This window comes from Paenibacillus sp. FSL R5-0928 (assembly GCF_037970385.1).
Classification (GTDB): domain Bacteria; phylum Bacillota; class Bacilli; order Paenibacillales; family Paenibacillaceae; genus Paenibacillus_AQ; species Paenibacillus_AQ odorifer.
Window position 1 is genome coordinate 4,844,402 of the sequence record NZ_CP150225.1, and the last position, 115,343, is coordinate 4,959,744.

Annotated in this window: 108 protein-coding genes, 1 pseudogene, 3 riboswitches and 1 other annotated feature (2 of these 113 running past the window's edge); of the genes and pseudogenes, 18 read left to right on the top strand and 91 right to left on the bottom strand. The window is 44.7% G+C overall.

Translation table 11 applies throughout. The annotated features are described in order from the left end of the window. From MKZ16_RS21895 to MKZ16_RS22085, 39 genes are all read right to left on the bottom strand, one after another. Nucleotides 1-156 carry the 5' portion of a prephenate dehydrogenase gene (locus MKZ16_RS21895; protein ID WP_036676253.1) on the bottom strand. The gene continues 939 nt to the left of window position 1, outside the view, so 156 of the gene's 1,095 nt are visible here — the first part of the coding sequence; its start codon is at nt 154-156; its stop codon lies off the left edge, out of view. Between the two features lie 46 nt (nt 157-202). After that, nucleotides 203-1,300 carry a histidinol-phosphate transaminase gene (gene hisC / locus MKZ16_RS21900; protein WP_036676398.1) on the bottom strand — a complete coding sequence of 366 codons (1,098 nt, stop codon included), beginning with the start codon at nt 1,298-1,300 and terminating at the stop codon, nt 203-205. A 60-nt stretch (nt 1,301-1,360) separates the two neighbouring features. Beyond that, on the bottom strand, nt 1,361-2,185 hold the full coding sequence (gene trpA / locus MKZ16_RS21905) for a tryptophan synthase subunit alpha (protein WP_076101465.1): 825 nt from the start codon (nt 2,183-2,185) through the stop codon (nt 1,361-1,363). Beyond that, nucleotides 2,182-3,381, bottom strand: a complete 1,200-nt coding sequence (trpB, locus tag MKZ16_RS21910; RefSeq protein WP_076101466.1) for a tryptophan synthase subunit beta — start codon at nt 3,379-3,381, stop codon at nt 2,182-2,184. Before trpB ends, trpA begins: the two co-directional genes overlap by 4 nt. Continuing rightward, nucleotides 3,378-4,055, bottom strand: coding sequence for a phosphoribosylanthranilate isomerase (locus MKZ16_RS21915; RefSeq protein ID WP_076101468.1), 678 nt, complete (start codon nt 4,053-4,055; stop codon nt 3,378-3,380). The genes trpB and MKZ16_RS21915 overlap by 4 nt, the downstream gene beginning before the upstream one ends. Beyond that, a complete protein-coding gene (gene trpC, locus MKZ16_RS21920) occupies nt 4,048-4,878 on the bottom strand; it encodes an indole-3-glycerol phosphate synthase TrpC (RefSeq protein ID WP_036676246.1) in 831 nt (276 codons plus the stop codon). Before trpC ends, MKZ16_RS21915 begins: the two co-directional genes overlap by 8 nt. Next, entirely contained in the window at nt 4,868-5,908 is a 1,041-nt protein-coding gene (trpD, locus tag MKZ16_RS21925) for an anthranilate phosphoribosyltransferase (RefSeq protein ID WP_178420403.1), read from the bottom strand. Before trpD ends, trpC begins: the two co-directional genes overlap by 11 nt. 41 nt (nt 5,909-5,949) lie before the next feature. Continuing rightward, the gene (gene trpE, locus MKZ16_RS21930) at nt 5,950-7,515 is read right to left on the bottom strand and encodes an anthranilate synthase component I (RefSeq protein WP_036676243.1); all 1,566 of its coding nucleotides are present in this window, start codon (nt 7,513-7,515) and stop codon (nt 5,950-5,952) included. A 432-nt stretch (nt 7,516-7,947) separates the two neighbouring features. Further along, nucleotides 7,948-8,322, bottom strand: coding sequence for a chorismate mutase (gene aroH / locus MKZ16_RS21935; protein ID WP_036676241.1), 375 nt, complete (start codon nt 8,320-8,322; stop codon nt 7,948-7,950). Beyond that, a complete protein-coding gene (gene aroB, locus MKZ16_RS21940) occupies nt 8,316-9,419 on the bottom strand; it encodes a 3-dehydroquinate synthase (RefSeq protein ID WP_076101470.1) in 1,104 nt (367 codons plus the stop codon). The genes aroH and aroB overlap by 7 nt, the downstream gene beginning before the upstream one ends. A 2-nt stretch (nt 9,420-9,421) precedes the next feature. After that, nucleotides 9,422-10,591 carry a chorismate synthase gene (aroC, locus tag MKZ16_RS21945; RefSeq protein WP_076101471.1) on the bottom strand — a complete coding sequence of 390 codons (1,170 nt, stop codon included), beginning with the start codon at nt 10,589-10,591 and terminating at the stop codon, nt 9,422-9,424. A 192-nt stretch (nt 10,592-10,783) separates the two neighbouring features. After that, the gene (locus tag MKZ16_RS21950) at nt 10,784-10,945 is read right to left on the bottom strand and encodes a hypothetical protein (RefSeq protein WP_169744788.1); all 162 of its coding nucleotides are present in this window, start codon (nt 10,943-10,945) and stop codon (nt 10,784-10,786) included. A gap of 105 nt (nt 10,946-11,050) precedes the next feature. After that, nucleotides 11,051-11,854 carry a protein-glutamate O-methyltransferase CheR gene (locus MKZ16_RS21955; protein WP_036676236.1) on the bottom strand — a complete coding sequence of 268 codons (804 nt, stop codon included), beginning with the start codon at nt 11,852-11,854 and terminating at the stop codon, nt 11,051-11,053. A gap of 27 nt (nt 11,855-11,881) precedes the next feature. Continuing rightward, nucleotides 11,882-12,325 (bottom strand): nucleoside-diphosphate kinase, encoded by a 444-nt coding sequence (ndk, locus tag MKZ16_RS21960; RefSeq protein ID WP_036676234.1) that lies wholly within the window; start codon nt 12,323-12,325, stop codon nt 11,882-11,884. A 99-nt stretch (nt 12,326-12,424) separates the two neighbouring features. After that, nucleotides 12,425-13,393 carry a polyprenyl synthetase family protein gene (locus MKZ16_RS21965; protein ID WP_036676233.1) on the bottom strand — a complete coding sequence of 323 codons (969 nt, stop codon included), beginning with the start codon at nt 13,391-13,393 and terminating at the stop codon, nt 12,425-12,427. Beyond that, nucleotides 13,390-14,250: a menaquinone biosynthesis protein gene (locus MKZ16_RS21970; protein ID WP_076101474.1), complete on the bottom strand. Its 861-nt coding sequence runs from the start codon at nt 14,248-14,250 to the stop codon at nt 13,390-13,392. The genes MKZ16_RS21965 and MKZ16_RS21970 overlap by 4 nt, the downstream gene beginning before the upstream one ends. Nucleotides 14,251-14,254: 4 nt before the next feature. Then, nucleotides 14,255-14,857 carry a flavin prenyltransferase UbiX gene (locus MKZ16_RS21975; RefSeq protein ID WP_036676229.1) on the bottom strand — a complete coding sequence of 201 codons (603 nt, stop codon included), beginning with the start codon at nt 14,855-14,857 and terminating at the stop codon, nt 14,255-14,257. Next, nucleotides 14,857-15,729, bottom strand: a complete 873-nt coding sequence (locus MKZ16_RS21980; RefSeq protein WP_036676227.1) for a UbiA-like polyprenyltransferase — start codon at nt 15,727-15,729, stop codon at nt 14,857-14,859. Before MKZ16_RS21980 ends, MKZ16_RS21975 begins: the two co-directional genes overlap by 1 nt. Then, nucleotides 15,722-16,474, bottom strand: coding sequence for a demethylmenaquinone methyltransferase (locus MKZ16_RS21985; RefSeq protein ID WP_094901689.1), 753 nt, complete (start codon nt 16,472-16,474; stop codon nt 15,722-15,724). Before MKZ16_RS21985 ends, MKZ16_RS21980 begins: the two co-directional genes overlap by 8 nt. A gap of 3 nt (nt 16,475-16,477) precedes the next feature. Beyond that, the gene (locus MKZ16_RS21990; RefSeq protein ID WP_036676391.1) at nt 16,478-17,347 is read right to left on the bottom strand and encodes a heptaprenyl diphosphate synthase component 1; all 870 of its coding nucleotides are present in this window, start codon (nt 17,345-17,347) and stop codon (nt 16,478-16,480) included. A gap of 115 nt (nt 17,348-17,462) precedes the next feature. Beyond that, nucleotides 17,463-18,005 (bottom strand): hypothetical protein, encoded by a 543-nt coding sequence (locus MKZ16_RS21995; protein WP_038572433.1) that lies wholly within the window; start codon nt 18,003-18,005, stop codon nt 17,463-17,465. Nucleotides 18,006-18,096: 91 nt separating this feature from the next. Then, nucleotides 18,097-18,345, bottom strand: a complete 249-nt coding sequence (gene mtrB, locus MKZ16_RS22000) for a trp RNA-binding attenuation protein MtrB (RefSeq protein ID WP_051490908.1) — start codon at nt 18,343-18,345, stop codon at nt 18,097-18,099. Between the two features lie 115 nt (nt 18,346-18,460). After that, entirely contained in the window at nt 18,461-18,733 is a 273-nt protein-coding gene (locus tag MKZ16_RS22005; RefSeq protein ID WP_036676223.1) for an HU family DNA-binding protein, read from the bottom strand. A 377-nt stretch (nt 18,734-19,110) separates the two neighbouring features. Further along, complete coding sequence (gene spoIVA / locus MKZ16_RS22010; protein ID WP_036676222.1) at nt 19,111-20,589, bottom strand: stage IV sporulation protein A; 1,479 nt, start codon at nt 20,587-20,589, stop codon at nt 19,111-19,113. A gap of 451 nt (nt 20,590-21,040) precedes the next feature. Beyond that, the gene (locus tag MKZ16_RS22015; protein ID WP_256715457.1) at nt 21,041-21,787 is read right to left on the bottom strand and encodes a DUF3939 domain-containing protein; all 747 of its coding nucleotides are present in this window, start codon (nt 21,785-21,787) and stop codon (nt 21,041-21,043) included. Nucleotides 21,788-21,817: 30 nt separating this feature from the next. Then, a complete protein-coding gene (locus tag MKZ16_RS22020; RefSeq protein WP_036676220.1) occupies nt 21,818-22,186 on the bottom strand; it encodes a 2Fe-2S iron-sulfur cluster-binding protein in 369 nt (122 codons plus the stop codon). A gap of 34 nt (nt 22,187-22,220) precedes the next feature. After that, nucleotides 22,221-22,400, bottom strand: coding sequence for a DUF2768 family protein (locus tag MKZ16_RS22025; RefSeq protein ID WP_036676218.1), 180 nt, complete (start codon nt 22,398-22,400; stop codon nt 22,221-22,223). Nucleotides 22,401-22,599: 199 nt separating this feature from the next. Beyond that, nucleotides 22,600-22,875: a stage VI sporulation protein F gene (locus MKZ16_RS22030; RefSeq protein ID WP_038572437.1), complete on the bottom strand. Its 276-nt coding sequence runs from the start codon at nt 22,873-22,875 to the stop codon at nt 22,600-22,602. A gap of 66 nt (nt 22,876-22,941) precedes the next feature. Further along, nucleotides 22,942-23,982 carry an NAD(P)H-dependent glycerol-3-phosphate dehydrogenase gene (locus MKZ16_RS22035; protein WP_036676214.1) on the bottom strand — a complete coding sequence of 347 codons (1,041 nt, stop codon included), beginning with the start codon at nt 23,980-23,982 and terminating at the stop codon, nt 22,942-22,944. Beyond that, nucleotides 23,975-24,592 (bottom strand): glycerol-3-phosphate 1-O-acyltransferase PlsY, encoded by a 618-nt coding sequence (gene plsY / locus MKZ16_RS22040; protein ID WP_036676213.1) that lies wholly within the window; start codon nt 24,590-24,592, stop codon nt 23,975-23,977. The genes MKZ16_RS22035 and plsY overlap by 8 nt, the downstream gene beginning before the upstream one ends. A gap of 12 nt (nt 24,593-24,604) precedes the next feature. Next, entirely contained in the window at nt 24,605-25,930 is a 1,326-nt protein-coding gene (der, locus tag MKZ16_RS22045; protein ID WP_036676212.1) for a ribosome biogenesis GTPase Der, read from the bottom strand. A gap of 176 nt (nt 25,931-26,106) precedes the next feature. Continuing rightward, a complete protein-coding gene (gene rpsA / locus MKZ16_RS22050) occupies nt 26,107-27,429 on the bottom strand; it encodes a 30S ribosomal protein S1 (RefSeq protein WP_170914203.1) in 1,323 nt (440 codons plus the stop codon). Between the two features lie 175 nt (nt 27,430-27,604). Beyond that, on the bottom strand, nt 27,605-28,192 hold the full coding sequence (locus tag MKZ16_RS22055; RefSeq protein ID WP_036676211.1) for a lysophospholipid acyltransferase family protein: 588 nt from the start codon (nt 28,190-28,192) through the stop codon (nt 27,605-27,607). Then, complete coding sequence (cmk, locus tag MKZ16_RS22060) at nt 28,189-28,899, bottom strand: (d)CMP kinase (protein ID WP_339814714.1); 711 nt, start codon at nt 28,897-28,899, stop codon at nt 28,189-28,191. The genes MKZ16_RS22055 and cmk overlap by 4 nt, the downstream gene beginning before the upstream one ends. A 206-nt stretch (nt 28,900-29,105) precedes the next feature. After that, on the bottom strand, nt 29,106-29,759 hold the full coding sequence (locus tag MKZ16_RS22065) for a flagellar brake domain-containing protein (RefSeq protein ID WP_036676209.1): 654 nt from the start codon (nt 29,757-29,759) through the stop codon (nt 29,106-29,108). A 134-nt stretch (nt 29,760-29,893) separates the two neighbouring features. Further along, nucleotides 29,894-31,252: a germination protein YpeB gene (gene ypeB / locus MKZ16_RS22070; RefSeq protein WP_076104441.1), complete on the bottom strand. Its 1,359-nt coding sequence runs from the start codon at nt 31,250-31,252 to the stop codon at nt 29,894-29,896. 322 nt (nt 31,253-31,574) lie between these two features. Then, a complete protein-coding gene (gene prsW, locus MKZ16_RS22075) occupies nt 31,575-32,270 on the bottom strand; it encodes a glutamic-type intramembrane protease PrsW (protein ID WP_076104440.1) in 696 nt (231 codons plus the stop codon). Between the two features lie 153 nt (nt 32,271-32,423). Then, a complete protein-coding gene (locus tag MKZ16_RS22080; protein WP_036676203.1) occupies nt 32,424-33,038 on the bottom strand; it encodes a genetic competence negative regulator in 615 nt (204 codons plus the stop codon). A 234-nt stretch (nt 33,039-33,272) separates the two neighbouring features. After that, the gene (locus MKZ16_RS22085) at nt 33,273-33,644 is read right to left on the bottom strand and encodes a hypothetical protein (RefSeq protein ID WP_036676200.1); all 372 of its coding nucleotides are present in this window, start codon (nt 33,642-33,644) and stop codon (nt 33,273-33,275) included. A 94-nt stretch (nt 33,645-33,738) separates the two neighbouring features. Between MKZ16_RS22085 and MKZ16_RS22090 the strand changes: the two genes are divergently transcribed. Further along, nucleotides 33,739-34,635, top strand: a complete 897-nt coding sequence (locus MKZ16_RS22090) for a polysaccharide deacetylase family protein (RefSeq protein WP_076101548.1) — start codon at nt 33,739-33,741, stop codon at nt 34,633-34,635. A 151-nt stretch (nt 34,636-34,786) separates the two neighbouring features. On the opposite strand, the gene MKZ16_RS22095 is transcribed toward MKZ16_RS22090, so the two are convergent. Genes MKZ16_RS22095 through MKZ16_RS22105 form a run of 3 tightly spaced genes read right to left on the bottom strand, consistent with a single transcriptional unit; the run spans nt 34,787 to nt 36,617 of the window. Next, a complete protein-coding gene (locus MKZ16_RS22095; protein ID WP_076104439.1) occupies nt 34,787-35,629 on the bottom strand; it encodes a metallophosphoesterase in 843 nt (280 codons plus the stop codon). Then, the gene (locus MKZ16_RS22100; RefSeq protein WP_038572439.1) at nt 35,623-36,027 is read right to left on the bottom strand and encodes a hypothetical protein; all 405 of its coding nucleotides are present in this window, start codon (nt 36,025-36,027) and stop codon (nt 35,623-35,625) included. Before MKZ16_RS22100 ends, MKZ16_RS22095 begins: the two co-directional genes overlap by 7 nt. Beyond that, nucleotides 36,024-36,617 (bottom strand): CPBP family intramembrane glutamic endopeptidase, encoded by a 594-nt coding sequence (locus MKZ16_RS22105; RefSeq protein ID WP_036676197.1) that lies wholly within the window; start codon nt 36,615-36,617, stop codon nt 36,024-36,026. The genes MKZ16_RS22100 and MKZ16_RS22105 overlap by 4 nt, the downstream gene beginning before the upstream one ends. 115 nt (nt 36,618-36,732) lie before the next feature. On the opposite strand from MKZ16_RS22105, the gene MKZ16_RS22110 reads away from it, so the two are divergent. Beyond that, on the top strand, nt 36,733-37,638 hold the full coding sequence (locus MKZ16_RS22110) for a hypothetical protein (RefSeq protein WP_076101483.1): 906 nt from the start codon (nt 36,733-36,735) through the stop codon (nt 37,636-37,638). A 110-nt stretch (nt 37,639-37,748) separates the two neighbouring features. Further along, nucleotides 37,749-37,979: a binding site (T-box leader), on the top strand. Nucleotides 37,980-38,222: 243 nt separating this feature from the next. After that, nucleotides 38,223-39,815, top strand: a complete 1,593-nt coding sequence (gene serA, locus MKZ16_RS22115; RefSeq protein WP_036676193.1) for a phosphoglycerate dehydrogenase — start codon at nt 38,223-38,225, stop codon at nt 39,813-39,815. 354 nt (nt 39,816-40,169) lie between these two features. On the opposite strand, the gene MKZ16_RS22120 is transcribed toward serA, so the two are convergent. After that, nucleotides 40,170-41,003, bottom strand: a complete 834-nt coding sequence (locus tag MKZ16_RS22120; RefSeq protein WP_036676191.1) for an SDR family NAD(P)-dependent oxidoreductase — start codon at nt 41,001-41,003, stop codon at nt 40,170-40,172. 159 nt (nt 41,004-41,162) lie between these two features. Here MKZ16_RS22120 and MKZ16_RS22125 point away from each other — a divergent pair, with 159 nt between their 5' ends. From MKZ16_RS22125 to MKZ16_RS22150, 6 genes are all read left to right on the top strand, one after another. Further along, nucleotides 41,163-42,119 carry a YafY family protein gene (locus MKZ16_RS22125; RefSeq protein ID WP_076104438.1) on the top strand — a complete coding sequence of 319 codons (957 nt, stop codon included), beginning with the start codon at nt 41,163-41,165 and terminating at the stop codon, nt 42,117-42,119. Between the two features lie 121 nt (nt 42,120-42,240). After that, on the top strand, nt 42,241-43,491 hold the full coding sequence (locus MKZ16_RS22130; RefSeq protein WP_036676188.1) for a HAMP domain-containing methyl-accepting chemotaxis protein: 1,251 nt from the start codon (nt 42,241-42,243) through the stop codon (nt 43,489-43,491). Between the two features lie 174 nt (nt 43,492-43,665). Continuing rightward, a riboswitch (cyclic di-GMP riboswitch) is annotated at nt 43,666-43,762 on the top strand. A gap of 155 nt (nt 43,763-43,917) precedes the next feature. Beyond that, nucleotides 43,918-45,558, top strand: a complete 1,641-nt coding sequence (locus MKZ16_RS22135; RefSeq protein WP_139329858.1) for a thiamine pyrophosphate-binding protein — start codon at nt 43,918-43,920, stop codon at nt 45,556-45,558. 10 nt (nt 45,559-45,568) lie between these two features. Further along, nucleotides 45,569-45,937 carry a carboxymuconolactone decarboxylase family protein gene (locus tag MKZ16_RS22140; RefSeq protein WP_036676184.1) on the top strand — a complete coding sequence of 123 codons (369 nt, stop codon included), beginning with the start codon at nt 45,569-45,571 and terminating at the stop codon, nt 45,935-45,937. Nucleotides 45,938-46,144: 207 nt separating this feature from the next. Next, on the top strand, nt 46,145-46,495 hold the full coding sequence (locus tag MKZ16_RS22145; RefSeq protein WP_051490905.1) for a hypothetical protein: 351 nt from the start codon (nt 46,145-46,147) through the stop codon (nt 46,493-46,495). A 54-nt stretch (nt 46,496-46,549) separates the two neighbouring features. After that, entirely contained in the window at nt 46,550-47,542 is a 993-nt protein-coding gene (locus tag MKZ16_RS22150) for a ketoacyl-ACP synthase III (RefSeq protein ID WP_076104436.1), read from the top strand. 76 nt (nt 47,543-47,618) lie between these two features. Here the strand turns inward: MKZ16_RS22150 and MKZ16_RS22155 are convergent, their stop codons facing one another. The 21 genes from MKZ16_RS22155 to mscL all read right to left on the bottom strand — a co-directional run bounded on the left by MKZ16_RS22155 (nt 47,619) and on the right by mscL (nt 66,740). Then, nucleotides 47,619-47,834: a DNA-binding protein gene (locus MKZ16_RS22155; RefSeq protein ID WP_081384042.1), complete on the bottom strand. Its 216-nt coding sequence runs from the start codon at nt 47,832-47,834 to the stop codon at nt 47,619-47,621. Nucleotides 47,835-47,848: 14 nt separating this feature from the next. Further along, entirely contained in the window at nt 47,849-49,342 is a 1,494-nt protein-coding gene (glpK, locus tag MKZ16_RS22160) for a glycerol kinase GlpK (RefSeq protein WP_076104435.1), read from the bottom strand. Between the two features lie 118 nt (nt 49,343-49,460). After that, nucleotides 49,461-50,897, bottom strand: a complete 1,437-nt coding sequence (locus MKZ16_RS22165; protein WP_036676176.1) for an ATP-binding protein — start codon at nt 50,895-50,897, stop codon at nt 49,461-49,463. Continuing rightward, on the bottom strand, nt 50,898-51,614 hold the full coding sequence (locus MKZ16_RS22170; RefSeq protein ID WP_036676174.1) for a response regulator transcription factor: 717 nt from the start codon (nt 51,612-51,614) through the stop codon (nt 50,898-50,900). It lies immediately after the preceding gene. 76 nt (nt 51,615-51,690) lie between these two features. Continuing rightward, a complete protein-coding gene (gene ccsA / locus MKZ16_RS22175) occupies nt 51,691-52,953 on the bottom strand; it encodes a cytochrome c biogenesis protein CcsA (RefSeq protein WP_036676173.1) in 1,263 nt (420 codons plus the stop codon). Further along, nucleotides 52,950-54,635 (bottom strand): cytochrome c biogenesis protein ResB, encoded by a 1,686-nt coding sequence (locus tag MKZ16_RS22180; RefSeq protein WP_076104434.1) that lies wholly within the window; start codon nt 54,633-54,635, stop codon nt 52,950-52,952. Before MKZ16_RS22180 ends, ccsA begins: the two co-directional genes overlap by 4 nt. After that, entirely contained in the window at nt 54,635-55,156 is a 522-nt protein-coding gene (locus MKZ16_RS22185) for a redoxin domain-containing protein (RefSeq protein ID WP_038572444.1), read from the bottom strand. The genes MKZ16_RS22180 and MKZ16_RS22185 overlap by 1 nt, the downstream gene beginning before the upstream one ends. 120 nt (nt 55,157-55,276) lie before the next feature. Then, nucleotides 55,277-56,035, bottom strand: a complete 759-nt coding sequence (locus tag MKZ16_RS22190) for a pseudouridine synthase (protein ID WP_036676166.1) — start codon at nt 56,033-56,035, stop codon at nt 55,277-55,279. A 20-nt stretch (nt 56,036-56,055) separates the two neighbouring features. Further along, on the bottom strand, nt 56,056-56,400 hold the full coding sequence (locus MKZ16_RS22195) for an N-acetylmuramoyl-L-alanine amidase (protein ID WP_036676164.1): 345 nt from the start codon (nt 56,398-56,400) through the stop codon (nt 56,056-56,058). Between the two features lie 60 nt (nt 56,401-56,460). Next, entirely contained in the window at nt 56,461-56,994 is a 534-nt protein-coding gene (locus MKZ16_RS22200) for a spore maturation protein (protein ID WP_036676158.1), read from the bottom strand. A gap of 7 nt (nt 56,995-57,001) precedes the next feature. Further along, complete coding sequence (locus MKZ16_RS22205; protein WP_036676157.1) at nt 57,002-57,667, bottom strand: nucleoside recognition domain-containing protein; 666 nt, start codon at nt 57,665-57,667, stop codon at nt 57,002-57,004. Between the two features lie 36 nt (nt 57,668-57,703). Beyond that, nucleotides 57,704-58,903: a D-alanyl-D-alanine carboxypeptidase family protein gene (locus MKZ16_RS22210; RefSeq protein WP_178420405.1), complete on the bottom strand. Its 1,200-nt coding sequence runs from the start codon at nt 58,901-58,903 to the stop codon at nt 57,704-57,706. A gap of 250 nt (nt 58,904-59,153) precedes the next feature. Then, the gene (gene ytfJ / locus MKZ16_RS22215; RefSeq protein WP_036676154.1) at nt 59,154-59,642 is read right to left on the bottom strand and encodes a GerW family sporulation protein; all 489 of its coding nucleotides are present in this window, start codon (nt 59,640-59,642) and stop codon (nt 59,154-59,156) included. A gap of 89 nt (nt 59,643-59,731) precedes the next feature. Next, entirely contained in the window at nt 59,732-60,439 is a 708-nt protein-coding gene (locus tag MKZ16_RS22220; RefSeq protein WP_076101497.1) for a DUF2953 domain-containing protein, read from the bottom strand. A 181-nt stretch (nt 60,440-60,620) separates the two neighbouring features. Continuing rightward, nucleotides 60,621-61,223 (bottom strand): SMC-Scp complex subunit ScpB, encoded by a 603-nt coding sequence (scpB, locus tag MKZ16_RS22225; protein ID WP_036676149.1) that lies wholly within the window; start codon nt 61,221-61,223, stop codon nt 60,621-60,623. Then, nucleotides 61,192-61,983 (bottom strand): segregation/condensation protein A, encoded by a 792-nt coding sequence (locus tag MKZ16_RS22230; protein ID WP_036676147.1) that lies wholly within the window; start codon nt 61,981-61,983, stop codon nt 61,192-61,194. The genes scpB and MKZ16_RS22230 overlap by 32 nt, the downstream gene beginning before the upstream one ends. 136 nt (nt 61,984-62,119) lie before the next feature. Beyond that, entirely contained in the window at nt 62,120-62,587 is a 468-nt protein-coding gene (ribE, locus tag MKZ16_RS22235; RefSeq protein ID WP_076104483.1) for a 6,7-dimethyl-8-ribityllumazine synthase, read from the bottom strand. Nucleotides 62,588-62,623: 36 nt separating this feature from the next. Then, nucleotides 62,624-63,877, bottom strand: a complete 1,254-nt coding sequence (locus MKZ16_RS22240) for a bifunctional 3,4-dihydroxy-2-butanone-4-phosphate synthase/GTP cyclohydrolase II (RefSeq protein WP_051490904.1) — start codon at nt 63,875-63,877, stop codon at nt 62,624-62,626. 62 nt (nt 63,878-63,939) lie between these two features. After that, the gene (locus MKZ16_RS22245; RefSeq protein WP_076104433.1) at nt 63,940-64,608 is read right to left on the bottom strand and encodes a riboflavin synthase; all 669 of its coding nucleotides are present in this window, start codon (nt 64,606-64,608) and stop codon (nt 63,940-63,942) included. A 54-nt stretch (nt 64,609-64,662) separates the two neighbouring features. Then, nucleotides 64,663-65,763: a bifunctional diaminohydroxyphosphoribosylaminopyrimidine deaminase/5-amino-6-(5-phosphoribosylamino)uracil reductase RibD gene (gene ribD, locus MKZ16_RS22250; RefSeq protein ID WP_076104432.1), complete on the bottom strand. Its 1,101-nt coding sequence runs from the start codon at nt 65,761-65,763 to the stop codon at nt 64,663-64,665. Nucleotides 65,764-65,982: 219 nt separating this feature from the next. Continuing rightward, nucleotides 65,983-66,156, bottom strand: a riboswitch (FMN riboswitch). 188 nt (nt 66,157-66,344) lie between these two features. Next, nucleotides 66,345-66,740: a large-conductance mechanosensitive channel protein MscL gene (gene mscL / locus MKZ16_RS22255; RefSeq protein ID WP_036676141.1), complete on the bottom strand. Its 396-nt coding sequence runs from the start codon at nt 66,738-66,740 to the stop codon at nt 66,345-66,347. A gap of 459 nt (nt 66,741-67,199) precedes the next feature. Between mscL and MKZ16_RS22260 the strand changes: the two genes are divergently transcribed. Continuing rightward, the gene (locus MKZ16_RS22260) at nt 67,200-67,910 is read left to right on the top strand and encodes a response regulator transcription factor (RefSeq protein WP_076104431.1); all 711 of its coding nucleotides are present in this window, start codon (nt 67,200-67,202) and stop codon (nt 67,908-67,910) included. Continuing rightward, nucleotides 67,907-69,010 (top strand): HAMP domain-containing sensor histidine kinase, encoded by a 1,104-nt coding sequence (locus MKZ16_RS22265; RefSeq protein WP_076104430.1) that lies wholly within the window; start codon nt 67,907-67,909, stop codon nt 69,008-69,010. The genes MKZ16_RS22260 and MKZ16_RS22265 overlap by 4 nt, the downstream gene beginning before the upstream one ends. A 442-nt stretch (nt 69,011-69,452) precedes the next feature. Here the strand turns inward: MKZ16_RS22265 and MKZ16_RS22270 are convergent, their stop codons facing one another. Then, nucleotides 69,453-72,920, bottom strand: a complete 3,468-nt coding sequence (locus MKZ16_RS22270) for an LPXTG cell wall anchor domain-containing protein (RefSeq protein WP_076104429.1) — start codon at nt 72,918-72,920, stop codon at nt 69,453-69,455. A 243-nt stretch (nt 72,921-73,163) separates the two neighbouring features. Here MKZ16_RS22270 and MKZ16_RS22275 point away from each other — a divergent pair, with 243 nt between their 5' ends. Then, nucleotides 73,164-73,919 (top strand): TIGR02206 family membrane protein, encoded by a 756-nt coding sequence (locus MKZ16_RS22275; RefSeq protein ID WP_036676136.1) that lies wholly within the window; start codon nt 73,164-73,166, stop codon nt 73,917-73,919. A gap of 55 nt (nt 73,920-73,974) precedes the next feature. Here the strand turns inward: MKZ16_RS22275 and MKZ16_RS22280 are convergent, their stop codons facing one another. From MKZ16_RS22280 to MKZ16_RS22335, 12 genes and pseudogenes are all read right to left on the bottom strand, one after another. Next, the gene (locus tag MKZ16_RS22280) at nt 73,975-74,406 is read right to left on the bottom strand and encodes a peptidylprolyl isomerase (RefSeq protein ID WP_036676135.1); all 432 of its coding nucleotides are present in this window, start codon (nt 74,404-74,406) and stop codon (nt 73,975-73,977) included. 145 nt (nt 74,407-74,551) lie between these two features. Then, nucleotides 74,552-75,886: a diaminopimelate decarboxylase gene (gene lysA / locus MKZ16_RS22285; protein WP_076104428.1), complete on the bottom strand. Its 1,335-nt coding sequence runs from the start codon at nt 75,884-75,886 to the stop codon at nt 74,552-74,554. A 126-nt stretch (nt 75,887-76,012) separates the two neighbouring features. Next, nucleotides 76,013-77,551: pseudogene (locus MKZ16_RS22290) on the bottom strand (spore germination protein); the annotation flags it as partial. A 732-nt stretch (nt 77,552-78,283) separates the two neighbouring features. Then, entirely contained in the window at nt 78,284-78,709 is a 426-nt protein-coding gene (locus tag MKZ16_RS22295; protein WP_036676132.1) for a stage V sporulation protein AB, read from the bottom strand. A 2-nt stretch (nt 78,710-78,711) separates the two neighbouring features. After that, the gene (locus MKZ16_RS22300; protein WP_036676129.1) at nt 78,712-79,368 is read right to left on the bottom strand and encodes a stage V sporulation protein AA; all 657 of its coding nucleotides are present in this window, start codon (nt 79,366-79,368) and stop codon (nt 78,712-78,714) included. Between the two features lie 317 nt (nt 79,369-79,685). Further along, nucleotides 79,686-80,564 (bottom strand): carbohydrate ABC transporter permease, encoded by an 879-nt coding sequence (locus MKZ16_RS22305; protein ID WP_076104427.1) that lies wholly within the window; start codon nt 80,562-80,564, stop codon nt 79,686-79,688. 27 nt (nt 80,565-80,591) lie between these two features. Beyond that, entirely contained in the window at nt 80,592-81,482 is an 891-nt protein-coding gene (locus MKZ16_RS22310; RefSeq protein WP_036676126.1) for an ABC transporter permease subunit, read from the bottom strand. A gap of 234 nt (nt 81,483-81,716) precedes the next feature. Continuing rightward, nucleotides 81,717-83,435, bottom strand: a complete 1,719-nt coding sequence (locus tag MKZ16_RS22315; RefSeq protein ID WP_076104426.1) for an extracellular solute-binding protein — start codon at nt 83,433-83,435, stop codon at nt 81,717-81,719. Between the two features lie 107 nt (nt 83,436-83,542). Continuing rightward, nucleotides 83,543-85,183, bottom strand: coding sequence for a response regulator (locus MKZ16_RS22320; RefSeq protein WP_076104425.1), 1,641 nt, complete (start codon nt 85,181-85,183; stop codon nt 83,543-83,545). A gap of 18 nt (nt 85,184-85,201) precedes the next feature. Then, a complete protein-coding gene (locus MKZ16_RS22325) occupies nt 85,202-86,947 on the bottom strand; it encodes a histidine kinase (protein WP_076104424.1) in 1,746 nt (581 codons plus the stop codon). 139 nt (nt 86,948-87,086) lie between these two features. Continuing rightward, the gene (locus MKZ16_RS22330; RefSeq protein WP_076104423.1) at nt 87,087-90,467 is read right to left on the bottom strand and encodes a glycosyl hydrolase 53 family protein; all 3,381 of its coding nucleotides are present in this window, start codon (nt 90,465-90,467) and stop codon (nt 87,087-87,089) included. A 244-nt stretch (nt 90,468-90,711) separates the two neighbouring features. Continuing rightward, nucleotides 90,712-91,668: a DMT family transporter gene (locus MKZ16_RS22335; RefSeq protein ID WP_076104422.1), complete on the bottom strand. Its 957-nt coding sequence runs from the start codon at nt 91,666-91,668 to the stop codon at nt 90,712-90,714. 126 nt (nt 91,669-91,794) lie between these two features. Beyond that, nucleotides 91,795-91,943: riboswitch (FMN riboswitch) on the bottom strand. 209 nt (nt 91,944-92,152) lie between these two features. Between MKZ16_RS22335 and MKZ16_RS22340 the strand changes: the two genes are divergently transcribed. After that, nucleotides 92,153-93,325 carry a substrate-binding domain-containing protein gene (locus MKZ16_RS22340; RefSeq protein WP_076104421.1) on the top strand — a complete coding sequence of 391 codons (1,173 nt, stop codon included), beginning with the start codon at nt 92,153-92,155 and terminating at the stop codon, nt 93,323-93,325. 207 nt (nt 93,326-93,532) lie between these two features. Then, nucleotides 93,533-95,035: an N-acetylmuramoyl-L-alanine amidase family protein gene (locus MKZ16_RS22345; RefSeq protein ID WP_038574680.1), complete on the top strand. Its 1,503-nt coding sequence runs from the start codon at nt 93,533-93,535 to the stop codon at nt 95,033-95,035. A 48-nt stretch (nt 95,036-95,083) separates the two neighbouring features. On the opposite strand, the gene MKZ16_RS22350 is transcribed toward MKZ16_RS22345, so the two are convergent. The 4 genes from MKZ16_RS22350 to MKZ16_RS22365 form a co-directional block, all read right to left on the bottom strand. Next, nucleotides 95,084-95,488, bottom strand: a complete 405-nt coding sequence (locus MKZ16_RS22350; RefSeq protein ID WP_076104420.1) for a VOC family protein — start codon at nt 95,486-95,488, stop codon at nt 95,084-95,086. Between the two features lie 23 nt (nt 95,489-95,511). Further along, nucleotides 95,512-96,984, bottom strand: coding sequence for a carboxylesterase/lipase family protein (locus MKZ16_RS22355; RefSeq protein ID WP_076104419.1), 1,473 nt, complete (start codon nt 96,982-96,984; stop codon nt 95,512-95,514). Between the two features lie 19 nt (nt 96,985-97,003). Continuing rightward, entirely contained in the window at nt 97,004-98,158 is a 1,155-nt protein-coding gene (locus MKZ16_RS22360; protein ID WP_036676105.1) for an AI-2E family transporter, read from the bottom strand. A gap of 243 nt (nt 98,159-98,401) precedes the next feature. Further along, complete coding sequence (locus MKZ16_RS22365; RefSeq protein WP_036676102.1) at nt 98,402-98,761, bottom strand: (2Fe-2S) ferredoxin domain-containing protein; 360 nt, start codon at nt 98,759-98,761, stop codon at nt 98,402-98,404. 149 nt (nt 98,762-98,910) lie between these two features. Here MKZ16_RS22365 and MKZ16_RS22370 point away from each other — a divergent pair, with 149 nt between their 5' ends. The 3 genes from MKZ16_RS22370 (at nt 98,911) to MKZ16_RS22380 (ending at nt 101,990) form a co-directional block, all read left to right on the top strand. Beyond that, nucleotides 98,911-100,497, top strand: coding sequence for an AraC family transcriptional regulator (locus MKZ16_RS22370; protein ID WP_081393357.1), 1,587 nt, complete (start codon nt 98,911-98,913; stop codon nt 100,495-100,497). A 103-nt stretch (nt 100,498-100,600) separates the two neighbouring features. Beyond that, nucleotides 100,601-101,617, top strand: coding sequence for an ABC transporter substrate-binding protein (locus MKZ16_RS22375; RefSeq protein ID WP_305953728.1), 1,017 nt, complete (start codon nt 100,601-100,603; stop codon nt 101,615-101,617). A 142-nt stretch (nt 101,618-101,759) separates the two neighbouring features. Beyond that, the gene (locus MKZ16_RS22380) at nt 101,760-101,990 is read left to right on the top strand and encodes a hypothetical protein (RefSeq protein ID WP_036676096.1); all 231 of its coding nucleotides are present in this window, start codon (nt 101,760-101,762) and stop codon (nt 101,988-101,990) included. A 6-nt stretch (nt 101,991-101,996) separates the two neighbouring features. On the opposite strand, the gene MKZ16_RS22385 is transcribed toward MKZ16_RS22380, so the two are convergent. The 9 genes from MKZ16_RS22385 to MKZ16_RS22425 all read right to left on the bottom strand — a co-directional run bounded on the left by MKZ16_RS22385 (nt 101,997) and on the right by MKZ16_RS22425 (nt 113,868). Further along, complete coding sequence (locus MKZ16_RS22385; RefSeq protein ID WP_076104418.1) at nt 101,997-103,094, bottom strand: GerAB/ArcD/ProY family transporter; 1,098 nt, start codon at nt 103,092-103,094, stop codon at nt 101,997-101,999. Nucleotides 103,095-103,130: 36 nt separating this feature from the next. Continuing rightward, nucleotides 103,131-104,336, bottom strand: coding sequence for a Ger(x)C family spore germination protein (locus MKZ16_RS22390; RefSeq protein WP_038572463.1), 1,206 nt, complete (start codon nt 104,334-104,336; stop codon nt 103,131-103,133). Further along, nucleotides 104,333-105,847, bottom strand: coding sequence for a spore germination protein (locus MKZ16_RS22395; protein WP_143759018.1), 1,515 nt, complete (start codon nt 105,845-105,847; stop codon nt 104,333-104,335). The genes MKZ16_RS22390 and MKZ16_RS22395 overlap by 4 nt, the downstream gene beginning before the upstream one ends. Before the next feature lie 156 nt (nt 105,848-106,003). After that, a complete protein-coding gene (locus tag MKZ16_RS22400; protein WP_256715456.1) occupies nt 106,004-107,029 on the bottom strand; it encodes an iron-hydroxamate ABC transporter substrate-binding protein in 1,026 nt (341 codons plus the stop codon). Between the two features lie 132 nt (nt 107,030-107,161). Then, on the bottom strand, nt 107,162-108,787 hold the full coding sequence (locus MKZ16_RS22405; RefSeq protein WP_076104416.1) for a helix-turn-helix domain-containing protein: 1,626 nt from the start codon (nt 108,785-108,787) through the stop codon (nt 107,162-107,164). A gap of 144 nt (nt 108,788-108,931) precedes the next feature. Further along, the gene (locus tag MKZ16_RS22410; RefSeq protein ID WP_036676089.1) at nt 108,932-109,972 is read right to left on the bottom strand and encodes an NAD(P)/FAD-dependent oxidoreductase; all 1,041 of its coding nucleotides are present in this window, start codon (nt 109,970-109,972) and stop codon (nt 108,932-108,934) included. 42 nt (nt 109,973-110,014) lie between these two features. Continuing rightward, on the bottom strand, nt 110,015-111,730 hold the full coding sequence (locus MKZ16_RS22415) for an ABC transporter ATP-binding protein (protein WP_076104415.1): 1,716 nt from the start codon (nt 111,728-111,730) through the stop codon (nt 110,015-110,017). A 42-nt stretch (nt 111,731-111,772) separates the two neighbouring features. Beyond that, the gene (locus tag MKZ16_RS22420) at nt 111,773-112,810 is read right to left on the bottom strand and encodes an iron ABC transporter permease (RefSeq protein WP_036676084.1); all 1,038 of its coding nucleotides are present in this window, start codon (nt 112,808-112,810) and stop codon (nt 111,773-111,775) included. Then, a complete protein-coding gene (locus MKZ16_RS22425) occupies nt 112,810-113,868 on the bottom strand; it encodes an iron ABC transporter permease (RefSeq protein ID WP_036676077.1) in 1,059 nt (352 codons plus the stop codon). Before MKZ16_RS22425 ends, MKZ16_RS22420 begins: the two co-directional genes overlap by 1 nt. 213 nt (nt 113,869-114,081) lie before the next feature. Between MKZ16_RS22425 and MKZ16_RS22430 the strand changes: the two genes are divergently transcribed. After that, on the top strand, nt 114,082-115,089 hold the full coding sequence (locus MKZ16_RS22430; RefSeq protein ID WP_036676075.1) for an ABC transporter substrate-binding protein: 1,008 nt from the start codon (nt 114,082-114,084) through the stop codon (nt 115,087-115,089). Between the two features lie 88 nt (nt 115,090-115,177). Here MKZ16_RS22430 and MKZ16_RS22435 read toward each other — a convergent pair whose 3' ends face one another. Continuing rightward, nucleotides 115,178-115,343, bottom strand: the 3' portion of a protein-coding gene (locus MKZ16_RS22435; protein ID WP_179086889.1) for a hypothetical protein. 119 nt of this gene lie beyond the right edge of the window; the window shows 166 of its 285 coding nt (coding positions 120-285); its start codon lies off the right edge, out of view — the gene reads right to left on this strand; its stop codon occupies nt 115,178-115,180.

Here is a 115,343-nt window from a genome sequence, read left to right on the forward strand (position 1 = left end):
TGTGGCACTATCGACCACACCTCTGCTAATATACTTACTCGCGGATTCAGGACGGTGGGCATGGCCAACGACGGTCAGGCCCTCCTTGCCTTTAAAGCAAAGGGCCAGTGAGCCTCCGATCAGACCGACACCGAATATTGCTATTTTTGTCGTCATGTTCTTTGAACTACCTGCCTTCTTTAGTCTTGACTTGCTGTTATTACTAGGCGCGTACTCCACTCTCTATAAGAGTTTGTTCCAGCGCGGTGATAAAAGCTGTATTCTGCTCAGCCGAGCCCACAGTAACCCGAATATAAGTCGGATAAACCTGATGACCCGCTCTTACGATGATTCCTTTACGCATCAAAGCATCAAAGACCTCTGTAGCAGGCTTACGAACATCTACCATAATGAAGTTACCGTGTGCCGGGAAGGATTGTAGGCCCAGGCGTTTGAATTCACCTTGCAATTGAACAATACCCGCGCTATTAAGACGACGGCATTCCTGTACGTAATCTTGATCATTCAAAGCAGCAAGAGCTGCAGCTTGAGCAAGACGAGAGGTATTAAATGGCTCGCGTACCTTGTTGATCAACGAAATGATCTCAGGACTCGCAACACCGTATCCAATACGCAATGCAGCTAAGCCATAAATTTTGGAGAATGTGCGAAGCACAACCAAATTCTTGTAACGAGTCAGTAACTGGATGCCATTGGAGTATGAAAGATCTGTTACATACTCACAGTATGCCTCATCAAGGACAACCATTACATTGGAAGGCACAGCATCCAGGAAAGAAACCAAAGCTTCCTCTGGTACAATCGTACCTGTTGGGTTATTCGGATTACAGATCCAGATAACCTTAGTACGGTCTGTTATACGGGCCAGCATTCCATCCAGATCATGTGTCCCTTTTACAAGTGGCACCTCAATAGATACCGCACTTTCGATGTCTGCGTTACTCTTATACACGGAGAAGGTTTGGTCCGCCATGATTGTCTCATCACCCGGTAAGAAAAAGGCACGAGCAATAAGTGCAATAATCTCATCTGAGCCACAGCCAAAAATAATATTGTCGTTATTCACGCCAAGACGGCTGGAAAGTGCTGAAGTCAATTCAACGGCCGAGCCGTCAGGATAAAGATAAAGATTCTCAAGTTCTGCTAGAATTGCTTCTTTTGCACTCGGTGAAGCTCCATACGGGTTCTCATTGGATGCAAGCTTAATAACCTCACTTAGGCCAAGCTCCTTCTTGACTTCGTCTATAGGTTTCCCTGGTTTGTAGACAGGGAGATTAACTATATTCGGTTTTGGATTCATACAATAGTCCTCGCTCTCCATAGTTGATTACTCCACTATACACAGGTCAGAATGACACTGTTATGGTCTTTTTAATTGTGCCACAAATTCTCGAATTTGCAACAGCCCCTCATTCCGCGTAGCAGGATGATCGAGCAGCGGAATTACTTCTTCTATTTTGCGGACAATGGCACTCCCTACTACAACACCATCGCAAATCTGAGCAAAACGGGCAACCTGTTCGCCAGTAGAGATCCCAAATCCTACAGCCACTGGCAGATCCGTAGCTTGACGAACGGAAGCAATAAAGGCTTCTACATCCGCATGGAAAGAGGATCTTTCTCCAGTCACCCCTAATGAAGATACACAATAGATAAACCCGCTCGCACCGGATACAATCTTTGCAATACGTTCGCTTGAGGTTGGTGCAACTAAAGGAATGAGGTTGACTCCAACTTCATCACTACGGCGCCGCATCTCCGCTGATTCCTCAACGGGAAGATCCGGGATAATAAGTCCGCTAATTTCATGCTTGTTCAGATCAGCAAAAAACGTATCAAGACCCATTTGCAGGATAGGATTGTAATAAGAAAACAAGATAAATGGCAAACTGCTGCCGGCTTCACGAGCCTTTAACGCGGTCTCCATGCAAGTGCGCAGGTGAACTTCACCCCGCAGTGCCCGGGCAGATGCTCGCTGAATTACAGGGCCGTCTGCAAGCGGATCAGAGTAAGGTACTCCCAGCTCCAGAATATCTGCACCTGCTGTCTCCAGTTCAGTAATGATGGCAAGAGTAGTCTCCAAATCTGGATCTCCAACAGTCAGAAAAGGAATCAATGCGGTCCGGTTCTCAGCTTTAAGCTTCCGGAATACCAAATCCATCCGGTTTGTAGTTTGGGTTGTCATTCAGTTCCCTTCCCTTCTGTATACGCCATAATGGATTCTACATCTTTGTCTCCCCGGCCTGACAGGCAGATGACAACAATATCATCCTTGGTAAGGGTTGGACCCAATTTCACTACATGAGCTATCGCATGTGCTGATTCTAACGCTGGAATAATACCTTCCGTTACGCAAAGCAGCTTCAGTGCATCTAGCGCCTCTGCATCTGTAATCGGTACATATTTTGCGCGTTCGATATCTTTTAGATAGGAGTGTTCAGGACCCACACCAGGATAATCCAGGCCTGCGGAGATGGAATGTGCTTCTGTTACTTGTCCATGCTCATCCTGCAGGAGATAACTCATCGAACCCTGGAATACGCCATGAGTTCCTTTACTCATTGTTGCCGCATGAAAAGGGGTATCAATGCCTTTACCAGCCGCCTCTACACCAATCATACCGACACTTTCATCCTCAACGAATGGATAGAACATACCGATGGCATTACTGCCACCGCCTACAGCAGCTACGAGCAGATCCGGCAGCCTTCCTTCAGCCTCCAGAATCTGGCGCCGTGTTTCATCCCCAATAACCCGCTGAAAGTTACGAACCATCATCGGATAAGGATGCGGTCCTACAGCTGAACCCAATATATAGAAGGTATCGTCTACATTGCTAACCCAGTAGCGAAGCGCTTCGTTGCCGGCATCTTTTAAAGTGCGCGATCCGGAAGTAACGGGAATCACTTCTGCACCAAGCAGCTTCATCCGGAATACATTAAGGGCCTGGCGGCGCGTATCCTCTTCCCCCATAAACACCTTACATTCCATACCTAGCAGAGCTGCAACTGTAGCTGTGGCTACACCATGTTGACCCGCGCCAGTCTCAGCGATTACCTTCGTTTTTCCCATCATTTTGGCCAAAATCCCTTGACCAATCGCGTTGTTAATCTTATGGGCACCTGTATGATTCAAATCTTCACGCTTCAAATATATTTTAGCTTCTCCCAGATGTTTGCTCAGACGTTCCGCATAATACAGCGGGGTCTCCCGTCCGGAATACTGCTTTAATAGATAATCTATTTCTTCCTGAAAAGCTGGATCTGCCGAAAACTTACGGTAGGCCTCCTCCAACTCAATCAATGCATTCATCAAAGTCTCGGGCACGAAGCGGCCTCCGAATGAACCGAAACGTCCATGCTGGTCCGGTACTTGTATCATGATTGCTTCACCCTTTCCACAAAAGCTGTCATTTTTTGAATATCCTTAATGCCGTCAGTCTCTACTCCACTCGATACGTCTACCCCATACGGGACATAGGTATCAAGCAATTCACCAACATTATCTGAATGAAGCCCTCCAGCCACAAACAAGGGCAAGCCATGTCGTACTGCAATTTCTTGGTACTCAGGTAATTTGTTCCATGCGAAGGTTCGGCCAGAGCCGCCGCTCTGCAATGGATCATAAGTATCTAATAAAACCGCATCTACTGCAGCTTCGTAATCTTCCAAGGTATATTCATTTTCAGCTTTATCCCGCTCTTGATCAGCAACGGACAGTGCCTTCCATACCTGAACCTGTGGATAAGCTTGGCGAACCTGCTGGCAAAAAGCCGGGCTCTCCTGTCCATGGAGCTGAATTACATCTAAATGCACCACAGACAACAATTCGTTCAACTCATCCAGCTCCGGATTAACAAAAACTCCTGCAGCCTTAGGAATTTCACCAGTCTTCCAATTTGGAAGTTCTGCAATCAGTTCGGCAGCACGCTCTATGGATACCTTCCGGCGGCTAGGTGCAAAAACAAATCCGATATAATCTAGTGGTAAGTGTAACATAGATTTTAGCACTTCAACGTCCTGAAGTCCACAGATTTTTACTAATGTCTCAGCCATGCCGGACACGGTCCTTTCCGTTAGGAAGCTCACCGAGCAAACCGTTAACCGCATCCTCTACGTTAGCTTGACGCATTAGATACTCCCCAACGAGCACTCCGTGAGCACCAGTAGTTCTTAGGTAGCCGATGTCTTTTGACCCGGAAATTCCACTTTCGCTGATCACTGGAACACCTTGCGGCACAAGAGCTGCCAGCTCGGCTGTTGTCTCCAAAGAGGTCTCGAAGGTACGTAGATTACGGTTATTAATTCCTAGCAGGACGTTAGGTTGGGTTATCTTTTCTGTGCTCAGTACAACCGCCAGTTCATTTCGGTCATGCACCTCAATCAAGATATCCAATCCAAGCCCTGAAGCTATATCTATAAAATGAGACAGTTGTGCCGGTGTCAAAATAGCGACGATCAACAACACGGCATCCGCTCCGAGAAGACGTGCTTCGTAGATTTGCTTCTCATCGATAATAAAATCTTTGCGAAGCAGCGGCAGATTTACAGCTTCCTTCACTTGCTGCAGATAAGCTGCGCTGCCCTGGAAATATTCTGTGTCCGTCAGAACAGATAAACAATCAGCGCCTCCAGCTTCATATCCTTTTGCAATGGAAACAGGATCAAAATCTTCACGGATCAACCCTTTGGAAGGAGAAGCCTTCTTCACCTCAGCGATCAAGCCCATATCTCTGTTCTTCCCTTGGGTCAGAGCCTTACGAAAGCCTCTTGTTGCCGGAAGAAGCGCAATATCACGCTCTGCTTGTGCCAACGAAAAGTTTTTACTGAGCAGTTCAACCTCTTTAATCTTAGTCGCGACAATTTTATCAAGATACATAATTAAGTTCCTCCGTCATAGCTACAAGCTGATTAAGCTTGGATAGTGCCTTGCCTGAATCCACTACATCTTTTGCTCTCTCTACGCCTCCGGCCATGGTATCTGCCAGACCAGCAACATATATACAGGCTCCGGCGTTAGCAAGAACGATATCACGATAAGGATTCATCTGCCCTTGAAGTACCGAGGTAATAATCGCCGCATTTTCAGCTGCATCTCCACCCAGCACAGCTTCCAGTGGATGTCTGTTAAGACCTAATGCCTCTGGCGTTACCTCATACGTGGTTACGATGCCCTCTTTTAGCTCAGACACTAATGTAGGGGCCGAGATGCTGATTTCATCCAGACCATCCAAGCTGCTGACAACCATCGCACGCTTGGACCCCAGCTCCTTCAGTACATTAGCCACCGTCTCTGTCTTATTCCGATCATAAATCCCCAGCAGCTGACGGTCAGCACCCGCGGGATTCGTAAGCGGACCAAGCATATTAAAAATCGTCCGCACTCCAAGCTCTTTACGCGGTGCCGCCGCATGCCGCATCGAAGGATGATAGATTTGCGCGAATAAAAAACAAATGCCGATTCGATCCAAGCATTCCCGAGCCTGATCCGCATTCAGATGAATGTTGACGCCCAAAGCTTCAAGTACATCTGCACTTCCTGCTCTACCGGAAGCTGAGCGGTTGCCATGTTTGGCAACTCGTACAGAAGCCGCTGATGAAATAATCGCTGAGGCGGTAGAAATATTAAACTTATGGATGCCGGAACCGCCCGTACCACATGTATCTAGCAGACGCGCTTTTTCAGTAAGGACAGGTGTGCCGAAACCTCTCATGGCTTCCGCAAACCCCGTAATTTCCTCCACGGTCTCTCCCTTAATCCGTAAAGCGGTCAGCAGTGATCCGATTTGCGCCTGAGAAGCCTCTCCCAGCATGATTGCACCCATTATATCCCGTGCTTCTCCACGTGTCAGACTTTTGCCTTCGATTAGTCCAGCGATTCCTGATTGTATCAATTTTGTTGCATCCATAATGTTCATCCTCCCAGCCTTAATGTAATCTTTTATATTAATCAAACCACCTGTTCAGGGGTATATGTGTACATGTAATCTTGATTGATGACTTGTTTCTCTTTTATCTCGGGTGGGAACATAGCCTCTGCCATACGAATAGCTTTTAGCATGCCCTTCGCTTTATTCACCGTCTCTTCATACTCTTTCTCCGGAACCGAGTCCCAAACGATACCCGCCCCAGCCTGCACATATGCTCTGCCCTTACGGAAGATGATTGTACGGATGGTGATACATGAATCCATATTTCCCGAGAATCCCAAATATCCAATCGCCCCCGCATAAGCACCACGGGCTTCTCGCTCCAATTCAGCAATAATCTCCATTGCCCGTAGCTTAGGTGCTCCTGAGACAGTACCGGCTGGCAGACAGGAGAGAAAGGCATCAAAGAAATCTTTATCCTCGCTAAGCGTGCCTGACACATTCGATACCATATGCATGACATGAGAGTATCTTTCAATTTCCATAAAGGAATCACATTTTACAGAACCGAATTTGGACACTCTTCCTAAATCATTACGACCTAGATCAACTAGCATCAAATGCTCTGCACGTTCTTTTTCATCCTCCAGCAGCTCCGCGGCGTAAGCACGATCCGAAGCTTCACTTTCACCTCTTGGTCTTGTTCCGGCAATCGGCCGTGTCTCCACACGGTTTCCATCTACCTTTACGAGCGCTTCCGGTGAGGTTCCAACAATAATCTCTTCATCCATTTTCAAATAATACATATATGGAGATGGGTTAAGCGTCCTGAGCATCCGGTATACATGAAGTGGAGAAACCTCCGTTTCAATATGCAGGCGCTGCGACAACACCACTTGAAAAATATCGCCAGCCCGAATGTATTCCTTCGCTTGTTCTACGTTGTTGATATATTGTTCTTTAGTCAGGTTGGAATGAATCTCACCCAGCTCAATATCCTGCGGAATGCTGCGGCGGTTCACATTTTCCTTTGGCCCTTCCTTTTGCAGCTCTTCGGCCATATCCTCAAGCTTACGACTTAAGCTTTCGTAATTAGATTTGATATCTGAGTCCGTATCACCGTCTTTAACATGCAGGTTGCCAACTAGGAGAATTTGTTGTTTCACATGATCAAAAACAATGATGCGATCACAGAACATAAACCGGATATCATCCATTTGGAGATCATCTACTGGATGCTCAGGCAGCTTCTCATAATATTGCAGCAGATCATATCCAAAAAATCCGATAGCTCCTCCAGTAAATGGCGGCATCTCATCCAGCTTAGGGCTACGGTATGAACGAAGCAGCGCCTTAAGCTCCTCAATCGGCTTTCCATGCAGCTGTTTTTTCTTACCGTCGATCTCTACGTTAATTGCACCCTTTTTTCCCGATATCATTAAAAAGGGATCGCTGCCGATGAACGAATACCGGGCCCATTGTTTGCCGCCCTCTACACTTTCTAGTAAGAACGCGCGGTCACGTTCAGCAAAACGTTGGAATAACCGGATAGGTGTTTCCATATCAGCCAGCAGCCGCTTCACAACAGGAATCAGATTATAATCCTGCGACAGCTTTACCACCTCTTGAACACTCGGATTCGTCATTTTTAGATGCCCCCTTAGTTATATAAATCTTTCCGAAACACAGAAAAACCCTCTACCAAAGTAGAGGGTTTGTGTAAGTAAGTATATGTTTTTGAGCAATGATCAGCATCGTTATGTTGTGCCTACAGACTTATCTCTAAATAAGATACATCACGGATGTGAAATAACACTCCAGTACATATCAAAATAAAGACTCTGCGTACACAAAAACTGCTAATCAGGCATAAACGTCTTCAGCGTCCTTATAAGGACGGTAAGCGTATATGCGTGAAATATAAGAATGTATAGAACAAAGCTTATACTTTCTTATATTCGCAAAAATTTCTTGCACTCTGCTCAACTATACTCATCTCAACTCAACTAAACTCTTCTATACTCGGCTAATTACACTATACATGATGACAAGGGTCATTGACAACCCACAACTCAAATTTAAGACTTACTCTGCGACAAATCTGGACGAAGCTTCTGAGCTTCATTCAGATACACATGGCGGATCTCACGCTGTGATTTATCCGTATTAAACTGCACCATTAACCGGATACACATCGGCAGGCTGCCTTTAACAGGGATCTCCGTTGAACACATAAGTGGCACCATTTCCCAGCCCTCAATCTCACGAATGGCTCTTGCCGGAAAAGTAGCATCCAGATCATTGGTCATCGTAATCCATACATTGCTAATATCCTCAGCTATAACATCATTACGTTCTACGATCTCCCGCAGCAGCACAACGGTTTCACGCAAAATCTCTGTTTCTTCGTTATTAATCACGGTAGTTGCTCCGCGAATCCCTCGATTTACCACGGTTTCCCCTCCTTTTTAAGCTCTGCGAGAACCTCTCGCACAAGCGATTCCTGTATATCGTTTACAATGCTTACGGCTCCTATGGCATCAGGCACAATAAAAGTCATTCTGCCTTCTTTGAATTTCTTATCATGCATCATTGCTTCCATTAGCTCAGCTTCATCATATTCAGAAGGAAGCTGTATAGGCAATGAAAGTGCAGATAACATAGATACTGTATCCTCATAAATGGATCGATCATGTCCAAGCTTTACAGCCAGCAGCGCCGAACCCGCCATACCAATCGCAATCGCTTCACCGTGCAAAAATACGCCATATCCGCCAACCGCTTCAATAGCATGTCCGATCGTATGTCCTAAATTCAAAATCGCCCGAAGTCCATGCTCACGTTCATCGTTCGCTACGACATGAGCCTTGATTGCACAACCGCGCTCAAGGGCATAGCCGAGTGCTTCAGCATTCAGAGCAAGCAGCTCATCAGCATGTTCACGGCACCAATATGCGAATTCTTTGTCCATAATCAGACCATGCTTCACTACTTCAGCCAGGCCAGAAGAGACTTGGCGTGGCGGAAGCGTGCGAAGGGTATCCAAATCGTAAAGCACCAGCGAAGGTTGATAGAACGCACCAACCATATTTTTGGCTAGTGGATGATTGACAGCCACTTTGCCGCCTACGCTGCTGTCATGGGCTAGAATCGTCGTTGGAATTTGTAGAAATCCTATTCCGCGCATGTAGGTAGCTGCTACAAAACCAGCTAAATCACCAACAACCCCGCCACCTAAAGCCAACACAGCTGAGTTGCGATCCAGTCCCGCTTGAATCGCGGTCGTCATAACCTCTTCATACACGGTTAATGATTTGGATGCTTCCCCTGCCGGCATAATATGGCTGACTACGGTATAGCCTTGCTGACGTAGAGCTTCTTCAAGCGACGGTAAATACAGTGGAGCTACTTCACTATCACTCACAACCAGTAGTGGGCTGCGAGTGGACAGTCCAGCCTCAGCACAGTACTGGCCAATGTTCTGCAGCAGACCACTACCGATGTGAATTGGATAAGAACGATCTCCTAAATCTACATTGATCGTACGCATGATTAATAACTCTCCAATTGTGCAAGATAGTTTTCATAGTTCGCTTTAATTTCTTCGAGAGAATCCCCGCCGAATTTATCAAGAAAAGCTTTGGCAACTTCCCATGCCACTACGCTTTCCAGAACCACACATGCCGCTGGAACTGCACATGCATCCGAACGTTCTACTTGAGCTGTAAAAGGTTCTTTCGTATCGATATCTACACTTTGAAGTGGCTTATACAAGGTAGGAATAGGCTTCATAACACCACGAACCACTATCGGCATACCATTCGTCATCCCGCCTTCAAAACCGCCTAAACGATTGCTTGCGCGATAGTATCCTTTAGAAGCTTCATACATAATTTCATCATGGACTTGCGATCCACGCAATTTACCTGCTTCAAACCCAATGCCGATTTCAACGCCTTTGAAGGCATTAATCGACATCACTGCCCCAGCGATCGCCCCGTCCAGCTTCCGGTCTGACTGTACATAGCTGCCAAGTCCGATGGGCAGTCCTTCGACGAGACATTCAACGATTCCACCGATGGAGTCGCCCTCTTCCTTGATCTGATCTATGTAAGCCTCCATTTTCTGTTCCGTTTCTTTGTCGACAACTCTGACAGAGGACTGTTCTGTGCGTTCAATCAGCTCATCGATAGGCAGATCATTAGCAGGTGCCTCGATTTCACCAATACGAATGACTTGACCTGCTACTTTCACACCAAAAGCTGCCAGCAGCTGTCTGGCTACAGCGCCACATGCAACTCTGGCTGCTGTTTCGCGGGCACTGGAGCGCTCCAGAACATTGCGAAGATCCGTATGATTGTACTTCAATCCACCATTCAAATCTGCATGTCCAGGACGCGGCCGATTTACCCGGCGTTTTTCTTCATCACTGCCTGGAATAGGTTCAATATTCATTATGTTCTTCCAGTGAGTCCAATCCTTGTTCTCTACTACCAAGGCTACCGGAGCACCTGTAGTATAGCCGTGACGTACTCCACCGACTATTTGTGCCGTATCTTTCTCAATCTGCATGCGGCGTCCACGTCCGTATCCCTTTTGTCGACGATGCAATTGAAAGTTAAGCTCTTCAAAATCCAAAGTTAAATTACTTGGCAATCCCTCAATAATAGCCGTTAGCTGGGGGCCGTGCGTTTCCCCCGCTGTTAAATAGCGTAAACTCATGATGTCTTCCCCCTTTTATACTTTTAAACTGTAAACCGCTAAAATCCTATGATCTTTGCTCATTATAGTATAGGGAATCCGCTTTGACAAGAAAGGGCTCTCCCTAGAAACACTCTATGTATATCGAAATAAAAAGCGCCATCCATACCCTTAAGAGTATGAATGGCGCTCCTCGGCTGGGTCCTCAGCTTGTTAGCTGCCGAGCCGCTGACTTGGTGGAGGGAATGTAGACTTACGCTCTTCCAGCTGCAGAAGGCGCTCCAATTGCATTTCTTCCACACCGAGAATTTGCCCGCACTCACGAACGGTGATAAAGCCTCGTTTGTACGCGGCAATGACCTTGCTTTTGTCCATCGGTTTAACTTTCCTTTCACTTAGCGTACAGATTCTACTATCCAGTATCACTGAACTTTTGCGAAAGTATACCTTTGAAGTTAATGGCGAAGGAGCAAAAAATATTTATTTTTTACGATAGAAAAAAGTTTCCGTCGATTCAAAACCGTATTGAGCCGGTGTAAAGATTTGCTCTGTGCTGCCCACAAACAAATAACCACCCGGACGTAAGCTAGCCGAAAACTTATGATAGAGCTTGTTCTTCGCCTCTTCAGTAAAATAGATCATTACATTGCGACAAATAATAAGATCAAAACCTTCGTCGAACTTGTCCAAGAGCAGATTCTGTTTGCGGAAATCTATGTTTTTCTTAAGTGAATCGCTGACCTTGAAAACAGGGCCTTCCGGTGTAAAGTAACGTGCTGCCACGTCTTTCGGCACATCCTTTAAAGAACGTTCCAAATAAAGACCTTGCTTTGCTTTAGACAAAGCGCCATCATCAATGTCAGTGGCAAGAATGCCTGTCTGCGCCAATATATTCTTGTCCGACAAAATCATAGCCAGCGTGTAAGGCTCTTCGCCAGTGGAACACGCCGCGCTCCATAGCTTTAATTTGCGGCCTGACTGCTGGAGGTCAGGAAGGATAATATCCCGCAAAACTTCCCAGCGATTCGGATTCCGCCAGAACTCAGAGACATTGATCGTCATTCGATCTAAAAATTCATAAAATAAGTCCTTATTTTTCATCATCGCTGCAAAAAAATCACTGAAGGTATGATACCCATTCTTCATCCGAAGAGTCGTCAAACGCCGCTTCATCTGCGCTTCTTTATATTGAGCCAGATCAATTCCGGTGCTTTGTTTAACGTTGTGAATAAATCCGCTATAATCCGGATCTGTTGTTAATGCTGCAACATTACGATCAGACATGTTAATCCCCTGCCTCCCACCTGGACCTTACATCCAGACTGCGATGTCTTTGTTATACTGATTCAGTTCATCTGGAGCAAAGAAATTAGCAATTTCCCGTTCTGCACTTTCAGGCGAGTCTGATCCATGAATTAGATTAAGTGGTGTATGGCTGGCAAAGTCGCCACGAATCGTGCCTGGCAGAGCTTCTCCAACTTTTGTCTTGCCTATGAGTGTCCGGGATAACGTTACAACATCATCGCCTTCCCATACCATTGCAAACACTGGACCTGAAGTGATGAAAGAGACCAGCTCCGAAAAAAAGTCTTTGCCTGCATGCTCAGCATAATGTCTTTTCGCTTGATCCTCACTAACTGTAATCAGCTTAGCAGCGACCAATTTAAACCCCTTATCCTCAAAGCGGGTAACAATACGCCCTATTAATCCACGTTGAACTCCATCAGGCTTGACCATCAGATACGTCTTTTCCATAGAAGCACTCTCCATTTTCCCATTTGAAGGGTTGTTTTGACGCTATCTTAACAGAAACATTGCTTTCTGGAAACGTTTAATTTCAATCTCACCAGAAGATCAATAACTTCTTCCTGTTATAAAATAAGCAATATCACGCAGATTGCGCTTAGTCTTATTATTAGGCAATTGTTCCAGCGCCGCCAGCGCCTTGTCAATATAACGTGAAGCGAGCTCCTCAGAGCGGGCGATTCCGTCTCCGGAAAGTATAAGATCAATCGCACGTCCTACCGTGCTATGGCCCTCACGTATAGACTTCAGTTCCTCAAGCAATGACTCGCGCAGCCGCTCATCCTCAAGACTATAAATCACTGGAAGTGTAATGTTTCCTTGACGCATATCACTGCCCGGAGGTTTACCGATCTGTTTCTCTGTGCCTGAGAGATCCAGTAAATCATCACGAATCTGGAACGCCATACCCACGTTATATCCATAATTATAAAGCAGGCGAGCTACTTCTGGATCTGCCTCAGCAGCAAGTGCGCCGAGTTGGCAGCTAACTGCAATCAGCAGGGCTGTTTTGCGGCGGATACGCCGTAGATAATGACGTACACTTTGCTCACTGTTGAAAAAGTCACGAATCTGCTCCATCTCTCCGATCGACATTTCGATCATCGCCTTAGACAGAATTTGATGAATTCGTGGATTCTTCAGCTCCGTAGTCATAACCAGCGCTTTTGCATATATGTAGTCACCAGTGTACATGGCAATTTTATCGCCCCATTTTGCTTTCACGGTGAGTTCACCACGGCGCAATTCTGCATCGTCGATCACATCATCATGGACTAGTGAAGCGCTATGGATCAACTCTAACGGTATCGCTACCCGTTTCAGCTTTTCCAGATCATACTTACCGAATTTCCCGCCCATCAGGACAAATACGGGACGTAATCTTTTGCCGCCTGCCTTTAATAAATGCAGGGAGGTTTCTGTAAGCAGATCGTCATCCCCCTGTACACTGCGGTACAGCTCTTTTTCAATCTGATCCATATCTCTGTTCAGTAATCCGAATATTTGCAGTCGTTTCATTCTTTCACCCGTGTCAACAGTTTATGGCTCCAAATCTCCATCTTCACTTCCTGCGGCAGCAGGCCCATCTCATAGGCATAGCGGAAATAGAGGTTCAAACCTTGCTGCTGCCTTTCTCCAAAATCATAACATAAATTGCGGAAGTACCCTTCCCAATAAGACTTTGTTCCTCCAATGTTAGAACAAGCTGCTTGTACAATAGGATCTAAATCTCTCAATCCCCGCATTTTACTCTCGGCAAAAGCCTCTGCAATCTCAGAAATAGCCTCCGGTTTGTCCTCAGCAGCCTTTCGGTTCACTGCCCAGACCGCAAAGGTCATCCCTAAGCCCGTCCATTCCTTCCAAACCTCAGCTAGATCAGTAACGATATAACCTTGATCCTGCCATGAGGCTTTAATAGCATTATCACCAATTAATAAGCAGGCATCCGCTTCATGCATCATGGCATCCAAATCAGGATTAGCGCTAATATATTCCGGTTTATTGCCAAAAGCTTTTTCCATTAAAATTTTCAGCAAATTTACCGAGGTTGCAGAAGTATTCGTAACAGCAATCTTACCGCTACCAATCTGAGCAAATGGCACCCTGGAAAAAAGGAATATTGATCTCACAGGACCGTCCGCGCTAACCGATAAATCAGGTAGTAGTAATAATTTGTCACTGGCCTCAGCATAAGCAAAAGAGGATAAAGCACCTACATGAATAGTTCCACGGCTCATCCCCTGATTAAGAATGGCAGGTACCTCACTCACCATCTCTGCAGGATATTTTAATGCAGAGGGATGAAAATTGTGAAATACCGGCCATGAGTTGGTATAGCTGATTTTGCCGATGATGGTGTGGCTGTTATTGTCCATCCTTTCAATCCCCCCATCTTCGAAATAAATTGTGTTCAATATTAAAGCTGTCAAGCACTTTGCCCACCATGAAATTAATCAGATCATCCATACTTTGCGGCCCGAAATAAAAAGCCGGCATTGCGGGAATCATCCGAACTCCCAGACGGGACAGCTTCAACATATTCTCTAGATGAATGGCATGCAGTGGAGTCTCACGAGGAACAAGCACCAGTGGGCGTCCTTCCTTGAGCATAACGTCAGCAGCACGTGTCATCAGATTATCAGAGGTCCCATTCGCTACCGCGGACAATGTTCCCATAGAGCAAGGCATAATAATCATCCCTTCCACACGAAACGAACCACTTGCAATGGATGCGCCGATATCCGCAACAGGATGATAAAGCAGAGAACCGGGATAGCCTTTGAACCTTTCGTTCAAAAAGCCCTCCCGGTCTGATGCGATATAGCCAAGTTCTTCTTTAAATACGCGCCAGCCCGCATTGCTAACCACCAAATGCACGGAGTAGCCTAGTGACAGCAAGGTTTCAGTTAGACGAACACCATATATCGCACCGCTTGCTCCTGTAATTCCAACCACGATGTTTTTCGGTTTAGTAAGCGTCATTAGTAGAACTGCACCACCAAGTCAATCAAAGTGAAAGAGAACACTACGATGCTCAATACGCCGTTCATAGTGAAAAAAGCAGTCTGCAGACGGCTCAGGTCACTCGGAGATACAATGTAATGCTCATAAAAGAGAATAATATATGCGATGATCATGCCTGCTACATACCACCAGCTTAAATCCGTCATAAACAGCAACGATACGAATCCAATCGCCGTGAGAATGTGAAATACGCGGGCAATAATGAGTGCACCTTGAACCCCGAACCGAACCGGAATGGACTTCAAGCCCTCTTTTAGATCAAACTCAACATCCTGACAAGAATAAATTACATCAAAACCTGCAGTCCAAAACACAATAGTGAAGTAAAATACCATTGAAGTCCAATTCACGCTACCGGTCACAGCTACCCAACCGCCTAAAGGTGCAAGCGCAATGGTCAGACCGAGGATAAGATGGCAAGCCCATGTAAAGCGCTTCGTAAATGAATAAATAACAAGAAGGAAAACTGCGATTGGCAAGAGCTTGGCCGACAAAGGATTCAGCTTAAAGGCTGCCCAAAAGAGTAAGAAAAACGAAATGCCGATAAAAATGACGACTTCACCGATCTTCAATAATCCTGCAGGAATAGCCCTTCCCGCTGTGCGAGGATTCTTAGCATCACTTATCCGGTCAATCAGTCGATTCAGCCCCATAGCAGCGCTCCGTGCCCCAAACATAGCCACTACGATCCAACCAATCTGGCTCCAGGAAGGTAGCGTGCCAGACATGACAACGGAACCAAGTAAAGCGCCCATAAAAGCAAAAGGTAAAGCAAATACCGTATGTTCAAACTTGATCATTTGTAAAAAGATACCGATTTTCTTAAACATTCCCGTTCTCCTTGAGCCCAATATGTAATGCCGCGATGCCTCCGGTCAAGGGGAAGGATTCCACTTTTTGCAGTCCGGTTTCACGGAAAATAGCAGCTAATTGCTCCCGGTCAGGGAACAGCGCCAGCGATTCTGGCAGCCATTTGTATTGCTCATACCTTTTAGCGAATAACTTGCCCAGCAATGGAAGTACACGCTGAAAATAAAAGAAATAGATACCTTTAAACGGTTGTTTCATCGGCTTGGAAAGCTCCAGGCAGACCACCATTCCTCCGGGTTTTACCACGCGTTTCATCTCGTTCAGCACTTGAACAAGATCCGGTACGTTGCGGAGTCCAAAACCAATCGTTGCATAATCGAATGCGTTGTCTTCAAAAGGCAACTCCATAGCATTGCCCTGTACGAGAGAGATCCGGTCCTGAAGCTTGCGCTCCTCCACCTTACGGCGCCCCACTTCAAGCATGCCAGCACTAAAGTCAAGTCCTATCACATTCCCTGTCTGTGTGGCTTCTGCCAAGGCAATGCTCCAATCGCAAGTGCCGCAGCATAAGTCTACAGCTGAATCCCCGCGCTTCATGCCCATCTTCTTCATCGTGAACTTGCGCCAAGCCTTATGGCGGCGAAAGCTTAAGATATCATTCATCAAATCATATTTACCTGCAATACTCTCAAACACCGAGTGCACAAACTGTTCCTTCGGCTTGCTGTTATCACCCACAGCAGTTGTAGTTTTGTCCATAGTCATCCACTAACCCTCCACGGCTGCTTGTCCTGAGACTTTCATCTGCAGGAGAATACGATCCAGCGCTATCTCAAGCTCTCTAAGCAGGCTTTCGTCTTTAACGCTTTGTAATAGTCCCTGAATCGACTGAATCGACTGATGGAGCTTGTCCGTCAGCAGAGAATCACATTTATATTTCATCTTCAGCATCTTCCAGTCCTTCTGATCAAGGTTCTGGTCTTGAAGCTGTTTGCGTTCTTCCTCTGTCGCTGACTCCAGCATCTTCCAGTAGCAATAACCATTGCTAGCATTCTCAAGGTTATCACAACGCTGAAGCTCTATGGCAACAGTTTCGCACTGACTGAATTCTGTCAATAACTTCTCCCACAACTCCACTAAGGAATTCTCGATCATGGGCGTAAAAGAAAGGAACAGCCGCATATTGAGCTGTACCATGTGCCTCAAGTATTGTTCAGCCGAAAGACGGATTCCTCTCATCTTCACATAGAGGTTCGCTTTCAAGACATTAAAATCAGCAATCGCCTTACTCAAGATTCCAACCATCTCAATTTGATCACTCTTTGCAAGCAGATGGTAAAACCAGCTACTGAAATAATCGCCAGCCAATACCTTTAATTGACGGGAACGCATAGGATCTCCACCGCGTCTATCATTCGAGCGGTCAATTACCTCATGTGTATCTAGTCCAAGTTGAATAAGTGCTGTTACGAGCGTATACAACTCACCAGCATTTCCTTTAACAGAAGATCCATGGTTTAGAAAAATATATAACAAATGACCCCGGCCATCAGAAAACGGCGGCAAATCCGTATGCTTCTGAATCATGTCGTAGTCGGTGTAGGGTTTTGCCAGTTGCGGTATGCAGTACGGTTTCATTTCAGCCTCCGAAGCCATTGACATTAATAATAATTCCTTTGTTCACAATCTTGTCTATTATATCACATGTTTTTTTGTCACGCACTGTGGTACGACTGAGTTTCTTTTATTCTTCTCAAGGATAAATGAACTGCTTCTTCCAGAGCTCAGTCTCACTAATACGGAAGCCCGTCTTGAGTCGCTCGGATATGGGGAGATTACCCGCAGACTGAAGTTCATTCTGGAGTTCAGCCGACCACTCCGTGCGTCTGATATCCCCTGCTAGCAGCAGCCGGCGGCTATCCAGCCATTTATCCATGACCACGATACGCAGCAAAAGCTGATCCACATTCGAGGTTTCTTGAAAAGCAAAAGAAATAGCCTGCGCCATATTTCGATAAAGCTCCTGGGGTTCATGATCATTTCCGCTCACTTTTAAATCCAGTGACAGAACGTGATCCTCCCAGCCTACGCTATCAATGGATAAGGTCAATGGAAGTGCGCCAAGAACATCAACAAGATTATCATTGTCTAGCACTGTGTTATGGCCGCCAGTAAAAGTCTCTACTGCACCATTGCGTTGCTGTAAGGTAGAATCCATATCTGCCACTTTGGGCAATATTACAGCAGAGGTTGCAGTCAAGAGTAATACGGCTCCGACCCACCAGGCCTTGTTCATGAACACGCCTCCTTATCCATAATTCCCCTCTTAGCTAATACGATCATTTATCTTTACTATATTTTGAAAAAAAGCAGGCTATGCCTGCTTTTCAGCTTTCACTTTCCAATTGTCCGTGCTTTGTCCATATTTCAGCCTTACCGCGAATCTTCATCGCTGAGGTATGATCAGTAAACTGGGCAATCAATACCTCGCCCTTATCCAGCTTCTCTGTATGATGAAAACGTGTATCTGTACCTCTGGTTAGCCCAATGACCTGAACGCCATTATCTTTAGCTTTAACCACAATATAGTCGCTGCCCGTTGGAAGCGGAGTAGTACCCGTATTTTTATCCATCATCACTCATCCTCCTCTAAACCTATTATACAGTTCATAGTATTTCAAAAAACAAATGCCGCCTTGGAGGGCGGCATAGTTGTTCTTAAAAGACTATGGGATAGGTATGTAGAAATCTTTATTTGATTCCGTCTTTCAGCGCCTTACCGGGTTTGAATGCCGGTACCTTGCTTGCAGGAATTTCGATTTCTTCACCAGTTTGCGGGTTACGGCCTTTACGTGCAGAACGCTCACGCACTTCAAAGTTTCCGAATCCAACCAGTTGTACTTTATCACCGCTTTGCAGTGCTTCTGTAATTGCTTCGAAAACCGCATCTACAGCTTTAGTAGCATCCTTCTTGGGAAGTTCAGTTGCTTCTGTAACTACATTGATCAAATCTGATTTATTCATGTTTTCTCACCTCCCTGAGTAAATTCTCCGGTATCATACACTGTTTCCGTTTCAACGTAAAATATACGTGATAATCCCGTTTAAAACTTAACTTTGGCGCCCTTAGACCTTGAAGCGCAACAAACTTATAGTAATACAGCCCATCCATAAATTCAAGCTGTTACTCAAAAAAGGAGCAGAAATTATCATCTATCCGTGCATATTTATCTAAATTCGATCTAATTTGTTAGACCTATAGGAGCAGTTTAGGTCTTTATTTCATCAGAATAATTGAGTCAGATTCACCGTTATTATAGGAACTAGGAATCAAGTTTTAGGATATATACAAATAAAAAGAGCAGGATTTCTCCCACTCTTTGAATTTATTTATATTCAGCTTAGAGAATAATTGCAATAAGTCCGCCGGAACCCTCGTTAATAATGCGGCCAAGCGTTTCTTGCAGCTTGTAGCGTGCATTATCCGGCATCATAGCTATCTTGCCTTGAATGCCTTCTCTAACAATGGAGTGCAGGGAGCGGCCAAAAATATCGGATTCCCAAATCTTAATAGGATCATTCTCAAAGTCCTGCATCAGATAACGAACCAGCTCTTCGCTTTGCTTTTCCGTTCCGATGATTGGCGAGAATTCAGACTCCACATCCACCCGAATCATATGAATGGACGGTGCAGTAGCCTTTAAGCGAACCCCGAAGCGAGAGCCCTGACGTATCAGTTCTGGCTCGTCGAGCGCCATTTCGGCTAAGGATGGAGCCGCGATACCATAACCTGTAGTCTTGACCATTTCCAATGCTTCTGAGAATCGGTCGTATTCTCGTTTCGCATGCGAGAACTCCTGCATAAGCTGGAGCAAATGATCTTTACCGCGGATCTCAACCCCGACCACTTCCATCAGAACTTGATCGTACAGCTCTTCTGGAGCATACAGGTCGATCTCTGCTACGCCCTGACCCATGTTCATACCACTTAGGCCAGCTTTATCAATAAAGTCATATTCGGTGAACTGAGATACGAGGCGGTCAACATCCCGCAAGCGGCGAATGTCTTTTACCGTATCGCGAACGGAGTTCTCATAACTACTACGCAGCCAGTGGTTTTCTCCAAGCACCATAACCCAGCTTGGCAGGTTTACATTTACTTCATGCACTGGGAATTCATAAAGCACTTCCCGCAGCACACCAGTTACGTCATCTTCGCTCATGTTTGCGGCGCTTAGCGTCATAACTGGGATATCGTATTTGATGGCTAGCTCGTTACGGAGCTGCTGCGCTTCCTCACTGCGTGGCCGGGTGGAGTTAATGACAAGCACAAATGGCTTACCCACTTCCTTCAGCTCTGCAATGACGCGCTCTTCAGAGTCCACGTACGAGTTCCGCGGAATTTCTGCAATCGTACCATCTGTTGTTACCACTACACCTAGCGTTGAATGCTCCTGAATAACCTTACGTGTCCCGATTTCTGCCGCTTCCTGAAAAGGAATAGGCTCTTCAAACCAAGGTGTAGAGATCATTCGTGGTCCATTTTCATCCTCGTAGCCTTTTGCACCTTCTACAGCGTAACCCACACAGTCTACCAGACGAACATTAACCTCAAGCCCTTCCGCAACCTTGATTTGGACTGCGTTGTTAGGCACAAACTTCGGTTCTGTCGTCATAATCGTTTTGCCTGCTGCGCTTTGCGGAAGCTCATCCACAGCTCTTACTCGATCAGCCTCATTCGTGATGTTTGGCAGGACAATTGTTTCCATGAAGCGCTTGATAAATGTCGATTTCCCCGTGCGAACCGCGCCGACGACGCCAAGATAAATGTCTCCGCCGGTACGCTCGGCAATGTCCTTGAAAATATCCACTTTTTCCAAAAGAGATCCCCTCCTCATATTACTCCGAAGAAAAAATGCCTGAAGAGCATCGACTTCGCGTTCCGCCGGTAATCTGACCCTTGCAGGACATCAACCGGACTTATCGTATGCCCGCCCGAAGCCTAGCTGCTTTCGACCGGGACGTACTTGCCCCGCGCTAAACTCCGAATGCTCGGACATGCATTTGGACTAGTATCATCATATGTATCCGGAACGAATTTATGACCCGTATTCGCGCATTTCCCAATGTAATTTCAAAAAAGTTAAGTCTGCGCGCCGCAAGGCGTCTGACGCCCGGAAGCTTACTCATCCATCTTATGAGCTAGGATTCTTTGATAGAACTATTTTTAGTGGATGCTGAGATTACAGGACTTGGTGTAAAAGGATATAAACAAAAAAACGCCTAATACCCCGGATAAAACCGAAGCTTAGACGCTCTTAAACTTTCACTCTAACTTGGAGGCTGCGGGATTGGCTGATTGTTAATCCATAGATACGGCAAAGACTTCACGGGAACGTAATATGAAGCTTCCTCCAGATCCAGTCGCAAGTCCTGATTCTTGTCGCGCTCTCCACCCTTCTTATCGACGGCAGCCATGATATCAAAAACATAATCTACGTAGACAGTTCCATCCTTATCCATGATAAAGTCAAGAACTTGACCGGAATAGACACTAGTTAACGTTATAGAGCTTGTACCCGCCTGCTTATGATCAATGGTATACAATCCGGGGTATAGCTCATCAAGCACAGGCAGGTTGCCGCCATGAGCTGATTTATAGCGGTTAACCTGTCGTTGCACGTCATTCACCTTTTGAACCGTAACAAGGTCCATCACCTTCACCACAGGATCAATTTCCTCATTCAAAATAAGAAAATAAGCACTTCCACCCTGCTCAAAAGCGGTAGCCGGTATATCATCCAAATATCCCTTATTATTCAGCTTCCCCAAGTCGATACGAAACTTCTCATACCTTGGAGTAGTTTCATCCGCATTAAGAATGGGCAGTACCCCTTCCTCCTGTTGATAATCATCAACGGCTGCTTGTATCCGTTTAACACTTTCCCGATAATTAACACTAGCCCGCTTCTCTTCACCTGGGTATAGACAGCCCGAAAGCGTAAGCGCGAGCGATACCATCCCTAGCAAAATCTTGGCCCCTGCCTTCAGTTTCATTTTATATCCTATAAACTCCAACCGAGTCCCTCCCACGGTGACATTCTTACGCTACCACAGCTCATCTTCTTCCCCACGCCGCGCTGCTTCAAGCTTACGGCGCACCGCAGCCTTCAGTGGATCTTCCGGCACCTGAACGGTTACGTCGCTCCATACGGCAGCCTGACAGGCCAGACGCGTTCCTTCTTCTAAGGCCGATCCAAGCTTACGCCGCTCAATATCACCGGGAGGCCTTACTGCAGCAGCCTCTTCCTTCGCGACTGTAACCTTGCACATCAGACAGCCTGCTTTGCCTCCGCATCTAGTTGTTATTGGCACTCCTGCTTTACGAGCAGCCTCTAATAACGAAATGCCACGGTTCACAACAGCTTTACGGCCTTCTGGTTGAAATACAACGGTAACTCCTTTTTGTGATTTCATGATGTTACTTCCTTCCTCAACACTATGTAACTGCTTACATAATTGAAACAACTCCGCCCAATAGGCCCACTAACATGATGACAAAAGCAAGTATAGACAGTACAGCCTTAAGCAATCCCTTGGTTTTGCTCCGAGCAAAAGTTATAAGAAATACTGATAATCCCATAATCAGCATCGCAATCAGGGATAACCACATTTTTGTCATCGGATCCATGGTCAAAGCCCCCATTCGCCTGTAATTTATTAGGGACTATTATATCATGACCTTATCCTTTTCTGTAAAAAAACATCATTTTTTATGTATTATTTTAAATAAACTATGCTTCGTGAAAATTATCAGGAATATAAAAAAAAAAGCAAAAGACGACGGAATCATTCATTGATCCGTTTTCTTTTGCTCACCCAACATAAAGCTATTTTTTAAGCATCATTTTCATTAAAGACTCCATTGTGCTGGAACCTGCGCCGCCTTTTTTAACGGCATTGATAATCTCCTGCACAGTAGCTTCACTGACCGGCACTTTCGCCATTGATGACACCTGCTTAATTAACTGGCGGAGCTGGGCTTCATTCTGCGTAGTTCCTGGCTTTACCGTACTGGCTAGCTTTTTGACGGCACTTTCCGTAATGTTCTTGCCCGCCTTTTTGTTAATGGCGTTCAATGCATCCTTGGAAAAATCTCTGCTCACTTTTCATCCCTCCTCCGTCAATCCCCATTACAACATATGAGAATTTGCGGAAAAAGGTGAACAGGATCAGGAATGCCACTGCTCCCAAGTTTCCTGGGAGATCGACTCAAGCTCAGGTTTACGATCACGCCCCATCAAGGCTTCAACCGCACTGCGTGGGCTTCTTCCTTGAAAGAGCACATGATAAATCTGATCCGTAATCGGCATCTGCACACCCAGTTTGAGCGAAATTGCATAAGCTGCTTCGGTAGTACGAATACCTTCGACTACCATCCCCATGGATTCCAGCACCTCGGCCAGCGGCTTACCTTGACCAAGCATGGACCCAGCGCGCCAGTTACGGCTGTGCTGACTAGTAGCTGTCACAACAAGATCGCCAATTCCGGCAAGTCCGGCAAAGGTCAAAGGATTGGCTCCAAGCTCAACTCCCACCCGAGAGATCTCAGCGAGTCCACGGGTTAAAAGCGCTGCTTTAGCATTGTCCCCATATCCAAGGCCATCGGATAGGCCTGCACCAAGGGCAATAATATTCTTAAGAGCACCGGCAAGCTCTACCCCAACCTGATCACGATTCGTATATACACGGAAATCGTTGTTGATGAACAATTCCTGCGCTTCGGCGCTACGCTTGTCATCAGGTGAAGCAACTACAACTGTTGTAGGGCACAGACGTACAACTTCCTCTGCATGACTTGGACCGGAGAGCACAACGATCTGCCCTTCGTCACAGCCCAGTTCCTCTGCAATTACGATAGACATCCGCTTATTGCTTTCCGACTCAAAGCCCTTCGTAGCATGGACACATAACATGTCATCCTTCCAGAATGGCTTCAGACTGCGAGCAACCTGCCGCATTCCTGAAGACGGAGCCACAATTACAACCGCCTTAGAACCGGACACTGCCGTTTCCATATCCGTAGTTGCAATAATGTTAGCTGGCAGAGCGATGCCAGGCAGATACTTATTATTCGTATGAGAGCCATTGATCTCGGCAGCTTGATCAGAGTTGCGTGTCCACAGATAAACTTCCGAGTGGTTTGCAGCCAGCACACTAGCCAGCGCAGTTCCCCAGCTCCCCGCTACAAGTACGGTAACTTTATCAGACAACACGATTCCCTCCTTTAACTTTTGAGCCTATCTTGTTCTCACGGCCTTCTACGATCTTTACAATATTCGTCCGGTGCCGCCAGAAGGCGAAGACCGCAATAATAATACTGGTCCAGAGCACAGGTTGTGTAAATCCTGTCAACAATAAAGCCACTGGTGTCAGTGCTACAAAAATTAATGAGCCAAGGGACACGTAACGTGTGATAAAGATAGACAGGATGGCGATGATACCGGCGAGCAGCGCTGGCCATAAACAAAGCGTAGCCATAACACCGATCGTAGTAGCAATGCCTTTCCCCCCACGAAAACGAAAATAGAGCGGCCAATTATGTCCGATGATGGCAGCGATTCCGCAAAGAGCCGGAACCCAGGTTCCCCATCCGCCGACCCAGGTTCCTAACCATACAGCGGCAACCCCTTTCAGCACATCCAGCAACAGCACTAATATTGCAGGACCTTTACCCAATACACGCAGTGTATTGGTAGCCCCCGCATTTCCGCTTCCGTATTGACGGATATCAATTCCCTTTAGCAACTTTGCAAGCAGTACACTAAAGCTGACAGAACCAAGCAAATAGCTTACAACGATAACCAGAAGTTCAAGCGCCACACTTCTTCTCCCCTAACCTTCGTTTTCGGATTTGCGCCGTGTAAAGAGACGGATTGGTGTTCCTTCGAAATTAAACGCTGCGCGAATTTTATTCTCCAGATAACGTTCATAGGAGAAGTGCATCAGCGATGGATCATTCACGAACACCACAATCGTAGGCGGCTTCACCGCAACCTGCGTTACGTAGTTAATACGCAAGCGACGGCCTTTGTCAGTTGGTGGAGGGTTAATCGCGATTGCATCAGATACAACGTCGTTCACCAAATGTGTAGTAATGCGCAGTGCGTGCTGTTGAGATACATGCTGTACAACAGGCAGCAGTTTTTGCAAACGCTGTTTGGTTAAGGCCGACAAAAAGACAACCGGTGCGTAACTCATAAACAAGAAATGGTCACGAATCTTAGTCTCAAAGTTTTGCATAGTCTTATCGTCTTTCACAATGGCATCCCATTTGTTCACAACAAAAATAGATGCTTTACCAGCTTCATGTGCATAACCAGCAATATGCTTGTCCTGATCGATGATGCCCTCTTCGCCGTTAATTACAACGAGGACCACATCAGCCCGTTCAATCGCACGCATAGCACGCATAACACTGTATTTCTCAATGTTCTCGTATACCTTGCCTTTTTTACGCATACCTGCCGTATCGATAAGCACATAACGTTGCCCATCACGTTCAAAAGGAGTATCGATAGCATCTCTTGTTGTCCCTGCAATATCACTGACGATAACACGTTCTTCGCCCAAAATCGCGTTGACCAAAGAGGATTTCCCTACATTCGGACGGCCAATCAAAGCTACACGAATGACATCCTCATCGTATTCATCATCTATTTTCTCAGGTAGGCGCTCAACTACAGCATCTAGCAAATCGCCGAGTCCGGTTCCGTGACTACCAGAAATTCCGATTGGATCCCCAAAACCAAGGCTATAGAACTCATAAATATCATCCGCACGCTTCATATTATCCACTTTGTTGATGGCAAGAACGACCGGTTTACCTGAACGGAACAGAATCTGAGCTACCTCTTCATCTGAATTCGTCACACCACTCTTTGCCTCACACATAAATACAATAACATCCGCTTCTTCAATCGCCAGCTCCGCTTGAACGCGGATTGATTTCAGAATTGTGTCTTCTCCATCAATTTCAATACCTCCGGTATCAATCACACTGAACGACTTACCGTTCCAATCTGAAATACCATAAATCCGGTCACGTGTAATCCCCGGTTTATCTTCTACAATGGCTAATCTATCGCCAATCAGCCGATTAAATATCGTCGATTTCCCGACGTTAGGCCTCCCAACGATTGCCACAACGGGTCTTGCCATATTCATTCCTCCTGTCATCCTTACGTTACTCATCATAGCAAAAAACATTTAAATTGGCTAACAATCATGTTAACTCTCATCAATCCTGCCGGTTCCGAAAAAAAGACAATCGGCGAACCCCCGTATCGAGGGCTCGCCGATTACTTTACCCGTATATTCAAAAGCTCGTTTAGGGATTAGTTATTACCCTTAAATTTGTCCAGCTTATCACCAAAACGTTCAGCAAGCGTAAAGCTAAGGCCTTCGTTGCTAAGGGAAACGTTAGGGTTGTTCAGAACTTCTTTAGGAGCTCTGTCTCTGCTATTGCTGCGTTCAGGTCTAGCAGATGGAGCTGGAGCTTCTTCAGTTTCTTTGATGCTCAGGCTAACACGTTTCTCGGATGGATTGAAGTCCAGAACTTTCACTTGAACTTCTTGTCCTTCTTTCAATACTTCGTGTGGAGTAGCGATGTGTTTGTGGGAGATTTGTGAGATGTGCACAAGACCTTCCACACCCGGAAGCAATTCTACGAACGCTCCGAAGTTCACAAGACGTTTTACAACGCCTGTTACAACATCACCGATGTTGATTTCGCCAGCAGCAGAGTCCCAAGGACCTGGAGCAGCAGCTTTGATGCTCAGGCTGATTTTTCCTTTTTCAGGATCAACCTTCAATACTTTAACACGTACTTTATCACCTTCGGATACTACATCAGAAGGTTTCTCTACGTGACTCCAAGCGATTTCAGATACGTGTACAAGACCGTCAACTCCGCCCACATCAACAAATGCGCCGAATTGAGTCAGACGTTGTACTGTACCTTCGATGATTTGGCCTTCAGATAGCTCAGCCATAATTTTCAGCTTGTTAGCTTCGAATTCTTCTTCAAGAACTTCTTTAGCAGACAAGATTACTTTGCTGTTCTCACGGTCAAGTTCTTTCACTTTAACACGCAAGGTACGGCCTTTGTAATCGCTGAAATCTTCAACGAAATGACGCTCTACCATGGAAGCTGGAATAAATCCACGAGCTCCAACATCAGCTACTAGGCCGCCTTTAACAACGTCAGCCACAGTAACTTCGAAAGCTTCTTGGGAAGCGAAGTATTTCTCAAGATCTTCCCATGATTTTTCACTATCAACTGCACGTTTGGAAAGAACAAGGCTTTCCTTGTTGTCGTTGATGCTGACAACTTTACATTCTACTTCCTGTCCAACTTCTACTGCTGCAGCAGCGTTGTCCAGTTGTACTGCGGACAATTCGCGAATTGGAATCACACCGTCGTATTTATATCCAATGCTTACATAAGCTTGGTTATCTTCGATTTTGACGATTGTTCCTTTCACGGTATCGCCTTTTTTCAGAGAAATGATTTCCAAGTCAGCTTGGTTAGTCACTTCTTCTTCGTTAACGGCAGCAACTTCTTCTACAGCTCCGTTATTTTCTGTCACAGCGGAATCCACCGCTTCTACGGATTCATTCTTTTCCGCAGCTTCCTGATTTTTAATTTCTTCAGACATGTGATTAGCCTCCTCGATTCAAAACCCCATTTATTTAAACCTGCGTATAGCAGAGTTCAAAACAAGCAATGCTTGATATTGCCACTTACACTTGATGATAGTATGTTCCAAAAAATAGCGGCTATGCCGTTATTTAATCAAAACATTGAGCAAAATTTATTGTTCTGCTCATCCCTTAACTAGCACTTGGTTTACCTGTCTCTTTCATCTCACGGATGCGATCCATAATGACATCGGTAACAGCCTCGAGAGATTCGCTCCCCGCACCGGCAAATTGACTAAGGTCTACAGGAGCACCGTAGACAACGACCATGCGTCGAAAGGGTTTATACTGGCCGATAATAGCCGCTGGAATAACTGCTGCGCCACTTCGAAGTGCAAAGCTAGCAGCACCCTTCTTGGCCACTCCGGCATCAGAGTTACGCGTACCCTCCGGGAAGATACCCATGACATTACCATTACGAAGTGTGTTAAGGGCCGTTTTTATGGATTCTTTGCTTACGCCGCCACGTTTCACCGGAAAAGCACCCAATTTATTAATGAGCCAGCCAAGCACCGGAACCTCAAACAGTTCAGCCTTAGCCATATACTTTACCTGACGGTCCAGCTTAATTCCAATAGTCATTGGATCAAGCAGACTAATGTGGTTAGCGCAGAGCAGTACCCCGCCCTCCTTTGGCACATTTTCTTTCCCCACAATCTTAAGCGGGAAAAGGATTGCGTAAATCAAGCGAAGCAATCCAACACAAATTGCATAAATCATAAATGATTTCTCTCCCCGTCAACATGAGATCTACAGTGGGATACAATGGCCTCCACAACTTGATCGATATTCATTAAGGTCGTATCCAGAAGAATAGCATCCTCTGCACGGCGCAGCGGTGAAATCTCCCGTCCTTCATCCAGACGGTCCCGCTTTGCAATATCGTGTTCAAGCTGCTGAAGCGTCACCGATTCCGCGTCTCTCAGTTCCTTATAACGACGGAGAGCTCGTTCTTCCACACTTGCCGTCATAAAAATCTTTACCTCGGCATCCGGCAGCACGGTTGTACCGATATCGCGGCCATCCATTACCACGCCTTTGCGAAGCGCCATCTGACGCTGCAATTGACTCAGTCTGGATCTTACATCCTCGATCTTCGCATACTGCGACACAAGGCCGCTAACCTGAAGGCTCCGAATATGTGGGGTCACGTCTTCCCCATTAATCAGCACCTTCTGAATGTCTCGTTCCGGAATAAGTTCAATCACCATGTCGTGAACCTTCTCGTTCACTCGCTGCTGATCTTCCGGTTCAATGCCTTCTTGGATCATATACCAGGTGATTGCCCGGTACATTGCACCAGTATCGACATAGATATAAGACAACTTCTGGGCTACCAATCGGGCTACAGTGCTCTTGCCTGCCCCGGCAGGTCCGTCGATGGCGACGTTTATTCTGTCATAAGTATGTGTACCCTGCCTATCCAACGGGGCATTCCTCCTCAAACACTCTTTCATAAAAAAGCATCTAGCGTTACGAAAACTATTCCTGCAATATCAAGGAGCACACATAAATTGTTATGCTTGATGATATTATCAAGAAAAAAGCAGGCATTGCCTGCGACTTATAAAATTATACCACAGTTTATACTTCAGTGCAAAATCAGACAGCTTAATAGAGCTGTTAAAAATGCTTATCTGTTGCGGAAATCAAACTGACGTTCGAAGCAATAACGGATAATTTTCTGGCGTTCCAAATCTGAAATAGCGACAAATTTCAACATGGCTAAAAGACGTCCATTCTCAAGCTTTTTAATGCGCACTACTTCACCTTCAAAATTGACATGCTCCGTGCTTCCGTTTCGATAAGGAACCAGTACCCAGCAGGACAATTTATTACCAACCTCCAGCTTTACTTGGTTATCCACCAAGAAGGAGATTCCTCCGCCACCAATATCATCTGTGCGAACCAGGAAGCGTTTGCCAAGGCTATCCTTCACAGCTAGCTCTAGATCAGCATTCACTCGGAAAAAGCTTCTTCTCTGGATCTTGAAAATCGAATCTGTCTCCGGCTTTTGAATCCTGACCATACGAATTACATCTTCTTTAAAGCCCAGCACATAAGTATTAAAGTAATTTTTAATGCCACCCTCAGTTAAAAAATAGACCGAAAGCTCGTCCCCCATAAAGAGCCTTTTTAGACGACCATTGCTCTCCTGCATAGGAATTTCAATCAGAAATGCGTCTTCTTCCGTCTCTGCAATTCTTGATCTATATTCAACTTCTGCTTCAGCAGCGTCACTGGAAGCAACCTGTATGTATAGATATTCGTTAATTTTAGGATACAAAGATGTCACCGCCACATCAGTTTAGTAATTATCACTAAGCCTGATTATAGCATGGGAATATCAGCCAGTCAGATATATTTTATAGATATTGCAAAAAAAAGGGACGCACCCAACTGCTGGATGCGCCCTCCCTTTTATTTTGCCTCAGACCCCGAAGAAGGTCTGATTTCTTCCACAGACTCTTCAATTCCATCCTCAGCGTTAATATAAATACGATACTTTGAGCCATTGACCCCTCCACCGAACTCGTAAGTCAAGACCTCGACGGAATCATCATTTTTAATCCAGGACAAGCGATTGTATTGCTCCCTGAAATCAGAATTCAGAAATTTTCTCGCCTCAGCAAGAGTAAGCTTTGGTTTTGGAAGCTGACGGTTGTCCTTATGCTCTTTAACATATTCGCTGGCCTCAAAACCGATGGTATCACCTGTATCCAGCCCCATACGAATAGTCATTTTTTCAGGATAAATCAATACATCATTCTGTTTGGTCACAAAGGTCAAATTCCCGATATTATCATAACGATCAGCACTGACTGCAGTCATATGGGGATATCCTTTTTTCTCAAGAAACTTCTCGGCTTTGGTAACTGCTTCTTTAATAGATACCTTGGCAGGTCCAATCTCACGGTTATCATAATAAGAGATCAGCAATCCGCCATTTTTTGTGAAATCCATACTGATGGTGTGCTTCTCATTCGAACCATTAACTGTTGCCGTATAGGATGGCCATTCGGTGTTCTTCCCATTTTCTTTAACATCGACTTTAGCGTTGGAGCCCGCATCCGCGAACTTCAATGCCTTACGTTTGATGTCTTCGGCAGTCACGGGGTTACCTCCGAGCATTTTGACGGAACGTTTATCGTAGATGCTTGCTACTGAAGGGCCCCAGTCTAGCTCAGGGTATGCGCCAACACGTTTATCCACCGTTTTGAAACCGTCAATAATCGTGTTGTCCTCCGCTTTATTTTCTGTTGCCAATGCCGTTTCAACATCCATCCAGCGCAGCCGGTTGCCAATGACTTTATTCTGTACCTCTTGCAAATCCTTAGAGATTTCTCCCGAGTTCTTATATAATGCTTTTAGATTACTCAATTCTCCATCTGTCAGAGGTTTTTTAGTGAAGTCACGAATCCCGGCTTTATAAGAAAAGTTGGAGATTTTGGACAGAAACTCCTCTGTTTTGCTAAATGGCAGCAAGGTCAGCGGCAGCTGATTAATCTCATTTTGGGCCTCACTGGTCATCCGCCACACATTGACGAGTCCTTTGCGGTGCATCCCGTTAGAAGCAGAATTAACCGCAAGCGTATTTCCAAGCTCACCATGAAGACGGTCCACATGATAGGACAAATCATGAAAGGCGCGTTGATATTGGTTTTCCGCCTTAATTAGTATTGAATTCTTCTCCTGGTTCTCCTGATAACCCCACACAAGCGCACCAATCAGCAGCAGCGCGGTCAGCGGGAACATTACAGCACTTAATCTTTTGTACATAGGGCTACAAGACTCCTTTCGATAGCTTATTGGCGTTAGTTTGACAATAAACTAGGAGTCTTATGCACTGAAGTTGCTACACCATGTGACTATAACGTCCGCTCATGCTCTTTCTTCAATCTCAAAGCCACTGCTATTACTGCAAAGGCATTGTTTAAAGCCGGTTTGAATGATACCATGCTCTTTAATCCCTCTTAATATGTAGGTCTCACCGCACTGTTTGCAAACGATACGTACTTTTATACGCAAAAAAAGACACCTCTCTCCTCTCTGGAATTCCTTACTAGGAACTGCCCTTCGAATATAAGTGTGTCCATCTCGATTATAGGTTAACCTCTTCTTCACGTTTCAGAAAGCGGAAAGGAGAACGGCTGTTGGCCCTAGCTACCTTTCCCATACCTCCATACCATAGGATAGCCATCAGAGGCACAATAAACCATATCCAATAGTTAGCTGTCGTACTCAAAATAAAGTCATATATCCCATGCCACATCCATGGCAACAGTAGCGAAAAAAACAGAATTCTCCGGGTCTTAACACCTTTTGAGAACTTCGCCCTCCCCATATGGTAGCCCATGATCACACCAAACATAGCGTGTCCAGAAACCGGAAGAAGTGCTCTCAGAAACATTGATCCGATTGAAGCGTTGCTATACCAAGCGTACATTACATTTTCTATTGTTGCGAAGCCGAGCGAAATCGCCACAGCGTATAGTATCCCATCATATGGCTCGTCAAATTCGGTATGATTGTAAATCATATGGTAAAGCACAAACCACTTTAGACATTCTTCCACGCCAGCGGATATGAGAAACGACTCCACATACGGACCGCCATTTAGTCCCAGCATCAGCCCTCTCTGAATGATCATGACAGGAAACACAATCAGAAGGCCGAGCAAGAATACTTTAATGACTACATGAAGCGGTTCTTGATCATACTTGTCTTTCAGATAAAAAAAGGTCAACAGAGCAAGTCCCGGCGCCACTGCCGACGAAATAACCGATAACACGAGCACCGAATAACCTCCCTACACCCCTAAACCCTATTACTGCCGTTACACAGCAAGGTAGATGATAACTTTGATACAAGAATGACCGACATATCACCAACAACAAGACTAGGGCTGATCGGCCTAAACAATGGTCATCAGCCCCTAGATCTTGCCTAATTACTCCTGACGCTTAAAATGAGTGCACAATAACTGGACCGCATTCTCCGGCATCACTGTTTTCCCATATTCATCGAGAACAGCTTCTGTGACCGGTGAGGAATCTCCAAACTCAGCTAGTACGCCAACAAGACCTGACAACGCCGTTTCTTCAAATTCCTTTGGATCGAAATACAGATACCATTTATTGTTATAAGAATACAGTTTCCCCTGGGAAGTAATATTACCGATGAGCACATGGGCCGCTTCAACCAGAACCTCGAAATCGCGGAATGCATATACAATGGAGTCGCTTTGTTCAAGAGTAACTTCCATTTCATAAATCTCTTCTGGCAATTCTTCTTCCCCGGACGCACCGTACTGATGGTGATCATATTTTCCTCGGGTCACTATAACGACCATACCTTGCGCGGGCAATGCGAAAACTTCTACGGCAAGCGGACCCGTGGCATCAAAACCTAGTTCACTATATGCTTGATCCATCATCTCCGTAAACAGGTCATGAACCTTAGGAACTTCCTGCCACATGTCTTCCTTCTGGATGCCCCGCTCGCTCAGGTCGTCAAAAGTGAGGAAAATCCGTATCTTATCTTGACTTAATCGCTCTATTCTCATGACAGGATCCTCCTTTTGCAAGCTCATTTATTATAATGTATGATGAGTCCCGAGTAATGAGCCAAAAATGGTTACTATGTAAGTATGTTATCATTTTGCCGAGATAAATGCACGTAAATAAATATATAAAATCCTCTCTATTGAATAAACCATTTTCAGAGCCCTGAATAATAAAAAAGAATCATTCTGCGGAATATTTCATCCCCAAAATGATTCTGATGGAGTCCTTTACGGTTACAATCCCGGTATGGTTGTATGCGTTTCTTTAAGAATCTGCTCTACTTCGCTCTTCACTTCAGGATTGCTGCGAATGAATTCCTTTAACAATTTAAGATTGGATTCCTTCGACTTCACTGGTGATTCAGTCTTATGCTCAGTGGTTCCGCTACTTGAACCGTTACTTTGAGCATTACTGCTTGAAACAGCAGTGTTACCAAAACCAGTCGTGGCCATACCGATTATTTTTTCTTTTGCTTTATCTGCAGCTCCACTCATGGAACCACCCGATTGCCCTAGCGAAGACATTAAAGAATTCCGCTTTTTGGACATAATCATACTGGCTGCGGCGCCCATCAGCACCCCGCATAAAAATGACGAAGTATTCATATTTCCAGCCTCCTTGTATGGTAAAATCATGTTTAGTGTTCGCGGAAAGATTCCGGCTCATACAACCTAATAACAAGAAAGCGAGTTGAAAAAAGTGGGTAAAATGACATCAGTGCTCCTATTGGCTACCTTGTTGCTTACTGCCTGTGGCAACAGCGGTGCAAATGGAAATACAGCTAAGGAAACAAATGCCTCAAACAATCCGCCCACGGCGGCAGCTACACAAAGCGCAGAAACTACGGCGCCATCACCTGAAGCAACAGCCAGTCCTACCCCTGAAGCAACAGCAGATGGAGGTACTACAGGAAATAGTACAGCCAGTAAGGGCGAAGCATCCGCTGAAATTCCACTGCTGTACCATATGAACAAAAATTACGATATCGTCCCTAATGAGGAAGCTACAAATAAAAAAGTGGTTTTGCTCACCTTTGACGACGGTCCTAAAGATGCGGCAATGATTAACCCTTTGATGGATGTTCTGGACAAACATCAAGCTAAAGCCATCTTTTTCGTGAATGGTTATCGTGTTAAGGAGCATCCTGAGCTTCTGGAGTTAATACATAACCGCGGTGGAATTATCGGCAACCACAGCTGGGATCATATTGTATTGAAAGACAAGTCCTATACTGAGGTTAAAAAGCAAATCGAAGATGTTCAAAATATTGTCAAAGAAACGCTGGGAGAAGCTCCTCACTTTTTCCGTCCGCCACATGGTGCTGGCGGGGATGTTGGCAAGAAGGTCGCTGCCGAGAATGGAATGTTATACATGACCTGGTCTGTAGGCTCTCTTGACTGGGAAATGAAAGAAAAAGAAACGGGTAAGACAGAAAAATTGATCAGCAATGTTACCGATCAGCTGCATTCTGGCAGTAATATCCTGATGCATGAGCTACCATGGACCGTTGAAGGTCTGGATACCCTGCTCACTACACTTGAGGGCAAAGGCTACAGCTTTGTTGATCCGCGCAGCATTGAGCTAAAAATGCGTTGATCTCATTATCCGTACATGTCCGATAATTGCTTCGTCAGTGCAAATGTTTCAAATCAAACGAAAAATAGAAGGGGGTTCCAAAAGCCATTTGCATGGCTTTGGACCCCCCTTTTTTTACGCTACCTATTTTTCTTACTGGAAAGAGCAAGCACTATTGGGTTGATTTACGCAGTGTCAGCACATGCATTTCAGCAGGACTGCCCCAGCGAATTGGCAGATGTGCTGTTCCAAACCCTCTGCTGATCAGCAGCAGCGCATTTTTTGCGGAACCGTCACCTCTTGGCCAACTAAACTTTCCAGCGTCATATTTATGATAGAAATGCTCAACATGTCTTTGACCCACAAACGGAAGGATCACCTGGCCCCCATGCGTATGACCTGCCAGAATCAGGTCCGCTGGCACACTTTGGCGCTTGGACAACCAAAGCGGATCATGTACAAGAATTATACGACAGGTATCTTCAGCAGAAGTGTTTGTGGCTAATTGCGGAAAAGGACGGTATGGAGTTTTGCCCCCATTTTTCGGAAAATCAATTCCGGTTAACCAAAGTTTAGCTCCCTCACGTTCAAAAGCCACATTTTCATCCATTAACAGTTTTGCACCACTGTCCTGAATAATCTCATCCACCCTTGTAATATTAGCCCGATAATCATGATTTCCATGCACTACATAGGTAGATGCAATAGAAGTAACTAGAGTCATATTATCGACAAGACGATTTAAAGGGCTATCTTTTTCCGTTAGATCTCCTCCCAGAAAGACAACATCTACTCCACCCTTTAATGGCATCAGAAGCGCGGACGGAAGGCGGCGGCGATGGATATCTGTTATAAACAAGATACGAAATCCATCGAACTCTTCAGGTAGCGAATCTAGCATTATTTCCTCGGTAATAATTCTGTTTCTAAACGCGTTGATCACCATGATTATAACAACAGCCGCAGCTATCAATAGAATGGCCAAGACCACTCCCCATGCCCATGTACTCACCATAATGTACTCAGCGGAGGCGCTCCTTCAATTCCCCACCAAAGCAGCCCTATTAGCAAAATAACAAAGATAAAAATCAAAGAGTTCACAAACATCTTGCTTAGACGAACTTTTTCTGAAGAATAAGTATCTGAACGAGAAGGAACAGATTCTTCGTCCTTCTCTTTACTTCCTGTGGAAGAGCGCTTTGCAGAACCTGCTGGGCGGCGAGCTTTTCTTGATAAAGTTGCCGTAGAGACCCGAGCGGTAGCATTTTTCTTTATAGGAGTAGACTTCTTTTCAGGAGTAGCCTTTTTTACAGCCTCCGAAGTCCGCTTCTCTTTTTTACTTTTGCCAGGATGTTTGCTTTCACTTTTGTGTTGTTTTTGTCGAGACTTTACCCGGCTTAATTCCTCACTCATGATTCCCTCCTATAGCGGATCACCAGACCTGAGATCAGGTCGATGAAGAAGTGACATAGTATAGGGGCCCAGAGGCTGCCCGATTGAATGTAAATATATCCAAGACCATAACTGCTTAAGAACACCCAGCCGGTAGGTACAAAGTGACGTAAATAACGGACATGAATAAGAGCAAATACTATACTCGTCCAATAAGGGCCAATGGAATATTGGATGGCACCGCGGAATAAGAGCTCCTCACATACCGATACAATTGCTGCTATGACGATAATATGCCACACAGGGCGATTTCGAAATAAAAGGTCGTTTATTCCACCATCATCCATGCTTTCCTCAGGGACAATATGTGTCAATAAATAGTCAACAATTAGCATTGCAGCAGCAAGTCCGAGGCCCCATGCCACAAAATGTACTTTTTCTGGAATAATTAATAGCTGAAAAGGATTTCTTTTCTGAAATAATATCCATATCAAACCGATAATTAATGTGAGCCCCTGAGTGATATAGAGATTGAGCAGCAGAAGACGGTCTGTCAACTGGCCTGGTTCTACCTTTTTAACCTTAATCTCGCCAAATTTGAATTTTTTCATCGTGACCTGCCTGTTCTTTATTTTTTTCGGGCAGCTCCGAGAGAGAAACCGTCCATAGTGTTGCTATCAATACATAATACATAGGATAATCCCCCCAGAAAAAGGAGCATTTATTATGAGCAAACGTAAGTCCCGCAATCAAATGTTATACACGCTAGTTTTTTTGTTTTTCCTAGTTTGCGCCTTCGCCGCATTTTTTACTGGCGTCAAGGTTGGCGCAGACAAAACTGAAGCCAAATATGACAATCAATCAAGTATGAATGGTTTAGTAGAATTCACGGGCTCTTATCAACAGCAGGATCTGGTTACTTTCTATCATAACGTATTTTTGCCCTATCGGGAATTCAAGCGGAATTGGAACATTCAAGTAGATAAGTTAGCGCGCAGCACAGATGCTCGTATGAATGCGGCAGTAATGAAGAATCTAAGTATTCTAGCAGACCAGCAATATGAGAGAGTTAATCAAGATTCTATTTTCACTAACTCTCCTCTATTACATCAGTCACAGGTCAATGTACTCAAAAGCTTAACTTTATTTTCTAAAGCCTCCGGCAAAGTCTCTACTAGTGCATCTGGTGCAGAGACCGCAAAGTTATTGAAAAATGATGAATTTACAACTGGCGCCGTGAAGTACGGTCTGTTAGCACAAAAGAACTTCTATGATTCTATGCTAAAATGGGGCTCTAAGACAAACCAGAAAATACCTTCTGCACCTGGCGAACTAAAAACGATGTCTTTCATTCAGTGGAAAAAAATGCCCCTTCTTTTGAAGAATGCTTCTATCGCTGACATGATGTTGAATCGCGGAATTTTTGCAGGTTATGATCCTCAGGACATCACTGCTAAAATAGACGATATGATTTACTCAGGCACTGCAAACTCATTAAATCTTTCGGATATCCAGTCCTCAGTAACCTTGTTGATTTCTACAGGTGCTGTGCAGGAACAGGATTTTATAAAATGGCGGGAACAGTATTATAACAGGGAGACACTACCTCAGCTTCCGTTCTTTTTTGAATAGAACCAGTTATTGAATCATAACGAAAAATGAAGTTCACTTCAAGAAACGCTACTTGTAAAGCCTATTGACACAACTTGCATACCGTGTTACATTATGAAAAAATTAATCATTCAAAACCGATGATGGAACAAAGATCCTGGAAGTCTTCAGAGAGCCGGTGGTTGGTGCAAACCGGTGACGAACAGCTATCTTTAGCGCTCCTGAGATATTGTATCGAACCTTAAAGTAGGTACAATCGGATCAACTCCGTTAACAGTGTGGCCTATGCAGGCCAATGAGGCTGCTTCTTCCAAGTTGCAGTGAATTAGGGTGGTACCACGAAGATAACTCTCGTCCCTTACTACGGCAGTAGTATGGGGTTGGGAGTTTTTTTAATTCCCTAATCCCCCATAAATACTACCTTATGCCCAAAGTTACCGATTTCGCGGTACTCTTGCACGCTGTTTCTTTTGTGCGACACCGCGTTGATCTACTATTATTACATGTTTTTCTCTACTAGTTCGTGAATCTTCTGGTATTGTGGACTGCCCATCAGGGCGTCCTCGACATATAAAGCTTTTCAACTTTAAGGGGGATAAGAAACCATGTTTAAAGTATTAGTATCGGATCCAATCAGTGATTTGGGCATTCAGCAATTGATGGACGCAACAGATGTAGTTGTAGACAAAAAAACAGGTCTCAGTGAAGATGAGCTCGTTGCAATCATCGGTGAATATGATGGTCTACTCGTCCGCAGTCAAACTACAGTAACTGAAAAAATTATCGAAGCTGGAAAAAACTTAAAGGTCATTGGTCGTGCAGGTGTGGGTGTAGATAATATCAAGCTGGAAGCTGCTACTCAACGTGGGGTTGTTGTTATCAACGCTCCTGATGGAAATACCATTACAACTTGTGAGCATGCTTTTGCAATGATGATGGCACTGGCCCGTCACATTCCACAAGCTTATGCAAAAACAATTGGTGGAACCTGGGATAGAAAAACCTTCGTGGGTGTAGAGCTTCGCGGCAAAACTTTAGGTGTACTGGGAATGGGCAGAATCGGTAGCGAAGTGGCTAAACGTGCCAAAGCTTTCGGCATGGAAATCCTTGCTTTTGATCCTTTCTTAACTGCTGAGCGTGCTGAGAAACTGGAAGTAAAATTAGCTTCCGTTGACGATGTAGTCCGCGGAGCAGACTTCATTACTGTACACACTCCACTTACACCGGAAACACGCCATATGATTTCCCGCCCGCAATTTGAAGTGATGAAAAAGGGAATGCGCATCATCAACTGTGCCCGTGGTGGTGTAATTGATGAAATGGCGTTAGTAGAAGCTATTGATAGCGGTATTGTTGCTGGCGCTGCATTTGACGTATTCGAAAAAGAGCCGCCACAAGCAGATCACCCATTCTTGTCGCATCCAAAAATTATCGTGACTCCTCACTTGGGCGCTTCTACAATTGAAGCTCAGGAGAATGTAGCGATCGATGTATCGGAACAAGTACTGCATATTCTGCGTAATGAACCGTTCATCAATGCTGTAAATATTCCTCCAGTTGCTCCAAGCGTAATGAACAAACTCCAGCCTTACTTCACACTTGGTGAGAAGCTGGGCAGCTTTGTTACCCAAATTACAGATAGTGCTATTCGTGAAATCCATGTTGAGTATGCGGGTGATCTGTCAGATGTCGATACCCAACCACTTACTCGCTATATTGTGAAAGGCGTGCTCTCCCGCCACTTCGCTGAGGATGTTAACATCGTTAACTCCATGCACTTGGCAAAAACACGCGACGTTAATGTAGTAATAACTAAAGCTTCCAAAACTAAAGGGTTCACTAATCTGATTACCGTGACCCTTAAAACAGATCACGACCAAGAACGTCTCGTAGCCGGAACATTGCTGCAAGGTTATGGAGAAAGAATTGTTCAAGTGAACAAGTTCCCAGTTGATATCGCTCCTGAAGGACATCAAATCGTCGTATCCCATAACGACAAACCAGGGATTATCGGACTTGTGGGCACTTTGCTGGGTGAAAATGATGTCAATATCGCCTCCATGCAAGTGGGACGTAAAATCGTTGGTGGCGAAGCAATCATGCTGCTGACCGTTGATAAAGCTGTACCTACTCATGTGCTTGTGAAGCTTGCTGGCCTGCCAGAAATCAACACTGCCGAAGAAATCATTCTTCTGTAAGCAATAAGATAGAAATCAAACAACAGAGCAGCGACTCTCCCCTTATAGGAGTTTCGCTGCTTTTGTTGTTGATCGTCGACCTATTTCGGCTTCATTTACAACACCGAATCGAGTTCCCCTGGAGACTTACGGACCCAGATGGCCTTATAAGCAATAACTTCACCTTTGAAGCAGTGTTTCGGACTCCAGTGCCGCTATTCCTCAAAAAGAGAGCTAAATCAGGTGTTTTGCCTATCAATAGCGTCTATGGGGACCGATAGCGTCCTAAATATACGAAAATGCTGCATTTAAGATCAGCTCTGTCCTTTACTGCTTCGTACACAGAAATGGGATCAAACAGATCAAGTTTGCTGTTTAGACTAAGAATGCGGGAACAGTCCGCCCATCGATGTCGGTAAATCCATACTTTTCAGCGAGCTTAGCAACCTGCTGCGGTTGACCGGTCATAGACATAACCTCAGGATCGGTTGCGAGAGCAGCGGCTGCCCTACCGATATAGGTTGTGGATTCAGTCATCTGCAATTCTTCAACCTCATGCCAATGCTCCTCATCCGTGTTCATGCTCTCCAACACCGCCTCTGTCCTCATCCAGCCCGGAGTAAGAGGAATAACTGCAATGTTGTCCTCTTTAAGCTCAATCGATAACCCGTAGGCCATGCGCACAAGTGTATTTTTAGAAAGATCATAATAGAAGTTTCCGAGATATTTGTAATGATCCCAAAAGGTTGTGTGGATGATTAGACCGCCAGCTTTTGCCTCGCGCATTAAAGGTATTGCGTAATAATTTGTTACCAACTGTGCCCTCACACCCGCATTAAACATATTGTCCCAATGCGCTGTTGGAAGCTCCCAGAAAGACTTCTGCTCAATAAGTAAATCGTTGCCGCCCCATACATTGTTGACTAAAATATCAAGCCGCCCTTGCTCTGAAGCAATCTGGCGAATGACCGTCTCTGTCTCCTGATCTTTTGTATGATCACATCGTATGGCGCTGCCGGACCCTCCCTCCGCTTTTATTTCCCTAAGCACGTTATCAATGCTCCGCTTGCTTTGCCCTGTGCCAGAGGCCTCTGTCGTTCTGCCCGTAATATAAACGAATGCACCTTTCCTTGCCAGCTCCAATGCAATTCCTCTACCAGCACCTCTGCTGCCTCCGGTGACCAATGCTACTTTTCCTTTTAAAGTCATGTTCTCAATCCTTTCTACATTTGTTTTTCTCTAAATGTTCTATATTTAATCCTTACCTTATATAAGTATAATTCTTTAATATGACATCAACTGACATATATAATATAATAATTAATTAAGAACTGACTAACATTTATTAGGAGGAGGAATGTTCCCTTAATGAGAGCCGATCGTTTGTTATCCATCTTACTTTTGCTGCAAAATCGTGGAAAGATGACGTCCCGTGAGCTAGCCCAGACCTTAGAAGTGTCTGAACGAACTGTGTTTAGAGATATGGAAGCCTTATGTACAGCAGGAATACCGATTCTTGCCGAACGGGGACGCGAAGGGGGCTGGATGCTCACGGAAGGATACCGAACCTCGTTAACGGGTATGAAGCCCTCAGAGATTGCTACTCTGCTGCTGTCCGCAGACTCCTCGATTTTAAAAGATCTGGGTATACAAAACGACTTTTCTTCTGCCGTACTCAAGCTGGAGGCTGCTTCGCCATCTAGGACGAATAATCCAGCCAGTTACCTAAGCCAGCGCATCCATATTGATGGTGCCAGCTGGCACCCTTCCGACGAGACCTATCCGTTCCTATCTATCCTGCAGGAAGCTGTTTGGGAAGATCTTAAAGTAAAGATCACTTACCCACGGAATGACGAGACGAAGGAACGTTTTATTGAACCTCTTGGGTTAGTCGCAAAACGTGGAGTTTGGTATGTAGTGGCACGAACCGAGGGTGAAATGCGGACTTTTCGCGTGTCAAGATTAATACAAGCTGAAGCAACTAATGAATCATTTGTCAGACCTGAGACTTTTGATTTAAAAAGCTACTGGGAACAGTCGACTTTAGCTTTTAAAGCAGCTCTGCCAAAATATGTAGTGAAATTAAAGGTGAATGAGTCTATTCTTAAAGAATTACAACGTGAAAGATATGTAACTATAACTTTAGTAGAACCCTCTGCTAATACTGGGTGGATGAACGTAGAGGCCGAGTTTAATACTATAGAATCTGCCTGTCGTATCGTACTCTCTTTTTCTCCTTCAGTTATTGTTTTAGCTCCTACCGAACTAGTAGGGATGGTAAAGTCTGCTATTAAAACAATTTCCACAATATATGAGGAATTTTGACATGAATTCTAAATATCTACTACTTAAAGAAGATTTATGACACTTCTCTATAGACCAATGACCTATAAATCCCCTATAATAACACCATTACATAAAATTTAATAAGGGGGACATTTTACCAATGAGCTGGATGCACAAACTTCCGTTAAAACAAAGAATTGTTGCCGGATGTTACCTCGTTGCCGCACTGTTTGCTATTCCTGTCTTAGTTACGTTAATGATTCTAGGTCAATTTCTCGTAGGAATTATACTAGTAGTTGTTCTTGCAGGTCTGACTTTACCTGTTGCTCGCTTCGTGGAGAGAACGCTTACATCATCTTTTGATGATATTGCTAATGTATCTCACAGTATTTCGAAGGGGGATTTCACTAGCAGAGCGGACGAAAATGGTTCAATGGGTGACGTAAGCCGCTCCTTTAACACAATGATTGATAAGCTCAAGAAGATTCTGACCGATGCATCGCAGATCACCCGTCAAGTAATGGATGCAAGCCGCGGAATCGAAGATAAGAACCAGAACCTGAAAATTGTTATGGCACAAGTAGCCTCTTCTTCTACCGAGCTCGCTCTTGGTGCAAATGAAATATCTACGGATATCGCTGATATGACAGAATCCATTAAAGACATTGAGACCAAAGTATCCAATTATACGAACTCCACCAAAGAAATGAACAGACGTTCAATACATACCTTAGAACTTGTTGAGCAAGGGCGCCAATCCGTAGATACACAGGCTGAAGGCATGCGTAAAAACATAGAGGCTACACAAAAAGTGGCTGATACTATTGAAGCTCTCTCACAAAATGCCCGCGGGATTACGATGATCACCAAGACCATCACAGAGATCGCTGAGCAGACCAACCTGCTGTCACTCAATGCCTCCATCGAAGCTGCTCGTGCCGGAGAGCATGGTCGGGGTTTTGCCGTTGTCGCTCAAGAGGTTCGCAAGCTTGCTGAGGAATCTACGGCTTCCACAAAAGAAGTATTCGGTTTGGTCCGCAGCATTGAGTCAGATATTAAACAAGCCATCGATAATATCGCCATCAATGAAGAGGTTGTGCAGGTTCAGAATGAAATGATCACTCAATCTGCCCATATTTTCGCACAAATTGTACAAAGCGTGCAGTACATTACCGAGCAAATCTCTTCATTCTCTGCGGAGAGTGATCTTATGCTAGAAAGTGCCTTGAAAATTTCCAGTGCAATTGAGAATATCTCAGCAATCACCGAAGAAACCGCTGCAGGCACTGAAGAGGTATCGGCGGCTATGAATGAACAGATTAATGCCCTGCAGTCTGTTGCAGAAGAAACGGAAAAAATGACCCAGGCCGTATTTAATCTGCAAAAAACCATTCATATCTTTAAATTCTAGTTCAAAACTATCAACTGCCACCTAAGCTGAGTCTTAGGTGGCAGTTTTTTTCGCGAGGCAAAACTTCATCTCTTGGACAAGACTTTCGTCAAATTTCGAGTTTTTTTAGCGGATTATGTTGACAAAAATTAATGAGGAATATATTGTAAAGGAAAATTATTCTTATCAACTATAAATTAATATTGGCAAAATCCTCGAAAGAGGATGACGCAAAACCATGGATCTACAGCCTCATTTTTTCGTTTGAGGCCATGATTGCCAGGTTGCAGAGGAACCAGGACGGCTGAACTATTGTTCAGTCTTAGCGGCGCCTTATGCCACCAACCTGTGCTTACTATAGAGCACAGGTTTTTACTTTTTGAGTATATTGATCTATCGTATCTATTCGGTAGATTAATAACTAATATATATCAAAAAACTTGTGAGGTGTTTCTTTTGAAGACAGTCGCAGATTACATGGCGGAAGCACTACGTAACCTAGGAGTCACCCATTCTTTTGGGATCATTGGCAAATCCATTTGTCCAATAGTTCTAAAGATGGTGGATTACGGTATTGAATTTATTCCCGGCAGACATGAAGCAAGCTCCGGATTCGAAGCAGCAGGGTATGCGCTGAAAACAGGTAACCTAGGCGTAGCATTTGGTACTTCGGGTCCTGGGGGAACTAACCTGCTTACAGCAGCAGCACATGCGAAAGCTAACAACCTACCTGTCCTGTTTATTACTGGCCACCAATCCATTACAGAGCTTGGAATTCCTCAATGTCAGGACTCCACCTCTTTTCTGGCTGATTTAGCTGATATGTTCAGACCTGCCACCTTGTTCAGTAAATTGGTTGAACGTGGGGATCACTTTGGTACTATTTTTAATCATGCGATTTCTGTGGCCCTCACCAAACGGGGTCCTGTTCATCTTTGTATTCCTTTTGATGTACAAACTGAAGTATTGGAAGAATGCAATATTGTAATCCCTGAAAGAGAGTCTCTAATTAGTCAAGCTAATATCGATAGAGTCATCGATGCTATTCAAGCTGCTAAGAATCCTTTGATTATTGCGGGTAAAGGAATTAACCGCTCCGGAGCACATAAAGAGCTTGTTCAACTCGCAGAAACTTTTAATATTCCTGTAGTAACATCTCCTGGTGGAAAAGGGGCTATAGTCTGGGATCACCCACTCTATCATGGTCCTATTGGCGTTGGCGGTTCGACCCACGGGGATGATTTATTGAATAAAAGCGATCTGTTTATAGTGCTTGGATCACGTTTAAGTGATATGACCATCTGTAATCTTAAACGGGAGAATCATCCAGCAACTTTAATTCAATTTGATATTGATCCAACCTTTGTCGGAAAAATCCTATTGTCCAAAACGATACCGGTCACTGGGGACCTGCGCGATAATTTGGTGCACTGCCTAAATCATATTGACCCAAGCACAATCACCAAACGTGAGGCTTTGGCCGATGCTGATTATTCAGAAGAGCTTCCAACCCTCAAGAATCTTTCACTGGCTTCAGTAATGAGCACTTTAAGTGATTTGATCCCTTATAATAATTCAATTTTCGTTGATGATGGAAGCCATGGATTCCACGCTGCAAAATGGTACAAGGTTAAGAAACCGGGCAGCTTTGTTTTTGATGCTTATTTTGCTTGCATGGGTAATTCGATCGGTATGGCTATTGGTGCAAAAGTTGCAGCTCCTGAAGAAACTGTCCTCTGCATTACAGGTGATGGTTGTTTCATGATGCTCGGCGCTGAGATTAACACCGCTGTCTGCAAAGATATCCCTGTCATCTTTATCGTGGTCAATAATAAGCAACTAGATATGGCTCTTAAGGGTATGGAGAAAACCACAGGTCGTATCGATGGAACTCTATATGAAGTACCAATGGACGCCGTGAAATTCGCTGAATCTCTGGGTGCTAAAGGCTACAAATGTGAGACTGCGGATGAATTCACAGCTGCAATTAAAGATGCGGTAGCTCTAAACCATGTTGCCGTTATTGAACTACTAACAGACCGTGATGAAGTCCCTCCGACTGCACACCGTACTTTGAACCTAAACTAGGAGGCTAACCATGAAGGAAAATATCAACAGTGGTCTCAACCACTTCACGAATCTATCAGGAGACTATGGCGCAAAAGCACTAGCTCCAATTAAAGACCACTTCCCTGACTTGGCTGAATTTATTATGGGGAATGCCTATGGCGATATTTTTCAACGTAATACTATAGCCCCTGACTGGAAGGAAATTGCAGTCATTTCATCTTTAATTTCAATGGGTCAATTCGAACAGCTGGGTGTTCATTATGTTATGGCCCTTCGTGTTGGAGTTACCGTAGAACAGCTTAAAGGCATTCTATTACACTTAGTACCCGTTATAGGGGCACCTAGAATCATCACAGCTTTTAATATCCTGCTTGCAACCATAGAAGAAATCCAATAACCCAACAGTTCGACAACAATATACAAAATTCGACTTTATTATTGCATGCACTTGAAAAATATGCCTATAATAGAGTCGGAATATCCCAATACTTGCTGTATAGTGTCGAATTTTGACTTTTATAAAACAGCTAAGTGGATATATAAAGGGCTGGATATTGCAGTCGAACTGTTTTGGACAAATTCAATCTATGGGAGAGATTTAGGCATGGGAAGTTTCGTTTTGAAGACAGACACTGCAAACAAGGTTATTAACATTGAGTTGGATGGAACATTTTCTGAAGAAGATGGTCTAAAATCTATTCAAGCTTATCAACAAACTATCAATCCAATTACTCCAGCTGACTATGAACTAAAAATCGACTGCAGAAAGCTAAATGTAACTGCACCAGATGTGGTACCTCTTTTAGAAAGCTGCTTTGTAATGTTTAAGAATGATGGGTTTGTAAAAGTAAATCTAACGCTTGAAAATAACCCGATCCTCAAAATGCAGCTTTCCCGTCTTGGCCGTAAAGCTGGACTCGATAACATCGAGATCATTTCTGCGGTTACAGTCTAGATCTTTTAATCTTAATATGTAGGCCACATTTTACTGCTTTCCTGGAGGCGTATTATGACCGGAATTCGTATTAAAGGCATTGATATCTATCATCCCAGCAATATAGTTGGTAACGACTTTTTCATTAAGCATTTTGACGAAAAAGGCATTGATATTCGAGGTCTATTATCCGCATTAGGTCGTATTACACGGTATAGTATTAAGGATGCGGATGAGAATTCCCTTACGATGGCTTTTGAGGCTGCCCGGAATGTTCTGGAGAAAAGTGGTCTCATAGGTGCCGATATCGACCTTATTGCCTATGCAAGTCAAACTCCTGAGTATATCTTTCCTACCAACTCATTAATGATTCACCGTTTGATCAAAGGCGCATCCCCTACAATCTGCATTGACAGCAATGCTAATTGTGCGGGTATGACGGCTTCAGTGGAACAGGTTAGCCGTCAGATGCAAGCGAATCCTAGGATTAAACGAGCGTTGATAATCGGCTCCGATTATGTAACCCCTCATGCCGATAAGAATGATCCAGTCTACTACGCTAACTTCGGTGATGCAGCGGCGGCAGTCATTCTTGAACAAGCTGAGGATGTAGTCGGTTTCATTGACTCTATCTACCAAACGGATCCTTGTGTTTGCGATAAATCCAAGTTCCCGTGCGCAGGCCTGGCTAAACTGGGTAAACAAGGTGTAGCGGCTGGAGAGTTTAATGTGAAGTTTATTCCTTTTGATGATTCCATTTGCATAGATGCTGCTTCTGAGTCTATTCGTACTCTACTGTCTAACAACAATATCGCGCCTGAAGCCATTAAAGCAGCCTGCTTCTCACAGTTTTCATTGCCTAATATCTTAGAGATGTGTGAGAAAGTCGGTATTGATCGCAATGTAGCGGTATACATAGGGGATGAATTCGGATATACCTCTACCAGCAGCCCATTTATTGCTCTACATAAAGCTGTAACTACTGGAAAGATCGAACGTGGTGATAAAGTCCTGTTCTGGACAGTGGGCGCCGGTTGGCAAAATGTAGCATTTGTTATTGAATATTAGGAGCTATATAACAAAAAGCGGCAAGCTAGGGATTCACCTAAGCTTGCCGCTTTTTGTTATAAATATGAACGCAACATCAGGACTTACTTGCAAAGGTGAGCCCCTTTTCCGCGAGAGCACTCCGCAGTAGAACGATCGCCTTTGGCCCCAATCCATGTAGCTGCAGAAGCTCTGCCTCCGTAAGCTTGCTGAATTGTTGAAGCTGAACATATCCAGCCCCATGCAGGGCTCGAAGCGCCGGCTTAGATAGTCCGCCCGGCAGATCAGATTCGTTTCCGTTAACCATAGACATATACAGCCCCTTTATCACTGATATCCTTCATGCTTCTCCCAACCCATGGTACGCGCTACAGCGTCCTTCCAGGCGTTGTAACGACCTTCCCGCTCAGTAATACCCATCTCAGGCGAGAAGACCCTCTCAGCCTTGTTGAAGCTCTCTAGCTGGGCACGCGTCCAGACTCCGGACGTTAACCCGGCCAGAAGCGCTGCACCTAGCGCTGTTGTCTCCGCATATGTGGTTCTAGTAACCTCACTGCCCAGGATATCAGACTGGAACTGCATCAGCAAATCGTTACGCACAGCTCCGCCATCCACACGAAGGCCGGTCAATGGCATGCCTGCGTCTTTTTCCATAGCTCCTATTACATCTCTAGATTGAAAGGCTAAGGACTCCAATGTAGCTCGTACCAGATGTCCTGAGGTAGTGCCTCTAGTAAGACCAAATATGGCTCCACGGGCATACATATCCCAATAGGGTGCCCCCAGTCCGGTAAACGCAGGCACAACGATAACCCCTTCACTGTCCTCTACTTCCCGTGCTTTATCTTCTGAGCCTGATGGCTCCTCTATAAGACCAAGCCCCTCCTGCAGCCACTGAACGGCCGCTCCGGCCACGAACACACTGCCCTCGAGAGCATAATAGAGTTCATCTCCCATACCCCAAGCTACAGTGGTCAACAAGCCATGGCTGGAGGCTACAGCTTCTGTGCCTGTGTTCATTAGAATAAAGCAGCCTGTACCATAGGTGTTTTTGGCACTGCCGGGTTCTAGACAAGTATGTCCAAACAATGCAGCCTGTTGATCTCCAAGTACAGAGCGAATTGGAATATCCGCCCCAAACCACTGTTTGTCTGCTATTCCAAATTCGCCGCCAGACATTCTTACTTCTGGCAGAATGGTACGCGGAATACGAAGCTCTTGCATTAGCTCTTCATCCCAGCACCGTTCATGAAGATTGAACAGCATCGTACGTGAGGCATTGGTAACATCAGTGACATGTACGGCTCCGCAAGTAAGTCTCCAAATTAGCCAGCTGTCGATCGTACCTGCCAGAAGCTCCCCTCGATTCGCCCGCTCTCGGGCACCATCCACGTGATCCAGTATCCAGGAGATTTTGGTAACTGAGAAATAAGCATCTACAACAAGGCCCGTCTTGCTCGCAATAACTTGCTCCAGCCCTTTACTTTTAAGTTCTTCACATTGCTCTGCAGTACGCCTGTCCTGCCACACGATCGCAGGGTATATCGGTTTGCCCGTTGTTTTATCCCAGATTAAAGCCGTTTCTCTCTGATTGGTTATTCCGATGGCAGAGATCTCCTCAACCGCTATGCCACCCCGCGCAATCGCGTCTCTTGCCGCTGCGAGCTGTGACTCCCAGATTTGCTCAGGGTCATGCTCTACCCAGCCTGGATGGGGGAAGGATTGCTTAACATCATATTGACCTTGTGAGACCCATTTAGCCTCCGTATCGAACAATATGGCTCGTGAGCTGGTAGTACCTTGGTCTAAAGATAAAATCATTCTATGCCCTCCCAAGCAAAACCTACAAGATATGTTCCACGATGAACAAGATTAATGTGTTTGTTTCAACAAAAAGCACCTCTGCTGTCAGAGGCGCTATCACACATTGTGTTTGGAATTACTGTTTTTCGACAGGAAGTCTTAGCGTAAAGGTTGTACTTTCGCCTAGTTTGCTTGAAGCGGAGATGGTCCCGTGATGCGACTCTACAATATTTTTAACAATCGCAAGCCCAAGTCCTGTTCCACCTGATTCTCCCCGTACACGCGCCTTATCAGCTTTGTAGAAGCGGTCGAATATATACGGCAGATCCTCTGGTGGAATTCCCACCCCTTCATCCTGAATTTTAATCTCAAGATAACGACGACCTTCTAATACACAAGTTCCTGTATGAACTGTGATTTTTTTGCCACCCTGTGTGTGGCGGAAAGCATTATCGAGTAAATTGGTTAGGACTTGTTCCAGTTTATCCTCATCCGCTGCCTTCAGAACAGCAATATCGCTCTGTTGCTGCAAGTGAAGATGGATATCGCGCTCTTTGGCACGTACAGAAAATTTACGGTAGACTCGTTCCAGCAGTTCATTCATGTCCACCTGAGCTTTCATCATATCCGTATGTCCGGCTTCCATTCGGGCAAGATCAAGCAAATCCTTAACCAGACGCCCCATACGCAGTGATTCGTCATGAATGACCTGGATCAGCTCACTGCTTTCTTCGGGGGATGAAGCCATCCCGTCCAATAAAGCCTCACTGTACCCTTGCATCATCGACAACGGAGTGCGTATTTCATGGGAGACGTTAGCAACGAAGTCTCTGCGCATCTTTTCCAGACGCACCTCTTCCGTCACATCCCGCAGTACAGCAACTACTCCCCGGATGCTGCCTTCAGAATATAATGGTGCCATATGAACAGACCAGACGCCCTGCCGCACATGTACATTGGAGCGGTCATCGCCACCTTGTTTAAGGGTGCTTAAAAATAAAGGACGCAGGGGAGGCGGAACACTGCTCTCAGACGTTTCGGGATGGAGCTCAGCATCACTCGCATGTTCCCACTGCAAATCGCTCCAGCTCTCTAGCAGAGCTTGGCCGTGCGGATTGGTCAAAATAATCTGCCCTTCAATATCAAAGGTGATCACAGCATCGCTCATACTGCGCAGTACGCTAGATAAATGCCCCTTCTCATGATGCAGACTGCGAATATTCTCTTCAAGCTCCTCAGCCATATGGTTAAAGGAAGTCGCCAACTGGCCAATTTCATCACTTGTGACAAGCGTAAGCCTTGTTCCGTATTCTCCCCGGCGAATGTTATTCGCAGCTTCAATGACACGCTGCATCGGCTGAGTGATTTTGGTAAACAAAAATAACGCAAAAAATGTAGTCAAAGAAAATCCGATCATACAAGTATACATAAATAAACGTTTGATATCTCCGGAATTGGCAAAGTTACTGTCTATGTAGGGAAGCAAAAATAACCCCAAGGTAATAAGTACGACAGCGACCAGGCAGATGATCGTAACCCACAGTTTGCCGACAAGACTTCTCCAGAAGTTCACTTATTTAGGTACCTCTAGTTTGTAGCCTACGCCCCATACGGTCGTAATCATCGCTGCGGATTCCGGTGATACTTTATTCAGTTTTTCACGAAGGCGTTTTACGTGAGTATCTACAGTACGCAAATCTCCGAAAAATTCATAATTCCAGACATCCTTAAGCAGTTCTTCACGAGAAAATACTTTATCCGGCGAAATAGCCAAATAATGCAGAAGTTCATATTCTTTAGGTGTCAAACTCACTTCTTCACCACCAGCAGTCACACGGTGAGCATCATGCTCAATAATAAGATGAGTAAATACAATGTTATTGCTGGAATTGCTCTCCTTGGACAAGAAAGCAGTTGCCGAAGAACGGCGCATAATAGCCTTCACCCGGTAAATGACTTCACGTGGACTGAAGGGCTTCACAACGTAATCGTCTGCGCCCATCTCAAAGCCCTGAACACGGTTGATCTCTTCGCCTTTAGCTGTAAGCATTAACACCGGTGTTGACTTCACTCCTCTGAGTCTTGTCAGCACTTCCATCCCATCGATGCCAGGCAGCATAACATCCAGCAATATTAGACCGTAGTCATTTGCTGTTGCTTTACGAAGAGCGATTTCTCCGTCTTCCGCTTCATCGATTTCATAACCTTCTTTTTCAAGATACATCTTTAGCAGGCGGCGAATACGTTCCTCATCATCCACTACCAGAATTCTGTTTAAATGATCTGCCATTTCACTACAACCCCTTCATCAATACAGTAGAACGTAATCTTTAAACCATTGTGCAACGTTAACAGGTAAACTATGCTCAGTCCGTCCCCGCGTAAGAATGAAGTCCGGCGATGACTAAATTAACGCCAACCAGAGTAAACATTACGACCAGGAAGCCAAGCACAGCCAGCCAGGCAGATTTTCTTCCTTGCCATCCACGAGCCAAACGTAAATGAAGATAAGCGCTATAGAAGAGCCAAGTGACAAGCGCCCAGACTTCCTTAGGATCCCATCCCCAGAATCTTCCCCAAGCGATTTGCGCCCATATCATTGCAAAGATCAAAGCGCCTAATGTGAAAATAGGAAAGCCAATGGCTATCGCCCTATACGTAATCTCATCTAGATCGCCCTCATCAATTCCGTCCATCACTGGGTGTAAAGCAGTGCCCAGCGGTTTACGTACGATCAAGCGAAGAACTCCGTAGAGGATTAATCCGGAAAGGAGTGACCAAATTACAGTATTAAACTTCCGTCCAGCATTTACACCATTCATCCAAGATGGTGCCTCAAAGAGTGGTTCTTTTATGCCAAGAAACGACTGGAAGCTCTCAATTTCGCTATTGTGAGGTGCCACAATCGGCGGCATTCGATAACTCACTTTCTCTATTGTACTATTTTCCTGCCCGGGGCTGTCAATCGTAACGTTCGGACGGACAAAAACAGTTTCGTAGCCTGCTCCGCGGAATGCAAAAACAGAACCCAGAAACCCAATTATAACAATGATTGAAAAGAGAGTAAATTCGACCAGCCTCTGTTGCTTGCGATCCGCCTTCTCTTTACTGGAAAAATTGACTGTTCGCAGCAGATACATCAGTCCCGCCGCAAACCCTACTGCGAAGAAGGATTCACCTAGTGCAGCCAGTGTTACGTGAATCTTTAAATAGTTCGATTGAAGAGATGGAATCAGCGGCTGTACTTCCTGTGGAAATACTGCGGCATAAGCCATCACAATAATACTGATTGGAACTGCAAAGAGACCCAAGATTACCTTACGATAAATAGCGTACATCACAGTAAAGGCAACCATGACCATCATCGATAAAAAAGTCATGAACTCGTACATGTTGCTGACCGGAATATGCCCTGAGCCCGCCCAACGTGTAAAGAAATAAATAAGATGAAAGATAAGACCTATTGAAGAGAAAATAAAAGCAATTTTGCCCCAACGTGCGGTATGTTCCTCCGGCTTGCGGCCTGACCACTTGCGACCCATGATGGCGATAGTGAATAACATAAACGAACCGCTGTATAATAAAAATGCGGCAATAAAGACAGCGCTGCTGATGTCGAGCAAGCTCATGAAAGGCCTCCTCCATTATCTAATGATTTTTCATCGACTACCAGATCTACTCTTTCTAAAATAGAAACGATCTCACGGCGGAACCCGAACCAGTTCTTGTTCGTATGTCCTCCGAGGATAAGCTCCCCGTTAGCAACGGTAAGCCAGATACGTCTATGCTGCCAGTAGAAGCCAAGCACTAAACCCAGCATCACGATTGCTGCACCTAGCCATACAAACGGCATTGCACGATCAATGCGTATATTCAAGTAAGTAGTCGATTCCGAAAAATCAACGTCGCTCATGTTGTCCACTTCAAGCTCAAGAAATCTATTGCTCCCGCCAAGCTTATCGTTAATGGCAGCCTGTTGAAACTGCGTCTTATCCACCTGTTTAGGAAAATAGAAATACTGCTGCCCTTCCGCCGGGAGATCCGGACCTTGTATCAGGAACAAAAAAGCAGGTGCATTCGGATAAGGTGATTTGGAAATCGGCTGTCCATCCTCATTTAGACCAAAATCCATATACTTTTCTTTCAAAGTTAAAGTATAAGGACCCGCCTGAATTGCCCGCGGAGGATTCTTCATGTCCAGCTTAAATTTGCCGAACGCCTCGCCAGTGGTGGAATTCTTAAGCTCAGGCTGTACCGAACGCAGCACCGGGGTCAGATCATAATCAAACTGATACGCTTTCAATCCTTTATAATCCAAAGGTGAATTTACTTGGATATCATGTTTCGTCACCTCGGATAGCTGTGGTTCCTTCGAAGGGTCTCCACAATCCGCGGTGCATTCATAAAGCACAGCTTGGGTCTGGAATAGCTTTGGAAGTATTTTTTTGCCTCGAAATTCCTCAGGCATCTCTTCCTCCGTATAAAACTCCACGGTGAATTTCTCATTTTTCAAATAATAGGTGGTGTCCGGAATCTGTGTGATCTCCCCTTGCGGGAAAGCAAGATGCTGATCCATGTTCAGTCCCGGCAATCCTCTTGCTAATACAGCAAGTAAAAAAATAATTAAGCCAATATGTATTACATAAGGTCCCCAGCGGCTGAAGCGATGTTTCTCTGCCAGCAGAGCTCCTCCATCCGTCTTCACGCGATAGCCCTTTTTACGCATTGGCTGAATTACCCGGGCTACCCAAGCTTCTGGTTCCTCTTGTACTTCAGTTACTAACACAGCTTTTTGCCGAGTTAAGAACTGACGATGTTTCCGAATCTTCTGCCTGGTTAAGGCCTTATAGAGCGGAAGTACTCGGTCCAAGCTACAGATCACAAGTGAAGCGCCGATCATTACGAGTAGAGTTACAAACCACCAGGATTCGTATGTATGTGAAAGTCCAAGTTTGTGATAAATATATCCGGCTGTTCCGTACTCTTGCTTGTAATAAATTGAGGCATCGATATTAAGAAAAGTACTCTCCTGCGGGAAAATCGTCCCTAACATAGAGCCTATAAGTGTCAACACGATCAGATAGATCGCTATTTTGACGGAAGAGAAAAAGTTCCACACCCGATCAATAATCCCCGGGTTAACGCGCTGAGAACGGCGAGCTACGCCATCGTAACGCATTTCCAAATTCTCGCCCCAGTCTGATTCTTTACCCAACGGCTTCCCGCATGCTTCGCATAAAACAGTGCCTACAGGGTTCTGGTGGCCACATTCACATTTGGTATTGGTTATAAATGCCTCGCGTTCACTCATCAATCCACCAGCTTCCCAATTTGATCATCAAGTGAATTCAAATCAAGCTGGCCGATATGAATGTTGTCAATTTTACCCTTGGAATTAATGAATAAGGTAGTTGGCAGCGGAGAAATACCATAACTTCGTACAGCATCACGTCCAGTGTCCATCAAAATCGGAAAATCGATGTTTACTTGCTTCACAAAATTCTCGACAGTCATCCGGTCTTCGCCCACATTAATGCCTAAGACCACTACGTCCTTGTCCTTCCATTTCTCCCATTGCGCTTGGAGAGCCGGCATTTCTTTGACACAAGGTGCACACCAAGAGCCCCAGAAATTAAGCACAATAGTCTTGCCCTTATATTCGTCTAGGGTATGAGCCAGCCCGTCAAGCCCAAGCAAATCAAAGGAAGGTGCTTTGCTCCCTTCCTCTGGTTTGCCGCTTCCCCCAAATACAGAGGAACCGATGGCATAACCGCCCACTATAACAATTAGAAACAGAATCACGATTTGAATTGGTTTTCTTGCTTTACCCACACGTAAAGCCCCCTTCTGTGACGCAACTCATACTTATGTTGTAAGGTGTGAACATCCTATGAACATTATAGCGAATTTCGTCACAGCTTTAGGGGGTTTAATTGTGAATATTCTGTGTCTTTATGACTCTTTACGTGGAGTTCTTTCTTTAAGCAATCCTGCTTTGGCAATTTGCTGCAGATGGTTAATTTCATCCTTGGTCAAATGACGGTATGAGCCACGTTTGAGATTTTGCAGCATAATATCCCCGAATGAAATCCGTTTCAGACGGAGTACGGGGTGTGAAATCGCATCAAACATGCGTCGTACCTGACGATTACGTCCTTCGTGAATCGTGATGCTGATTACCGCTTCTTTATTTGCTTCATCAATATCCTTGTACTCTACTTCCGCAGGCGCTGTCATGCCATCTTCCAGCTTAATGCCAGCTTTCAACTTGTCCAATGCAGTACCATGCGGTATACCCTTGACCGTAGCATGATACGTCTTAGGTACATGGTGCTTCGGATGGGTTAGCAAGTTAGCAAAGTCCCCATCATTTGTCAGCAGCAGCAAACCTTCCGTATCGTAATCGAGCCGGCCTACAGGGTAAACCCGTTCAGTAATTCCTTTTAGGTAGTCAGTTACAACCTTACGACCCTTTGGATCGGAAGCGCTTGTGATAACTCCCTTAGGTTTGTTGAACATAATATAGATTTTGTTCTCGCCCCGGATCAGTCTACCGGAAACTTTAATAATATCTGTTGCGGGGTCCACCTTCGTGCCAAGCGTAGTTACGAGTTCCCCGTTGACTTCCACTTTACCGGCCAAAATCATTTCTTCACACTTACGTCTGGACGCCACACCGGCCTGCGCCAAAATTTTCTGTAATCTTTCCATATTCGACTAGTCACCTCAGATCAATGATAACCATCAGAGGGATAAATCACAAGTTCATTCCAAGGAAAAAATGCTCCTGGGCAGGAATTATTGTGGGGTTCGATGATTAAAGGGGAGATTTGGTAGCGTTCTACTAATTCTAAAACGAGTTTAGCCGTTGCAAAAAGCTGCTCCTTCCTTCCGGATATTGGAGGATCGCCCACTTCCTTACCAAAATCACCTTCCAAACAAATATGAATATACTCCGGATCTGTCAGTAGCGGTGCTGCATAAATTGCGCCATCCACTCCTACCCAGAAGTCAAAACCTTTACCGTTAATGGATGTACAGCTAGAATGATGCAGAATAAAACCTTTATAGTTCATTGCGGAATGCCCCCCTCCACATTGCTGCAATAGCATATGTTCAGGGGGGCAATGGGGTGACTATCCAAATAATAGCAGACACACAGCGATCGCAGCGACAAAGCCGACAACATCGGAGAACAGGCCAACCTTAAGCGCATAACGGCCATTCCGTACGCCTACAGCTCCAAAGTAAACGGTCAAAACATAAAGCGTTGTATCTGTGCTCCCCTGTATGGTGGAAGCAATCATACCAATTAAAGAATCCGGGCCATGCACACGGATCAGATCCGTAGTGTAGGCAAGCGACCCAGTCCCCGTAAGCGGCCGCAGAAGACCAAGCGGCAATACTTCGGCAGGAACACCAAGCCCACGCAGGGCAGGGGAAATGAAACCCATGAAAAAGTCCAGCGCACCAGAAGCGCGAAAAACACTGATCGCAACCAGCATCCCCACAAGATGGGGAATAATCGCAATTGCCGTGCCAAACCCATCTTTCGCGCCTTCAACAAAGGATTCGTAGACTGGCACTTTGCGCGTAAAAGCATAGAGCGGGATGAACGTGATCATGACCGGAATCGCCCATGCCGATATGAGACTGATGAACTGGTACAAATCACGTTCACCCTTTCAATGAGGAATTAGGGAGTGTTGTCTTCGTCAAAGGAGGAACCCCAGACTTTGCTGAAGGGGGCTTCGGCGGTTTGCGCAGTAAAGTCAGCCTTCGGAAAAACCGGTCTGCCGCAATCGCTGCAAGTGTCGCCACGGCCGTTGCTGCAAGTGTTGTACCTACTATGCCTGCGGGATCGGCTGAACCATAGTTTAACCGGATGGCAATCAGTGTGGCTGGGATAAGCGTAATGCTTGCTGTGTTAAGTGCTAGAAGAGTACACATGGCTGGTGTGGCGGTCTCTTTATCAGGGTTGAGCTTTTGCAGCTCCTGCATCGCCTTGATGCCCATTGGCGTTGCGGCATTGCCTAGTCCCAGCAGATTAGCACTCATATTGGAGAGAATATATCCAATGGCAGGATGCCCTTTCGGCACATCAGGAAATAAAAAAGCTACGACAGGGCCAAGCACCTTGGCAATCTTTTTAAGCAAACCTGCATCTTCTGCTATCTTCATGATTCCAAGCCAGAACACAAGCACACTGATTAAGCCAAAACTTACCGTTACCCCACTCTTGGCTCCGTCGAATACGGCGGCTGTAAACTCATCCATTCTGCCGTTAACGGCGGCGAACAGAAAACCGATGATGATCATTCCTAGCCAAATCCCGTTAATCATGGATACGCCTCCTTCTTCATTCATCAGCCCATTTTCTTATTTCGAACTCGCTCCCATTTCAAATAGAGCTTTCAGCGCACTGCCCAGCGCCTGGAACCAATTGTTTGCCGGATAAGACTGGGCTAGTGTGGGACTATACTTTTTCATATAAGCAGATTGCTCAGGAGGCAGATTCTCAGGAGTATACACCGGCACGCGGCCTATTTCTTTTCCGCCCAGCTCCAGCACAAGCGCCCCTTGCAATCCAAAATTTGCTCGCGTAGCTTCAGCTGAGACCGTTTCCTTCTGATTCAAAACAAGTTTCGTGATCACTCTATTTTGTTCACCTTGTCCAAGTGGATAAGCAAAGGTTTTGGAGGTTACAAAGTTATAGCCCGTCACGGCATCACCACGTTCGATCAGTGTTTTGAGCGGATAGTGATTAAACCCGAAGTTTAGCAGGGAAGCATGATCATTCCAGTCATCGCCGTCATTTATAGTAACTGCAACAAGCTGCTGGCCGTTTCTGGTGGCAGAGCTGACAAGGCAGCGCAGTGCTTTTTTGGTATAACCTGTCTTTACACCGTCCGCTCCCTCGTATAAATACAGCATCTTATTTTTGTTTCTCCATTTGTAATCCCATTTCTCATTTGGATTGTCTGCAGTTTTCTCCTGCGTCTTCACAATTTCTTTAAATACAGGATTATGAAGAGCATAAGCGGTCAGAACAGCCAAGTCGTTGGCACTTGAATAATGCCCTTCAGCGTCAAGACCATGGGGATTAGCAAAATGAGTATGGGTTAGCCCTAGCTCCTCAGCCTTAGCGTTCATCAGGTATACAAAACCTTCTTCAGAACCACCGATATGCTCTGCGATCGCCGTTGCTGCATCATTCCCTGAGCGCAGCATCAGGCCATACAGCATATTTTCCAGCGTCATCTCTTCTCCCTGCTGCAAGTAAATAGAAGAGCCTTCTTTCGCATAGGCATTTTTTCCTACTTTGACTTTAGAGGCTAAATCACCATTCTCAATGGCGACGAGGGCGGTCATAATTTTGGTCAAGCTGGCAATAAGCATAGGCTCATCCCCACGGCTGCTGTACAAAATACGCCCGGATTCCACATCAATCAGTGCCGCTGCTCTTGCATGTGTAGAGATAGAGCTGTTCTCGGCCTGAATTGAAGATAGCGGCGCCAGAAGCAGCAGCGAAAGGCACAATATTAAGGCGAATGGCCATTTACGGGTTATTGTCTTCATGTTCATCCTCCGGCTTCTTATCGGATCTTAAGTAAAAGTGTTTATGTTGTACAAGTGTATGCGGACCAGCCTTAGGGTATGTCCACTCCTTGGGATGTTCCACACAAAATATCCCCACAATGTGAGGCCTTGCTTCGATATTTTTTCAGGTAATTTGCGGGGACCAAAATATACTTTCTGATACGTCAAAAAAGGGACACCGCCTGATGTATGGCGATATCCCCGAGGCTATTTGTAGAATTATGTGTACCTAATGAGTTGAAGATTGAGATGTACTTGGATCGGTTTTAACAGGTGCTGCTGCTGGTGTGGCAGGTGTTGGCGGCGTTTGAGCTGCAGCATTGCTGGTTTGGAACATGGTTTGAATTTTGTCGATGAGCCCTGGTGTTGCGTCGATGATTTTTTCGAATAGGTGAGTTTGATTGTCCAGAGGGACAATATTCACTCCATCCTTACCTACCACTAAAAAAGCGATCGGTCGAATGGAGACGCCTCCCCCGCTACCTCCACCAAATGGAAGCATTTTGACTCCACCTTGGGAGCTTGAACCACTTATAGAATCTTCTACTCGATAATCACTACCACCAGCAGCAAATCCAAAGGCAACTTTACTGATAGGCAGGATGATGCTGCCGTCAGGAGTTTGTACTGGATCTCCGACAATGGTATTCACATCTACCATGCCCTTGATATTTTCCATCGCTGTTTGCATTAGGCCTTGAATAGGATGGTCGCTCATATTGTTTCCTCCTTTAATTGAGTACGATTTCTCTTTCTTCTACAGCGTATATCATCCCCACTTCCGCCCATTTGTATGTAACTTTCATTTTAAACTTTCCCATGTGGCTCCTGACGCATCTGTTTCAGCAGATTTCTCCAATGGCCGATCCCGCCTTTTTCACGCAAGACACGCCGAGATAGCCGCATTAAGGCATACAAAGTATAGCCGACTGAGATTTTCCCCTTACAGACAAACTCCATTGCAAAACAAAGCTCATCTTCAAAAACAGGCTTAACAAAAATTCGAGGGTGCTGCTGCAATTTCACCCACTGTGAAATAAAACCAACAATACTCCACTTCAGGCCCCAAACCGCTCCCGATGCGGTCGCAGTATCTGCTGCATCACCAAGAGAGAAATCCGTAGACCAATCGAGCTTTGATATTTTCACATGAGCTACAGTCTCTTTTAACCATTCCTTCAACCCGCGTGTAGATTTTACAGCTTGGTTAACATTGTCGCGCCAGTGCATTACTCTTTCTTTATCGAATATCTCTTCTTTTACGGTATCTACACCTGTCGTCGCAGTCCCTGTCTCTTTAAACTTTCCCCACACACCCTGCTCCAATCCCTTAAAAACCAATTGGGGAAGTTCATAGTGAAGCTTTATCAGACCAAAAAGAGAGGTAATATCTAATTCGAGCAGGTCATTTTTTCCATGTTTATAACACCGTATGCGGAAATCGATAGATGAAGACAGGACCAGGATCAGTGCCAGCACAAGCAAAACGAGGGGAATTGCAAGCCATAACGTCACGTATTTACCTCCAAGAAACCTTAATAATGGGAACCTTTGGTTTAGTATGGCAATTTAAGCTGGAAAAAATTCGGGGTTTGCATAAAAAATATGAGCTTAAATAAAAATAGGGACTGTCCCAAACCACATAAATGGTTTAAGGGCAGTCCCTTCAATACAATTATTAGCGTTCTCGTACGAACTAAGGCAGCTCGACATCCTCAAACGTCATTTGAGTATCCAGCTTATTGAACAATAGCTGCGTCTCTTCTTCCAAATTATCCGTGGACTCAAAGTTTGTTGGTTCCGGCAGATCCTTTAGACTGGCAAGACCAAAGCTCTCCAAGAAGGATTTAGTCGTCCCGTACAGAATTGGCCGGCCTACCGCTTCCGCACGACCAACCTCATGAATCAAATCCTTGTTATTCAGCGTATGAATTGCACGTTCCGACTTCACACCCCGGATCTCTTCAATCTCCACCCGCGTAATCGGTTGGCGATAAGCCACGATTGCGAGAGTCTCTAAGGCAGCCTGAGACAAGGTTGATCTGGATGGTGAATAGGCCAGACGCTCAAAATAGTGGGCATGATCAGGCAATGTAGCCAGCCGATAGTTCCCGGCAATTTGCACTACCTGTAAGCCCCGCTCCTGTGCTACATAATCTTCTTTCAGTTCCTCTAATGCTCCGGCCGCAAGCTCTGGGCGCTGTTCCGTAATTTCAGCCACTTGGCGCACAGAGATTCCTTCATCCCCTGATAGAAACAGCAGACCCTCAATAATCGATTTCAGCGTTTTGTAATCCATTGAAGTGTTCTCCTCCTCTCCACTCCATTACGATGTCATCAAACAATTTCTCTTGGTAGCAAAAAATCGCCTTCATTTTCATCAGTTCCAGAATCGCAAGAAAAGTAACTACGATTTCGTGCCGTGCCATTTCATCGTGAAGCAGTGCCGAGAAATGCAACTTACCGCCTGTTCCTCTGCGCTGCAGCGCATCTGATACATCACGTATACGATCTTTTACCGATATTTCATCCCGGGTGATCCGCTGGTAAGAAGACCTTCTGGCAGCCTTACTTAGCGCTTTACGAAAAGCGGCTATTAAGTCTGAGGTATGTAGTCCTTTTAGCGTTTGATCAATCTCTTCTGGCACGAATGGACCCAAATCCTCAGGCTCCTTCGTAAAAATCAAGCTCCGCTCGCTCTCCATATCCATTAGATGTACAGCAATACTCTTGAACTTACGATACTCAATCAGTCGCTGAACAAGTTCAGCTCGTGGATCAAATTCATCCTCTTCGTAATATTCAAAATCATCGATCTCAATGACCGGTGGTTTGGGCAGCAATAGCTTGCTCTTTATAGATAAAAGGGTAGCGGCCATCACGAGAAATTCACTCGTAATATCCAATTCAAGCTCCTGCATGCTACGCAGGTATTCCATATACTGTTCGGTGATCTCGGCGACCGGAATGTCCTGGATGTCGATTTCCGCCTTATCAATTAAATGCAAGAGCAGATCCAGCGGACCTTCAAACGTCTCCAGCTTGTACAATACAGTCACGAAGCATCCTCCCGCCAAAAAAAGTAAAGTGCAGCGCCCGTCTGGACGCTACACAAGTAGAAAGGGCTCTTATAATCCATGCTTTCTTCTTATACTATAAATAAGCACGAATTCGACTGATTCGTCAATAGCTGACTTACTTAAACAGTTTGTTAAGATTCGCCATTTCAATCGCAGCAGTCGCAGCATCCCAGCCTTTATTGCCTGCTTTAGTTCCTGATCGCTCGATGGCCTGTTCAATATTTTCAGTAGTAACTACGCCAAAGATGGTCGGCACGCCGGTCTTAAGATTGATAGCGGCTACTCCTTTGGCAACTTCATTACATACATAATCATAGTGTGTAGTGGAACCACGGATAACCGTTCCTAAGGTAATTACAGCGTCGTATTTGCCGCTTTCAGCCATTTTTTGCGCGATCAATGGAATTTCAAATACCCCTGGAACCCAAGCAACATCCACTTCATCATCACCGGCACCATGGCGTTTAAAGGCATCGAGTGCACCTGACAAAAGCTTGCTGGTAATAAATTCATTAAAACGTCCTACAACAACTCCGTATTTTAACCCCTCAGAAACTAAGTGTCCTTCTAAATATTTCGGCATATCCATCATCTACCCTTCGTTTTTTATAATGTATGGTTAAGCTTTCGAATCCTCATTTTGTTCAATATCGTCAAAAGACAGCATATGTCCAAGCTTCGCTTGCTTCGTGTGGAGATAGTTGGTGTTGTCCTTGTTCTCCGGCATTTGTATCGGCACGCGCTCAACGACTTCCAATCCATAACCCTCCAGCCCTTTGATCTTACGTGGGTTGTTCGTGAGCAGACGGATTTGGCGCACACCCAGATCCTTCAGAATCTGTGCTCCAATTCCATAGTCACGCAGATCTGCTGGAAAACCAAGCTTTAGATTCGCATCTACAGTGTCAAGTCCTTCCTCTTGCAGCTTGTAAGCCCGAAGCTTATTGATAAGGCCAATGCCTCTGCCTTCTTGGCGCATATAGAGTAACACGCCCCTTCCGGCAGTTTCGATCTGCCGCAGTGCAGCTTCAAATTGCGGGCCGCAATCACAGCGATGGGAGTGGAATACATCACCAGTCAGGCATTCGGAATGTACACGTACAAGCACTGGCTCATCGCCGGAAATATCGCCTTTTACCAAAGCTACATGCTCTTTATCATCGACTTCATTTGTATAAGCAATGGTCTGGAAATCCCCAAAATCGGTAGGAAGACGTACTGAAACCTCGCGAGTAACGAGTTGTTCTTTTTCATTGCGATAATGAATAAGATCCTTGATACTGATCAGCTTAAGATCATGCTTGCGGGCAATTTCGATTAGATCAGGTAAGCGGGCCATTGAGCCATCTTCCTTGATAATCTCGCAAATGACACTGGCTGGATAAGCGCCACACATCCGCGCTAGATCAACAGCAGCCTCCGTATGTCCGGAGCGGCGCAGAACGCCACCTTTTTTCGCAATCAGCGGGAACATATGCCCCGGTCTGCGGAAATCAGCAGGTTTCGCTTTTGGATCGATCATGGCCTTAACGGTCAAAGATCTTTCCCCCGCAGAGATCCCAGTGGTTGTATCAATATGGTCAACAGATACGGTAAAAGCCGTACCGTGATTATCGGTATTGTGGGTTACCATGGCTTGCAGTTCAAGTTCTGCCGCACGCTCCTGGGTAATAGGCATACAAACCAATCCACGTCCCTCAGTAATCATAAAATTGATGACCTCTGGTGTCGCCCGTTCAGCAAGGGCTATAAAATCCCCTTCATTCTCACGATCTTCATCATCCACTACAATGATGACTTTACCGCGCATTAAGTCATATATTGCATCTTCAATCGGATCCAAGACACTTTCCTTTTTCGATTGCTCGCTCATGATCCTATCCTCCTAAAAGCTTTACGAAAGATTATTCCCTTCTTCGTAAGCAAACTCTTTATTTAAACAAACCCGTTCGCCGCCAAGAAATCATGACTAATCCCGGAGCTGCTCTCGCCTTCCTCATCCTGGGCGGCTGAGCCATAATGCAACAGATGATCTACATATTTGCCAAGTACATCACACTCGATATTCACACTATCCCCGGCCCGTTTGTGCGTCAGTACTGTTTCCCCTAACGTATGCGGAATAATGGACACTGCCAGCGATGAGGCCGTAGTCTTCACTACAGTTAAACTAATGCCGTCGATCGTGATCGATCCCTTAGGGATAATATATTTAAATAGTGATTTACGATCCGGTGCAATCTCGAATACGACAGCATTTTGATCACGTTTTACACTCTTAATAATGCCAGTGCCATCAACATGTCCTTGAACAATATGTCCTCCAAAACGCCCGCCAGCTGCCATCGCTCGTTCCAGATTCATCCGGCTGCCGGGCTTCAGTTCCTTCAGGTTGCTATTCCGGTAGGTCTGCGGCATTACATCCACTGTAAAGGAATGATCGCCCAAAGTTGTCGCCGTGAGGCAAACCCCATTGACGGACACACTGTCACCGATTTTTAGATCATCCATGATGACCGAAGCGGCAATATTCAGCACCATCATTTCCCCACCGGCGGAGACACTGCGCAAAACACCAACCTCTTCAATTAATCCGGTGAACATGATATCCCTCCTAAAAAGCATTACTTCCTCAAATTCACTTCGTTTAAAACTTTTTTAGCGTACCGGAGTACCGCTGATACATACATTATCTCCTAGCACTTTTACTTCCAATCCTTCAAGTGAGATCGCATCCTTCATCAGCTCTACACCCGGGAATACGAAAGTCCCTTTCGCTTCTGCACCACCACCGACAATTTTTGGAGCGAAGAAGAGAATCACACGATCCACTAGCCCGCTTTCCAGCATCGCACCGTTCAGCGTTCCCCCGCCTTCAAGCAAAATAGAGCCAATTTCCATTTCGCCAAGGGATATCATGGCCGCCTTCAGATCCACTCTTGGACCTGCTCCGCACACAACGATTTGAACACCTGCTTTCAGCAGTGCAGCCTTCTTAGCAGGATCTGCAGCATCGGTTGTTACAATAAGAGTAGGCGCTAGGCCATCACATACAACTGCCGAATCCAGAGGAATACGTAGCCCGGAATCAATGATGATCCGCGTCGGGTTAATGCCAGGCACTTCTGTTCTTGTTGTCAGAGAGGGATTATCAGCAATCACTGTATTCACACCGACCATGATGCCCTGATGCCGATGCCGCAGCGTATGTACGATCTCCCGCGCTTCCCCATTCGAAATCCATTTACTGTCACCAGATTTGGTAGCCAGATTGCCATCAAGCGTGCTAGCACTCTTCAGCGTAACAAAAGGTTGTTTTGTCAAAATATATTTGATAAAACGCTCATTCAATCGAAACGCGCGATCACGCAGCAAACCAACTTCGACCTCAATCCCTTGGTCACGCAGCATTTGGATTCCTCTTCCTGCCACCTGAGGGTTCGGGTCTTCACAAGCAACTACAACCCTAGCTACCCCTTCATCGATCAGCCTTTGGCTGCAAGGTGGAGTTTTTCCATAATGGCTGCACGGTTCTAGTGTGACATATGCCGTACTGCCCTGTGCCTGCCCAGCTGCCATATTCAAAGCGTGCACCTCGGCATGCCCCGTACCGCGCTGCAAATGAGTTCCGAGTCCAATCATTGCTCCATTCTTCACCACAACGCAGCCAACAACAGGGTTAATTCCCGTTTGCCCTTGGGCACGTTCGGCCATGTCCAATGCTAGCGACATATAAAACTCATCATTCATGTTCTCCATCTCTTCCTCCTATCCACTGCTGTCTATTCTTAAGCTAAAAAAAACAGAAAAACCCATCTCATTCTCCAGGAGGAGTTCAAGATGGGTTATGCGAGAGTTAATCGGCAGTCCAAATAAAAGTGTGCTTAAATAGCCGTCAATCGACGGGTATTGTGAAATATCGCACATAATTATATGAAAACACTGCGATCCGCCAGTCCATTGCAGACAAGCGGTCAACCTCTCCTTCTTCCATCCAGACTATACTGTCGGTCCCGGAATTTCACCAGGTCCACCGTTCGCGTCAACAACGCGAGCCGGGTAGCGGACTGAGCACTGTAGATGAACTTAATAAGTTACTTCTACAACAGCATCACCGCCGGTAGGGAATTACACCCTGCCCTGAAGGATTGATCCTTTATTTAATTGAGGTTCAAGTTTTCCTTACTAACAAAATTATCACTTACACCAGCGAAATGCAAGTGCGTTTATTATATTTACTTAAAATTTGTAACTAGATTATAGATTGTACTGAGTTTATAAAAGGAAACCAAGAAGCGCCAGGACAAGGACTCCTGGCGCTTCTTGGTTATATTTCATGATTACAAACCACGTTCTTGTTGTTTCAAAAGATCACGAATTTCCGTAAGCAGCACGATATCCTCTGCAGGTGCTGGAGTCTCCACCACTTCAACTTTAACGGCTTCTTTGCGCTGAAATTTATTGGCCAGCTTGATAACCAGAAAAATGGAAAATGAAATAATAAAGAAATCCACAACCGATTGTAAAAATAGTCCATAAGGTATTTTCAGGTCCGTACTGACTTCAAGCACCCGATCCTTCAAATCTATCCCACCAGTAAGCAAACCTGCAATTGGCATAATAATGTCATTTACTAATGAAGTTACAATCTTTCCGAATGCAGCTCCAATAATGACCGCAACCGCTAAATCAAGAACATTTCCTTTCAAGGCAAAAGCTTTAAATTCCTTCCACATATTCCAAATTACCCCCAACATATTTAATTTGAAATTATTATAGCATAGTAGCTTCCTAATTCTTAAGACTTGTTAAGAAACTATTAAGTTTCCCTTTACTTTTATCTGCCAGCGTTGTTAAGAAGTCTCCTGTTAAATAGGATTTAAGCACTACAAGAAAGGAAGATTTCTATCATGACAACTCTTAAAAAAGATTCCAGAACTGCATGTTAGGGGCATGGCTGGGAATGTATTATCCACAGATCAAAACATGGATTGAGGCACAGCGATCAGAGCAAGCTAAAAGAAAAAACAAACTGGCATAATGCTGTGGGCGATTTGGTCTTTTATTCCACTAATTTATGAGCTGCTATACAGTTCCTTTGCCTTCACCGGTCTTCAAATGAGGCTTCCAAACAAGAAAATGTTGTATACTTCTTATAGCAAGATTGCTTTACAAGCAAGAAAGGACGCTGAGAAATGCACAACGCAACGCTGCTATTGGTGGACGACGAAGCCGAGATTATTAAACTAATGCAGATCTATCTGGAGAACGAGGGCTATCGGCTGTTAACTGCCAGAGACGGGCTGGAAGCACTCGAAATTATCAATAGAGAGACTATAGACCTAATGGTTCTTGATATCATGATGCCTAATATGGACGGCATTGAGGCTTGTATTAAAATTCGTGAGACGCAAAAATTTCCGATCATCATGTTATCTGCTAAAGGGCAGGAACTTGATAAAATCACCGGACTTAGCGTAGGTGCAGATGATTATGTTACGAAACCTTTTAGTCCGCTGGAGTTAGTTGCCCGTGTTAAATCCCAGCTGCGCAGAACTCGAAATTACATGGCAGATCTAAACGCCAGACAGGATGAAATCATCATTGATGGCTTGGTTATTAATTCGGTTACGCATGAAGTTAGTGTGGATGATCAGCCAGTTAAACTTACCCCGCGAGAATTTGCGATTCTAGAGCTGCTCGCCCGTAATAGAGGACAAGTCCTAAGCATGGAGCAGATCTACGCCAAAGTATGGAAAGAACAATTCCTGGAAAGCACCAATACACTCATGGTGCATATTCGTAAAATCAGAGAAAAAATAGAAGAAGATCCGCGTAAACCACAATACTTAAAAACAGTATGGGGCGTTGGCTACAAACTGGAAAAAGGAGGTCCTTCTAGTTGAACTTTAAACGATTCGATACCCTATCCTGGAAAATAGTTGGCTTCAGCTTAACAAGCCTAGCACTCACCGCTTTAATCTTAATGAGCAGCTATTATGGCACTTCACTATTGCTGTGGTTAAATCCTTCGCGCTCCTTTTGGGGAGTCAGACTCATTCTCTGGGTGATCAATACAATTGGATCGACGCCAGTTGTAATTCTTATAGGGATTCCTTTATTTATTTTTTTCATCCTAAAACTGTCCAGAAATACAACTAAGAATCTTCATAACATTACGAGCGGAGTTCAGGCCATTGCGGATGGCAATTTGTCTTTCAAAGTGCCGGTATCAGGTACGGATGAACTCGGAAAGCTCGCTGAAAATATGAACACAATGGCTGGCAAGCTAAAATCTGCTATAGAGGAAGAACGAGCCGCTGCAAAAGCCAAAAATGACCTAATCACAGGTGTGTCCCATGACCTCCGAACCCCACTAACCTCTGTTCTCGGATTCCTTGAATATGTGGAGAAGGATCGTTATAAAAACGAGGTTGAGCTGCGTTATTATGTGAATATTGCCTATGAGAAATCTCTGACTCTTAAAAAGCTAATCGACGATTTATTTGAATACACACGCGTCAGCAGCAGCGGATTACCGCTAAATATTGAGCCTGTAGATCTCGGAAAGCTGCTCGAACAGCTGATTGAGGAATTTGCACCCGTACTGGAACAAGCAGATATGACCTACCGCATTCATACGGATACAGCTCCTCTGATCATCAACGGAGATGCGGACGAGCTGGTGCGATTGTATGAGAACCTATTTACCAATGCCGTAAGATACGGAAAGGAAGGAAAAATTCTAGACATTTCTGTTGTTAGAAAAGACGATAGAATAGTTGCTGTATGTACGAATTATGGTACTCCTATCCCTGCATCCGACCTCCCCCACTTATTTAAACGCTTTTATCGTGTCGATAAATCCCGCTCCCGAGAGACAGGCGGAAGTGGCTTAGGGCTCGCCATAGCCAAGAGTATTGCAGAACTTCACGGCGGAACCATTACAGCCAAAAGCACACGCAAACAAACTGAATTTGAAACCTCTTTCCCTGTGAGCGAATGATGCTTGCAGGGATTTTTCGTACAATCTCATCCATTAAGAAAATGATAAGATTTCATAACATAAAGCCTTAAGATCTCTGACTTATAGTGATTTCATACCAACTCTGCTATAAGTGAGGAATACCTCTAATATTATTATCCATCTTATTTAACTATGCTAGGGGCCATTTCATTCATACCGCGAAGCTAAGCATCGCCGACCGCTACTGATCTTTAGCTTAAGCACGCCGAGAACACCGTTACTATGACTGTGGGCAGTGTCAAAGCACTCGTGAACGGGAAAGCTCTCACCATTGATGCTGCGCCGCTACTGCCAGGAGGAAAAGTTTTAGTCCCGGTACACTTAAGAATCAGCCATAAATTTTTCAAAAAAAGCACAAAAGCACCCGGCATTTATCATGCTGGGTGCTTTTGCATAAAATCTTAAATCACACTAATCTCAATCACTCCGTCTTACCCCTACGTCTAAATACTCGGTTCAAAACAAAGCCTATCGTTATCAACCCAATTCCCGACAGATACAGTGGCATTGGACTATTCTCACCTGTCTTCGGCAGCTGAGGAGCAACCGAAGTGCTATTGTTCACCGTACCCTTTGGTACTTCTTCATCGGCGATATCAACTTCTCCTAAAGGAATTTCATCTTCGGTTATCTCTTGCTCAGGAATTCCCTCATCGGTTGATGTCGCGGATCCTAGATCGGCGGCAATTCCAGGACCAGCAGGAACAGCTGGATCATTAATAATTACTCCGGGTACGGACGAACTTGTAGACGTGGGTACCACCGAACCTCCAGATGTGCTGCTTGTAGGGATTGGTGTAGGTGCAGCAGTCGCTTCTGGTGATGGAGAAACCGTCGGTTCTGGCGTTGTTGATGGTGCAGGTGTTACGGTTGGCTCTGGTGTTGTTGTTGGAGCATCGGTTGGTTCTGGTGTTGCCGTAGGCGTTGGCTCCACTGCTTTTTGATTCGTAATCACCAGTTGAATCGCTGACGAGGAACGAATCTCCACTGGATGCTCGGATGTATCGAGCACGTAACCATTTGGAGGTGCTGTCTCCACCAATACATAGCTACCCAGCCATATTTTATTGAATGTAGCTGTACCCTCTGCATCTGTAGTTAGACTGTTAATCAATACACGTTCCGCTCCATTTAGTCGATACAATGCAAAAGTCGCATCACCAAGCGCTTTTAAGTTATCTGCAGCATCTAGCTTCTTAATATTGAGGGTGCCTCTAACCCCGCTGCCTGTGCCAGAACCGCTGGAGACCCCGACAATAATTTCTTTGGAGGTCTCTTTACTTATTTCGCTGCCGTTAAAACCACTGAAATGTACAGTATTTATTACTTTGTCTCCAGTGTTAGCCACAATCAGGGATTGATATTCGAGAATGTAAGCCCTGCTGATTTCCTTGGCAAAGCTTAACTCAAAGGATTGTTTTCCATCGGCATCCGTTGTAATAACTACGCTATAATCAATACCCTGAATCAATTCAGGGCCGCTTTTCGTGATATCTCCGTTCACAGCTACAGCCGTAGGATATAGATGGAATGAATTCTGCAGCAAAATTTGATTAGCACTGGGAGTATCTTTGATTAAAGCATCCTTTACAGTAGACTGCCCCCGGTTAATTTGCAGGCTCCAGTCGATTTTATCCCCGTTTTGTGTGCCGTCCTTCAGCACATAATCCTCTCCAAAAGGAATTTTTACGGAGGCGGTCAAATCTTTGGAAACCACTTTTGTTCCATCATAGAGATTAGCTTTATTATCAATAGTAGTGCCTATTATTTGCCCTTCAAGACTTGTGTTAAATTCAATGTAGAAAGCGGAGTTAATCTTATCTGTAAAAATAACCTTTAATTCATTATCGCTATTTACGCTGTGGGTATATTTATTAGGATTCACTTCTGTACCCATGGTAGGGTCACCATTCTTTGCAATATTCATAGTGTAAACTTTAAGTGAACCAGGAACCAAGGTCTGGCCTGATTTTAAAATATCTGCAAGCGCCGGAGCTTCGAGGGTTTTGCCGTTATAATTGGCGCCTATCGTCCAAGTAATTTCTTTAGTTGAAGCATCGTAGGCTCCCCCTTTAAATCCATTGTTTTTCGCTTCAGGTCTAGGAATGAATAACCCTTCTGCTTCTATCGTGCGTAAGGCTTCAGTAGAGTCCATCCAGTCTAAGCGAACTTTGTTGTTGAAATTTTCAGTTTTAGCCCAAATCCAATCCTTGTTAAATTCTGTAGAATAGCTAATCGTGTAAAGTCCAGATATTGGTGAATTAAACACTACCTTGAAGCCTTTATTAGGCTCGACAGGTAAGTTGTATACTAGATTATAGTTATTCGGATTTAAAACATTTCCATTCAGATTTCTAATCACCAGTGATTCCGGAATAAACTTTAGGCCGCCAAATGGGAAGGATTCGGTAACTGCAACATGGCTCATCGGGTAATTGTCACTATTCAATGTGACCTTCCAGCCCAATGTTTTATTCTGATAATCTACGGTTGATAAAGTCTTATAAAGAATGGAAGACCGGATTAATCGGGTAGCCTGATTACTATACGTACTATCGGAGACTGTATTAGTTATGGTGACATCCTCAAACACGCGCTTTATCGCTTTTGTCTTATATTCGATTCGATATGGTGAAGTAACATCGTGTACAAATTGCAATACAAATCCAGCCTTATGAACGTCTGAGGTGGAAACAACCGTGTAGTCAACATCCTTTGTCAAAACCTTGCCTAACGTTGCACCACCGGAAGAATCCAGCTGCACAGCATATACTTTTAATGAATCGGCTACCAGCTCTTGAGAATCATCGAACAAATCTGTTAACACAGCGTTTCCTTGCGGGATGTTCTTTTCACTGTAGTTATATTCAATTGCCCAGGAAATGATCTGCTTGCCCCCATCATAGCTTGTGGAATACTTTTTCAAGCTTCCTCCACGTTCTACATTCACTGTGGCAGAGGAGCTGGCAGGCTCTTGCCCATCTCCTGAAAAAGTTGCAGTATTGGTGAAGCTTAGCTGATGGTCATTAGCAATCCCTGTGGAATATACAATACGGTAAGCCTCTTTAATCACAGGCTCCGTAAAACGGACAATCAGTGACCCTCCGGAGAGCTCTGCAGAGTATTTGCTTGTGTCGAGCAATGCTCCTTCCGTTACTGAACCATCCAATTGAATGCTCAGTTGATACACGCTCACAGTGACTGGAGTATTTAATGATAAGCCTGAAGGGATGGGGTCCGTCACAATGGCATTCCCCACGGCTTCCAAAGACTTATTGACATCAACAGTCCATAATATTTGGTTCGCATTGAAGCCTTCGGGAATACCTCTCTTCTCTATAGTCGATCCAACACTTGGTTTAAAATTCACTGTCACTGTCTGAATACCGCCGCTCACGGGAAATAAAATATTCTGAATAGTACTGCCCGAGATTTTCTGTTTATCGAATTTAGTATTTAACCGCAGCGTTCCCTGCACGTCATCATGCGTTTCTATGTAGTCATTAAAAGTCATTATCACTTCATGTGAAATTTGCCTGACTTCAAAGCTCCCTACATCTCCATCCTCAGAGACTAAGGGTCCGTTAAAATCATTAAATAGCTGGAACTGTTCTGGAAGCTGAAAAGTAAAAGTGTCACCTTGCTTGTAATTATGATTTTTAGGAAGAGACCAATTATAATCCAAGGTAACATTAGCATCTTGTTCGTATACGCTATTCGTGACTGTGATTCCATCTGGCCCGTAAACAGCCATCGAAACACTGGTGATGATATTTCTTTCGTCATCAATCGCAGCCGCTTTTACTTGCGGAGCAAATCCGATGCCATAGGCATATTGTGCCACAAGCATCAAAATAATGACCATTACACTTATTTTTTTCTTAAACATGTTCTTTTTGCCTCCATTTTCTTGTTCTAATTGTTTTCCACCCCTGTTTGTTCAAAAGCTTCATATGTAATTCCGCACCCAGCGCCCCATCTTATGTTAATATAATGAAAAGTCTTCCTTATGTGGTGGAGTTGACAGAACATATACATATATACCTAATTTATGGATATCTAGAATTAATATTATTAAAATTCTCAAACTTTATTTTTGATGGATGTTTTCACGTTCAAAGGAGGTATGTCTATGCAGCTTTCATCTTTTTTTGATCGCCAGCACGCGGAGGATTTCATCATGTTCTCATCTTCGCATTGGGTTGCGCTGTCTATCATTACGTTAAGTTGTCTACTGCTCTATGGCTTACGGTTTGAAATTCGTGCAGATTCAAGACTTCGGCAAAGTGTGCGTTTGCTGCTAATCATTCTACTTGTAGTCTCAGAAGCCGGGCTGCAAATGTGGTACATCTCTCAGAACATCTGGCGCTCCAGCTCCTCATTACCGTTCGAGCTCTGTGGAATCACTCTACTGCTGTCTATTATCATGTTAATTTCACGCAGTCGAACCCTTTATTCCTTTCTCTACTTTGCCGGGATCGGCGGAGCATTTATTGCTTTGCTTACCCCTAACCTAGTTTATCCGTTCCCTCATTTCCGCTTTCTCCTGTTTTTTATAGCTCATGGTTCTATTATTCTGGCGTCTCTTTATATGACCTGGATTGAGGGCTACAAGCCGACTTGGAGATCGTTACTCATCACCATGCTTGGCCTCAATATTGTGGCTGCCTGCATCTGGACTGCTAATTACTTCCTAGGCTCAAACTACATGTTCCTATCCCAGAAGCCTAGCACCTATTCCGTATTGGATTATTTTGGACCTTATCCTTATTACCTGCTTGTTGAAGAGCTGTTTGCCTTCACTGTGTTTCTTGCCATGTATTTGATATTCTTCTGGCTGCCAGAACGGCGCAATTCGCGGCGTACACAGGTTAGGCGGATTCTTTAACAACACAAAAAAGCCAGCCCCGATATTCGGAGACTGGCTTTTTAACTATTAAATCTTAAGCTTCGATGATTTCTACCGAAGTCATTTTGTCGCGTCCTTTGAAAGCATCAACAAGATCCATGCCTTCTACTACTTTACCAAACACAGTGTGTACTCCATCCAAGTGTGGTTGTGGAGCGTAGCAGATGTAGAACTGGCTTCCGCCTGTGTTCTTACCCGCATGTGCCATAGCAAGTGTTCCGCGTTCGTGTTTGTTTGGGTTAATTTCGCAGTTGATTGTGTATCCTGGACCGCCAGATCCAGTTCCGTTAGGGCATCCGCCTTGAGCAACGAAACCAGGGATAACACGGTGGAATGTTAATCCGTTGTAGAAACCTTCTTTTGCCAGCTTTTCAAAGTTGGCTACAGTGTTAGGTGCATCTTGATCGAACAAGTCCAGCAGCACTACGCCGCCATTTTCTAGAGTGATTTTCGCTTGCTTTGCCATATGTAAATGACCCCTTTCAAAATTAACAAATTTAGAATACCTCAATTATATTACTATGAAACCACGCACAAAGCAAAGCAAGCAGGAGACTTTCCTGCTTGCTCTATATGCTGCTCAACTTTACCCACCTTACAGCAGCAGGCTATTACTTAGCAACAACTGTCTGTTTGGCGATACGCTCTGGTACAATATCGTTGGCAATAAGATCCGTATAGCTTTCACGACGCACTACAAGATCGCTTTGTCCGTTCTGTACGAATACTAAAGCCGGACGGCGAAGACGGTTATAGTTGCTGGCCATGGAGTAATTATACGCACCTGTGCAGGCTACAGCCAACAAATCGCCGCTTTCAGCCATCGGCAGCTCTACATCCCAGATCAACATATCTCCGCTCTCGCAGCATTTACCAGCGATGGAGACAGTCTCAGTTGCGTCTTCGTTAGCACGGTTAGCAAGCAATGCCTCGTATTTAGACTGATACAAAGCAGGGCGTGGATTGTCGGTCATTCCACCATCAACAGCAACGTACTTACGCACGCCAGGAATGTCCTTGTTAGATCCTACAGTGTACAATGTAGTACCTGCATCTCCAACAATACTACGGCCCGGCTCCACCCAAATTTCCGGCAAAGCACTATAAATTCCCGCAAAATGAGTCTTCACTGCATCCGTAATCGCTGCAACATATTCAGAAACATGTAGTGGGGTATCTCCCTCAACATAACGAATGCCGAAACCTCCGCCAAGATTGACTACACGGAAGTCCACTTCCAAGCCTTCTTTAACACTGCGGGCAAAAGTTGCCACACGCTCAACAGCCAGCTGGAAACCATCGGTTTCAAAGATCTGCGAACCAATATGGGAATGCACACCAAGCAGCGTGATATTCTTTTTGCTGACTGCTGCTTTCACTGCTTCATAGGCCGATCCATTACCGATATCAAAACCGAATTTGGAATCCGTCTGGCCAGTTGCGGTATATTCATGAGTATGCGCTTCTACACCTGGTGTCACCCGCAATAAGATGTTCACATTAACTTCTTTACGTGCGGCAATGGACTGCAAAAGGTTAAGCTCTACCAGATTATCGACTACAAAGCAGCCGATTTTGGCATCAATCGCCATTTCAATCTCTTCAGATGTCTTATTGTTGCCATGAAAATGAATACGTTCTGCCGGGAAGCCAGCTTGCAAAGCTGTATATAGTTCGCCGTCAGATACAACATCCAGTGACAAACCTTCTTCATCAGCCAAACGAACCATTGCCATTACTGAAAACGCCTTGCTTGCGTAAGCTACTTGGAAACCAAGGCCGGAGGCTTTAAAAGCATCCATATATTCCCGGCAACGTTGTCTAACCAATTGCTCGTCCAATATATATAGCGGGGTTCCATATTCCGCTTTCAATTCAGTTACATCACATCCGCCGATCTCCAAATGCCCAGCATCGTTAATGCGGCTAGTACCGTGTAGAAACATTCTTTAGTCCTCCAATTTCTGTGGAATATCAAGGTTCCACCCTGTCTTAGTGTATTCAGTATAACAGACAGTGGGAACTCCATTGAATGGACTAATTTGCAGTAGTTTTGTATTTTCCTACGATTGTTACTCATTCTCTTGAGATGGCGGCATTCTGGTATTGTCTCTGGTTTTGTTAAAAGACGGTCTTTCCTTCGAACTTAGGACCGGTTTACGCAATAGAATTTCACTCATTGCCTTTGCATTAAAGGGTATAAACGGCCACATATATGAGGAGTTATAGGACCGATGAGTGGTTAAGAAGATAGTCAGCAACGTCGTGCCAATCATAAAGCCTGGTACCTGGAACGCCGCTACGGCAATTAATAACACAAGCCTGACTATACGATTCGCCAGACCCAGCTCATAACTCGGAGTCGCGAACATACCGATTGAGGCTACCGCCATATATAGTACTACTTCGTTTACAAACAGACCGCTCTGCACCGCTATATCACCAATCAATATGGCTGCAATCAAACCCATCGCTGAGCCTAAAGGTGTTGGGGTATGCACGGCGGCCATCCGCAGTAAATCAACCCCAAGCTCTACAATCAGAAACTGAGCGAGAATAGGAATTCTCGCTGTCTTTTGCGGCCCGATAAAATCCAGCATAGCAGGCTTTAACTCAGGATGGATAACAAGCAGCATCCATAACGGGAGCAGGAACATGGAGGCGAAGATGCCGATGAAACGGACCCACCGCAGATATGTCCCCATAAAAGGAGTCTGACGATTCTCCTCCGCATGCTGGCAAAGATCAAAAAAGGTGGTCGGAAGAACAATTACAATGGGTGAGGTATCCACGAATAATATGACCCGTCCCTCCAATAAATTGGAGGCAACAACGTCAGGGCGTTCAGAATAACGCACCATAGGATAAGGGTTCCACCCTCCGCCGATAATCGCTTCCTCCAATTGCTTATCCGCCAGTGGAATACCATCGATATCGATGCTGTTGATTTTATCGATGACAGACGTAACCTGTGTTTTATCAACGATATCATCGATGTAAGCCACGCAGACATCTGTCCGTGTCCGCCGTCCCACTTGAAACATTTCAAGCTTCAGCCCCGGATCACGTATCCGTCTTCTTACAAGTGAAATATTACTAAGCAGGGTTTCTGTAAAACCATCACGCGCACCACGTACCACCCGATCAATCGAGGGTTCATCAGGACTTCGCATGGGGTAAGATCGAGTATCCATTAGGATAACTTTGTTCTCACCCTCAATAAATAGTGCGCTCATTCCTTTTAATACTTTATCGAAACATTCACTTAATACACTACCCTCTTCAACTTGAATATGAGGGATGTATTCGTTCATAAAGCTACCTAACACACCTGCGGACAAATTTTCTGAAGAAAGGTAGGTTAGTCGTTTCAGAATTTCATCCGTTACATCTTCGTTGGTGAATCCGCTTAAACAGAGTAAAGCTGTCTTATGTCCCCCAAAGGACATTTCTCTAAACGTCACATCAAAACTTGATCCCAGTCCCATCACTTCGGTCAGCGTGTTTTTTGTTTCTTGTAGAGAACCTGGGATATGATCATTGCCTTGCCAATAAATAACGGATTCCTTTAATGAGTTAGAATGCTCACTATCGCGTTTGTCTTGCAGCTTATTTTTCCCTTTGTTCTGAGTCTGCTGCTTCGCCTGCTTCTTCGAAGGCTTCGGTTGAGCTTGAGAACCCTCCCCGGTTCCGGTACCGTTATCTGTGCCTCCTGCTGCCTGAGCATTCTGATCCTGTGCCTCATCATCTGATTCCGAATCCTCTGAATCCATACCAAATAACCTGGCAAAAAAACCTTTACTCGGCTCATTGGGCTCCTGATTGCCGAGCTCATCCGATGCTTCTGCATCTTGTTGCTCTGTTCCCTGCTCCGCGGTCGCTTCTGCATCTTGTTGCTCTGTTCCCTGCTTCGCAGTGGCTTCCGCATCCTGCTGCCCTGTTCCCTGCTCGGCAGTCGCTTCCGCATCCTGCTGCCCTGTTCCCTGCTCCGCAGTGGCTTCCGCATCCTGCTGCCCTGTTCCCTGCTCCGCAGTGGCATCTGCTGCATCCTGCTGCTCTGTTCCCTGCTCCGCAGTTGCATCTGCGTCTTGCAGCTCAGTGCCTAATTCAGCTGACGCCTCTGCATCCTCCTGGTCTTGGCTAGTTTCAGTTGTTGTAGAATTTTCCGCTGAATCTTCACTTTCCCCGATAGCTGAAGCTCCTACAGGTTCTGTGTGATCTGCAACTAGATCCGCTGCAGTTGTCTTCATTGCTGCAGCAGCTGCAGCATTATCTTCCAGATGATCATCTTCCGGTGCAGAATCACCGCTGTGAATAAACTTGCTCATTTCCTAACCCCCTGTTTACTGTCGGTATACAAACCAGTCGAACAAAGAACCCGCGACCTTCCCACTCACCATCGCCATTAACAGACCGAATAGATAATGTGTCATATTCAAGCGTTTAGCGAGTATCGGCAGCACATTTAATACCTCGGTCAATGCTGCAGCGAGCATCCCGACAAAAATCCCATCAAATAGTCCTACACCAAGTTCAACTAGAGGACCTGAGGTAATTTTCCAATTCCAAAAATCACTAACAGTACCTACTAAAGATCCACCTACCATCGCGCCTTCGTACCAATGAACTTTATCGTAAGAAGAGGTTAATTGCGCCAGACGCGGCACCATATCGAGCACAACAAATAGAGCGATCACTCCGCCGCCTACAGCAATACCACCCGCAATGCCCAGCAGCAAATTTAGTCCCAGTGCTATGGGTGCCGTCATCTTCAGTCCTCCGTATTCTCAGATTGGTTTTCACTTCGGCGCCTCATCTTGCTGTATTCCTCATTGATGACATATTGGTCGATGTTCTTCTGATACAGATACATTTCCACTTCCAGCGGAGTAGGCTCCTCGTTCCACTTCTTTTTAAATAAATGGTTGAAAAAAATGACCATCCCAAACCCGATGCCCAGAGAATAAGCAATCTGAAATATATAGGGATGCTCATCCCGATGACCCGTTAGCATCTCCACAATTCGAATTTGTACCTCCAGCATATTTACATCAGCATGAAAGTTCATAATCGTCAGAGCAGACCCAAAGAAAAGCAGCAGCCACACTAAAACAAACATCGCCACAGAAGGTTTCCGTCTCTCCACCTGACTCTCAATCTGTACAATCGTCCTCCCTTCACCGATCGGTTCAATGTCTGCATTCGGTATAAGTTCATATATCCGGGGGATAACCATCAACAGATCAATCAAAATCAGATTGCCGTCACTTTGCTCCGGCTTCATTAAGAGAATTGTCTCCAACGACTCTTTCAGCTCAGGCTCCGCTATCAAAAAAGCAATATCACCCAATGTGACACCTTTACCCTTGGGAACCATCACCCGATTTTTAAGCTGTATATAGATGGTGGGAGCAGAATGTTGTTTCATCCGCATTCCTCCTAAAGGTTATGGTGAAGCTCAGGTCCAAGATATCGGTAGTATGGGAGTAAAGCCTTATTTTTACTCTTGCTGCTCTGAATCAATTTCCTGAAATACTGAAATGTTGCTTGTTTATAGGTATCAGGAAAGGCCAATCCTTCTTCTGGAAATTTAAAAAAGACAGCTCAAGGTAATTAACCTTAAGCTATCTTCTTGTTTCTGCCAATTCATCAGTTAGATCGCAAGTAATCCAACATACCGTGCCTGTTCAATTTCATCCAGAAACGAGATATCCATTCCATTGATAAATGTGGTTGTCATCATTGCTACTCCTTTACAGAACCAAGTGTCATCCCTTTAACAAAATATTTTTGCAGGAAAGGATATACGATCAAAATTGGAGCGGCTCCGATAAATATTTGGGCGGCTCTCACCGTCGTCTGCGAGATCAGCTCCATTTCCTTTGGATTGATGCTCATGGAGCTCATATCCCGTTGAATGATAACCGTCTGCAGGAATGTCGCCAGTGGAAATTGTTTGGAATTATTCAAATACAATAGTCCATCAAACCAGGAGTTCCAATGGAACACCATACTAAACAAGGCAATCGTAGCGATCGATGGTAAAGAAATCGGCAAGTAAATGCTGAACAACGTACGGAAATGTCCGGCTCCGTCTATAAGCGAGGCCTCCTCCAGATCTTTTGGAATACCACGGAAGAAGTTCAGCATCAGAATCACCAAGAACGTATTTACCGCACCTGGCAGAACAAGTACCCAGAAGGAATCCATCAAACCAATCTTTTGAATCACAATGTAAAATGGAATCAATCCGCCGTTGAACACCATACTGAAAACGAACAACCAAGAGTAGACATTACGGCCCTTGAAGGCTGAGTTTTCTTTGGACAACGGGTAGGCTGCCAGAAAAGTAATTAATAGTGTAAGTCCAGTCCCGAGTATGGTTCTTTGTACAGATACCCAGATGGAGTGTAGGAAGATTGGATTGTTTACTGTCTTTTTATAAGCTTCCAGAGAGAATTGCTTTGGCCATAATCCTACCAAATTGGCATCCGCTGCCGACTTCGCGCTAAAGGATACAGCCAGCACGTGAATCAAAGGTACAATACACATCAGTGCGAGCAGGATTAGAAAGCAAGTATTAAACACGTTGAATATACGATAACCTCTTGTTTTGTAATACATAAGTTGTCTCCCTCTTCCTTTGGTAGATTAGAAAATGCGATATCCTGCCCACTTCTTAGCCAAACTGTACGAGACGAGAATTAGGATCATACTAATGGCCGACTTAAACAGTCCGATTGCCGTACCAAAGCCCATCTCACCATTCAGAATAGCCGTGCGGTACACGAAGGTATCAATAATATCGCCTTTCTGATAGACCAGTGGATTGTAGAGGTTAAAAATCTGGTCAAACCCTGCGTTCAATACATTTCCGAGAGCCAAGGTACCTACCACCACAACCATTGGCAATAGAGATGGCATTGTGATAAAACGTGTCTGCTTCCAGCGGTTAGCGCCGTCTATTTCAGCAGCTTCATATAATGAAGGATTGATTCCTGCTAGAGCAGCTAAGAAAACGATCGTATTATAACCAAATTCCTTCCACACATCTGTGAGAATAACTGTGAACCGGAACCAGTTGTTGTCGCCTAAGAAAAAGATTGGTTTGAAGCCCATGCTGCCTAAGATCTGATTGACAAAACCATCTGTAGCAAGCAAATCCAGCAAGATCCCGCCGAGAATAACCCAAGATAAAAAGTGAGGCAAGTATACCAGTGTCTGAATAGTACGCTGTATGTATACCTTGCGAATCTCATTTAACAAAATGGCGAATACAAACGGTACAGCCAGATTGAAAATCATTTTTAGAACAGCAATAATCAATGTATTCCAAATGACCTGCATACTGTCATTACGTTCAAATAGATAACGGAAATTGTCTAATCCAACCCATGCCGAGCCTGAAATTTTCAGCCATGGCTTATAATCCTGAAATGCCATCACAATTCCGCCCATTGGAATAAAGCTGAAGATGATCAGGAATATCATCGCCGGCAATAACATCAAGTGAAAAGGCCATGTTTTTTTTAGTGTTCTCATCCTTGGTCCCCCATATCGTGTCAAGTTCTTCTGTAACCATACTCAAATTATAACAACGCCAGAATTCCTCAAATAGCGAGCAAAACCAATATATATGGTACAAAAGCAATCTCTTTATCACATAGAAAAAAGAGGACTCCAAACGCAAACAGGGACCCTCCCTAAAGCCTAATACTACGGCTGAAGAGACGGTCCCGTTTGCTGCTTTTTACCTAGCCAAACTAAATCCAAACCTTATTTTACGCTGTCATACCATTCGTTAACTTCTTTAGTGATTTGATCGCCACCACCTGATTTCCAGGTCGCTACAAAGGAATCAAATGCATCCAGCGGTTTGTTGCCATAGATGATTTCATTAAACGTTTGGTTCTCAATTTTGTTCAAATAGTCCATCTTCGATTTCATAGTTTCGGTCGTAGGACCTGTGAACATATTCTTAAAGGATTTATCCTCTTGCGCCAGCAGAACTTTTGCAGCAGCTGGGGTATCTTTACCATAATTCACAGCTACGTCTTTCTCCAGGCGGGTTGTTGGCTCTGCGCCATCTGCCAGGTTAAGGAGTGCTTTCATTTGGGCATCCGGAATCCGGGCACCGTCACGAACCAGCATATAACGAACGCTATTCACATAACCGCCAGCAATTTTATCATTTTCGATCATCTTACCGTTCGCATCTAGCTCATAGTCGTATCCTGCAAAAAGGCCGTTATCCAGTTCACTGCCTGGCGTTGGATTAGCAAAGTTATCGAACAGGTAGTTTTGATAAGTAAAGAAGGCTTCAGGATTTTTCATTTTCGTGCTGATCAAAGTTACACCGTTAGTGAATTGTGTACCATGACGCATAACTTTTCCATCTGGACCCGCTGGAATTTCAATTGGAGCCCATACTGCATCTGGAGAGTTCTTCACGGTATCCTGAAGCGGCCAGCCGCTCATCCAGTAAGGACCCGGGAGAATACCTGCTGTACCCGCAACTGCTGGTTCGGCAGTTTTGTTCTCATCCCAAAGAGCCGCTTCCTGAGGAATATAACCTTTAGCCAACCATTCCTTCAGTTTTTCGAGCCCTTGCTTCATGCCAGCATTTACAGAGCCGTATTCTAATTTACCATCAGCATCTAGATTCCATTGCTGTGGCAAGGTTCCGTAAGCACCAAAGATCCAAGAAGGGTCGCCCATCCAAGTGTTCATCGTTGTTTTAAAGCCGATACTAAGTGGAGTTACCTTGTCTGGTGCCAAGCCATCAGGGTTCTGATTCTTGAACGCATCCATCACTTTTTCCAGCTCATCGATCGTCTTCGGTGCTTCCATATTCAGCTTATCCAGCCAATCTTGGCGGATCCACAGAATGTAATCATGGTTATATGCATAATCGAGAACAGGCAGACCCATTCTTTTTCCATCACGGCTGTATTGGTTCCAAACGTTAGGATCCTGTGCCATCGCTTCTTTCCATGTATCTGAAGCATATTTATCAAACAAAGTTCCTACATCAGCATACATGCCGGAATCGATCAAATCCTGTGCAATTGTGTTGTCGGCTGTACCGATGGTTACGACATCAGGCATGTCCTGACCTGAAGACATGGATAAACGCAGCTTCGTACCAAATGCGCCGTTCGTATCTGTGATGGACCAAAGGGACTTAATGTTGATGCCGAATTTTTCTTTAGCCCATTTTGTAGCCACGTTATTCTCAATGCTTTCACCGTTTTTGAATTTAAGCTCAGGGTCCACGCCCCATGCGGTTGTAAATGTCACCTCAGGATCGTATTTATCCTTGTAGGCGTTTTCAGAATTGGAAGCTGTATTTGCAGTCGCTTCACCAGCTGTTTTATCTCCAGCAGTGTCTTTACTATTAGCAGCGTTATTGCCTGAACAGCCCGCAAGGCTACCCGCCAAAAGCATGCTCATACACAGGAGCGGCAGCCATCTTTTTCTCTTCATCGCGCTCATTTTGTTCCCCCTTGGATTCCATAAGTGTTGGTTACAATTTAATTATAGGGAACGATTCTAAGCCCGAATACGTCATTTAAACAAGGTTTCTGCACCTTTCTCAACCTCTATCCGTCCCGGAATTCATTTGGTGTCATATGGTAGTGTTTTTTGAACATCTTACTGAAATATTGCGGATTTTGATATCCAAGCTCAGAGGTGATTTCATAGATTTTTTTATTCGTATTTTTAAGCAGATAAAGTGCCCGTTCCATCCGCATCCGAATAATATAGTCCCCAAGCCCTTCCCCAGTCTCAGCCTTATAAATCTTGGACAAGTAGACAGGATGCAAATATACATGATCGGCAATGGTTTTGACGGACAGCTCATGACCCGAATGGTTTCCTACCAGCTCATGGACCTGCTTGATAATATAACTTTTCGTATTCTGATCGCTTTCGGATAGCTCCTTCTGAAGCTTATCGAGCATATCAAACGCCCATTCTTTAAGCTTATCAAAAGAAACAATAATACTCTGCGTCAACAACGGATCTAAAGCGTATTGGTCAATCTTGGAGATGAACTGGCCACTCTTATGCGCTATATACATAAATGCATTCGTTATAGATAGAAAGACCTCGTACAGATGTTCACTAGAAAACCGTGCATTCTCCATATCCCGGAACACGTCAGCAATTTTTTGCCTTGCTGTATCCCATTGTTTGGATTCCAACAGATGAATGAGTGTAGGTGGACGATAAAGACATTCGAGCGATTTGATGCTCATCGTCTCCTGATGCTGGCGATCATCCAAAAACAGCACGGAGCTGGATTCATCATGTGCTGCCAAATACATTGAGCTAAGGCCGCTTCGATAGGCAGCCGTCATCCCCTCTGGAAAGGTGAACCACTCCGTTACAATCAGTGAAATCTCCCCTTTGAGGTAATTGCTTACACTAATTTGGAAATTCGCGATCACCGCTTTTAGGATTTGCTGCCTTGCAGCTTCATAGTTAGCCATTTGCTCCAATCCCTGCTGAACTGCCGGCTTTAATTCAACAAGCAGAATCAAGCAATCATGCGGCGCTTTGCAGAACCAGACATGGAACTGCTCCTTAAAAAGCTCCTCGGCAATGTTACCGATCGCATATTCCATTAGAGAAACCGAATGGTGATCCATGGCGGCATAATGTTTACCAAGCTGAATCAGCAGCATCGCTGCTTCAGCGTCCGGCTGGAAGGAGATTTCATATTCCTTCAGCTTAATGGCCAGCGTCCGCTCGGACAGCACCCTGCCGAGAAGCAATTCGTGCATCAGATTAGCCCGCAAAACACTGTAATCGGCTTTGCGATTATACAGCAGCAAATGATATCTATCATGGGCTTCCCATTCATCTTTCAAAGATTCAATCGCACCGGATACGCTTTTGATAAACTCATCATCACTTACCGGCTTCAAAATATAATCAAATGCCTGCAGTTGAATAGCTTTTTTCGCATATTGAAAATCGGAATAACCCGTCAATAAAATGGACCGAATATTTGGCCATTTCTCGCCTACGGCTTCAATTAATTGCAGGCCAGTCATTCCTGGCATTGAAATATCAGTAACCATAATATCTATAGCCTGCTGTTCCATAATTTGCATAGCTTCAGCACCCGATGCCGCTTGATGCACCTGCTTCACCCCGATTTCAGCCCATGGAATAGTACGAGCTAAACTTTCCGTAACATAGGGCTCATCATCAACTAACAACAGCTCTATCATTCTTTCCCCTCCTAGATGTCATTCCATTTCATTGTCTGTGTAGGGCAGCAACCACTGCAGTGTCACCTGTAACCCTCCGAGTGGAGAAGGCGAGATGCGCAAACCAGACGTCTCCCCAAAACGCAGCCGCATTCTCTGATGCACATTCCATAAACCGCAGCCCATTTCTTCATCCATCGCCCTGCTTAGTTTATTTTCCAGTTCTATAATTCCCTCTGGCGTCATTCCCTGACCATCGTCCTCAACCGTAAGCGTCATTTCTCTGCCTACACATGAACCCGTAATCCGCACCAGTCCCTCTTTGGCGATGGGCTCAATTCCATGTATAACCGCATTCTCCACCAGAGGCTGCAGTACGAGCGGCGGAAGCTCTCTTTTGCGCATTTGCGGTGGGATATTGATCTCATAACGAAGTCTGCTCATCCTCATCTTCTGGATCTCCAGATAATGATTCACAAATTCCACCTCTTCAGACAGCGCAACCAAATCACGTTCCTGACGAGTGGTGTATCTGTAATATCGGGACAAATTATGCGACATTCCAACGACCGCACCCATATTATCGAGCTTCGCCATACTTGTAATAAAGGAGAAGCAATTATAGAAAAAATGTGGATTAATCTGTGATTGAAGCTGCTTTAAGCGGGCTTCGCGAACGTGGATTTTCTCCATCAGCACATTCTCGATCAGCATCTGAATCTGTTCTACCATACTGTTAAACCGGCCGGACAGGAAGCTGAATTCATTCTTCCCTTTAATCTCCACTCGCGTAGAATAGTCCCCTTGCTTCAACCGTTGAAAGCCTCCAACCAATAACCTTATAGGTACCTGCACTTGAACATATAACAGATAAGCTACGAGACAGCTCATTAACAACAAAGCACTGATCGCAAAATAAAATAAACGATTAGAGGTCAGGATCGGATGTAAGATTTCAGTTAGCGGCATATAGTCGATCAAATACCAGCCCATTTTGTCCGAATAGACGATATTTACACTGTAGGATTCACCTTCTATTTTGACCGTGCGATTCTCACTAGGCTTCAGTTGGGTCTCTTCCAGCCTGTCTACCAATTCTTTGGCTAACACCTTGTCGGCACTGCGGTTAAAAATAAGTCCTGTTCCCTGCTTATAATAAAAAGGATCTCTTCTGCCATCACTCTTGAATTTATCCAGCATATCTTCTATGTTCCGGCTGTCGAACTCTACCTTCATAATCGTTTTGACTTTTTCCGGAGCGAATTCTGACATAAAAGGTGTAAAAGAGAACCACGAGAATACGAAGCGGTCACCCTCCTGCCCTTCAATCTTCTCCACATGCCAGCCCGACTTCACTTCCCGCTTCAGATCCTCATCTTCGTATAATTTCGCATCATTTTCAGATACCATACGGTGAATGGATGGGGAGTATAAATACAGCTTACTTTTCCAATTGGAGGAGCTTTCTTGAATGCTGATTTTGGTCTGAATCCGTTTGATCAGGTTTATCGTATCCAGATTCAAACGCCCTTTTTCCAGATAAGTGTCCTTAAGGCTGAGGATATCAGGATCATGGATCAGCAGAATCGGCCACGAGGACAATAACTCCATATTACTTTCTACCTGATTCTGAAAAAAACTAAGCTGATTATTATTCGAAGTATTTAACTCCGTACGCAGCACATCCGTGGTCGTTTTATTGGAATAGAAGTAAAGGATGGTTATCGGGATCAGCATAATGACCATGATACACACGATTTTGGTAAATAAATTATATCTATACACGTTCCTTCACTCTCCGGCTCAAATGTCATAGCCCCTATTGTACAAACAATCCCTACTTGCGAAAAGATAAATATCTAAAAAATGTGGTAAAGACAGGCCCTAACTGCCTTTTCGAGCACAGTTATTGCCTGTCTGCCTATTATTGCTGCAAAAGATTGAGTATGATATAAGCCGCTTCAGCGCGTGTTGTATAGGCTTGCGGACGGAAATTGCCATCTTCGAATCCATTGATAATCCCAGCCTGCGCAAGCGCTGTTATCCCTTCACTGGCATACAACGAGATCAGGTCTTTATCTTTAAAAGAAATAACCTTCACATCCGTCTGACCGTTCACTTTCTCCGCCAACTTAAGCACACGATACGAAATAGCTGCCATTTCTTCACGGGACAATTTATCATTCGGGCCAAAAGTGCCATCCGCATGTCCTTGTACAACACCCAATTTCCCAGCAGTAATCACAGCAGAGCTATACCACGCATCAAGGTTCACATCTTTAAAACTGCCTGTTCCTCTTTCTGTATTTAGCTCCAGTGCGGACAGCAGCATGCTGACAAATTCAGCGCGTGTAACCTCCCCTTGCGGATTAAAGATCCCGTTTCCTATTCCTTGCACGATTCCTTTAGCCGTCAAGGATTCAATCGCTAACGTGGCCCAATCTGCTGCTTTTAAATCTGTGTACCCCACCTCTGCGTACCCCGCAGCATAAATGCTGAAATGACTTGGATTAAACACAATCTGTTCCGCGGTTGGGTTGTACCGCACAGCTTTGATAACTTCGAGTTTTCCATCAGCAAGTATCGAATAAACAGCAATCCGCTGGCTCTGCTCCCCGAGCTTCAGCTTGTAGTGGAAGGCTACCGATATTGCTCCTTTTTTGAAAACATCGATAGAACTCCCGTCTACTGACACATGGATGTTATAGGCCGGGTAGTCTTTTGCTCCAGTTGCCAATGGTGAAGGCAAGGTTGGCGTAGCTACCTGAACCAGTGAGAGCGTTAGTTCCTTAGCTCCCGTCTTTATAATTCCTGCACTAGCTTCCGTAGAAACCGTAACAGAGGCCGCACCATATACAATTACTATTTGAGGATGTTTGCCCTGCTCTAGTATAGAACTCAACGGAAGATGAACGACTGCTCCCTTAAGCTCTCCCGTCGATGGCAGAACAGAAATAATCAGTTTTTCATCCGCCGGAAGCGTCGACAGCGCCTTATTGATATCCTCTATACTTAGCGTGATATCAGCTATGCCGGAAATTCCTGCTTGTGCCTTCACCTGAAGTTGTCCTGCCGCTGTATGTTCGACCACTGCTTTATTTGCTGAATTTACAACGCTTGAATCTCTGACCGTGATGACAGGATCAGGATTAACTCCCGTTCCGGGTTCTTCACCAGTGCCGGGATTATTTCCTCCCGTTCCGGGTTCCTCGCCAGTGTCGGGATTTCCTCCCGTTCCCGGTTCCTCTTCGCCCCCCTCACCGGCCACCGGGGTTTTGAAGACATTTAATGAAGAGAGTGCATTCCCTGCAAAATCGAACATTGCCTGATTCTCCCAAGCATTTCCTTCGCCTACCTTCCAGCCTACACCTTGCACTGGAATCCAAGCTGGTTCCCAATAGAACAAGCCTGTTCCTTTACCATCGGGTACTTTGGACAATACATTCATTACTGTTTTGACCTCAGCCATTTGACCTGCAACCGTAGCTGGGAAGCCACTGCCGTCTAGCTGATCCTGACGAGCGATGTTATTCTCAAAGTTGTCGCCGTCCTGCAACGTGTAAGGATATGCGGTTTCCGTCACAATCACTTCTTTACCATATCGTTTAGAGATATCGTCCAAGTTAAACTGCAGGCTATCCATCGTTCCGCTCCAATACGGATAAAAGGACGCGCCGATCACGTCATAATCAAGATTCCGCTTCGTTAATTCGTCAAAGAACCAACGAAACATATCATTTTTGCCACCTTCAGCAAGATGGATCATAATTTTGATATCCTGATCTGCACTCTGGCTGTCTCTAACTCCCTTCACTCCACTCTCTAGAAGCGGAACAACCTTCTCAAAAGCATTCTCTTGATCATAGGATTTGCCGTCAGGCCATAACAAGCCACCATTAATCTCATTTCCGATTTGGACCATATCGGGTGAAGCTCCCTTTTCCTTTAGCTCATCCATAACATCTTTGGTATAGTCATATACCGCTTGCTTCAATTCATCATAGGAGTAATCCGCCCATGCTCCCGGCTTGTTTTGCTTTCCGGGGTCAGCCCAGAAATCAGAATAATGGAAATCAAGCAACAGCTTAAACCCTTTGGCTTTGACGCGCTGCGCCATTTCCACAACATGCTCACGGTCATTATAGCCGCCAGCTTCCTGAGGATCATTCCATAAACGTAGCCGAATGTAATTTACACCCCGGCTTTTAAGAATATCCAGCAAATCCTTTTCTACTCCATTGTCGTAATACTTTCCACCGGCATCCTCAATCGCTTCCAGTGTGGAAATGTCCGCACCTTTTATGAACCCGGATTGCAGCACAAGCGGAGTAACCTGAATATCAGCTGTGGGTTGTAGGTCTGTCCCTGCAACTTTCCCCATTACGCTGTAAGTTCCTTCAACCGCGTACTCCGCCTCAGTAAGGTCATCCCAGGTTACAGGCAGCTGTTTGCTTGACCCATCTTCGTATATAGCCGTTACCGCTGATGGCAATAAAGCAGGCACATCCGTAATTGTGCTGACATTTATGCTCTCAAATCCGACAATAGGCGTACTGCTGTCACCTACTACTGTTACCTTCGCCACTGCCTTCTGCACAGTACCTGAGATAGAACCGCTTACTGTAAAGGTTCCGGGACGGGAATACTCTGCTGGCAGGATCACATCCCAAGCAACCTGAGCATCCTCCGTGTCAGAATTGCTATATACCACAGTTACAACACTTGGAAGCTCAGGGGCTTGCCCAATTTCCGTGTCCAACCGTACTGGCAGTACAGTTTGTATTTCACCCTGTGCCGGCTCATGCGGCGTGCCGGCTGCGGGAACACCCCAGACCTTCAGATCATTAATGGCTGCCCATTTTCCGCCGTTGATGCCGGTCAGGTTGACCCTTACATAAGAAACATTTTGCAGCTTGAAAGCATTGTACTGAGTTTGCTCTACACTGCTGCTCTGACTTTTGTCCACAACTGTTGTCCATACCTTATGATCACGTGATACTTCAATCGTATATTGATTAATGTAACTCCATGCATTCCAGATGACGGTTGCACCTGACAAATCATATGCACCTTGCAAATCTACTTCCAGCCAATGAGGAAAGCTCCCGTCATTCGCCGTCCAATGTGTGTTCCATTCATCGGAATCTACTGCGTTACCCGCTTCATACCCTGCAAGCTCACTATCTGATATTGCAGGCTTACCTAGGGCAATATTCTCATCTCCTGCCGCTTGAGCAGACGGCCCAAACGTAAAAGGGGAAATAAGAAAGGTCAGAATCATAAATAATACAAATGATTTCTTCAATGTCTGTTTCCTCCTAAATAATTTAATAATGGATTATGTACTCAGTGGCACAGTCATTTTGTGCCCTTCCTTATTGTAAACGCTTTATTAATTCCGCTATATGTTACGTTAGAAACATTTCAGCAGTTTTTGCAGTCGATATGATCAAAGCAAGGAGTAAAATCACATACAAAAAAAGATGATCCGAAAGCCATACGGCTTCGAATCATCTTTATATAGGTAGAACCATTCCACTTCAATCTGCTCAGAGCGTTTGTGGTTTGGACTGTTGATTAGATAAAAAGAATAAAGCGACCCAGATCAAGGCAAATCCGAGAATCTGCGGGATAGTGACCAGCTGTTGGAACACGATCCAGTTGATGATTACTCCCGTCATAGGAAAGCTGAGTTCAGCTAATGTGGCGAAGGAAGCTTTGGTCGTGCTAAGTCCTTTGTAATACAACAACATACTAAGAAGTCCTGGCAGCAAAGCTTGCAGCAATAGATTAACCGCAATGGCTGCCGATGCACCAAACCCGCCATGAATCTGCCACGGTGCACCTTCTAGCGTAGTGATAACGAACAGTAAAGGAAGCGCAAGGATAAACCGCAGCGAAGTCACTGTCTCATATTTCATAGAACCGAGCAGATAACGTCCCATGACTGTCGATCCCCCCCACAGTGCAGCTGCTCCCAAGGCCATCAGACTGCTAACCCCAATAAAGTTATTCACATGTCCGAAAGGGATACTCCAGCCAAAGGTCAGCAGATAGGTTCCTACCAGTGCCAACACAATGAGTGGTCCGAAATTTTTAGGCAAACGTTCTTTAAGAATTAAAGCAGCGAGACCGATCGCGAATATTGGCTGAAGCTTTTGCAGTAACAGCACCGCATTCAAATCCCCACTGGAAAGTGCCATCGTAAATAGGATCGTCGCCCCGGCAGAACCTCCCCATGAAACAATCAATAAAGCACCAATCTGGCGAAATCCAATTCCTTTAAGCTCCGCCCGGTGACGCCAAAGAACAGGTGAAGCAGCCAAGAAAAGCACCACATGCTCCAGAAGAACAATTTGCGATGAGGTCAAAGATTTTAACAGGATGATACGAAAGAGCGGATCAACGCCCCATAATGCTGCACCAATCACAACGAGCCAAAATCCACTGCGTAGCGCTGATGTACTGCCAACCTTAGTTGATGATGAAGCTGTAACATTACTCATAATTTCATTCTCCTTGTCGATACAAACCCTCGATAAGAGACCAAAAACCCCCGAATTACCAAAAAGGTAAACTCGGGGGCATTATCAATAAAGACGTACAAGGATAGACTCCTAGCGTCTTTATCTTATGATCCTCTCCCATCCGGACTTTACCGTCGGCTCTGGATTTACACCAGATCAGTCACTTCTCTGCAAGCAGAACAAGTGAGTCGCGGGCTCAGTTCACTTTGAACATTACCGCCGGTCGGGAATTTCACCCTACCCCGAGAATCTTGTATTCCGTTGTTTTTTTCACAATCTCAGAATAAACCTCTTCTTGCCATTCGTCCAGTACTTTATGAAAATGTACACATTACTTTCATGTTTCGCAGCATTTTATTACATGTTTGTTCGTAATTGTTCTACTGCTTCATCCAAAAAACTTCTGTATAATGAAAATATGTTGATTTTTCCATAGTTTAGTAATCATGTCGAGGAGGTTGTTATGAAAGAAGCATTCTGGACGAAGTTATTGTTCTCCATCTTTGCCGTTGGAGGAATAGCTTTTTTAGGATTCATAGGTGCTATAATTACTGCGCTTTACGGAGGACTGCTGTTTTATACCCCACTTGTGGCAATCTTAGCGATCGTATTAGCCATCTATGTTGTACTTATCATATTTAATGTGTTGTCACGAAAAACAAGCAATATTGTATTGTTATCTATCCTCGGACTTAGTCTGCTCGCGACCGCAGGATATGAGATCAAGCAAGCGTACGTCAACAGAATTGCCATGGTCGATGATCGGGAGGTTAATCTGCTACAATATGAACCCTTTGCTGAGAAGACCAAAGCAGTGAATCTGGATGAACCTTCTTCCTATCATATCGCTAGCAATCTTCCAAGATTGGACGGCGCAACCGCACTTTATCCACTGTATTCAGCTTTCGTTCAAACTACTTATCCTGAGGGTTATTATAATCCGTATGATTTTCAAACAAGTCAAGTAATTTGCAGCAGCACACCTGAAGCTTACAAGAGATTGATTGAAGGAGAAACCGATATTATATTTGTAGCGGCTCCGTCAATCGCACAACAAAAAGAAGCTAAGCGCAAAGGTGTCGAACTGAAGCTTACGCCGATCGGCCGCGAGGCCTTCGTATTTTTTGTAAACAAACGAAACGACGTAACCGGACTTTCCACCGCTCAACTTAAAGATATTTACGCAGGCAAGATCACAAATTGGAAAGATGTAGGCGGAGCTAATAACCGAATCCGTGCTTTTCAACGGCCTGAAGATAGTGGAAGCCAGACGATGTTGCAAAAGTTTATGAAGGACACTCCACTCATGAAGCCGCCTCAAGAAGACGTAGCGGATATTATGAGCGGTATCATTCAACAAACCTCCAGCTATCGAAACTATAAAAATGCACTGGGCTACAGCTTCTTATTTTACGCCTCAGAAATGAATCGGAACGGGGAAATAGCCCTGCTGGCCATCGATGGTATCCAACCAGACAAGGAAAGTATTCGTAGTGGACAGTACCCATTGGCAACAGAATTTTATGCAGTGACCGCGGGAAGCGACAACCCTAATATTCAACCCTTTCTGGATTGGATTCAATCTTCTCAGGGTCAGAAATTGGTAGAGAAAACAGGTTATACATCGTTAAAATAACATATCTCTAGCGAATGAGAGCTATCCCAAAGGTTTGGGAAGGCTCTTTTTCTATTTTTATACCGAAAATTTTCCTTTTTATCGCTTGTAGAGCGCAACTTTTGGAAACTATTGTCGTTTATACTTTATACGAGCCTTAAACGGCATCAAAGGAAGAAAAAGTAAGAATTGCTAGAGACCAATAAACGGGGATGGTAGGGATTGCAGATGAAAAAGTTTGGTTTTTTGGCGTTACTGCTGCTTTTGTTGGTGCTGGTTCATCCAGGAACTGGTTATGCCGGCTCTACGGAAACACACATCAACCTAGACGGCAACGATCTTAAGATTTCCAAAGAAGCACAGGTACAAATTGTAAATGGCAGTGTAATGGTTCCTCTTCGCGTTGTTGCGGAACAGCTTGGTTATACCGTGAAATGGGATAATGTGGCCAAGACAGCGATCATTGAGCAAAAGGGAACTACTTTAAAACTGATCGTGGATAATACGATGGCAGAAGCTTCAGGGAAACAAGTCAAACTGGACAACCCTCCGTTTCTCAGTGGCAGCACAACCCTTGTTCCTTTAAGATTTGTTGGGGAACAGACAGGAACTACTGTCGGTTGGGACAATGTAACCAAAACCGTATATTTAACCTCTCCAGTGCCTGAGGTTGGGGGAAGCGATCCGGAAGTTACGGTTCCAGAACCCACTCCAACAGCACCTTCGGAGAACGGATCAACCGGGAATACAGCAACTGAAGGGAATAGCTCAGTGGCTGCAGTCACCAATCTTAGCTTCATCAATAACCAGCTGGTTATTGCAGTGAACGGCAGTATAAAACCTACCGTGTTCACTATGACAGACAAAGACCGAATTGTCGTGGATTTACCGAATACTGGCTTTGGAACCGACTTCCATCAGAATCTTTCCGTAGGAAAGAACCAAAGCGGACAGTTAACGGTTACCGACTATCCTAATGTCTCTGCCGTTCGCTATTCATTGTTCAGCAGTTCCCCATCGACCATTCGGATCGTCATTGATCTAAACAGCGCTAATAGCTACAGTCTGATAAATGCTAATGATGGACTTATTATTGTGGATCTTAATGGGACTAGCGTTACGCTTCCTGAAACCACCTTACCAGAAGTACCGGTTACAACTCCTCCACCTTCTACCGGCAACACAGACAAGAAGATAATCGTCATTGATGCAGGACATGGAGGGAAAGATCCAGGGAGTTCAAGTGTTAACAAGCTTAAAGAGAAAGATTTCACCTTGCCGACAGCACTGAAAATTGCAGAATTACTAAAGAAAGAACCAAATATCGAGGTTATACTCACGCGCAGTGGCGATACATACCCAACTCTACAGGACAGATCTAACCTCGCCAACAATGTAAAAGCCGATCTATTTATCTCTGTTCATGCCAATAGTATTCCGGCGGGCAGTAAAAGTAATCCTAGTGGCACAGAGACCTATTACACACGTAATGATAGCTTATTATTCGCTCAAACCGTTCACAAATACCTCGCAGTTGCTACAGGACTGCAGGACCGAGGGGTTCGTCAAGCTAACTATCATGTAACAAGAGAAACCAAAATGCCTGCAATATTATTAGAATGTGGTTACTTAAGCAATACCAAGGATGAAGCATTACTCTTTACCCCGGACATCCAGAATAAAATAGCCGAAGCAGTAGTTTTAGGAATCAAAGAATATTTAGGTCGTTAAAAAAATGGGTGTCCCATTAGCCATGCAGGCTGATAGGACACCCATCTTTTATTCGGTAGTTGTGTTCCAAACACTCATTCGTTCCCGCAGATTCGAGGTATGCAGCTCTAGCTGTATACCATCCGGATCTAGAAAATTGACCGTCCAGCCTATTCCCCGTTTGATTGGCCCTCTAATTATGGGCACATTCTGGGTTTGCAATCCTTGGACGGCTTCCTCAAAATGTTCCTCTGCAATACTAAAAGCGATATGGTCTACCCCAACTACTTTATCTGCAATCGCCGTATAATCAGGCTTTTCAAGAAGACATATCCAGGCACTTCCCCATTCCAGATAAGCATCAGTTTTACCTCTATGAACTAGCTGAAGGCCCAGAACTCCTGTGTAGAAATTCAGGGAATTCGCTAAATTACTGACATTTACGGTCACATGGTTAAAACCTTCTACCTGCATCTTTATTCAGCCTCTCAATCTTCTTAAGCCAGCATAGTGACAATTCTTTTGCGTTTCTCTGCCTCAGGATCATAAGCTACATGCGTATCTTCATCAAAGATCAAGGTAGCCCGTTCCTCCAGATTGTATTTCGGCCATAACCTCTCTGCTGTAGCCGGATTTCCTTGATGAGCGAAAGCAATCCAAGCATCATGCATAACTTCAGCCAACTTCTGCATCGTTGGATTAATTTCTGCCCTAAGATGGGTTAGATGAGATAGATTATTAAAGGCATAGACGATTTCTGCACTATGCACAGCTTTATTTAACAATGGATGACCTGGGATCGTGCCGTCAAAACGGTACATCCAGACAGGTGCATATTTCAGTTGGTTCTCTGCCAGGGACACCGAGGTTCCCCAGAAGTAAAGATCCGTTAGAATTTCGGCTTGTCCCTCCCATGAGGATGAATAATGGTTCGCAATCTCCTTCAGACTCCCAGTACCCATCATCTGCTCCAGCGCCTTGAGTGAATCGTCAAAGTCTGCCTCAGGCGATTCTTCTCTGAAGAACAAGTTGCCCTCATCACGATTGGTTCCGATCAATAGCGGAATACCCTGTGCCGATCCTTCTGCCACAGCCTGTGCAGGTTCTACAGGAAGTGTATCCCCATCAATGACAGGCTGAAATAACATGCCAATTGAGCCACCCGTTAACTTTTTAGTCATTCTTGCGGCTGCATCGATAATTTGTTCAGAAGAAAATGTTTGCAGAAGACTGGCATCTCCATCTGGAGCAATCCCTAATTCAGCTAGTAGTGCAGCTGCAATGTACTTCCCCTGCTCGGAAGGCAGCGTCTGAGCAGCCCCGCTTTGCATAATCGCACCAGCGAACAACCCCTTCGCTGCTGGCATGGCCAAAAGGGCTGCGATACTCATACTCCCTGCTGACTCCCCGAATACAGTTACCCGCTGCGGGTCCCCACCAAAAGCAGCAATATTCAGCTTTACCCATTCCAGTGCGGCGATTTGATCCAATAAACCTTGATTAGAAGCAAGCCCATGGCCAAATGGAGACAAATTCATGAATCCAAATGGACCCAGCCGATAGTTAATGGTCACTAAGATTACTTTACCGCGTTCAGCGAAGCTTGTGCCGTCAAACTGCGGCTGACTTCCAGCCCCGGTCACAAACGTCCCCCCGTGAATCCAGAACATAACAGGCAGGGGCTCATCATGAACTGCTGGCGCCCAAATATTTAAATACAGACAATCCTCGGAATGAAGCGGCGTCTTGCCACCGAACCGAGTACCTCTCGTATCCGCTGGCTGACGACTAACTGGACCAAATTCAGAAGCATCTCTAACCCCATCCCAGGCTTCTGGTGGCTGTGGTGCACGAAACCGAAGTTCTCCAACAGGTGGAGCTGCAAAAGGGATCCCGCGCCAAATGTTCACGTCCCCCTCCTGTATTCCTTGAAGCTTACCATAAGAGGTTACTGCTATTGGTGCTCCCATTACATTTCACCCTTCCACATTATTCCTTATTCTCTTCAATCTGTTTATATAAGCCGGATCGAAACCGGAACCATTCAAAAAGATGTGTAAATACCACCTTAAGTACCGCATAACCCGGAACTGCAAGGATAATCCCCAGAATTCCAAACATTTTACCTGCGAATATAATTACAAAAATAATGGTTATCGGATGAATCTTCAACGTCTTGCCCATGATCTGTGGTGAGATAAATTTCCCTTCAATCAGCTGAACAGCTGTCCACACGATAATCATCTTCAACAACATAAATGGAGAAGTGACCATCGCCACAATTAGGGCAGGTGTAATCGCGATTGCCGGGCCCAGATAAGGAACAACTGCTGTACAAGCAGCAGCAATAGCCAGAACGAGAGAGTATTCCAAACCAATGATTAAATAGCCAATATAGAGCAGCAGACCAATACAGCAGCTGACAATAATTTGCCCGCGTATGTAAGAGGATACCTGACTGTTCATCTCCGACATGACCATACGAGTCTGCGGCTGCAGAGAAGTAGGTACAAACTTCAGAATATAATCCGGCAATTTTTTTCCATCGCGAAGCAAGTAGAACAAAATAAATGGCGTCGTTACAACCGCCAAGACAATCTCTGTAAGGGCTCCTACAAAGCTGCCAACACCCGTCAAGGCATTATTCAGAAAAGAACTGCCCCACGCCGTAATCTTAGATGTTATCTCACTAAGGTTCGTTCCGATACTATCTTGAACTTGCCCAAAGAACTCCGTTCCGGTCAGATCCATAAACCGTTCTTGAATTAATTCACTATACCTTGGAAAATTGTCGATCAAACCTGATAGCTGAGTCCGTATAATTGGAATGACCATAAACAAAACCAGCGTGATGAGACCAGCAATCAACAAATATAGGATGATTATTGCATATACACGTTTTATTCGGGATCTTTTCTCCATCCTATCTACCAACGGATTCAGCAAATAATAAGCTATACCTGCCAGTAATAATGGTGCGGCCACGGTGTGCAGCAATACTGATATCGGCTTAAAAATAAACGGTATTTTGGAGAATACCAGAATATTAATTCCAACCAGCAGCATAATGAGCAGCACTACTACAAATTTATTATTCAGAAAAAATTTTTTGAACTTCTCTGGCCACACCTGCAGCCTCTCCATCGTACCCTCTCCCCTATAAACCATCATATATACTGTGTTATTTCATTCACTTTTTAATAGCATAGTCAACGTTAGCCCTGCAAGTCAAATTTGATGTCCTTAATTAAGCACACAGTCCTATTACGAGTCTGGTCATGATCCGATTCAATCATAATCCTCCCCTGTTTATAAATAAATAACCCTGCACGAGATATTCCTCTGTACAGGGTTAGAACCGCAGCTAAAAGGTACTTACAAGCCTTGCTATTTTTTCTTTTTCCCTTTAGCGCCCTTTTCATTTGAAGCAATCAATTGTCCATCATAGGTGTATAACAAGTGATCTTCAAGCTTCTCCCCCTGCAAATGTTTCCGCACTAATGATTTCGCCAGCTTAGGTGTAATCTCTTTGTACCACACACCTTCGGGATAAGCGATCACCACACAAGCATCTGAACATCTTCCATTACAACGGGTCACAGTCGTATGTATAAGACTTTGTGCGCCCTGCTTCTCAATCTCGTCTTCTATCGCTTCAGCTACCTCTTCACCTTTGTGTTTCTTGCAGCTGCTACCGTTACATATTAATAAGTGACTTACAGTTCCTTGTAAATTCCAGGTCGTCATGGATGACTTCAACCCCTTCTTATCAGCTAACCCTATTCCGTTCGTGGATTATTTTAAACACTATCATAAGCATCATTATAGTCAATAGTAAGAAAGACTGTTATACTATAAATGAGAATGATTATCAATGAAAAGAAGGGGATTACTACATGCAGATCCAATCCGACGGGATGCCTTATCCATCCCATCCTTTTTATATGCCCCTTCGGGTCATCAGCTTATCGGGAATAACCAACTACACAGCCTCAAACATTTCTTCTACTAATTCCAGCCTTATGATGATCTGGGATGGGAAAGGTTTTCTTGAAATAGACGGTAAGATACACAAGGTCATGGCCGGAAGCTTAATAGCCCTTAGTAGTTCTTCTTTATTGAAGATGGAACCTGAATTACAGTTAAGGGGGATATGGATTGAGTATTCCTGTATACCCCAGAGTAAAAATGAGGACATTTTTATAAATGACAACTCCCCTGTCCACCATGCCTCCACTCGTTTGATAGCCTTGGCAGGTGAGCTTTACAGTGCCTGGATAGACGCTGATAAACAAAAGCCGTTTAGGGTCCAGCAGCTATTCACCCAGTTCATCGTGGAGCTTCATGGTGAACTGACATCCCATAAAGAAAGATCAAGCAGTTGGATGGAACGGGTGACTGAGTATATAGAAGCTCATTACAATGAAGATATCACACGGGATCAAATGGCTGCTTTAGCTGAAGTGAGCCCCGAGCACTTTTCGCGAACCTTTCGCAAATCAATAGGTCTATCCTTCAGTGCTTATATTACACTACTAAGAATCCGTAAAGCCCAGCAACGAATCCTCACCAGTTCTCCCAATCTGACAACATTGGCACATGAGGTTGGTTACGAAGAGGGAACTTATTTGAGCCGAAAATTCAAGCAGTTTGTTGGCGTTTCACCTACAGCCTACCAGAATAAGAATAAACGGGTCGTTGCCCTGAACTATAATCACACCGCTAGCCTGCGAGTACTGGAAATCATGCCTCAACTCGGGGTTTATTCCGAATGGCAACATAGCTTGGAACAAGTTCCCGCTTCCAAACAGCTTCAAATGAGCGAAGGTAAATTTTCATTACTCTATGACTCAGTAGCTGCGGTAAAACCAGATGTCATTATCGGCTACAGTCTACCCGACAATAAGATTCTGACTCCTGTTGCTCCGGTTATCGAGCTGCCCTTTATGCAAATGAGTTGGCGAGAGCAATTTGCTCTGATTGCCGAGGTTGTGAATCGACGACAGCGTGCTGAACAGTGGCTAAGTCATTATGACAGACTTTGTCTTACCGCCAACGGGTTATTAAACCATGCTATAGGAATGGAGAGAGGTACGGCTATCGTGTGGGAGGTTAGCTCCCGATCCGCCTACTGTTTCAGTAGCAGCTTCGGCAGAGGTTGCCAAATTCTATACGGTGATCTTGGCTTCAAGCCCCCCTCCGTAATTATTGAAAAAGGGATCACAGATTCCGGGTACTTAGAGGCATCTATTGAGGATATCGTATCGTTTCCTGCTGACCATATTATTATCACTAGCATCCCTTCATCATCTGAGGGAAGACAACGTTTTACTCGCCTACTACATTCTAAAGCTTGGAAGCAATTAGATGCAGTCCGAAACGGACGGGTATATATTCTGAACCAGGCTGATATGTTCTACGGATTTGACCCACTGTCCTCACAGGCACAGCTTCAAGAATTGCTACGGGTAATGACATCATAAATTTGCATAAGCTGAGATCATATCCGTCCATAGTAAATACCCGGTGAAGCTTGTAAAGTTCTTATTGAGAATGATAATCAATATACATAGGGGGAACAACAAATTGCATAATCCAGGAAAAAATAGCTCCAAACAAACCCATTGGTTTCTTTTTCCCTTCATGCTGGCATTAATTCTAGTCATATCAGCTTGCGGGAATTCCAATAATTCTGTGGGGAATACAGGCAGTAACACCAGCAACACATCATCGGCAACTGCAGTACCTACCGAAACTAGTCAACCAACAGAAACTACTGAAGCAGCTGCTCTTAAAAAGGTCACTACTATAAATGGTGATATTGAAATCCCTGTTCAACCTAAAAGGATTGTCGCTGAGGAATATCTGGGCAGTCTGATTGCGCTAGATACCATTCCTGTTGGTGCTCCCGGATTAACACTGGAGAATATGTATTTTAAGGAGGCACTTACTGGAGTTGCAGACACTGGAACTTACGGCAAAATGTCACCTGAAAAAATCATCGCACTTAATCCTGATTTGATTATTTCTGGACAAGCTGAAAGCTATGAAGCACTAAGCAAAATTGCTCCAACCATCGTTGTGCCATATGGTGATCTGAAAGATGCTCATGCCGAATTAACCTATTTCGGAGAACTCCTTGGTAAGGAAGAGGCAGCCAAAAGCTGGCTTGCAGATTACGACAAACGGATAGCTGAAGCTAAAGCCAAAGTAGACAAAGTAATCCCTGCAGATGCAACATTTTCCATCATGGAAGACGGCGGAAAATCCATTTGGGCCTATGGCGATAACTTTGGCCGAGGCGGACAGCCTGTCTATCAGGCGCTGGGTCGTAAGCCCCCTACAGCTGTGGCCGCAGAAATTATGGAGAAGCAATGGGCGGAAATCTCTACAGAGGCACTCGCTAAATACGCAGGAGATTATATTATCTTAACTTCCAATAACCGTACAGAAGCTGATTACAAAGCTGATCCAATCTGGAGTAGCCTACCCGCTGTAAAAAAAGGCCATCTCTATGTATGGAAAGAAGAACGGTCCTGGTACTATGATCCAATTGCCGTGTTATCCCAGACCGAAGAACTGGCTGCTTGGCTTACACAATAAAATGCGCTTAAATTAGAATCCCCTACTGCTTCCAACAACGTTGGAGCAGTAGGGGATTTGTTATTTCTTTTGACTACAAAAACACTCAAGAGGTAATAATACATTTAGCCTAAGGTTAATCTAGCAAATGGAGTTGATCAATATGAAATTACTATTACTATATTTCATGCTTGCTTTTATGGGGTTGCTGATGGCAGTAATCATCGACCTTTTATCAGGAGAAAACCTCACCGCTTCAATGCGGACGATCTATGACTCCTTTGCAGCTACAAGCATACAGGAATCAATAACTATGCTCGTTTTTATCTCCTTACCTTTTGTTATTACAATTACATCCTCTATCCGAAATAGAAGCAATAAATCCATCAAATAAAATAAACTAACCTATGCTCCCTAATTTTCTGCGGATGTAATGAACGATGCACAAGAGAATAGGTACAGCGGCACAGAAATACGGCAAAATATATTTCAGAAATATCCTTCCTTCGTCCATATGTATCGGATAATTCGCTGAACTAATAAAAGCCCCGAACAAAACAACAATACCAACGGGAACGGCGAGCTTTCTGCTGTCTTGCACCTTGAATAGATCCGCGGTGACTACCATTGCAGCGTAGCAATATACTGACATTTTAAAAAAGACTCCAATGATTAAGGTTAAGAGCACAAGCGCGTCCAAACGTTGAATGAAATTGGCCAGGTTTACTAACGTTATCGTAGTGAACATCGGAAAATTGGCTCTACTGTAGATTTCTGTTCCTAGAACGGATATTTCGATGGCATGGGTAAAACTGAGTAATAATCCGCATAAAGTAATTGCGATGATTCCGGTTCTTTTTGCTACCTTGGTTTTTTTGATATGAGGTAAAATCGTAGTGAAACATACCATCTCCCCGAACGGAAATAGCCATATATTTAGATAGGCTGATTTCAATGCATTCTTCCAATCCGAGGCCTGTAACGGAAACAAGTTATCTAGTTTTACAAGTCCGGCGGCAATAACCAAAAAGCAACTGGTCAAGCCCAATAATATTATAATCAGCATATAAATCTCAGCCGCCCGCGCAAACACCTCAATCCCCTTATTTAAGATGTAAATTACCGCAACAACCATCATTGCATAAATGATGAACACGGGTGTTCTGTCGTAAGAAGCAGCTATTAACAACTCACCTGATTCATGCAGATTTCGAGAGCCATTGAAGAGAAGGATTGGAATGTATGTTAAGCTTAACGGCCAGCCTAATACATTGCCCAGTATCTTTCTTGTATACCCGCTAATAATCATGCCCGGATATTGCCGGTATAAATAAACATAAATCAAATACAAAAGAAGTCCACCGGGCAAAGCTAACAGAATAGCAATCCAGACAGCATGGCCACTTTCAAGTCCAATCGGTACCACAAGGGCCGTTCCCAATTCAAACAAAAAAATCAAAGCAAATAATTGACTCGCGCTGATGGTTTCTTTTTTCATAAAGTGGCCTTCTCCCACCTTTCTCACTGAACACTTTCATTTTTCCTTTAACAATTTCGGCTCTAATCTCATTCCAACACTGCGAATATAGGCCTCTACAGAAACATCCACTTCCGCTTCCGCGAACACTGACTCCCAATCGTCCTTAACAGTCTCCCATGCTTTTGGATTTGTGCGCTTCAGTTCATTCCCGAAATTGAAAATATCGCATTTCATAGTTTGAGCAGCCTGTAAGGCTTGGGTTATTTCCTGTTTAGTTTTAAGAGCCACTTGTTGTTCCAACTGAACGATTACCTCTCTATCACTTAGCTCAATATAACTCTGTGCCTCACTAAGCGTCCCCTCTTCCACAACATTTACATGAATGACGGGTACTTTATTGCGGAGTTCAATCTTAATTTTTGTTTTTGAATAATTAATGTTAACGGCTATCGAATCTTTAACCTCATTTGAATCTACATTAATACTGGTTTCATTAATCTCGTTCTGTACCCATAGTGCCCCCCGAGCAAGAGGGCCATCCAGCCACCCCTGAAAAACCCCTTTTTTCAATACGCTAAGCCCGCTCATTGTGACAAGTGCTTTTACTTTAGTTTGCTCCATCCCGGATTTTTTAGTTCCTTCTTCAGCGTCTCCAAGAATTCTGGCTCCGGATATCACCACTGACCCTTCTCCACTGAGACCATTAATTAGCTCAAAAACATTGATATCCCGGCTTTCTCCATATATTCTAGCGGTATTTTTACTCTTTTTAATAATCCCAATTGCAGGCAGGCTTTCTACGGGAAGCAATAGTTTCAGAATAGAGGATGCTTCCGTATCTCTGGCTACAATAACATTCGTGTTGAGCCGCAGCTCATGGGACCTTTCAAAGATGTCAAAAATCCCATCAATACCGCTCTTCACTGTAGATTCGCCTAAAACTAATAGCTGCGTGTGTGCAAAAAACATCTGTCTTGCCGCCTTTTTTGAAGTCTTGCGAAAAGCGCCAAAGATCGTACGGTCCGTAGAAGAATAAATAGTGACCGTGGGTTGTCCGGTGCTAGCTCCTGCACTTGTGGCTGTTGAGGATGGATTCACAATCTGAAAAGTAACATGATATTCCTCTTTATTCGGCACCTTATCCACACCTATACCAGTCACAATGCCTAAATTGTTTAATTCCCGACTGTTCCAGCAGCTTGTCAGCAACATTAAGCAGCATATACAAATAAATGAACGCATCATCCATCCGACCTTCATTTGCCACTCCCCGGCTTCCCATCATTCACCTTAAGTCGAGTATTATTTTTTTGGCTAACAAGACGCGGCCGAGTTTTCATATATTTCAAGGGCACACGCAAGATCGAGTCCTTCTGATTCTCAGCGATAAAAGGACCAAATGGAGACATATACGGAAAACCCAACGATTTCAAGCTACACATATGAGCAACCAAAATAAAAGTAAAGATCGTTATTCCATAAAGCCCCATAAAGGCTGCGATAAACATAATGATGAAACGCAAGATACGTATGGAAAGAGCCATATTAAAAGCGGGAGTAGCAAAGCTGGATATTCCTGTAAGTGAAACTACAATAACCATTGCAGGAGAGACAATACCGGCTTGTACGGCTGCCTGTCCTAACACTAAGCCCCCAATGATCGACACAGTTTGGCCTATAGGGGATGGCATACGAATTCCTGCTTCACGTATAATCTCAAAGGTAAATTCCATCAGCATAGCCTCAATAAAAGCCGGAAATGGAACCCCCTCCCTTTGTGAAGCAAAATTAATAAGTAAGGCCGTTGGGATCATTTCTTGATGAAAGTTTAGAATTGCAATAAATAACGCTGGGCCAAATAACGAAATAACAAGGCAAATAAATCTCAATAATCGGATCAAAGTCGTAATATCATAACGCTGGTAATAATCTTCTACGGCATGTAAAAACATAAAAAAGGTTGTAGGTGCAATCAGCACAAACGGGGTCCCGTCCACAAAAATAGCAACTCGTCCTTCTAAAAGATTTCCTGCAACACTGTCAGGACGTTCCGTATTATATATTGTTGGGAACGGCGAAAAGGGAGTTTCTTCTAAAAATTGCTCAATGTATCCAGATTCCAGAATCCCGTCTATATCAATGCTTTGCAGCTTAGTTCTAAGCTCCTGTAAGGTATTATCATTGACGATCCCATGAATATACATAATAGATACATTCGTTTGCGTGACGTCTCCTATCTTCATCGACTCCACCCAGAGATTAGGGCTTTTTATTTTCCTGCGCACCAGAGAGATATTCGTCCCAATAGATTCCGTGAAGCCTTCCTTGGAGCCACGAATGGCTACTTGAGTTGTAGCGTCCGATACCGCTCTAACCTCACCGCCGCTTGTATTCCCTCTGATAGCTGCCCTTATCCCGTTGACCCAAAGAATGGTATCCCCAGAGAATAAAGCCTCAAAAAGCACATCCCAATCTTCAAGTGTCTGTTCTTCTCCGATCCCTCTCGCCACTTCTTTCATATACAAAAAGATATCTTCAGCGGATGTTACCACCGGGTTTTCTTCACCTAGCTTATCGAACGACATCGCATGCTCCACAAACTCGTTGACCCTCAATTTTTCTATTAATCCCTCAATATATACGGCAGCTACCTCAACCTGTGTGGTAGTGGATTTAATTCTACGAATAACAATATCAGGGCTATGGCCAAGCCTTTCTTGAAGCTCTTTAAGATTATCGTCCAAAATAGTAGAGTTAAAGGGGTCCATCATTAACACCTCCTGCTCATACTATTTGTTCTACACCGCTTTTTTATGCAACAAATGGAATCTATAACCTCCCTTAACTTGGAATATAAATACGCAAAAGGGATGTCCTTGAGCTACTATAGCTCAGCGAACATCCCCTTTTACTCTTTTGAAATTAACTTATTGAAGAGACTTCAGCAACGTAACTATCTCATCCAGCTGCTTGTCCAGCGCATAAGCATCGGATAGATAATAAGTTTTTAGATCGTAGGTGAATACATGACCCGACTTGACAGCAGGCAGGTTCTGCCAGAAGACACTGTCCAGAATGTCCAGCTTATCCTGCTCCACACCACGGCTGAAGCCTTGGAAGATATAATCAGCTTCACCTAAGTACTCGGGCAACGCTTCAAGTGAGAGGGAAGCCCAGCCTTCTTTAAAGGCTGCCTCTTGGACAAGATCAGGTGCATGCAGCCCCAATCCGTTATATATAATCTCTCCACCGCGCCCATATGATGAACCGTATAAATACAGCTCTTTACCGGCAATTTCAAAGATCGCCACCTTTTTGTCAGCTGCGATCAGATCAGCCAATTCCGCTTTTTTCGCTTCCAGCTTCTGATTGAAATCCGCCACCCACTTTACAGCCTGCTGCTCCTTGTTCAAGATTTTCCCGATCTCGATCAATCGTTCCTTATAGTCGTATTTGCCCCAAGGAATAAAGACAGTCGGAGCAATCTTAGAGATTTGCTCATAGGTATCTTCCTGATAAGTGATAATCAAGTCCGGTTCGAGGCTCGTTATTTTCTCCAGGGACACCGTCATGTCATCGCCTACTACTTCTACACCTGTCAGCGCCTCTTTGAAATATGGATGGTTCAAGATGTCATTCCCGGCAACGGCAATGGGCGTCACGCCAAGCGTCAGAAGATCACCAATAAAGTCTTGTACCGGAATCACAACTCTTTGTGGATTGCGTGGGATCTGCACCGGGCCTTTGTCGCTTTCGTATGTCCAATACTCTGTATCAGCAGCCTGCTCCGTGCTGGCAACTACAGAATCATTAGTGCTTTTAGCCACTTCAGCCGACGTGCTAGCTGGAGCATTCCCCTGATTAGCGGCTTGTCCGCATGCGCTCAACAGCAGCACCAGCGTAAGCATAACAGCTATCATGCTTGTTTTTCCTAACGATATAATTCTGTACAATGTAAATCCCCCTTGAGACTTTATATTATTATGATATTGATAATCAATATCATTAAGATCTTTGTTTAATATACCGTCTCCGCGGGAAAACATATATACACGCTAATACATCAATTTAGCTATGGACGATTGTCAGCTTAATTTATGGCCGGTTAACAAATCTGTCTGTATTTCCAGCTGGCGTTCGAGCGCAAGCCCTTCGCTGCCCCAAAATTCCTCAAGCTTCAGGTAATATATGCATTCATTCCTGAATGCTGGAAGATTGCGCCAAACCGCGCTTTTACTAATCCGTTTACGTGTTCTCGACATCCAGTCCTCTTGTCCTGATACAACCACAAACATATGGTCAGCCGCGTATATTGGCAATTCCGACAGTGAGATGCATAAATGATCATTCCGCTCCAGAACATCTGACCTTACCTTGTCCGGTGGAATTAACCCCAGCATTGGATACAGATTGTACACCCCTCGGGCTGTATAATTCCAGATATAAATACTGTTATCTTGCCTAATCTCATACACCGCTACCGTTTCACCAGATTCAATTAATGAGGACAAGCGCTGCTTGGCCAAATCTATTTTCAAATGATAGTGCCTTATCCATGCCTCTGCCCGCTCCTCTTCTCCCAGCAGTCTGCCGAATAAACGAATCTGTTCCAGGCGGTCCATTTTATCACACTCCACAGTAACTAGTGGACCCAACTTTTCCATGCATTTAAGCTGACGAGGGCTCAGATAGGTCGGTGCAATAACTAGATCGGCTTCTAGCCCAGACCAGTCCGCTTCCGCCGGACATCCCTGCAACTCAAATGATCGCACACCCGCCAGTTCCGGCAGCAAAAGCAATGAGTAGTTCATCACATCTTCTTCAACCGCGACAGGCTTCACTCCCAGCGCAAGTAAATCCCCTAAAAATTGTAACGCTACTATCCGCTTCGGTTTGGGACGCAAACGGAACTCTGTTGGGGTCATCCCGGTGACTTGCTTGAATTTGCGGCTCAGATATAGTCCATCTGTATAGCCTACTTTTTGCGAAATTTCCTGTATTGTTGCTTTGCTGGACATCAAGTCTTTTTTCGCTTTATTTACTCTTAAATGAGCTACATATTCGGTGAAGCTCCAACCCGTCTGCTTGCGGAACCATACTGAGAAATAACGAGGATTGAAGCCCATCATTCGAGACATCATCTCCCGCGTAATCTCCCTTTGAAAATTCTGGTGGATATAAGAGAGCATTCTGAAATATGAACTATCCGTAATGTCTGCTTCAGCGTCAGCCACTACGACCAGTTGATGTAGCTGATACAGCAAGGATTGAATTCTATCTGCCTGTGCTTCTAAATTATTGGCAGCAACATCTTCCAATTCGCTGAATAAGCGGGTTATTTTATTCGTCGTACGTATAGGTGAAATCCCATTGACCGGAAAAATTTCACGGCAAAGTCCATAGACCAATTCTTGCTCCGTGCTATTGCTTAGCCCATATACCTCATAGGAAATTGCTAGAACAGAGATAACAGTCTCTAATGGAGCATTAATTTGATAAGTCGCACCTGCGCTTAGAAAAAGAATTTCACCATTTTTCAGAGCTACTGTCTCTCCTTCTATGGTTATTTGAACGATAGCTTCTATTGGTGTCAGGAAGAGTGGGGACTGGGCAATCTGGGGTTTATTGATGTGACCGCCGCCGCATTGGCGTTTCCCTGCCTCTTTTAACAGATAAATTCTATGAACCGGGTTATTATTTGATAGCTTCATTCCTGCTCCCTTCCAGACTGCTAGACTTAATAACCCATAAAATAGAAAGCAAGCGTATAAGGGTTCTCTCCGCTCGAAATGGATAAGATCCCCTATACGCTTTATATAAAACTTCAGATTTTATGGTTTGAGAAGCCTCTATCCTTAGTGGTCGTCAACGACTCCAAGCGCTTTATTCTTCTCTTTGAACCGTTCATTGTGAGAAGATACGTAAGCGACTTTGGCCGCGGTCGGGTCAATGTACAGCTTTGCGCTATTAAGCGCCAGAGCCGCATCAGTGAAAGCGCCTGCGATCAAACGAACCTTGCTCGCATAATCCACAAAGTCACCTGCTGCGAATATACCCGGAAGATTGGTCTCCAGCTTATCAGTTACATTCGCACACCACTCGCCCATATCAAGGCCCCATTCTTTTAACGGACCAAAATCGCTCTTCAGACCATGATTCACAATGACAGCATCCACTTCAAACTGCTCTGTTTCACCTGTCTCTATATGGCTGATCGTAACCTGATCTATCGTTTCACCATTACTGCTGTGTAATTGGCTTACTGCATATGGCGCACGGACATTGACTGAGGATTCCTTCATCCGCACAATGTTTTTCTCATGTCCGCCAAACTGTTCGCGGCGATGCGCAATCGTCACACTTGCAGCGATGGGCTCCAATTCATTCGCCCAATCTACTGCGGAGTTGCCTCCACCGGAGATTAGCACTCTTTTACCGCGGAACGGCTCCAGCTCTTGAACGGTATAATGAAGATTCGTCACCTCATAACGATCTGCACCTTCAATTTCAAGCTTTGCCATCTGTAGAATTCCGTAACCAATTGCCAAAATGACTGTGCGGGTCCAATGTTGTTCCCCAGTAGAAGAGGTCAAGATGTACGTCCCATCTTCTTGTCTCTCTTGATTCATAATTTGCTGACCCAGCACAATAGTCGGATCGAAGGTTTGAGCCTGCTCCTTGAGCTGACCGATCAGTTGATGGCAAAGAGTTGGGGTTACGCCTCCTACATCCCAGATCATTTTTTCGGGATAAATAAGCATTCTTCCTCCGAGCTCATCCTTCGCTTCAATTAACTTTGTCTTCAAGTCTCTCATTCCACTATAAAAAGCTGTATACATCCCAGCAGGTCCGCCACCAATAATGGTTACATCGTATAATTCCAGTTGTTTATTCATCGTGTCCCTCCAAAATTATATTCTAGTGATCCCTTCAGCTACTTAAGCTCCAAACTGCGCTTCATGCAATCGGCTGTATATTCCGGCAGTCTGCAGCAGTTCCTCATGCTTACCTTGTTCTGCGATGCCGCCTTCCGCAACGACAACAATACGGTCCGCATTTCTGATCGTTGCAAGGCGATGAGCAATAACAAGTGTTGTGCGTCCTTCAGACAACTCGGCGAGGGCCTCTTGTATAGCGGACTCCGTTTCAGTATCCAATGCAGAGGTTGCTTCGTCCAAAATGAGAATCGTCGGATTCTTCAAGAACATCCGGGCGATGGACAACCTCTGCTTCTGGCCGCCAGAAAGCTTGACGCCTCTCTCACCGATCATTGTATCCAGCCCGGCAGGCTGAGATTTGATCAGTTCTTCCAGCTGAGCGCGTCCCGCAGCCTCCCAGATTTCTTCATCGGAAGCTCCCAATCTGCCGTAAGCAATGTTCTCACGGATGGTTCCGTCAAACAGGAATACATCTTGTTGTACAATCCCGATATGGGAACGAAGTGATTCTAACGTCATGGAGCGAATATCTATTCCATCAATAGAGATGTTGCCTTCGCTTACATCGTAAAAGCGTGGCAGCAAGCTGCAAAGTGTCGTCTTACCAGCACCGGATGGACCCACAAGTGCAACCGTCTCTCCTGCCGAAATCGATAAGTTCACATTGGTTAGTACCTTTTCTTTATCACTATAAGCAAAAGCTACATCCTGGAAGGTTATATTCCCTGACAGATGAGACACTGGCTTAGCGTCTTTTGCGTCATCAACATCTGGCTCCGTCTCCAGCAGTTCAAGATAACGTTTGAAACCAGCGATCCCTTTAGGATAGGTCTCAATGACCGAGTTAATCTGTTGCAAAGGTCCTAAGAAGACATTAGACAACATCACAAAAGCAATAAATTCACCGTAAGTCATTTGCTTCTGGATTACAAAATAGGTTCCGCACACGAGTACGAATAATGAGACCAGTTTCATAAGCACAAAGCTAAAGGATGAATTCCAAGCCATAATTCGATAGGTCATAAGCTTCGTAATACGGAAGCGTTCGTTATTAACTGCAAAACGGGAAATTTCATGATTCTCATTAGCAAAAGCTTGCACAACACGGATCCCACTTACATTGTTTTCTACGCGTGCGTTATAGTCAGCAATGTCCGCGAACATGATGTGGAACGCTTTGGACATTTTGCGACTGAAGTACATGGATAAATAAATCATCAGCGGGACAATTACAAAGGTTAGAATAGCTAATTGCCAATTGATGCTAAGCATGATACCGAATACACCAAGCAGCGTCATCACTGCTATGAATAAATCTTCAGGACCATGGTGGGCAATCTCACCGATGTCCATCAGATCATTTGTCATCCGCGAGACCAAATGGCCTGTTTTGTTATTATCGAAGAAGTTGAAAGAGAGCTTCTGCACACGATCAAATAGCTTTTTTCTCATATCCGACTCGATATTGATCCCCAGCTTATGCCCCCAATAAGTAACGACAAAATGCATAAAGGCGCTGACGATATATATCCCCAGCAAACCGAGGCAAGAATAGAGAATCCATTTCCAATTCCCACTTGGCAGCATATCATCCACTACCCGGTTAACCGCCAGTGGGAAGACTAGTTCCAGCAGTGCAGCAGCAATAGCACAGGAGAAATCAAGAATAAACAATCCCTTATAGGGTCTATAGTAAGCAAAAAAACGACGCAACATTGTAAAAATTCGCTCCTTCCGGTGATTGACCATCCTCTTTCATCAAGATTTAGTACGGGCTAGCAAATACAAGAAGTATGGCGCTCCAATTACAGCAACAACAATTCCAGTGGGGATCTCAGATGGCTGTAAGATCCAGCGCCCAATGGTATCCGCTATAATGACTAGCAGTGAGCCGAGCAGCGCTGAGGTTGGCAGCATGAGCTGATGTTTGGGTCCAACTAGTCGTCTCGCCAAATGGGGGCCGACAAGGCCGACAAAGCCAATCCCACCACTCACAGCAACACTTGCCGCAGCTAGACCAACCGCAGCCGCAAGAAGCCGGAATTGTTCTTTCGTTACAGCAGCCCCAAGTCCTACAGCTGTCTGTTCACCCAAATTAAGGACGTTCATTACCCTTGCTTTATAGATGACATACGGCACGAGAATTACGATCCACGGTAGTAAAGAAAGTACAAACTTCCAGCTTGTGCCCCAAATACTTCCCGCAAGCCAAGTAGCCACAAACTGATACTTCTCCGGATCCAGCCGAAGAGTCAGCACGATCATCGCTGCACTCATTCCAGCTGCAACCGCTACACCGGTCAGCAACAGTCGCATGGGTTTTATTCCTTCATGCCGTTTATAAGCTAAGACATAGATCAAGGCAGCAGTAATTCCCGCACCAACAAACGCCACCATAGGCAGCAGATACACCGGAGCCGCGGTTGCCGTCGGATAAAAAGATATTAACAGCATAACCATAATTCCTGCACCAGCGTTAATCCCTAAGATGCCGGGGTCGGCCAAAGCATTACGAAAGACGCCCTGCATCACAGCTCCGGATACAGCCAAACCTGCGCCTATCAGAACGGAGATCACAATACGCGGTAGCCGAAATTGAAACAAGATTAACTCTTGCTTATCCGTCCCTTTACCGAATAACGTATTAAGCAGCTCCATAGGTGTCAAACGTATGTATCCTGTATTCATACTAATAATAAAAGCAATAACAATCAGTACAGCTAAAATAATCATTATAACTAAGCCACGTTTATTTTTGGCGGCTTGGAAGGAATCGAATGAAGTTTTCTCTATCATTACAGTTCCCTCCTTTCTTTACGTGCAAGATAAAGGAAGAAAGGTACACCGATCAGTGCAATAATTGCTCCAAGCGGCGTTTCATTAGGGGGATTAATCATCCGTGCTGTTAAATCTGCAAATACTGCAAGCAGACTGCCAAGAATAGCTGAACATGGAATGATCCATCTGTAATCCACACCTACAAAAAAACGGGTCAAATGGGGAATAATTAGTCCAATGAACCCAACGGCTCCTACTACTGCAACTGATGATCCAGCCAGAATCAATACGATTAAAGTCCCTGCCAGCTTAACAAGCCCTGTGCGCTGGCCTAGCCCTTTAGCAACATCGTCACCTAGGCTGAGCATTGTAATCGATCGGGATATTACCATAGCCCCAATTAACGCTGCTCCTATCCAAGGGAACATGACTTTAAGCTGAATCCATTTCGTCCCAGCCACGCCTCCCGCATACCAGAAAGCCAAATCTTGCCCAATGTGAAAATATAAAGCTACCCCTTCACTCAGCGCTGACAGCAGTGCACTAAAAGCAGCACCTGCCAGCACCAGACGAGCAGGAGTCAGCCCTCCCTTGGCCAATGATCCGACCCCATACACAACCCCAGCCCCTACTCCGGCACCAATGAAGGAATATAGGATTAAATACATAAACGATAGATTCGGGAAAAATGCAAAACAAAGCGCCAGCGCAAATCCTGCGCCTGAGTTGATGCCCATCAAACCTGAATCTGCGAGTGGATTTCGGGTCATTCCCTGCATAATGGCACCCGCAACTGCAAAGCTGGCCCCTATCATTGCCCCGCCAAGTACACGGGGTAATCGTAATTCTCTAATAATCTGATGATCCATGATCTCCGGATCAAAGTGAAACACAGCTGCCCACACCACAGAAAGTTTAATATCAGCCGCTCCAAAGGAGACTGAAACAGCGATACCTAGTGCTAATAGTACCAGACCGCCAACCAAGATTAACGTGGCAGCCCAAGGACGTGAACGGAACTCTTGTATGGCTGACCCTTTATTAGGTCTAATCTTGGAAGATATCTGTTGATTCATGAATGCCACCCTATTTCTATGAAATTGATTCTCATTATCACTATGCTATTGTAAATGAGCCTTCCTAGGTTTGGCAATAGATAGATTTAATAGGAGGCATTTATTTTATTGCATTGACAGGAATTCTAGGATTTGATAAAGTTCAAATTGAAAATAATAATGATAATGATTCTCATTATTATTTGTTGGTACACATATATAGGGAGGTTTATCATGCTAAAAAGAAAGACCCTCTTCCCCATCCTGGCACTCATAATGTTATTGTCTGTATTTGTGACAGCTTGCGGGGGAACAAACAATGCTTCATCTAATAAACCAACAGAAACAACAGAAGCAACTACAGCACCGAGCACAGAGCCAACGACTGCTCCTGAGGCTTCAGCTGCTGAAATGCGTAGCTATGAAACCACTAAAGGTACTGTGCAAATACCTGTAAAACCACAGCGGATTATTACAGATTATTATGGTGGGGAGTTGCTCTCCGTAGGAGCAAATGTTGTAGGTGTCGAACCTAGTACCTTTGATAATCCCTTCTTGAAAGACCTGCTCACAAACACACAAGATGTCGGTGCTCCAGTCAACGCCGAGAAAGCTCTGGAACTTACACCTGATCTAATCGTCGTTATGTACGATGATAACTACGATGCTTTATCCAAAATTGCTCCAACCATTCATATTCCATACGGAACTGCTACAAATATCTATGAAACTGTTAAACTGTTCGGTGACATTGTAGGTGTGCCTGACAAAGCTGAACAATTTATTGCTGACTTTGAGAAAAAGGCTGCTGAAGGCCGCGAGAAGCTTAAAGGTGTCGTAAATGAAAATGATACTTTTGGAATCTATGAGCTGACTGATAAAGGTGAGCTATGGACCTTCGGAAATAATGCTGGCCGGGGTGGACAAGCCCTTTATAACGCACTTAAGCTAAAAATGCCTACTAAGAACAGCAATGACAACCAAACGTTGCAGCTGTCCATGGAGCTATTGCCAGAATATGCAGCTGACTACATGTTCCTCACCACTTATGATCCTGACAAAAAAGGAGATAAGCTGAAAGAACTGAAGGAATCTCCAGTTTGGAACGGACTTGATGCTGCGAAGAACGATCATCTATTCTACAATGATTTTGATACCTACTACCGCTATGATCCGATTGCGATTACCGCACAGATTGATCTGTTCGTAGATATGATTCTTGAACGCAACGGTAAGAAATAAACATAGGCACATACAAAAACACCCTACTTAAGGCACTGTCTAAAGTGGGGTGTTTGGCTATACATAATAAGCTTCTGTTAAATTTATATCATCTAGTATATTCATTATACTCATCGGTGTTATTTATTTTTTTGTACATATACTCATCATTTTTAAGCTTATAGAGCTGCCCCATCCCCGCAAATACGAAAAACAGCACCAAAATTAATCCATACGCATAGGTGAATTCACCAATATAAAAGCAAGTGACTATC

Bases quoted from the DNA above. Each gene is read 5' to 3' on its own strand.
- hisC (WP_036676398.1), bottom strand. From the start codon at position 1,300: ATGAATCCAAAACCGAATATAGTTAATCTCCCTGTCTACAAACCAGGG.
- trpA (WP_076101465.1), bottom strand. From the start codon at position 2,185: ATGACAACCCAAACTACAAACCGGATGGATTTGGTATTCCGGAAGCTT.
- trpB (WP_076101466.1), bottom strand. From the start codon at position 3,381: ATGATACAAGTACCGGACCAGCATGGACGTTTCGGTTCATTCGGAGGC.
- MKZ16_RS21915 (WP_076101468.1), bottom strand. From the start codon at position 4,055: ATGGCTGAGACATTAGTAAAAATCTGTGGACTTCAGGACGTTGAAGTG.
- trpC (WP_036676246.1), bottom strand. From the start codon at position 4,878: ATGTATCTTGATAAAATTGTCGCGACTAAGATTAAAGAGGTTGAACTG.
- trpD (WP_178420403.1), bottom strand. From the start codon at position 5,908: ATGGATGCAACAAAATTGATACAATCAGGAATCGCTGGACTAATCGAA.
- trpE (WP_036676243.1), bottom strand. From the start codon at position 7,515: ATGACGAATCCGAGTGTTCAAGAGGTGGTAAAGCTGTCGCAGGATTAT.
- aroB (WP_076101470.1), bottom strand. From the start codon at position 9,419: ATGCGTACGATCAATGTAGATTTAGGAGATCGTTCTTATCCAATTCAC.
- aroC (WP_076101471.1), bottom strand. From the start codon at position 10,591: ATGAGTTTACGCTATTTAACAGCGGGGGAAACGCACGGCCCCCAGCTA.
- MKZ16_RS21950 (WP_169744788.1), bottom strand. From the start codon at position 10,945: ATGGACAAAAGCAAGGTCATTGCCGCGTACAAACGAGGCTTTATCACC.
- MKZ16_RS21955 (WP_036676236.1), bottom strand. From the start codon at position 11,854: ATGTCTGATCGTAATGTTGCAGCATTAACAACAGATCCGGATTATAGC.
- ndk (WP_036676234.1), bottom strand. From the start codon at position 12,325: ATGGAAAAGACGTATCTGATGGTCAAGCCTGATGGAGTTCAACGTGGA.
- MKZ16_RS21965 (WP_036676233.1), bottom strand. From the start codon at position 13,393: ATGAAACGACTGCAAATATTCGGATTACTGAACAGAGATATGGATCAG.
- MKZ16_RS21970 (WP_076101474.1), bottom strand. From the start codon at position 14,250: ATGGACAATAACAGCCACACCATCATCGGCAAAATCAGCTATACCAAC.
- MKZ16_RS21975 (WP_036676229.1), bottom strand. From the start codon at position 14,857: ATGACGCTTACTAAACCGAAAAACATCGTGGTTGGAATTACAGGAGCA.
- MKZ16_RS21980 (WP_036676227.1), bottom strand. From the start codon at position 15,729: ATGTTTAAGAAAATCGGTATCTTTTTACAAATGATCAAGTTTGAACAT.
- MKZ16_RS21985 (WP_094901689.1), bottom strand. From the start codon at position 16,474: ATGACTATGGACAAAACTACAACTGCTGTGGGTGATAACAGCAAGCCG.
- MKZ16_RS21990 (WP_036676391.1), bottom strand. From the start codon at position 17,347: ATGAAACCGTACTGCATACCGCAACTGGCAAAACCCTACACCGACTAC.
- MKZ16_RS21995 (WP_038572433.1), bottom strand. From the start codon at position 18,005: ATGAACAAGGCCTGGTGGGTCGGAGCCGTATTACTCTTGACTGCAACC.
- mtrB (WP_051490908.1), bottom strand. From the start codon at position 18,345: ATGATGGATAAAAATACGGGTACTACTCCGCTTCCAACGGGCAGCGAC.
- MKZ16_RS22005 (WP_036676223.1), bottom strand. From the start codon at position 18,733: ATGAATAAATCAGATTTGATCAATGTAGTTACAGAAGCAACTGAACTT.
- MKZ16_RS22020 (WP_036676220.1), bottom strand. From the start codon at position 22,186: ATGAAATCACAAAAAGGAGTTACCGTTGTATTTCAACCAGAAGGCCGT.
- MKZ16_RS22025 (WP_036676218.1), bottom strand. From the start codon at position 22,400: ATGGATCCGATGACAAAAATGTGGTTATCCCTGATTGCGATGCTGATT.
- der (WP_036676212.1), bottom strand. From the start codon at position 25,930: ATGGCAAGACCCGTTGTGGCAATCGTTGGGAGGCCTAACGTCGGGAAA.
- rpsA (WP_170914203.1), bottom strand. From the start codon at position 27,429: ATGTCTGAAGAAATTAAAAATCAGGAAGCTGCGGAAAAGAATGAATCC.
- MKZ16_RS22055 (WP_036676211.1), bottom strand. From the start codon at position 28,192: ATGATTTATGCAATTTGTGTTGGATTGCTTCGCTTGATTTACGCAATC.
- ypeB (WP_076104441.1), bottom strand. From the start codon at position 31,252: ATGTACAAAAGATTAAGTGCTGTAATGTTCCCGCTGACCGCGCTGCTG.
- MKZ16_RS22080 (WP_036676203.1), bottom strand. From the start codon at position 33,038: ATGAGAATAGAGCGATTAAGTCAAGATAAGATACGGATTTTCCTCACT.
- MKZ16_RS22085 (WP_036676200.1), bottom strand. From the start codon at position 33,644: ATGAATACTTCGTCATTTTTATGCGGGGTGCTGATGGGCGCCGCAGCC.
- MKZ16_RS22095 (WP_076104439.1), bottom strand. From the start codon at position 35,629: ATGGTGAGTACATGGGCATGGGGAGTGGTCTTGGCCATTCTATTGATA.
- MKZ16_RS22100 (WP_038572439.1), bottom strand. From the start codon at position 36,027: ATGAGTGAGGAATTAAGCCGGGTAAAGTCTCGACAAAAACAACACAAA.
- MKZ16_RS22105 (WP_036676197.1), bottom strand. From the start codon at position 36,617: ATGAAAAAATTCAAATTTGGCGAGATTAAGGTTAAAAAGGTAGAACCA.
- MKZ16_RS22110 (WP_076101483.1), top strand. From the start codon at position 36,733: ATGAGCAAACGTAAGTCCCGCAATCAAATGTTATACACGCTAGTTTTT.
- serA (WP_036676193.1), top strand. From the start codon at position 38,223: ATGTTTAAAGTATTAGTATCGGATCCAATCAGTGATTTGGGCATTCAG.
- MKZ16_RS22120 (WP_036676191.1), bottom strand. From the start codon at position 41,003: ATGACTTTAAAAGGAAAAGTAGCATTGGTCACCGGAGGCAGCAGAGGT.
- MKZ16_RS22125 (WP_076104438.1), top strand. From the start codon at position 41,163: ATGAGAGCCGATCGTTTGTTATCCATCTTACTTTTGCTGCAAAATCGT.
- MKZ16_RS22130 (WP_036676188.1), top strand. From the start codon at position 42,241: ATGAGCTGGATGCACAAACTTCCGTTAAAACAAAGAATTGTTGCCGGA.
- MKZ16_RS22140 (WP_036676184.1), top strand. From the start codon at position 45,569: ATGAAGGAAAATATCAACAGTGGTCTCAACCACTTCACGAATCTATCA.
- MKZ16_RS22145 (WP_051490905.1), top strand. From the start codon at position 46,145: ATGGGAAGTTTCGTTTTGAAGACAGACACTGCAAACAAGGTTATTAAC.
- MKZ16_RS22150 (WP_076104436.1), top strand. From the start codon at position 46,550: ATGACCGGAATTCGTATTAAAGGCATTGATATCTATCATCCCAGCAAT.
- MKZ16_RS22155 (WP_081384042.1), bottom strand. From the start codon at position 47,834: ATGTCTATGGTTAACGGAAACGAATCTGATCTGCCGGGCGGACTATCT.
- glpK (WP_076104435.1), bottom strand. From the start codon at position 49,342: ATGATTTTATCTTTAGACCAAGGTACTACCAGCTCACGAGCCATATTG.
- MKZ16_RS22170 (WP_036676174.1), bottom strand. From the start codon at position 51,614: ATGGCAGATCATTTAAACAGAATTCTGGTAGTGGATGATGAGGAACGT.
- ccsA (WP_036676173.1), bottom strand. From the start codon at position 52,953: ATGAGCTTGCTCGACATCAGCAGCGCTGTCTTTATTGCCGCATTTTTA.
- MKZ16_RS22180 (WP_076104434.1), bottom strand. From the start codon at position 54,635: ATGAGTGAACGCGAGGCATTTATAACCAATACCAAATGTGAATGTGGC.
- MKZ16_RS22190 (WP_036676166.1), bottom strand. From the start codon at position 56,035: ATGGAAAGATTACAGAAAATTTTGGCGCAGGCCGGTGTGGCGTCCAGA.
- MKZ16_RS22195 (WP_036676164.1), bottom strand. From the start codon at position 56,400: ATGAACTATAAAGGTTTTATTCTGCATCATTCTAGCTGTACATCCATT.
- MKZ16_RS22205 (WP_036676157.1), bottom strand. From the start codon at position 57,667: ATGATTAACGGGATTTGGCTAGGAATGATCATCATCGGTTTTCTGTTC.
- MKZ16_RS22210 (WP_178420405.1), bottom strand. From the start codon at position 58,903: ATGAAGACAATAACCCGTAAATGGCCATTCGCCTTAATATTGTGCCTT.
- ytfJ (WP_036676154.1), bottom strand. From the start codon at position 59,642: ATGAGCGACCATCCTATTCAAGGCCTAATGCAAACAGCGATGGAAAAT.
- scpB (WP_036676149.1), bottom strand. From the start codon at position 61,223: ATGGATTACAAAACGCTGAAATCGATTATTGAGGGTCTGCTGTTTCTA.
- ribE (WP_076104483.1), bottom strand. From the start codon at position 62,587: ATGCCGAAATATTTAGAAGGACACTTAGTTTCTGAGGGGTTAAAATAC.
- MKZ16_RS22240 (WP_051490904.1), bottom strand. From the start codon at position 63,877: ATGAGCGAGCAATCGAAAAAGGAAAGTGTCTTGGATCCGATTGAAGAT.
- MKZ16_RS22245 (WP_076104433.1), bottom strand. From the start codon at position 64,608: ATGTTCACCGGATTAATTGAAGAGGTTGGTGTTTTGCGCAGTGTCTCC.
- ribD (WP_076104432.1), bottom strand. From the start codon at position 65,763: ATGGAGAACATGAATGATGAGTTTTATATGTCGCTAGCATTGGACATG.
- mscL (WP_036676141.1), bottom strand. From the start codon at position 66,740: ATGTGGAAGGAATTTAAAGCTTTTGCCTTGAAAGGAAATGTTCTTGAT.
- MKZ16_RS22260 (WP_076104431.1), top strand. From the start codon at position 67,200: ATGCACAACGCAACGCTGCTATTGGTGGACGACGAAGCCGAGATTATT.
- MKZ16_RS22270 (WP_076104429.1), bottom strand. From the start codon at position 72,920: ATGTTTAAGAAAAAAATAAGTGTAATGGTCATTATTTTGATGCTTGTG.
- MKZ16_RS22275 (WP_036676136.1), top strand. From the start codon at position 73,164: ATGCAGCTTTCATCTTTTTTTGATCGCCAGCACGCGGAGGATTTCATC.
- MKZ16_RS22280 (WP_036676135.1), bottom strand. From the start codon at position 74,406: ATGGCAAAGCAAGCGAAAATCACTCTAGAAAATGGCGGCGTAGTGCTG.
- lysA (WP_076104428.1), bottom strand. From the start codon at position 75,886: ATGTTTCTACACGGTACTAGCCGCATTAACGATGCTGGGCATTTGGAG.
- MKZ16_RS22295 (WP_036676132.1), bottom strand. From the start codon at position 78,709: ATGACGGCACCCATAGCACTGGGACTAAATTTGCTGCTGGGCATTGCG.
- MKZ16_RS22300 (WP_036676129.1), bottom strand. From the start codon at position 79,368: ATGAAACAACATTCTGCTCCCACCATCTATATACAGCTTAAAAATCGG.
- MKZ16_RS22305 (WP_076104427.1), bottom strand. From the start codon at position 80,564: ATGTATTACAAAACAAGAGGTTATCGTATATTCAACGTGTTTAATACT.
- MKZ16_RS22310 (WP_036676126.1), bottom strand. From the start codon at position 81,482: ATGAGAACACTAAAAAAAACATGGCCTTTTCACTTGATGTTATTGCCG.
- MKZ16_RS22315 (WP_076104426.1), bottom strand. From the start codon at position 83,435: ATGAGCGCGATGAAGAGAAAAAGATGGCTGCCGCTCCTGTGTATGAGC.
- MKZ16_RS22320 (WP_076104425.1), bottom strand. From the start codon at position 85,183: ATGATAGAGCTGTTGTTAGTTGATGATGAGCCCTATGTTACGGAAAGT.
- MKZ16_RS22335 (WP_076104422.1), bottom strand. From the start codon at position 91,668: ATGAGTAATGTTACAGCTTCATCATCAACTAAGGTTGGCAGTACATCA.
- MKZ16_RS22340 (WP_076104421.1), top strand. From the start codon at position 92,153: ATGAAAGAAGCATTCTGGACGAAGTTATTGTTCTCCATCTTTGCCGTT.
- MKZ16_RS22345 (WP_038574680.1), top strand. From the start codon at position 93,533: ATGAAAAAGTTTGGTTTTTTGGCGTTACTGCTGCTTTTGTTGGTGCTG.
- MKZ16_RS22350 (WP_076104420.1), bottom strand. From the start codon at position 95,488: ATGCAGGTAGAAGGTTTTAACCATGTGACCGTAAATGTCAGTAATTTA.
- MKZ16_RS22355 (WP_076104419.1), bottom strand. From the start codon at position 96,984: ATGGGAGCACCAATAGCAGTAACCTCTTATGGTAAGCTTCAAGGAATA.
- MKZ16_RS22360 (WP_036676105.1), bottom strand. From the start codon at position 98,158: ATGGAGAGGCTGCAGGTGTGGCCAGAGAAGTTCAAAAAATTTTTTCTG.
- MKZ16_RS22365 (WP_036676102.1), bottom strand. From the start codon at position 98,761: ATGACGACCTGGAATTTACAAGGAACTGTAAGTCACTTATTAATATGT.
- MKZ16_RS22370 (WP_081393357.1), top strand. From the start codon at position 98,911: ATGCAGATCCAATCCGACGGGATGCCTTATCCATCCCATCCTTTTTAT.
- MKZ16_RS22380 (WP_036676096.1), top strand. From the start codon at position 101,760: ATGAAATTACTATTACTATATTTCATGCTTGCTTTTATGGGGTTGCTG.
- MKZ16_RS22385 (WP_076104418.1), bottom strand. From the start codon at position 103,094: ATGAAAAAAGAAACCATCAGCGCGAGTCAATTATTTGCTTTGATTTTT.
- MKZ16_RS22390 (WP_038572463.1), bottom strand. From the start codon at position 104,336: ATGAAGGTCGGATGGATGATGCGTTCATTTATTTGTATATGCTGCTTA.
- MKZ16_RS22395 (WP_143759018.1), bottom strand. From the start codon at position 105,847: ATGATGGACCCCTTTAACTCTACTATTTTGGACGATAATCTTAAAGAG.
- MKZ16_RS22405 (WP_076104416.1), bottom strand. From the start codon at position 108,787: ATGAAGCTATCAAATAATAACCCGGTTCATAGAATTTATCTGTTAAAA.
- MKZ16_RS22410 (WP_036676089.1), bottom strand. From the start codon at position 109,972: ATGAATAAACAACTGGAATTATACGATGTAACCATTATTGGTGGCGGA.
- MKZ16_RS22415 (WP_076104415.1), bottom strand. From the start codon at position 111,730: ATGTTGCGTCGTTTTTTTGCTTACTATAGACCCTATAAGGGATTGTTT.
- MKZ16_RS22420 (WP_036676084.1), bottom strand. From the start codon at position 112,810: ATGATAGAGAAAACTTCATTCGATTCCTTCCAAGCCGCCAAAAATAAA.
- MKZ16_RS22425 (WP_036676077.1), bottom strand. From the start codon at position 113,868: ATGAATCAACAGATATCTTCCAAGATTAGACCTAATAAAGGGTCAGCC.
- MKZ16_RS22430 (WP_036676075.1), top strand. From the start codon at position 114,082: ATGCTAAAAAGAAAGACCCTCTTCCCCATCCTGGCACTCATAATGTTA.